The 115,343-nt window shown below is 64.1% G+C and carries 102 protein-coding genes and 4 tRNA genes (2 of these 106 running past the window's edge); 73 read left to right on the forward strand and 33 right to left on the reverse strand.

What is annotated here, in order from left to right; translation table 11 throughout:
* The 3 genes in view from rluC to BTO32_RS01855 are tightly spaced (at most 38 nt apart) and all read left to right on the forward strand, a layout consistent with a single transcriptional unit that may run on beyond the window.
* Positions 1-772, forward strand: the 3' portion of a protein-coding gene (gene rluC / locus BTO32_RS01845) for a 23S rRNA pseudouridine(955/2504/2580) synthase RluC (RefSeq protein ID WP_076722733.1). The gene continues 293 nt to the left of window position 1, outside the view; 772 of the gene's 1,065 nt are visible here — the last part of the coding sequence; its start codon lies beyond the left edge, outside the window; the stop codon is at positions 770-772.
* Complete coding sequence (locus tag BTO32_RS01850; protein WP_076722734.1) at positions 769-1,416, forward strand: HAD family hydrolase; 648 nt, start codon at positions 769-771, stop codon at positions 1,414-1,416. The genes rluC and BTO32_RS01850 overlap by 4 nt, the downstream gene beginning before the upstream one ends.
* A 38-nt stretch (positions 1,417-1,454) precedes the next feature.
* Positions 1,455-2,495, forward strand: a complete 1,041-nt coding sequence (locus BTO32_RS01855) for a S49 family peptidase (protein WP_076722735.1) — start codon at positions 1,455-1,457, stop codon at positions 2,493-2,495.
* Between the two features lie 7 nt (positions 2,496-2,502).
* Here BTO32_RS01855 and BTO32_RS01860 read toward each other — a convergent pair whose 3' ends face one another.
* Complete coding sequence (locus BTO32_RS01860) at positions 2,503-3,099, reverse strand: Maf family protein (RefSeq protein WP_076722736.1); 597 nt, start codon at positions 3,097-3,099, stop codon at positions 2,503-2,505.
* A 259-nt stretch (positions 3,100-3,358) separates the two neighbouring features.
* Between BTO32_RS01860 and BTO32_RS01865 the strand changes: the two genes are divergently transcribed.
* From BTO32_RS01865 to BTO32_RS01935, 16 genes are all read left to right on the forward strand, one after another.
* Entirely contained in the window at positions 3,359-3,763 is a 405-nt protein-coding gene (locus tag BTO32_RS01865; protein WP_245820235.1) for a YceD family protein, read from the forward strand.
* A gap of 74 nt (positions 3,764-3,837) precedes the next feature.
* Positions 3,838-4,017 carry a 50S ribosomal protein L32 gene (gene rpmF / locus BTO32_RS01870; RefSeq protein WP_076722738.1) on the forward strand — a complete coding sequence of 60 codons (180 nt, stop codon included), beginning with the start codon at positions 3,838-3,840 and terminating at the stop codon, positions 4,015-4,017.
* 42 nt (positions 4,018-4,059) lie between these two features.
* The gene (gene plsX / locus BTO32_RS01875) at positions 4,060-5,061 is read left to right on the forward strand and encodes a phosphate acyltransferase PlsX (protein ID WP_076722739.1); all 1,002 of its coding nucleotides are present in this window, start codon (positions 4,060-4,062) and stop codon (positions 5,059-5,061) included.
* Between the two features lie 109 nt (positions 5,062-5,170).
* Positions 5,171-6,109 carry an ACP S-malonyltransferase gene (gene fabD, locus BTO32_RS01880; protein ID WP_076722740.1) on the forward strand — a complete coding sequence of 313 codons (939 nt, stop codon included), beginning with the start codon at positions 5,171-5,173 and terminating at the stop codon, positions 6,107-6,109.
* 15 nt (positions 6,110-6,124) lie between these two features.
* Positions 6,125-6,868 (forward strand): 3-oxoacyl-ACP reductase FabG, encoded by a 744-nt coding sequence (gene fabG, locus BTO32_RS01885; RefSeq protein WP_076722741.1) that lies wholly within the window; start codon positions 6,125-6,127, stop codon positions 6,866-6,868.
* 136 nt (positions 6,869-7,004) lie between these two features.
* On the forward strand, positions 7,005-7,238 hold the full coding sequence (gene acpP / locus BTO32_RS01890; RefSeq protein WP_076722742.1) for an acyl carrier protein: 234 nt from the start codon (positions 7,005-7,007) through the stop codon (positions 7,236-7,238).
* A 130-nt stretch (positions 7,239-7,368) separates the two neighbouring features.
* Positions 7,369-8,616 (forward strand): beta-ketoacyl-ACP synthase II, encoded by a 1,248-nt coding sequence (gene fabF / locus BTO32_RS01895; RefSeq protein WP_076722743.1) that lies wholly within the window; start codon positions 7,369-7,371, stop codon positions 8,614-8,616.
* 5 nt (positions 8,617-8,621) lie between these two features.
* Positions 8,622-9,440 (forward strand): aminotransferase class IV, encoded by an 819-nt coding sequence (locus tag BTO32_RS01900; RefSeq protein ID WP_076722744.1) that lies wholly within the window; start codon positions 8,622-8,624, stop codon positions 9,438-9,440.
* Positions 9,441-9,445: 5 nt separating this feature from the next.
* Positions 9,446-10,516: an endolytic transglycosylase MltG gene (gene mltG / locus BTO32_RS01905; protein WP_076722745.1), complete on the forward strand. Its 1,071-nt coding sequence runs from the start codon at positions 9,446-9,448 to the stop codon at positions 10,514-10,516.
* Positions 10,513-11,145, forward strand: coding sequence for a dTMP kinase (gene tmk / locus BTO32_RS01910; protein ID WP_076722746.1), 633 nt, complete (start codon positions 10,513-10,515; stop codon positions 11,143-11,145). The genes mltG and tmk overlap by 4 nt, the downstream gene beginning before the upstream one ends.
* A 93-nt stretch (positions 11,146-11,238) precedes the next feature.
* Positions 11,239-12,021 carry an AraC family transcriptional regulator gene (locus BTO32_RS01915; protein WP_076722747.1) on the forward strand — a complete coding sequence of 261 codons (783 nt, stop codon included), beginning with the start codon at positions 11,239-11,241 and terminating at the stop codon, positions 12,019-12,021.
* Positions 12,022-12,286: 265 nt separating this feature from the next.
* Positions 12,287-13,795, forward strand: coding sequence for a sodium/proline symporter PutP (gene putP, locus BTO32_RS01920; RefSeq protein ID WP_425435216.1), 1,509 nt, complete (start codon positions 12,287-12,289; stop codon positions 13,793-13,795).
* A gap of 166 nt (positions 13,796-13,961) precedes the next feature.
* Positions 13,962-14,972 (forward strand): TAXI family TRAP transporter solute-binding subunit, encoded by a 1,011-nt coding sequence (locus tag BTO32_RS01925; protein WP_076722749.1) that lies wholly within the window; start codon positions 13,962-13,964, stop codon positions 14,970-14,972.
* 2 nt (positions 14,973-14,974) lie between these two features.
* Positions 14,975-15,148, forward strand: a complete 174-nt coding sequence (locus BTO32_RS18030; RefSeq protein ID WP_245820236.1) for a hypothetical protein — start codon at positions 14,975-14,977, stop codon at positions 15,146-15,148.
* A gap of 9 nt (positions 15,149-15,157) precedes the next feature.
* Positions 15,158-17,128, forward strand: a complete 1,971-nt coding sequence (locus BTO32_RS01930) for a TRAP transporter permease (RefSeq protein ID WP_281251514.1) — start codon at positions 15,158-15,160, stop codon at positions 17,126-17,128.
* A gap of 12 nt (positions 17,129-17,140) precedes the next feature.
* Complete coding sequence (locus BTO32_RS01935; protein WP_076722750.1) at positions 17,141-17,887, forward strand: sulfite exporter TauE/SafE family protein; 747 nt, start codon at positions 17,141-17,143, stop codon at positions 17,885-17,887.
* On the opposite strand, the gene BTO32_RS01940 is transcribed toward BTO32_RS01935, so the two are convergent.
* The 6 genes from BTO32_RS01940 to acnB all read right to left on the reverse strand — a co-directional run bounded on the left by BTO32_RS01940 (position 17,829) and on the right by acnB (position 26,051).
* Positions 17,829-19,277 (reverse strand): dihydroorotase, encoded by a 1,449-nt coding sequence (locus BTO32_RS01940; protein WP_084206740.1) that lies wholly within the window; start codon positions 19,275-19,277, stop codon positions 17,829-17,831. The two genes, BTO32_RS01935 and BTO32_RS01940, sit on opposite strands and share 59 nt — an antisense overlap.
* Positions 19,278-19,320: 43 nt before the next feature.
* Positions 19,321-19,881, reverse strand: coding sequence for a gamma carbonic anhydrase family protein (locus BTO32_RS01945; RefSeq protein ID WP_076722751.1), 561 nt, complete (start codon positions 19,879-19,881; stop codon positions 19,321-19,323).
* Positions 19,878-21,356, reverse strand: coding sequence for a cysteine--tRNA ligase (cysS, locus tag BTO32_RS01950; protein ID WP_076722752.1), 1,479 nt, complete (start codon positions 21,354-21,356; stop codon positions 19,878-19,880). The genes BTO32_RS01945 and cysS (BTO32_RS01950) overlap by 4 nt, the downstream gene beginning before the upstream one ends.
* Positions 21,353-22,360 (reverse strand): CobW family GTP-binding protein, encoded by a 1,008-nt coding sequence (locus tag BTO32_RS01955; protein ID WP_076722753.1) that lies wholly within the window; start codon positions 22,358-22,360, stop codon positions 21,353-21,355. The genes cysS (BTO32_RS01950) and BTO32_RS01955 overlap by 4 nt, the downstream gene beginning before the upstream one ends.
* Complete coding sequence (folE2, locus tag BTO32_RS01960; protein ID WP_076722754.1) at positions 22,357-23,271, reverse strand: GTP cyclohydrolase FolE2; 915 nt, start codon at positions 23,269-23,271, stop codon at positions 22,357-22,359. Before folE2 ends, BTO32_RS01955 begins: the two co-directional genes overlap by 4 nt.
* A gap of 185 nt (positions 23,272-23,456) precedes the next feature.
* Entirely contained in the window at positions 23,457-26,051 is a 2,595-nt protein-coding gene (gene acnB / locus BTO32_RS01965; protein WP_076722977.1) for a bifunctional aconitate hydratase 2/2-methylisocitrate dehydratase, read from the reverse strand.
* A gap of 194 nt (positions 26,052-26,245) precedes the next feature.
* Here acnB and BTO32_RS01970 point away from each other — a divergent pair, with 194 nt between their 5' ends.
* Positions 26,246-26,851: a MiaE family protein gene (locus BTO32_RS01970; protein ID WP_076722978.1), complete on the forward strand. Its 606-nt coding sequence runs from the start codon at positions 26,246-26,248 to the stop codon at positions 26,849-26,851.
* A 4-nt stretch (positions 26,852-26,855) separates the two neighbouring features.
* On the opposite strand, the gene BTO32_RS01975 is transcribed toward BTO32_RS01970, so the two are convergent.
* Positions 26,856-27,737 (reverse strand): LysR family transcriptional regulator, encoded by an 882-nt coding sequence (locus tag BTO32_RS01975; RefSeq protein ID WP_076722755.1) that lies wholly within the window; start codon positions 27,735-27,737, stop codon positions 26,856-26,858.
* 138 nt (positions 27,738-27,875) lie between these two features.
* Between BTO32_RS01975 and BTO32_RS01980 the strand changes: the two genes are divergently transcribed.
* From BTO32_RS01980 to BTO32_RS02010, 7 genes are all read left to right on the forward strand, one after another.
* Positions 27,876-28,646, forward strand: coding sequence for a ferredoxin--NADP reductase (locus BTO32_RS01980; RefSeq protein ID WP_076722756.1), 771 nt, complete (start codon positions 27,876-27,878; stop codon positions 28,644-28,646).
* A 70-nt stretch (positions 28,647-28,716) separates the two neighbouring features.
* Entirely contained in the window at positions 28,717-29,127 is a 411-nt protein-coding gene (locus BTO32_RS01985; RefSeq protein WP_076722757.1) for an acyl-CoA thioesterase, read from the forward strand.
* Between the two features lie 112 nt (positions 29,128-29,239).
* Positions 29,240-30,136, forward strand: coding sequence for a hypothetical protein (locus BTO32_RS01990; protein ID WP_076722758.1), 897 nt, complete (start codon positions 29,240-29,242; stop codon positions 30,134-30,136).
* A 234-nt stretch (positions 30,137-30,370) separates the two neighbouring features.
* On the forward strand, positions 30,371-31,396 hold the full coding sequence (locus BTO32_RS01995; protein WP_139339000.1) for an amino acid ABC transporter substrate-binding protein: 1,026 nt from the start codon (positions 30,371-30,373) through the stop codon (positions 31,394-31,396).
* A gap of 94 nt (positions 31,397-31,490) precedes the next feature.
* Positions 31,491-32,678, forward strand: a complete 1,188-nt coding sequence (locus BTO32_RS02000) for an amino acid ABC transporter permease (protein WP_076722759.1) — start codon at positions 31,491-31,493, stop codon at positions 32,676-32,678.
* Positions 32,678-33,763: an amino acid ABC transporter permease gene (locus BTO32_RS02005; protein WP_076722760.1), complete on the forward strand. Its 1,086-nt coding sequence runs from the start codon at positions 32,678-32,680 to the stop codon at positions 33,761-33,763. Before BTO32_RS02000 ends, BTO32_RS02005 begins: the two co-directional genes overlap by 1 nt.
* A 98-nt stretch (positions 33,764-33,861) precedes the next feature.
* Positions 33,862-34,572: an amino acid ABC transporter ATP-binding protein gene (locus tag BTO32_RS02010; protein WP_245820252.1), complete on the forward strand. Its 711-nt coding sequence runs from the start codon at positions 33,862-33,864 to the stop codon at positions 34,570-34,572.
* Between the two features lie 62 nt (positions 34,573-34,634).
* Here BTO32_RS02010 and BTO32_RS02015 read toward each other — a convergent pair whose 3' ends face one another.
* Positions 34,635-35,366 carry a UDP-2,3-diacylglucosamine diphosphatase gene (locus BTO32_RS02015; protein ID WP_076722761.1) on the reverse strand — a complete coding sequence of 244 codons (732 nt, stop codon included), beginning with the start codon at positions 35,364-35,366 and terminating at the stop codon, positions 34,635-34,637.
* A complete protein-coding gene (locus BTO32_RS02020) occupies positions 35,363-35,863 on the reverse strand; it encodes a peptidylprolyl isomerase (protein ID WP_076722762.1) in 501 nt (166 codons plus the stop codon). Before BTO32_RS02020 ends, BTO32_RS02015 begins: the two co-directional genes overlap by 4 nt.
* A 137-nt stretch (positions 35,864-36,000) precedes the next feature.
* On the opposite strand from BTO32_RS02020, the gene BTO32_RS02025 reads away from it, so the two are divergent.
* The 3 genes from BTO32_RS02025 to BTO32_RS02035 all read left to right on the forward strand — a co-directional run bounded on the left by BTO32_RS02025 (position 36,001) and on the right by BTO32_RS02035 (position 41,412).
* Complete coding sequence (locus BTO32_RS02025) at positions 36,001-37,680, forward strand: glutamine--tRNA ligase/YqeY domain fusion protein (RefSeq protein WP_076722763.1); 1,680 nt, start codon at positions 36,001-36,003, stop codon at positions 37,678-37,680.
* Complete coding sequence (gene cysS, locus BTO32_RS02030; protein ID WP_076722764.1) at positions 37,677-39,065, forward strand: cysteine--tRNA ligase; 1,389 nt, start codon at positions 37,677-37,679, stop codon at positions 39,063-39,065. Before BTO32_RS02025 ends, cysS (BTO32_RS02030) begins: the two co-directional genes overlap by 4 nt.
* A 166-nt stretch (positions 39,066-39,231) precedes the next feature.
* The gene (locus BTO32_RS02035) at positions 39,232-41,412 is read left to right on the forward strand and encodes a malate synthase G (protein ID WP_076722765.1); all 2,181 of its coding nucleotides are present in this window, start codon (positions 39,232-39,234) and stop codon (positions 41,410-41,412) included.
* A gap of 71 nt (positions 41,413-41,483) precedes the next feature.
* On the opposite strand, the gene folD is transcribed toward BTO32_RS02035, so the two are convergent.
* Positions 41,484-42,347: a bifunctional methylenetetrahydrofolate dehydrogenase/methenyltetrahydrofolate cyclohydrolase FolD gene (gene folD, locus BTO32_RS02040; RefSeq protein ID WP_076722766.1), complete on the reverse strand. Its 864-nt coding sequence runs from the start codon at positions 42,345-42,347 to the stop codon at positions 41,484-41,486.
* Positions 42,348-42,569: 222 nt separating this feature from the next.
* Between folD and BTO32_RS02045 the strand changes: the two genes are divergently transcribed.
* The 10 genes from BTO32_RS02045 to BTO32_RS02090 all read left to right on the forward strand — a co-directional run bounded on the left by BTO32_RS02045 (position 42,570) and on the right by BTO32_RS02090 (position 51,865).
* Positions 42,570-42,646, forward strand: a tRNA-Pro gene (locus BTO32_RS02045).
* A gap of 33 nt (positions 42,647-42,679) precedes the next feature.
* Positions 42,680-42,756: transfer RNA gene (locus BTO32_RS02050), tRNA-Arg, on the forward strand.
* Positions 42,757-42,854: 98 nt separating this feature from the next.
* Positions 42,855-42,930: transfer RNA gene (locus BTO32_RS02055), tRNA-His, on the forward strand.
* 73 nt (positions 42,931-43,003) lie between these two features.
* Positions 43,004-43,088: transfer RNA gene (locus BTO32_RS02060), tRNA-Leu, on the forward strand.
* Positions 43,089-43,288: 200 nt separating this feature from the next.
* Entirely contained in the window at positions 43,289-44,593 is a 1,305-nt protein-coding gene (gene tig, locus BTO32_RS02065; RefSeq protein ID WP_076722767.1) for a trigger factor, read from the forward strand.
* 169 nt (positions 44,594-44,762) lie between these two features.
* Positions 44,763-45,398 carry an ATP-dependent Clp endopeptidase proteolytic subunit ClpP gene (gene clpP, locus BTO32_RS02070; RefSeq protein ID WP_076722768.1) on the forward strand — a complete coding sequence of 212 codons (636 nt, stop codon included), beginning with the start codon at positions 44,763-44,765 and terminating at the stop codon, positions 45,396-45,398.
* A 77-nt stretch (positions 45,399-45,475) separates the two neighbouring features.
* Positions 45,476-46,759 (forward strand): ATP-dependent Clp protease ATP-binding subunit ClpX, encoded by a 1,284-nt coding sequence (clpX, locus tag BTO32_RS02075; RefSeq protein WP_076722769.1) that lies wholly within the window; start codon positions 45,476-45,478, stop codon positions 46,757-46,759.
* Positions 46,760-46,936: 177 nt separating this feature from the next.
* Positions 46,937-49,342, forward strand: a complete 2,406-nt coding sequence (gene lon / locus BTO32_RS02080) for an endopeptidase La (protein WP_076722770.1) — start codon at positions 46,937-46,939, stop codon at positions 49,340-49,342.
* Positions 49,343-49,581: 239 nt separating this feature from the next.
* Positions 49,582-49,854 (forward strand): HU family DNA-binding protein, encoded by a 273-nt coding sequence (locus BTO32_RS02085; RefSeq protein ID WP_076722981.1) that lies wholly within the window; start codon positions 49,582-49,584, stop codon positions 49,852-49,854.
* A gap of 154 nt (positions 49,855-50,008) precedes the next feature.
* Positions 50,009-51,865, forward strand: a complete 1,857-nt coding sequence (locus BTO32_RS02090) for a SurA N-terminal domain-containing protein (RefSeq protein WP_076722771.1) — start codon at positions 50,009-50,011, stop codon at positions 51,863-51,865.
* Between the two features lie 62 nt (positions 51,866-51,927).
* Here BTO32_RS02090 and BTO32_RS02095 read toward each other — a convergent pair whose 3' ends face one another.
* Positions 51,928-52,800 carry a MurR/RpiR family transcriptional regulator gene (locus BTO32_RS02095; protein WP_076722772.1) on the reverse strand — a complete coding sequence of 291 codons (873 nt, stop codon included), beginning with the start codon at positions 52,798-52,800 and terminating at the stop codon, positions 51,928-51,930.
* Positions 52,801-53,009: 209 nt separating this feature from the next.
* Between BTO32_RS02095 and zwf the strand changes: the two genes are divergently transcribed.
* Together zwf and pgl are read left to right on the forward strand one after the other, a co-directional pair.
* Positions 53,010-54,485, forward strand: a complete 1,476-nt coding sequence (gene zwf / locus BTO32_RS02100) for a glucose-6-phosphate dehydrogenase (protein WP_076722773.1) — start codon at positions 53,010-53,012, stop codon at positions 54,483-54,485.
* Positions 54,478-55,191, forward strand: coding sequence for a 6-phosphogluconolactonase (gene pgl / locus BTO32_RS02105; RefSeq protein ID WP_084206764.1), 714 nt, complete (start codon positions 54,478-54,480; stop codon positions 55,189-55,191). Before zwf ends, pgl begins: the two co-directional genes overlap by 8 nt.
* Before the next feature lie 47 nt (positions 55,192-55,238).
* Here pgl and pyk read toward each other — a convergent pair whose 3' ends face one another.
* The gene (pyk, locus tag BTO32_RS02110) at positions 55,239-56,687 is read right to left on the reverse strand and encodes a pyruvate kinase (RefSeq protein ID WP_076722775.1); all 1,449 of its coding nucleotides are present in this window, start codon (positions 56,685-56,687) and stop codon (positions 55,239-55,241) included.
* 98 nt (positions 56,688-56,785) lie between these two features.
* On the reverse strand, positions 56,786-57,790 hold the full coding sequence (gap, locus tag BTO32_RS02115; protein ID WP_076722776.1) for a type I glyceraldehyde-3-phosphate dehydrogenase: 1,005 nt from the start codon (positions 57,788-57,790) through the stop codon (positions 56,786-56,788).
* A 181-nt stretch (positions 57,791-57,971) separates the two neighbouring features.
* Between gap and edd the strand changes: the two genes are divergently transcribed.
* The gene (gene edd, locus BTO32_RS02120) at positions 57,972-59,810 is read left to right on the forward strand and encodes a phosphogluconate dehydratase (protein ID WP_076722777.1); all 1,839 of its coding nucleotides are present in this window, start codon (positions 57,972-57,974) and stop codon (positions 59,808-59,810) included.
* On the forward strand, positions 59,807-60,424 hold the full coding sequence (locus tag BTO32_RS02125) for a uracil-DNA glycosylase family protein (RefSeq protein WP_076722778.1): 618 nt from the start codon (positions 59,807-59,809) through the stop codon (positions 60,422-60,424). The genes edd and BTO32_RS02125 overlap by 4 nt, the downstream gene beginning before the upstream one ends.
* Here the strand turns inward: BTO32_RS02125 and glpD are convergent.
* From glpD to BTO32_RS02145, 4 genes are all read right to left on the reverse strand, one after another.
* Positions 60,418-61,962 carry a glycerol-3-phosphate dehydrogenase gene (glpD, locus tag BTO32_RS02130; protein ID WP_076722779.1) on the reverse strand — a complete coding sequence of 515 codons (1,545 nt, stop codon included), beginning with the start codon at positions 61,960-61,962 and terminating at the stop codon, positions 60,418-60,420. The genes BTO32_RS02125 and glpD overlap by 7 nt on opposite strands.
* Positions 61,963-62,067: 105 nt before the next feature.
* Positions 62,068-62,826, reverse strand: a complete 759-nt coding sequence (locus tag BTO32_RS02135; RefSeq protein WP_076722780.1) for a DeoR/GlpR family transcriptional regulator — start codon at positions 62,824-62,826, stop codon at positions 62,068-62,070.
* Between the two features lie 110 nt (positions 62,827-62,936).
* Positions 62,937-64,187, reverse strand: a complete 1,251-nt coding sequence (locus BTO32_RS02140) for a substrate-binding protein (RefSeq protein ID WP_076722781.1) — start codon at positions 64,185-64,187, stop codon at positions 62,937-62,939.
* Between the two features lie 153 nt (positions 64,188-64,340).
* On the reverse strand, positions 64,341-65,369 hold the full coding sequence (locus tag BTO32_RS02145; protein ID WP_076722782.1) for a hypothetical protein: 1,029 nt from the start codon (positions 65,367-65,369) through the stop codon (positions 64,341-64,343).
* A gap of 262 nt (positions 65,370-65,631) precedes the next feature.
* Here BTO32_RS02145 and BTO32_RS02150 point away from each other — a divergent pair, with 262 nt between their 5' ends.
* The 3 genes from BTO32_RS02150 (at position 65,632) to BTO32_RS02160 (ending at position 70,272) form a co-directional block, all read left to right on the forward strand.
* Complete coding sequence (locus tag BTO32_RS02150; RefSeq protein WP_076722783.1) at positions 65,632-66,756, forward strand: esterase/lipase family protein; 1,125 nt, start codon at positions 65,632-65,634, stop codon at positions 66,754-66,756.
* Positions 66,757-67,033: 277 nt separating this feature from the next.
* Positions 67,034-69,181 carry a methyl-accepting chemotaxis protein gene (locus BTO32_RS02155; RefSeq protein WP_084206742.1) on the forward strand — a complete coding sequence of 716 codons (2,148 nt, stop codon included), beginning with the start codon at positions 67,034-67,036 and terminating at the stop codon, positions 69,179-69,181.
* A gap of 95 nt (positions 69,182-69,276) precedes the next feature.
* A complete protein-coding gene (locus BTO32_RS02160; RefSeq protein ID WP_076722784.1) occupies positions 69,277-70,272 on the forward strand; it encodes an FAD:protein FMN transferase in 996 nt (331 codons plus the stop codon).
* A 12-nt stretch (positions 70,273-70,284) separates the two neighbouring features.
* Here BTO32_RS02160 and BTO32_RS02165 read toward each other — a convergent pair whose 3' ends face one another.
* Genes BTO32_RS02165 through BTO32_RS02175 form a run of 3 tightly spaced genes read right to left on the reverse strand, consistent with a single transcriptional unit; the run spans position 70,285 to position 75,550 of the window.
* A complete protein-coding gene (locus BTO32_RS02165; protein WP_076722785.1) occupies positions 70,285-71,826 on the reverse strand; it encodes a general secretion pathway protein GspF in 1,542 nt (513 codons plus the stop codon).
* A gap of 12 nt (positions 71,827-71,838) precedes the next feature.
* On the reverse strand, positions 71,839-74,331 hold the full coding sequence (locus BTO32_RS02170) for a LamG domain-containing protein (RefSeq protein WP_076722786.1): 2,493 nt from the start codon (positions 74,329-74,331) through the stop codon (positions 71,839-71,841).
* 4 nt (positions 74,332-74,335) lie between these two features.
* Positions 74,336-75,550, reverse strand: coding sequence for a hypothetical protein (locus BTO32_RS02175; protein WP_076722787.1), 1,215 nt, complete (start codon positions 75,548-75,550; stop codon positions 74,336-74,338).
* A 231-nt stretch (positions 75,551-75,781) separates the two neighbouring features.
* Between BTO32_RS02175 and BTO32_RS02180 the strand changes: the two genes are divergently transcribed.
* The 15 genes from BTO32_RS02180 (at position 75,782) to BTO32_RS02250 (ending at position 90,770) form a co-directional block, all read left to right on the forward strand.
* The gene (locus BTO32_RS02180) at positions 75,782-78,436 is read left to right on the forward strand and encodes an HzsA-related protein (protein WP_245820238.1); all 2,655 of its coding nucleotides are present in this window, start codon (positions 75,782-75,784) and stop codon (positions 78,434-78,436) included.
* Between the two features lie 21 nt (positions 78,437-78,457).
* Positions 78,458-79,201 (forward strand): SH3 domain-containing protein, encoded by a 744-nt coding sequence (locus tag BTO32_RS02185; protein WP_076722788.1) that lies wholly within the window; start codon positions 78,458-78,460, stop codon positions 79,199-79,201.
* The gene (locus BTO32_RS02190; protein WP_076722789.1) at positions 79,171-79,818 is read left to right on the forward strand and encodes an outer membrane beta-barrel domain-containing protein; all 648 of its coding nucleotides are present in this window, start codon (positions 79,171-79,173) and stop codon (positions 79,816-79,818) included. The genes BTO32_RS02185 and BTO32_RS02190 overlap by 31 nt, the downstream gene beginning before the upstream one ends.
* A 19-nt stretch (positions 79,819-79,837) precedes the next feature.
* Positions 79,838-80,341 carry a TlpA family protein disulfide reductase gene (locus BTO32_RS02195; RefSeq protein WP_076722790.1) on the forward strand — a complete coding sequence of 168 codons (504 nt, stop codon included), beginning with the start codon at positions 79,838-79,840 and terminating at the stop codon, positions 80,339-80,341.
* Positions 80,338-80,580 carry a DUF4266 domain-containing protein gene (locus tag BTO32_RS02200; RefSeq protein ID WP_245820239.1) on the forward strand — a complete coding sequence of 81 codons (243 nt, stop codon included), beginning with the start codon at positions 80,338-80,340 and terminating at the stop codon, positions 80,578-80,580. The genes BTO32_RS02195 and BTO32_RS02200 overlap by 4 nt, the downstream gene beginning before the upstream one ends.
* A complete protein-coding gene (locus BTO32_RS02205) occupies positions 80,567-81,721 on the forward strand; it encodes a DUF3570 domain-containing protein (protein WP_425435209.1) in 1,155 nt (384 codons plus the stop codon). Before BTO32_RS02200 ends, BTO32_RS02205 begins: the two co-directional genes overlap by 14 nt.
* A 1-nt stretch (position 81,722) precedes the next feature.
* Positions 81,723-82,265, forward strand: coding sequence for an AraC family transcriptional regulator (locus BTO32_RS02210; protein ID WP_076722792.1), 543 nt, complete (start codon positions 81,723-81,725; stop codon positions 82,263-82,265).
* A gap of 7 nt (positions 82,266-82,272) precedes the next feature.
* Positions 82,273-84,213: a hypothetical protein gene (locus tag BTO32_RS02215; protein WP_139339001.1), complete on the forward strand. Its 1,941-nt coding sequence runs from the start codon at positions 82,273-82,275 to the stop codon at positions 84,211-84,213.
* Positions 84,210-87,038 carry a tetratricopeptide repeat protein gene (locus BTO32_RS02220; protein WP_245820240.1) on the forward strand — a complete coding sequence of 943 codons (2,829 nt, stop codon included), beginning with the start codon at positions 84,210-84,212 and terminating at the stop codon, positions 87,036-87,038. Before BTO32_RS02215 ends, BTO32_RS02220 begins: the two co-directional genes overlap by 4 nt.
* Positions 87,025-87,594, forward strand: coding sequence for a tetratricopeptide repeat protein (locus BTO32_RS02225; protein WP_076722793.1), 570 nt, complete (start codon positions 87,025-87,027; stop codon positions 87,592-87,594). Before BTO32_RS02220 ends, BTO32_RS02225 begins: the two co-directional genes overlap by 14 nt.
* 14 nt (positions 87,595-87,608) lie before the next feature.
* The gene (locus tag BTO32_RS02230) at positions 87,609-87,923 is read left to right on the forward strand and encodes a hypothetical protein (protein ID WP_076722987.1); all 315 of its coding nucleotides are present in this window, start codon (positions 87,609-87,611) and stop codon (positions 87,921-87,923) included.
* A 131-nt stretch (positions 87,924-88,054) separates the two neighbouring features.
* On the forward strand, positions 88,055-88,753 hold the full coding sequence (locus tag BTO32_RS02235; protein ID WP_076722794.1) for a MotA/TolQ/ExbB proton channel family protein: 699 nt from the start codon (positions 88,055-88,057) through the stop codon (positions 88,751-88,753).
* A 23-nt stretch (positions 88,754-88,776) separates the two neighbouring features.
* Positions 88,777-89,295, forward strand: a complete 519-nt coding sequence (locus BTO32_RS02240; protein WP_076722795.1) for an ExbD/TolR family protein — start codon at positions 88,777-88,779, stop codon at positions 89,293-89,295.
* Complete coding sequence (locus BTO32_RS02245) at positions 89,292-89,792, forward strand: ExbD/TolR family protein (protein ID WP_076722796.1); 501 nt, start codon at positions 89,292-89,294, stop codon at positions 89,790-89,792. The genes BTO32_RS02240 and BTO32_RS02245 overlap by 4 nt, the downstream gene beginning before the upstream one ends.
* A gap of 3 nt (positions 89,793-89,795) precedes the next feature.
* Entirely contained in the window at positions 89,796-90,770 is a 975-nt protein-coding gene (locus BTO32_RS02250) for an AgmX/PglI C-terminal domain-containing protein (RefSeq protein ID WP_076722797.1), read from the forward strand.
* 18 nt (positions 90,771-90,788) lie between these two features.
* On the opposite strand, the gene BTO32_RS02255 is transcribed toward BTO32_RS02250, so the two are convergent.
* Positions 90,789-92,513 (reverse strand): diguanylate cyclase domain-containing protein, encoded by a 1,725-nt coding sequence (locus tag BTO32_RS02255; RefSeq protein WP_076722798.1) that lies wholly within the window; start codon positions 92,511-92,513, stop codon positions 90,789-90,791.
* 178 nt (positions 92,514-92,691) lie between these two features.
* On the opposite strand from BTO32_RS02255, the gene BTO32_RS02260 reads away from it, so the two are divergent.
* The 10 genes from BTO32_RS02260 (at position 92,692) to BTO32_RS02305 (ending at position 104,111) form a co-directional block, all read left to right on the forward strand.
* On the forward strand, positions 92,692-93,012 hold the full coding sequence (locus tag BTO32_RS02260) for a TraR/DksA family transcriptional regulator (protein ID WP_076722799.1): 321 nt from the start codon (positions 92,692-92,694) through the stop codon (positions 93,010-93,012).
* Between the two features lie 27 nt (positions 93,013-93,039).
* Entirely contained in the window at positions 93,040-93,753 is a 714-nt protein-coding gene (locus BTO32_RS02265; protein ID WP_076722800.1) for an ABC transporter ATP-binding protein, read from the forward strand.
* A 4-nt stretch (positions 93,754-93,757) separates the two neighbouring features.
* Positions 93,758-96,133, forward strand: coding sequence for an ABC transporter permease (locus BTO32_RS02270; protein WP_245820241.1), 2,376 nt, complete (start codon positions 93,758-93,760; stop codon positions 96,131-96,133).
* A 26-nt stretch (positions 96,134-96,159) separates the two neighbouring features.
* A complete protein-coding gene (locus BTO32_RS18180) occupies positions 96,160-97,185 on the forward strand; it encodes an efflux RND transporter periplasmic adaptor subunit (protein WP_281251512.1) in 1,026 nt (341 codons plus the stop codon).
* 74 nt (positions 97,186-97,259) lie between these two features.
* Positions 97,260-97,892 (forward strand): DUF2238 domain-containing protein, encoded by a 633-nt coding sequence (locus BTO32_RS02280; RefSeq protein WP_076722801.1) that lies wholly within the window; start codon positions 97,260-97,262, stop codon positions 97,890-97,892.
* On the forward strand, positions 97,885-99,345 hold the full coding sequence (locus tag BTO32_RS02285; protein ID WP_076722802.1) for an SLC13 family permease: 1,461 nt from the start codon (positions 97,885-97,887) through the stop codon (positions 99,343-99,345). Before BTO32_RS02280 ends, BTO32_RS02285 begins: the two co-directional genes overlap by 8 nt.
* Before the next feature lie 188 nt (positions 99,346-99,533).
* Positions 99,534-100,334, forward strand: a complete 801-nt coding sequence (locus BTO32_RS02290; RefSeq protein WP_076722803.1) for a C39 family peptidase — start codon at positions 99,534-99,536, stop codon at positions 100,332-100,334.
* A 48-nt stretch (positions 100,335-100,382) separates the two neighbouring features.
* Positions 100,383-101,393, forward strand: a complete 1,011-nt coding sequence (locus tag BTO32_RS02295; protein ID WP_076722804.1) for a flagellar protein FilC — start codon at positions 100,383-100,385, stop codon at positions 101,391-101,393.
* Between the two features lie 38 nt (positions 101,394-101,431).
* Complete coding sequence (locus BTO32_RS02300; protein WP_076722805.1) at positions 101,432-103,057, forward strand: OmpP1/FadL family transporter; 1,626 nt, start codon at positions 101,432-101,434, stop codon at positions 103,055-103,057.
* A gap of 19 nt (positions 103,058-103,076) precedes the next feature.
* Positions 103,077-104,111 (forward strand): MalM family protein, encoded by a 1,035-nt coding sequence (locus BTO32_RS02305; RefSeq protein ID WP_076722806.1) that lies wholly within the window; start codon positions 103,077-103,079, stop codon positions 104,109-104,111.
* An 8-nt stretch (positions 104,112-104,119) separates the two neighbouring features.
* Here BTO32_RS02305 and BTO32_RS02310 read toward each other — a convergent pair whose 3' ends face one another.
* Together BTO32_RS02310 and BTO32_RS02315 are read right to left on the reverse strand one after the other, a co-directional pair.
* Entirely contained in the window at positions 104,120-105,145 is a 1,026-nt protein-coding gene (locus BTO32_RS02310) for a polysaccharide deacetylase family protein (RefSeq protein WP_076722807.1), read from the reverse strand.
* 45 nt (positions 105,146-105,190) lie between these two features.
* Complete coding sequence (locus BTO32_RS02315) at positions 105,191-105,862, reverse strand: DNA-J related domain-containing protein (protein ID WP_076722808.1); 672 nt, start codon at positions 105,860-105,862, stop codon at positions 105,191-105,193.
* Positions 105,863-105,936: 74 nt separating this feature from the next.
* Here BTO32_RS02315 and ttcA point away from each other — a divergent pair, with 74 nt between their 5' ends.
* The gene (gene ttcA / locus BTO32_RS02320) at positions 105,937-106,857 is read left to right on the forward strand and encodes a tRNA 2-thiocytidine(32) synthetase TtcA (protein WP_076722809.1); all 921 of its coding nucleotides are present in this window, start codon (positions 105,937-105,939) and stop codon (positions 106,855-106,857) included.
* On the opposite strand, the gene BTO32_RS02325 is transcribed toward ttcA, so the two are convergent.
* The 9 genes from BTO32_RS02325 to ccoN all read right to left on the reverse strand — a co-directional run.
* Positions 106,854-107,540, reverse strand: coding sequence for a sulfite exporter TauE/SafE family protein (locus tag BTO32_RS02325; protein ID WP_076722810.1), 687 nt, complete (start codon positions 107,538-107,540; stop codon positions 106,854-106,856). The genes ttcA and BTO32_RS02325 overlap by 4 nt on opposite strands.
* On the reverse strand, positions 107,540-107,776 hold the full coding sequence (gene ccoS / locus BTO32_RS02330) for a cbb3-type cytochrome oxidase assembly protein CcoS (RefSeq protein WP_076722811.1): 237 nt from the start codon (positions 107,774-107,776) through the stop codon (positions 107,540-107,542). The genes BTO32_RS02325 and ccoS overlap by 1 nt, the downstream gene beginning before the upstream one ends.
* 37 nt (positions 107,777-107,813) lie before the next feature.
* A complete protein-coding gene (locus tag BTO32_RS02335) occupies positions 107,814-110,267 on the reverse strand; it encodes a heavy metal translocating P-type ATPase (RefSeq protein WP_076722812.1) in 2,454 nt (817 codons plus the stop codon).
* Positions 110,264-110,779: a FixH family protein gene (locus tag BTO32_RS02340; RefSeq protein WP_076722990.1), complete on the reverse strand. Its 516-nt coding sequence runs from the start codon at positions 110,777-110,779 to the stop codon at positions 110,264-110,266. Before BTO32_RS02340 ends, BTO32_RS02335 begins: the two co-directional genes overlap by 4 nt.
* Positions 110,780-110,825: 46 nt before the next feature.
* Positions 110,826-112,256, reverse strand: coding sequence for a cytochrome c oxidase accessory protein CcoG (gene ccoG / locus BTO32_RS02345; RefSeq protein ID WP_076722813.1), 1,431 nt, complete (start codon positions 112,254-112,256; stop codon positions 110,826-110,828).
* A gap of 131 nt (positions 112,257-112,387) precedes the next feature.
* Positions 112,388-113,281: a cytochrome-c oxidase, cbb3-type subunit III gene (gene ccoP, locus BTO32_RS02350; protein WP_076722814.1), complete on the reverse strand. Its 894-nt coding sequence runs from the start codon at positions 113,279-113,281 to the stop codon at positions 112,388-112,390.
* Positions 113,278-113,463: a cbb3-type cytochrome oxidase subunit 3 gene (locus tag BTO32_RS02355; RefSeq protein ID WP_076722815.1), complete on the reverse strand. Its 186-nt coding sequence runs from the start codon at positions 113,461-113,463 to the stop codon at positions 113,278-113,280. The genes ccoP and BTO32_RS02355 overlap by 4 nt, the downstream gene beginning before the upstream one ends.
* 4 nt (positions 113,464-113,467) lie before the next feature.
* Positions 113,468-114,076: a cytochrome-c oxidase, cbb3-type subunit II gene (gene ccoO, locus BTO32_RS02360; protein ID WP_076722816.1), complete on the reverse strand. Its 609-nt coding sequence runs from the start codon at positions 114,074-114,076 to the stop codon at positions 113,468-113,470.
* Positions 114,077-114,091: 15 nt separating this feature from the next.
* Positions 114,092-115,343 carry the 3' portion of a cytochrome-c oxidase, cbb3-type subunit I gene (gene ccoN, locus BTO32_RS02365; RefSeq protein ID WP_076722817.1) on the reverse strand. 179 nt of this gene lie beyond the right edge of the window, so the window shows 1,252 of its 1,431 coding nt (coding positions 180-1,431); its start codon lies beyond the right edge, outside the window; the stop codon is at positions 114,092-114,094.

The following is a 115,343-nucleotide window of genomic DNA, read 5'->3' on the forward strand; positions in this document are numbered from 1 at the left end:
AGTCCGGATTCCGCCCGTGGTCCAGAAGGAGCGGCCCCCCTCGGTCAAGCCCGGCACCCGGGTGCAGGCGGTTATGGAGCAGGCCGTGGTGTACGAGGACGAGGCGTTGTTGGTGGTCAACAAGCCTGCCGGCATTGCCGTGCACGGTGGCAGCGGTCTCAGTTTCGGCCTGATCGAGGTGCTGCGGGCGGCTCGGCCTGAAGGTCGTTTTCTGGAGCTGGTGCATCGTCTCGATCGTGACACCTCGGGGCTGGTCATGGTGGCCAAGAAACGCTCGGCCCTGCGTTTCCTGCAGGAGGAGCTACGGCAGAAGCGGATCCGCAAGCGCTATCATGCGCTGGTCGCCGGTGACTGGTCGGCGTCGGTCACGGAGGTGACGCAACCGTTGTTGCGTTACGAGATGCCGAACGGTGAGCGGCGGGTGCGGGTGGATGTTGGAGGCAAGCCGTCCGTGACCCGCTATCGTTGCCTGGAGCGGTTTAGCGGCTACTCCTTGGTCGAGGCGTCGCCGGTGACCGGGCGTACCCATCAGATACGGGTTCACAGCGCCTGGGCCGGGCACCCCATTGCCGGTGACGACAAATACATGGATGCGGCCAGCCTGAAAGCCTTTCGGGCGCAGGGGGGCGGTCGGTTGATGCTGCATGCCCGGGGGTTGGAATTCCGGATGCCTGGTACGGAGCAGATGATGGCGCTGGAGGCGCCCTACGATGAATCATTCGAGCAGATGCTGCAGGCGCTGCGGTCGCAAGGGCAGAGGGAGGGAGCATGAACGTCAAAGTGGTCATTTTCGATTGGGACGGAACCCTCGTCGACTCGGTGGAGCATATCGCCGACAGCCTTCATCAGGCCGCGACCGAGCTGGGCTATCCGGCGCTTGAGCGGGAGGCCTACCGGGACATCATCGGGCTGGGCATGGTGGAGGCGCTGGAAACCCTGTATCCCGGCCTTTCCCAGGAGGAAATGCTGGCAATCCGCGAGAACTATGCCCGCTATTTCTTCAGTAAGGTGACCACGCCGCACAATGTTTTTGACGGCATGGCGGAGCTGCTGTCGGATCTGCGGCGCGTGGGCCGGGGCTGCTCGGTGGCGACCGGTAAGAGTCGCAGGGGGCTGGAGCGCGCCCTGCTGACCAGCGGCCTGGGGCCGCATTTCGACATTACCCGTTGTGCCGATGAGACGCGCTCCAAGCCAGATCCTGCCATGCTCCAGGAAATTCTGGCGTTTTATCGGATCGAGCCGACGGAGGCGGTGATGATCGGCGATACCCGTTACGATCTGGAGATGGCTCGCCGCATCGGCATGCCGGCGATCGGGGTGGAATGGGGCGTGCATCGGCGGGATGTGTTGTCAGAATATGATCCTCATGCCATCGTGGATTCGGTGGCGGAGTTGCGCCGGGTGCTCGGGTTGTGAGTGCGTGGCCGAATGGATACGACTGAGGGAGTGTGCGGATGAGTGAGTGGGATTCGGGCAAGACGCCGGGATGGGGTGACGAGCCGGCTGGAGCGGGCGGTCGAGTCTCGGGTGCGTCGCGGCGCAAGCCGGCGTTGCCGCCGGAAACGGACCGGGATTGGCGTCTGATCGAGAAGCTGGTGATGTCGCTTCAGGCCGAGCAGCGGCGGAGTCGGCGTTGGGGGATTTTTTTCAAGCTCCTGACCTTTGTCTACCTGTTCGCTCTGCTGTTCATCATCCGCTTTCCGATGGGGGACGGGCTGGAGTCGGTGACCGGGGAGCATACCGCACTGGTGGATGTTACCGGGCCGGTCGGAGCCGACGAGCTGGCCAGTGCGGACAATCTGGTGGCGGCGATCCGGGCGGCGTTCGAGGACAGCGAATCCAAGGCGGTGATCCTGCGCATCAACAGTCCGGTGGGGAGTCCGGTCCAGGCCGGGTATGTCTATGACGAGATCCTGCGCCTGCGCGAGGAGCACCCCGACAAAAAAGTCTATGCGGTGATCTCGGACATCGGCGCCTCCGGAGCCTACTACATCGCCGCGGCGGCTGATCAGATATACGCCAACCGTGCCAGTCTGGTCGGCTCGATCGGGGTGATCGCCGGCGGGTTTGGTTTTGCTGACCTGATGGATAAGGTGGGGGTTGAACGCCGGCTCTATACCGCCGGCGAGAACAAGGCGTTCCTGGATCCGTTCTCGCCAGAGAAGCCCGATCAGGTGGCGTTCTGGCAGTCGGTACTGGAGAACACTCACCAGCAGTTCATTGCGGCGGTCAAGCGCGGCCGGGGTGACCGCCTGGCGGAGGACGAGCGGCTGTTCAGCGGCCTGGTCTGGAGTGGCGAGCAGGCGCTGGAGCTGGGGCTGATCGATGGCCTGGGCAGCGCCTCCTACGTTGCCAGGGATGTGGTGGGCGCCGAGAAGCTGGTCGACTACAGTCACCGGAAGTCGCCGTTGCAGGATCTCGTGGACCAGCTTGGCGTGGCGTTTGGTGAGGGGGCGGTTTCCCGGCTCCTGGAGGCGCGCCTGGCTCTGCACTGAGGTGGGTCTAGTCCGCCGCCAGTAGGGGGTTGCAGCCCCAGTGCCTCAGCATCCGGTTCAACGCGATCAGGGGCAGGCCGACGAGGCTGTTCGGGTCGTGCCCTTCCAGTCGCTCGAACAGGGTGATGCCCAGCCCTTCCATTTTGAAGCTGCCGGCGCAGTCGTAGGGTTGCTCCCGCCGGAGGTAGCTGTCGATCTCCGTTGGGTCCAGGGGGCGAAAATGCACCTTGAACGGCTCGCAGCAGATCTGGCGGTTGCCGGTGGTGGCATCCAGCAGGCATAGCCCGGTATGGAAAACCACATTGTGGCCGCTGCTTTCCTGTAACTGGCGGGCGGCCTGCTCGTGGGTTCCGGGCTTGTGCAGCAGGGTGCCGTCGGGCAGGCTGGCGACCTGATCTGAGCCGATGATCCAGTGGTCCCGGAACTGCTCTCGCAATGCCAGCGCCTTGGCTTCTGCCAGTCGCGTGGCCAGCTGGTTACCTGACTCGCCTGGCCGCGGGGATTCGTCGATATCCGGGCTCGCGGTGGTGAAGGGCAGTCCCAGGCGCTCAAGAAGCGCCCTGCGGTATGGAGAAGAGGAGGCCAGTAGCAGGCGTGGAGTCATGTGCCGGGTCCTATGCATGGTTGAATTCCCGTATCCTATCGCGTCCGGAAAAGCGAACGAAGTCTTTGACAGCAGCCGGCTACGTCCCTAAAATTGCGCGCCTATGTCAAGAAGTGCCTCAAACGCCGAGTTGCCCAGAACCGTCGATCCGTATCGGTTGGCGGAGCATAACAGTACGCTGGAGGGAAGTGTTCCCCTCGGCGCCTTGCCACGTTTTCGCGAAGCGGTTCAGGGTTTTGAGGACGGGGCGGTCTGCCGCGTGAGTCTGTCCTTTTCGATGGACTCCGAGCGCCGCCGGATCGTTTCGGGCAGTCTCGAGGCATCGGTCAACCTGGAGTGTCAGCGATGCATGCAGGCCATGCCCGCAGTGCTGACGTCCCGGTTCACTCTGGGCGTGGTGACCAGCGACGCGCAGGCGCAACAGCTGCCCAAAGAGCTGGAGCCGTTTTTGACGGACGAGTTCAGCGCGGATCTCTGGGCCATGGTCGAGGACGAACTGCTGCTCGTGCTGCCGCCGTTTCCGCTGCACGAGCGCGACGACTGTCCGGCCCGGGCCGATCTGGAAGCCTACGAGCCCGAGCATTCGCCGGAGGCACCGAAGAAGGCGGCGGGAAAAGAGAATCCATTCAGCGTGCTGGCGGAGCTGAAGCGGACGAAACACTGAACTGGCGCGGCATCCGATCGGGGACAGCGCGCTATGACGAACACACTTGTTACGAATAGGTCAGGAGCATAATCATGGCTGTACAGCAAAACCGCAAAACCCGTTCCAAGCGTGGTATGCGCCGTTCCCACGATGCGTTGACGGCGGCCACTCTGTCCACGGACGCGACCACCGGCGAAGTTCATCGTCGTCACCACGTGTCTCCGGACGGTTTCTACCGCGGCAAGCAGGTTATCGCCTCTCGCGACGAGTAATCCTGTCCGCGTAGGCATCGCCCGGTGTCGGAAGGGCCGTCGATGAAATCGGTCACGATCGCGGTCGACGCGATGAGTGGCGATCGCGGCCCGGCCGTGGTGGTATCGGCTGCACTGCAGGCGGTCCGGGAAAACCAAGCCTTGAGCCTCATTCTGGTGGGAATCCGGAGTGAGCTCGAGGCTTTGTTATGTCAGGACCATCCCCGCATCCGGATTGTGGAAGCGGCGGATGTCGTGCGCATGAATGAGCGCCCTTCCCATGCCCTCCGGCACAAGAAGAACTCCTCCATGGCCGTCGCCCTGCGTCTGGTTCGGGACGGTGAGGCGCAGGGCTGTGTCAGCGCCGGCAATACCGGCGCACTCATGGCGTTCGGTCGCACGATCATCCGCATGTATCCGGGGATTGAGCGACCGGCCATCGCCAAGCTGATCCCCTCGCTCCGTGGCAAATGCCATGTCCTTGATCTTGGCGCCAATGTTGACTCCACCGCCGAGAACCTTTACCAGTACGCTCTGATGGGCTCGCTGATGGCGTCGGCGATCTGTGGCCAGGTGGAGCCCCGGGTGGCGCTGCTGAACGTCGGCGAGGAAGAGATCAAGGGCAACGAGCAGGTGCGCCTGGCCTCCCATATGCTGGCCCAGTGCGACACCATCAATTACATCGGTTACGTCGAAGGCAGCGACTTGTTCCGGGATGTGGCGGATGTGGTGGTCTGCGATGGTTTTGTGGGCAACATCGCGCTGAAGACTGGCGAAGGGGTGGCCGGGCTGCTGATCGAGCTGATGGAACAGGCGTTCACCCGCAATCTCTATGGTCGCCTGGTCGGTCTGCTGGCTCGCCCGATCATTTCCCGTCTGCTGCAGATGATGGATCCCTCCCGTCACAACGGCGCCAGTCTGCTTGGACTGCAGGGCGTGGTGATCAAGAGTCACGGCAATGCCAACGAGCGGGCCATGCTGGCCGCGATTCGCCAGGCCGTGCGCGAGGTGGAGCTGGAAGTGCCCCGTCGCATCAACGAGCGCCTAGACGACTTGATGCTCTAGCTGAGACTAAAGTCGCCCTCTATCGGCCGGCCCTTTTACGGATAATTTGGCCTGGCTCGTACTATTGGCTAATCTCACGAAACCCCTCAATGACGATAAGATTCGCCCTATGAAATCAGCCTTTATTTTTCCCGGACAAGGGTCCCAGGCGGTCGGCATGCTCAAGGATGCCGCCAGTCACTGGCCCATCATCGAAGAAACGTTTGCCGACGCCTCCGCGGTTTTGGGGTACGACCTCTGGCACCTTTGCCAGAACGGCCCCGCGGAGGAGCTGAATCAAACCATGGTCACTCAACCGGCGTTGCTGACCGCCAGTGTCGCGCTCTGGCGCCAGTGGTTCGTGGCCGGTGGTCAGGCGCCGGCGTTTGTCGCCGGCCATAGCCTGGGCGAGTATACCGCCCTGGTGGCGGCTGAGAGCCTGGACTTCGTGGAAGCTGTCAAGCTGGTGCGGCTGCGCGGTGAACTGATGCAGCAGGCGGTACCCGCGGGCGAGGGCAAGATGGCCGCGATCCTGGGGCTGGACGACGCCGACGTCGTCGCCGCGTGCCAGGAGGCCGCCCAAGGCGACGTGGTCGAGGCCGTGAACTTCAATGCGCCCGGCCAGGTGGTGATCGCGGGCGCCGCAGCAGCGGTGGATCGTGCCATTGAGTCCTGCAAGGACAAGGGAGCTCGCAAGGCCATGCCGCTGCCGGTCAGTGTGCCGTCCCATTGTGCGCTGATGAAAGGTGCCGCGGAGGAACTGGCCGAAGCCCTGAACGAGGTGCGCTTTAACGACGCTGTCATTCCGGTGGTGCAGAATGTCCACGCGCAGCCTGAAACCGACGCCGACACGCTCAAGGCGAATCTGCTGAAACAGCTGTACTCCCCGGTTCTGTGGACCGCTTCGGTTCAGACGCTGGTGAAGGAGGGCGTCCAGGCCGCGGTGGAATGCGGTACCGGCAAGGTGCTGGCCGGCCTGATCAAGCGCATTGACCGTGGGCTGCCGGTGTATGGCATCGAGGAGCCGGATTCGCTGAGCAAGGCCCTGGATGCTCTGGGGCAGTCCTGACACAAGGAGTGATGCATGTCTTTGGAAGGTAAAGTTGCCCTGGTGACCGGCGCGTCCCGGGGGATCGGAAAGGCCATCGCCCATGCCCTGGCGGCCCAGGGCGCCGACGTGGTGGGAACCGCCACCAGCGCTGCCGGCGCGGAGGCGATTTCTCAGTCGCTGGCGGCCGCCGGCTTCAAGGGTTACGGGATCGTCATGGATGTGTCGGACCCGGACAGTATAGAGTCCGGCCTGAATGAGCTCACCGAGAAGAGCGGCAGCCCGCTGATTCTGGTCAACAACGCGGGAATCACCCGGGATAACCTGTTGATGCGGCTGAAAGAAGACGACTGGACCTCGGTTCTGGAAACCAACCTGACCAGCGTTTACCGACTGAGCAAAGCGGTGCTCCGGGGCATGGCCAAGGCCCGTTGGGGGCGCATCATTAATATCAGCTCGGTGGTGGCCGGCATGGGCAACCCGGGCCAGGGCAACTACTGCGCGGCCAAGGCCGGTGTGGAGGGGTTTACCCGGAGCCTAGCCAAAGAAATGTCGAACCGGGGCATCACGGCCAACTGTGTCGCGCCGGGCTTCATCGACACGGATATGACCAAAAAACTGGACGACAAGCAGCGTGAGGCTATGCTGGAAATCATACCAGCCGGTCGTCTGGGCGAGCCGGAGGAAGTTGCCGCCGTGGTGGCTTTCCTGGCATCCGATGCCGCCGGTTACGTGACGGGGGAAACCATCCACGTCAACGGCGGGATGTACATGGGATAAGCTCCGCCCGGGGCTTTGTGCGCAACTCCTTGTCGCGCAACATGTTTGACTGAGTCCCTGCTTGTTTGCAGGTGGGGTTTAATCTAAACTGCCAGCAATTGAATGTTGCTTGGTTGACACACAAAGTGAGGACATTATGAGTACAGTTGAAGAGCGCGTGAAGAAGATCGTTTGTGAACAGCTGGGCGTGAAAGAGTCCGAAGTTCAGAACACGTCTTCTTTTGTCGAGGACCTTGGCGCTGACTCACTGGACACGGTTGAGCTGGTGATGGCTCTGGAAGAGGAATTCGAAACCGAAATTCCCGACGAGGAAGCCGAAAAGCTGAGCACGGTTCAGGACGCGATCGACTACATCGTCGCGCATACCTGATCACCCCTGCATTTGTAAGCCAGGCCAAAAGCCGTCCTTGTGAAATATCGAGGGACGGCTTTTTTATTGGGTAAAATTCGGGTTCAATCGCCGGTCGGCGAGTCACGGATCAAGTCAGGTATAAACGGATATGAGCAAACGACGGGTTGTTATCACCGGCCTGGGGATGGTGTCTCCGGTCGGTAACGATGTACGGACCGCCTGGGAGGCCATCCAGGCCGGCCGCAGTGGTATCGGCATGATCGACCGTTTCGATGCATCCGAGTACAACACCCGGATTGGCGGTGCCGTCAGGAATCTGGATATCGGTGAGTATCTGTCCGCCAAGGACGCGCGCAAGCTGGACGCCTTCATCCACTATGGCCTGATCGCGGCCCAGCAGGCGGTGGACGACAGTGGCCTGGGGGACTACCCGGCTCTGGATCGCGATCGGGTGGGGGTGGCCATCGGCTCCGGAATCGGGGGCCTGGAATTCATTGAAAAGAGCGTCATTCAGATGGATACGGCGGGGCCTCGCAAGGTGTCACCGTTCTTCGTGCCAGCGTCGGTGATTAACATGATCTCCGGCAACGTGGCCATACGGTTCGGGTATCGGGGCCCGAACATCGCCATCGTCACTGCCTGCACCACGGGTACCCATAACATCGGCTACGCCGCCCGCACCATCGCCTACGGCGATGCCGACGTGATGCTGGCCGGCGGCTCCGAGATGGCCACCACCCGGACCGGCGTGGCGGCGTTCTCCGCTGCCCGGGCCCTGTCCACCCGCAACGACGAACCGGAAAAGGCCAGCCGGCCCTGGGATCGTGACCGGGACGGCTTCGTGCTGAGCGACGGGGCCGGCGTCCTGGTTCTGGAAGACCTGGAGCACGCCCGGAAACGGGGGGCGCCCATCTACGGCGAGGTGGTTGGCTTTGGCATGAGCGACGACGCCTACCACATCACTGCGCCGCCGGAGAATGGCGATGGCGCTGCCCTGGCGATGCGCAACGCGCTCCGGGACGCGGGACTGGCACCCGAGGCGATTGACTATATCAACGCCCACGGTACCTCCACCCAGGTGGGGGACGTGGCGGAGGTCAAGGCCGTGAAGAGTGTGTTCGGGCCCCATGCCGACAAGCTGGCGATCAGCAGTACCAAGTCCATGACCGGGCACCTGCTGGGCGCGGCCGGCGCGGTGGAGGCCATCTTCTCGGTGCTGGCGCTGCGGGATGGCGTGCTGCCGCCCACGATCAACCTGGACAACCCGGACGAGGGCTGTGACCTGGATTTCGTGGCTAACCGGAGCCGTCGAGCGGACCTGCGTTACGCGCTGTCCAATTCCTTCGGTTTTGGCGGCACCAACGGCACCCTGATTTTCCGGCGCTACGAGGACTGATCCCGGTGCTCCGGGTGTTCTGGGCGGAGGAGGGCGGACTGCCCGCCGGGGACCGGGGCCTGGCGTACGGAGACGGGCTGTTCGAAACCATCCGCATGCAGGGAGCCCGGGGTACCCTGGTCGGCCGGCATCTTGAGCGCATGGCCCGGGATGCCGCCCGTCTGGGTATCGAGGTCCCGCCCGCGGCGTTGCGCGGGGCCTTTTGCCAAGCGGCCGAACGCTATGGCGCGGGACCGAAGCCAGCCGGCTGGGTGCTCAAGCTGATCCTGACCCGGGGTGAGGGCGGGCGCGGCTATCGTGCCGAGGCGGGCCTGCGCCCCCATCTGCTGGTGTCCGCCAGTGCCCTGCCACCGTCTCCGGACAGACACGGGGTCTGCGTTGACTTTTCCAGGGTGCCGCTGACGGTCCACCCCATGCTGGCCGGGATCAAGTCCCTGAACCGGTTGCAGCAGGTGATGGCAGCCCGGGAACTGGATGACTCGTTGTTCGAAGTCCTGATGTTGAATGCTCAGGGCGAGTTGGTGGAGGGGACCCGGACCAACCTGGTGGTCAATCGGGACGGCGCCTGGATTACGCCGCCGACCCCGAGCCTGGCGGTGGCCGGGGTGATGCGCCAATGGTTGCTGGAGACCCTGCGCAGCCGGGGTGAGCCGGTGCTGGAACGGGCCCTGTCTCCGGACGAGGTGCTCGATGGCCGCTGCCGGGGGCTGTACCTGATGAACAGCGTGATTGGAATCGTGCCGGTTCGCCAGTTGGCGGGGCATGATTTGCCTGTTGAGGATCGACTTGCGACAATCTGCGATCCCTTGGAAACACTGGAATAAGTCGTTTGCTCAAGAAGTTACTCATTACACTTGGCAGTGTCCTGATGCTGGCGGCAGCCGGAACGGGGCTGTGGCTCTGGCAGGGCCTGAAAACCCTGGAGCAGCCCGTACCGCTGGCCGAGCCGCTGCTTCTGGACGTGCCGTCCGGGACCCCGTTTAATCGCCTGGCGGTGATGCTGGAGCAGCAGGGCGTGGTCGAGCGGAGCCTGTGGCTCAAGCTCTATGGTCGGCTCAACCCGCGAATGTCCCGTATTAAAGCCGGGGAGTACGAACTGGCTCCCGGCATGACCGTGCTTGGTCTGATAGGGGCGATGGTGCGCGGCGACGTCAAGCACTGGTCTATCCAGTTCATTGAGGGCTGGACCTTCAAGGACATGCGGGCGGCGCTGGCCCGTGCCGAGCGACTCCGGAAGACCACCACGGACTGGACCGACGAGCAGGTCATGGCCGCCCTGGGCGCGGCGGGGGAGCATCCGGAGGGCCGCTTCTTCCCGGACACCTATCTGTTCACCAGCGCCGATTCCGACCTGGACCTATTGCGGCGAGCTTACACCCGGATGGAATCCGTGCTGGCCGAGGAGTGGGCCAACCGAAAGGACGGACTGCCCTACGAGACGCCGTATGAAGCGCTGATTATGGCCTCGATTGTGGAACGGGAAACCGGCGTGCCGGAAGAACGGGACGAGGTGGCGGGCGTGTTTGTCCGGCGCCTGCAGAAGGGCATGCGACTGCAGACCGATCCCACGGTCATCTATGGCATGGGGGAGAAATACAGGGGACGCATCGGTGCCAGGGACCTGAGAACCTACACGCCCTACAATACCTACCGCATTCCGGGGTTGCCGCCGACCCCCATTGCCTTGCCCGGCCGCGAGGCCATTCATGCCGCGCTGCACCCGGACGATGGCGATTCGCTCTATTTCGTCGCCCGCGGCGACGGCACCCACAAGTTTTCCCGGACACTGGCCGAACACCAGAAAGCCGTGCGGGAGTACCAGCTCAACCGGCGCGAGGATTACCGATCCTCGCCGGCGCCGGTGGACGCCCCGGGAAAAGACGAGGAGACAGGGCCGTGAAGCGGGGGCTGTTCCTGACATTCGAGGGCACCGAGGGCGTGGGTAAGTCGACCCAGCTCAAGAACGCGGCGGAGATGCTGGAGTCTGCGGGGGTTCCCGTCCTGGTGACCCGCGAGCCGGGGGGCACCCCGATGGCGGAAGCGATACGGGAGCTGCTGCTGGCTCCCCGGGAGGAACCGGTGCACGAGCTGACCGAACTGCTGCTGATGTTCGCCGCCCGGGCCCAGCACCTGCACACCCGCATCCTGCCGGCCCTGGCGGCGGGGCAGTGGGTGTTGTGTGACCGTTTCACCGACGCCACCTTTGCCTATCAGGGCGGCGGCCGAGGTGTCTCCCGGGACATCATCGGCCAGCTGGAAACTCTGGTTCAGGGGAGCGTGCGCCCCGATCACGTCATTCTGCTCGACGCCCCGGTGGCGGTGGGCATGGCCCGGGCCCGTCACCGGGGGGCGCTGGATCGTTTCGAGCAGGAGTCGGTGGCGTTTTTCGAGCGTATTCGGGCGGCCTATCATGAGCGTGCGCAGGCCCATCCGGAACGCTACCACCGGGTGGATGCGTCCGCGCCCCTGGCCGAGGTGTCGGCACGGGTCCGGGAGCTGATCCAGGGTTTTCTCCGGTCGAATGGCTGAATTGAACCTGTCGGCATGTCATACGATTCGTGCATTTTTTGCCCGGATTTGCTTTAATTCGCCGATGTTTTCAAACCTGGACCGGTTGCCCCAATGCTTGATGCACGCTTGCTGAAGCTGCCCATCGCATCCGAGCAGCATCGTCATGAACATCATCAGATCGTGGTCTGTGTCCGCGGCGCCGCGGAACTGAATGTGGATGGCACGGGCTCCTGCCTCGATACCTGGAAAGCCTGTCTGGTGCCAACCGAGGCTCGCCATGACTATTGTGGCGACAATCAGAACCACGTTCTGGTTATTGACCTGGACCCGTTCAGCCCGGCCCTGACGGTTCCCTCCCATGTGGCCTACGACCGCTTGGTGCCGCTGTTCGAGCGCCCGCGCACCTTGAAGATGGATAACCGGCTGCAGGGTCTGGTGCAGTTCGCGGCGGAAGAGTTCAGCCGGGCTCCGGACAACCAGGATCTCAAGCACCATCTCGCCGCCAGCATCCTCTACTGCATGGCGGACCGGCTCAACGACGGACGCCGCATTCTCACCTCACGCAATACCCTCAATCCCGACGCCATCCGGCGTTACATCATGAACAATCTGCACCGGAAAATTCGGGTCGAGGATCTGGCGGGGGTGGCGTGCCTGAGTGTCAGCCGGTTTCATGAGACATTCCGGGAAGTGACGGGGATCACACCTCACCAATTCCTGCTGCAAACCCGGATCGAACAGGCGGTTCAGCTGCTATCCTCCACCTCGTTGCCGGTTTCGGAGGTCAGCTATCGCACCGGGTTTTCATCCCAGAGTGCCCTGACCAACGCTCTGCGGAAATACAAGGGCACAACCCCTGCCAAATTGCGGCTGATTGAGCAGAAAGTGGCTTGACGGGCCGTGGCGGGCGCCGTTTCAGGATGATCCTGCAAAAGAATCGTAGGATTTTGTAAGCTCAGTATCCGTAGTAATACTAATGTATAGCGCCAAGCGAACTTCGGTTAACCGGGGCTGAGCTGTTGTCCGAAAGGACCTGCAATGGGAACTGCAGATCGAGCTGTACGTGCCGGATCCAGGGCTGCCCTGGGTGCTGGCGCGTTATTTGTTTTTGAGTCAACAACAAGTAACCCAACTAGCGCACGGGGAGAAAACCGAAATGATAGGAAACAACGTAGGGGTCACCATAACCTTTATTGTCTACCTCCTGTTGATGCTGGGCATTGGTTATGTGGCCTGGAAGCGTACGTCCAATCTCTCTGACTACATTCTGGGTGGCCGCTCCCTCGGGCCCCTGCCATCCGCACTGAGCGCCGGCGCCTCCGACATGAGTGGCTGGCTATTGCTGGGCCTGCCCGGCTATGCCTACGCGGCGGGCTTCGAAGCGATCTGGATCGCCGTCGGCCTGCTGGTCGGGACCTGGCTGAACTGGCTGTTCGTGGCCAGCCGCCTGCGGACCTACTCTCTGGCCGCCGGCGACTCGCTGACCCTGCCTGCCTTCTTTGAAAACCGCTTCAATGACACCAGTCGTGTTCTGCGTGTGGTCTGCGCCTTCTTCATTCTGCTGTTCTTCCTGTTTTACACCAGCTCCGGTCTGGTGGCAGGCGGCAAACTGTTTGAAACGGTGTTTGGCCTTGACTACACCACGGCGGTGGTCGTGGGTACGCTTGCGGTTGTGTCTTACACCTTCTTCGGCGGTTTCCTGGCGGTATCCTGGACCGACGTGGTACAGGGCCTGCTGATGTTCGCGGCGCTGCTGCTGGTACCGATCATCGCCATCCAGGCCGACGGCGGCTGGGGTGCGACCCTGGCTGCCATGGATGCCAAGAACCCGGAGCTGCTGAGTGCTTTCACCAGCACTGACGGCAACGCCATTGGCGTGATGGCGGTTCTGTCCCTGCTGGGCTGGGGGCTGGGTTACTTCGGTCAGCCGCATATTCTGGCGCGTTTCAAGGCGATCCGCAGCGAGGATGACGTACCCACCGCCCGTCGCATCGCCGTTGCCTGGAGTGGCCTCGGCCTGCTGGGTGCGTTGCTGGTGGGCTTCGCCGCCATCGGCTACTTCGAAACTCCGCTGGAAGACGGCGAACGGGCCTTCATGCTGCTGGTGGACGCGCTGTTCCACCCGGTCATTGCCGGTATCCTGCTGGCCGCCATTCTGGCTGCCATCATGAGTACCGCCGACTCCCAGCTGCTGGTGTCCTCCTCCGCCCTTGCCGAGGACTTCTACAAGGCCATCTTCCGCAAGGATGCGTCACAGGCTGAGCTTGTCTGGGTTGGCCGCTTGGCGGTCGTGGGTATTGCCGTCATCGCCTGTATCCTGGGCCTGAACCCGGACAGCAAGGTACTGGAACTGGTGTCCTACGCCTGGGCAGGCTTTGGGGCTGCGTTCGGTCCGGCCCTGATTCTGTCCCTGTTCTGGCGTAACATGACCCGCGCGGGTGCCATCGCCGGTATCGTGGTGGGTGGTGTGACCGTCGTGGTCTGGGGCAACTTGTCCGGTGACTTCCTGGGCATCGAGGGGCTGCTGGATCTGTACGAGATCATTCCGGGCTTCCTGTTCGCCACCATCGCGATCGTGGTGGTCTCCAAGCTGGGCGACAAGCCCCATGCGGATATCCTTGCAGGTTTCGACAAGGCGATTACCTCCCGGTATCACAACCTTCCGTAACACGGAGCTGCCGGCCGGCGTTCCCCGCCGGCTCGCTGAATCCGGCCCCCGTCTGTGACGGGGGCTTTTTTTTGCCAACTCATGCCGCTGGCAAGGCCGGTTTCCAGCGTCTATGTTGAGGGGGATAACCAACAACAACGCAAGATGACAGGAGAGGCTGCGGCTTATGAACTCCAGAACACTCAGCAACAGGTTGGCCACCCTGGCGGCGGTATCACTGCTGTCGCTGTGCTCACTGTTCGCCCGGGCCGAGGGCAACTACGTCATGGGGACGGCAACCACCGGCGGCACCTACTATCCGGTGGGTGTGGCGATTTCCACGCTGATCAAGGTCAAGCTCGAACCCTCGACCGGGATTTCCGTCTCCGCCATCAGTTCGGCCGGATCCGGTGAAAACCTCAAGCTGATGGATGAAGGGCAGGTCCAGTTCGGTATCCTGCAGGGACTGTATGGCGCCTATGCTTGGAACGGTACCGGGCCGGTGTCCAAGTCCTACAAGAACCTGCGTTCGGTGTCGATGCTCTGGCAGAACGTGGAACACTTCGTCATTCGCTCCGAGCTGGCCAAGACCGGCACAATCTCGGACATGACCCAGCTTTATGGCAAAACCTTTTCCATCGGCGCCCGCAATTCCGGCACCGAGGGGTCGGGGCGGTTCATCCTCGGGCACCTGGGGGTCGATCTGGACAAGATGGATCTGGCGTACCTCGGTTATGGTCCAAGCGCCGATGCCCTGCAGAACGGCAACATCGACGGCATGAACATCCCGGCGGGGGTGCCGGCAGCGGCTGTCACGCGGGCCTATGCCAATCTCGGGGATGACATCACCACCCTCGACTTTACCGAGGAACAGCTTGCCCAGGTGAACAGCGATTTCGAACTGTGGACTCCCTATCTGATCCCGGCGGGAACCTACCCGGGGCAGGAAAAGGATATCCACACCATCGCCCAGCCCAATATTCTGGCGGTCCGGGCCGATGTGTCCGAGGAGGACGTGTACCAGATCACCAAGACCCTCTACGCCAATTTGCCGTTCCTGAACAACATCCATCCGGCAACCAAGGCCATGGCCCTGGAAAAAGCCATTGCCGGGCTGCCGATGCCATTGCATCCGGGAGCGGCCCGTTTCTACAGGGAGCAGGGGCTGTCCATTCCTGACCGTCTGATTGCCCGGTAACCGTGGCTGAGATCCGACCCGGCGATCGGCCGGAGCCGATTCGGGACGAGTCCGTCAGCGGTGCCAGCGAGCGGCTGGAGCACCGCTGGCTGGGCCCGGTGATCACCGGGCTGGCGATCATCACGTCCCTGGTCCACCTGTATTTCAATTCCCTGTCCACCCTCTCGGAGCTGTAGACTTCCGCGCTGCATTTCGGCCTGTTCGGGCTGATCTGCGCCCTCAGCACGCCCATGGTTCGGGTCCGGTCGGTGGCCGGCCAGCGTCTGGTTCTGACGGTGGATGTAATGCTGGGTCTGCTGGCGCTCGCCTGCGCCTGCTACCTCATCCTGTTCGAGGACGCGCTGTACCAGCGGGGTGTGACGTTCAGCCTGGGTGACTGGCTGGTGTCCATCACCGCGGTGCTGCTGATCCTGGAATTCGCGCGCCGGACCGTCGGCTGGTTCATTCCGGTTCTGTGTGTTCTGGCGTTGACCTATGTCGCCTGGTGGGGGCAGTACATCGAGGGGATCTTCAACTTCCCGGGCTTGAGCTGGGAAACGGTGCTGTTTCGGTCGTTTCTGGGCGGGCAGGGTATGCTGGGCTCGATTGCCCGGATCTCCTGGACCTACGTGTTCATGTTCATCCTGTTTGGTGCCTTCCTGGTCAAATCCGGCGCCGGGGATTTCATCATCGAGCTGGCGCGCTGCGCGGCGGGTCGGTTCGTGGGCGGGCCGGGGTTCGTGGCGGTGTTTGCCTCGGGGTTGATGGGTTCGGTGTCGGGGTCCAGTGTCGCTAACACCGTCTCCACCGGAGTCATCACCATTCCGCTGATGCGAAAGTCCGGTTTCCCCGCCCGGTTCGCAGCCGGGGTGGAGGCCGCCGCCTCCACCGGCGGTCAGCTGATGCCGCCGGTCATGGGGGCCGGGGCCTTTATCATGGCGTCGTACACCCAGGTATCCTACCTTACCATCGTCGCCGTGGCGGCACTGCCGGCACTGCTCTACTTTTTGTCGGTGGCCATGTTCGTTCGAATCGAGGCCAAGCGCAGCCATGCCGTCAAGCTGGAGGACGAGGAAACGCCGCGCCTGGCCACGGTGCTCAAGGGCGGCTGGCATTTCCTGCTCCCGCTGGTGGTGCTGGTGGCTGCCTTGGTATACGGTTTCACGCCAACCTATGCCGCCGGTATCGCCATCGTTTCGGTAATCTTGGCCTCCTGGTTGTCGGGACGGCCCATGGGTGTGCGGGACATCGTGGAGGCCCTGGCCATGGGCGCACGCAACATCATGACCACCGCGATCCTGCTGATCACCGTGGGGCTGATTGTGATGGTGGTGTCCACCACCGGCATTGGTAACACCTTTTCCCTGATGATCACCGACTGGGCCGGTGGCAGTCTGTTGGTCACCATTCTGTTGGTGGCCCTGGCGTCGCTGATCCTGGGCATGGGCCTGCCGGTGACCGCCGCCTACATTGTTCTGGCGACCCTGTCCGCCCCTGCCATCTACCAGCTGATTGCCCAGGGACAGTTGCTGGATCTGCTGATGGCCGGCCAACTGCCGGAGCAGGCCAAGGCCATTTTCATGCTGGTGGCGCCGGATCAGCTGCCGCAGTTGAACGCACCCATGGACCAGGCGACGGCCATGGCACTGCTGGCGGCGGTGCCGGACACCTTCAGTCGTCAGCTGCTGGAGCTGGCGCTGTCCCCAGCTACCCTGGCGATGGCGCTGGTGGCTGCTCACATGATCATCTTCTGGCTGTCCCAGGACTCCAATGTGACGCCACCGGTGTGCCTGACGGCGTTCGCGGCGGCCGCCATTGCCGGAACGCCCCAGATGCGGACCGGGTTTACCGCCTGGAAGCTGGCCAAGGGGCTGTACATCGTGCCGTTACTGTTTGCTTATTCACCCCTGATCACCGGAGATCTGACGGAGATGCTGCGGGTGTTCTGTTTCGCCCTGTTTGGCATCTATGCCATCATTGCCGGGTTGGAGGGGTATCTTGAGCATCCCCTGACGCCGCTGGTTCGCCTGGCGATGTTCCCGGTGGGGGCGCTGATGCTCTGGCCCCATGGCCAGCTGTTGTTCGATGCTGCGGGCCTAGTGGTCTTTGTCCTGCTGTTTATCTGGAGCAGTCGCCAGGGGCGAGCCGGATCTCCCGGAGCCGCGGCGCATCCCTGACGGAACCGATGTATGACTCTGGTTGATGTCCTGGCCCTGCTGGCCATCGGCGGCGTGGCCGGCTTTATCAACGTATTGTCCGCCGGCGGTTCAATGCTGACCCTGCCGCTGCTGATGTTCCTGGGGCTGCCGCCGCAGGTGGCCAATGGCACCAACCGGGTCGCCATTACCCTGCAGAGCGTGACCGCGGTGGGCGGCTTCCGCCGGATGGGACATGGTAACCTCAGGGTTAGCCTGCACCTGGCGCTGCCCGCCATCGTGGGTGCGTTACTCGGTGCCTGGCTTGCCACCGGGGTGCCCGATGCGGTGTTCCAGACGGTGCTGGTCCTGGTGATGATCGGTGCGTCGGTGTTCATGCTACTGCCCCAGCCCAAGTTGGACACCCGGCCACTGACCACCGACCGGCTGGGGCCGGGCATCTACCTGGCCATGTTTCTGATTGGCGTGTACGGCGGTTTCATCCAGGTGGGGGTCGGTGCCCTGTTTCTGGTCGTTCTGTACCGCATCCTGAAGATCGACCTACCTCAAGTGAATGTCTTCAAGGTCTCCGTCATTCTGCTGTATACCCTGCCGGCGCTGCTGGTCTTTGCCGGCAATGGTCAGGTGCGCTGGAGCATGGGGCTGACCCTGGCCCTGGGCAACATCGTGGGCGCCCATGTCGCGGTGAAGGTGAACCTGGGGCAGCGGGGCGCGCAGTGGGTTAAATGGCTGACCCTGGTGATGGTAGCGGCGATTCTGGTGCGCTTGGTGCTGTTCTGATGGCCGGGCCGTCCGCTTCGAGGAAGGCGAAGGGGCGACCCGCCGGAGTCCCCGCCAGAGATTCGTCCCGGACCACGACCTGCCCCCCGACCACGGTGTGGATAGGCCAGCCGCAAACACGTTGGCCATGGTAGGGCGTCCAGCCGCTCACGCTGGCGATCCAGCGGTTTTCGATGGTTCTGTGGGCGCATAGATCCACGATGCTGAGGTCCGCATCATAACCCACGGCCACCCGGCCTTTGCCTTCCAGCCCAAAGATGCGTGCCGGTCCAGCGCTGGTGAGGTCCACCAGCCGCTGTAGGGTCAGACGTCCCGCCCGGACATGATCCAGCATGATCGGCAGCAGGGTTTGTACTCCGGTCATGCCGCTGGGGGATTCCGGGTAGGGGCGGGCTTTTTCCGCCAGTGTGTGGGGCGCGTGGTCACTGCCGATCACGTCGACCACCCCTTGCCGGATCGCGTGCCACAGGGCGTCCTGGTGACGGCGGTCCCGTACCGGCGGGTTCATCTGGGCCAGGCTGCCCAGCCGCCGGTAGCAATCCGGTGCCTGCAAGGTGAGGTGGTGGGGGGTGACTTCCACGGTCACGCGCGCTTTGTGCTGTGCCAGAAAGGCCATTTCTTCTTCCGTCGAGACATGCAGCAGGTGTAGCCGGCGACGGACTCTGTTCGCCAGTGCGACGATCCGGCGGGTGGCGCTCAGGGCACTCTCGACATCGCGCCAGACCGGATGCAGGCATGGATCCTGGCTGGCTTCCACCAGGACCTTGCGCTGGCGCAGCCGCATCTCGTCCTCGGCATGCACTGCCAGGCGCCGTCGCCCCTGACGGAGTATGCGCTCAAGGACGTCGTCGTCATGGGTGAGCAGGTTCCCGAACGAGCTGCCCATGAACACCTTGATGCCAGCGCAACCTGGGAGCATTTCCAGCTGTCGCAGCTGTTCGACGTTGGCGGCAGAGCCGCCGATGTAGAAGGCGTAGTGGCACCAGGCCCGGCCCCGGGCCATGTCCAGCTTGGCCTGGAAGTCTTCGGTATTCAGGGTCAGGGGCTGGGTGTTTGGCATTTCGAAGATGCCCGTGACACCGCCGAGTACGGCTCCCCTTGTACCGGCCTCGAAGTTTTCCTTGTGGGTCAGCCCGGGTTCCCGGAAATGGACCTGGCTGTCGATCACACCCGGCAGCACGTGCAGTCCGGAGACCTCCAGGTGGGTGTCGGCGCTCCAGCGGCCGCGCAACGCCCCCAGTGCCACAATGCGGCCTGCCCGGCAGGCGATGTCGACCACCTCTTCGCCGTTGGCGGTCAGCACCCTGCCGCCCGAGACCAGCAGGTCGGCGTGCCGATGGGATGCCCCTCCGGTTGGTGCGGGCGGGGAGATGCCGTGGTCGGGCGTCATGGGCAGATCCTCCTTTCCTTGGTAACGGGGGTGTGGCTTCGACTCAGAATTCGTTCTGGATGGACTTATAGCCCTGTACCAGTTCGTTGTTGGTTCGGGCCACGTCTTCGGAAAAGCCGGTGGCATCGGGGGAAACCTGGGGCAGCGAGGCGAGGTCGGTATCTGGGCCGATGCGGCGGGTGGACGGGACATAGAAGCCCGGAGGCAGGTGACAACCGTCGACAACGGCGTTGTAGCGAACGACGCAGCCATCGTCGACGGTGCAGTTGAACAGCACGCTGTTGAAGCCGATGAACACGCCGTTGCCGACCCGGCATGGGCCATGCACGATGGCCCGGTGGGCAATGGAGGTCCGTTGCCCGATCGTGACGGCCGAGCCGGATTTCGAGTGGATGACCACGCCGTCCTGGATGTTGGAGTGGGCGCCGATCACCGTGGGCTCAATGTGGCCATCGGCCGCCATTTCATCGGCCCGGATCACGGCGTAGGGGCCGATAAACACGTTTTCCTCGACGATGACCAGGCCGCACAGAATGGCCGTCGGGTCGACAAAGGCACTGGGATGAATCCGGGGCAGGTCGCCGCGGGGGTTTTTACGGATCATGAAGGTTCACCATTGAATACATTGCCTGTTGTGGCCCGGGCGCTGTCCGCAGCCGGGGACACGGTTGCCCCGATAGCTCGCCACTGGCTGCCTTCCCGGGTATCCCAGATCTCGATGCCGGCTTGGCGGAGTTCCTCGCGCAGGGCATCGGCCCGGCGGTAGTCTCCGGCGCGCCGCGCCTGATCACGCTCGGCGAGTCGCTGCTCGATCTGCTGTCGTGACAGGGTCGGCGTGGTGGCCCGGGAGGTCGGGGTCTGAAGCTCGCGCAGCGCCAGAGCCGGGGGCTGCTGCAGCAGGCCGAGCAGAGCACCGGAAGCGGTCAGACGAGCGGCCAGCTGTCGCCGCTCCCGTTCCGAGGCGGCGCTGTCCAGGGCGGCAGACAGTTCGTGCAGGCGACTGAGCGCTTTCGAGACGTTGAGGTCGTCTCGCAAGGCCTCCAGGACCCGGGCATCCGGTTGCTTCAGCTGCGGGCTGGCGCACTGATCCGCCACCGGCGCAAGGCGGGTGTACCAGCGGCGCAGGGTCTGGCTCGCCTGCCGCAGGCGCTCGGTATTCCAGTCCAGCGGGTTGCGGTAGTGGGTGGCCAGGAGCGCGAGCCGGATGGCCTCGCCGGGGGCCTGCCGCAGCAGGTCGCGCACCAGCAGGACGTTGTTTCTGGATTTGGACATTTTGTCGCCGTCGACGGTCACGAAGCTGTTGTGGACCCAGGTATGGCAGTAGGTCGTACCGTAGGCGCAGGTGCCCTGGGCGATCTCGTTTTCGTGGTGGGGGAAGATCAGGTCCTGGCCGCCGCCGTGTATGTCGATGGGAAAACCCAGGTGCCGGCCGATCATGGCGGTGCACTCGATGTGCCAGCCCGGACGGCCACGTCCCCAGGGGCTCGGCCACCCCGGCTGATCCGGCGTCGAGGGTTTCCACAGCACGAAATCCAGAGGGTCCCGCTTGTAGGGTGCCACTTCGATCCGGGCGCCGGCGCGCAGGCTTTCCGGCTGTCGGCCGGAGAGGGCGCCGTACGCCGGATAGGAGGGCACGTGGAACAGGACATGCCCCTGATTGACGTAGGCATGGCCGCGCTCGATCAGTGTCTGGACCAGTTCGATGATGTCGGCGATATGCTCGGTGACCCGGGGTTCCGCATCGGGCGGCAGGACCGACAGGGCCTGCATGTCTTCGTGGTAGGCGTCAATAAAGGTTTGCGTGAGGGTCGCGATGGGCACGCCCCTGGCGGCCGCGGCTTGCTGGATCTTGTCGTCGACATCGGTAAAGTTGCGGACGTAGCGCACCTCGGGATAGTCATGCCCGAGCAGGCGTGCCAAGACGTCAAAGACCACGGCCGGTCGGGCATTGCCAATGTGGGCGTAGTTATAGACAGTGGGGCCGCAGACATACAGAGTGACTCGGTCGGGCCGATGGGTCCGGAGGCTTTCCTTCCTGCCGGTGAGGGTGTTGTACAGCCGGATGCTGTGTTGAGTCATGAGATCGGCTCCTCGGCATGGGCTGTGGCGCTGCGTAGCGACGGCAGGGCAGCTTCGATGAGCGCACGGTCCAGGTTTTGAGTAATGAACACCAGGCGCGAGTGGCGGTCTTCCGTTGGCCAGGCCGGCAACGGGCGCAGCGGGTACAGGGTTTGCCGGACGCCGTGGAGGGCGAAGGGTTGGTCGTGCCCGCACAGGTGGACAATGCCTTTGAGGCGCAGCAGGCCTTGGGGGCCCAGCGCTGTCATCAGTTCGCGGGCCCAGGATTCGAGGGCCGCCCCGGGCAGTGGAGTGGGCATCGAAAAGCTGTAAGCCTCGCTGGGCGTGTCGTGACTCCGGTGCCCGATTCCGGGTGCCGTGATGAATCGCCGCCCGGGTACGAGGTCAAGCAACAGGCGTGGATCGATCTCCCCGTGTCGCACCTCTCGGCGCGGCACCGTCGGGTTAAGCTGGTCCAATCGCCGTGACATGGCCTGGCGTTGGTCCTCGCTGGCCAGATCCGGTTTGGTCAGCAGCAGGCAATCGGCCCAGGCAACCTGTTGCGCGGCTTCCGTGTGTCGGTCCAGGATCTCGGGGCCGGTCGCCAAGTCCAGGGTGGTCACCACACCGTCGAGGCGGTATTTCGGGGCCACCTGGGGGTGCGTCGCCAGGGTGTGCAGGATCGGTGCCGGATCGGACAGGCCCGTGGTTTCGATCAGCACGCGCTGGAACTGGCGCTGGCCATTGCGCGAGAAGCGCCAGGTGGCGTCACGCAGTGTCTTCACCAGATCCCCTCTTGTCCCGCAGCACAGGCAGCCGTTACTCATCTCAACCATCAGCCGTTCGGTGCTGTGGGCCACCAGCAGGTGGTCCAGCGCGGTTTCCCCGAACTCGTTGATGATGACCAGTGCATCGGCCAGCATCGGGTCTTGCAGCAGACGGTTCAGCAGGGTGGTTTTGCCGCTGCCGAGAAAGCCGGTCAACAGGGTTACGGGGATTCTCGTGGCCTGGGGATCGCTGCTCATCCTGCCGTATCCTCCGGTCGTGGAGCGACCCAGGCCGCGGCATCGTGGGGGTGCAGGCTTTCCATGTGGCGGACATGGACGGCCGGGTTGGCGAAGTCATCCCCCAGGGCATCCCGGATACGCCGTGCCGCATCCTCCACGAACATCAGGTTCTGGCCGTTGAGTGCCGCGAAGGCCTGTTCGTCCGCCCGTTTGACGGCGGTCTGTACCGGCGTGCCCAGGGCCGCCTCGATCCGGTCGATCAGCGCCAACAGGCCCAGGGTGTCGCCGTCGCTGGCCAAGTCCACGGCGACTCGGGCCTCGCTGCGCTGACTGTGGGGTGTGGCCAGGGTGGCGTGACGCCGCAGCCAATGGGCGACCGCTTCGGGGTCCAGACGCTCCTGTCCGGCGAAGGCGTCCAGAAAGCCCTGCTCGACCAGTTGCCGGGACAAGGCGGCGGAGCAGGGGCAGGTGGAGGAGTAGCCGACGGCAACACCCAGGCGAGCCCGGAAGGCGTCGCCGTGCAGGCTCGCATCCAGGGTCAGGGGGTAACTTTTCCAGCCCGAGAGTCCGGCGCTGACCAGTGCGGGGCGACGGACCAGCAGGGCCAGTTCCAGGCGCAGACGTGCATTCTGACTGTTGCAGTCCTGGTGGCTGTCGATCATGGCGCGCAGCAACCGATGCAGCACCCGGGGGCTGAGCGGTTCTCCGGCGAGGGTGTCCAGCAGCTGGTATAGGCGAGACATGTGGATCCCCTTGACGTGGGGGAGGGGCAAGTCGACCTGAACATCGGCGCGCGCGTGCAGCTCACGCCGGTAGCCGGGTTCGGCAATGGTGACGGGCAGGTCGATTCCCTGCATACCGACCCAGTCCAGGGGGCTCAGTCGAGGGGCCTTGTCGGTCCGGGAAACGTCGGGAAGTACGGCATTCATGCGGGCAATCCGGTATTGGTCGGGCTGGTGACTGTGTGGATTCGCGCTGTCATTCAGGCGAAATGTTATAATATAACACTTTGTCTGCCGGGCCAAGCCGGTCGGGGGGAGGGCGGTGCGGTGCGTATAAAAAAACGCCAGCCCGGGGGCTGGCGTTTTCGAGGTTGGTACTTGGATGTAATGCCTCAGGCGACGCTCGCCTCGGCGGCCTTCTTGGTGTACTCCTCCATCTGGTCGAAGTTGAGATACTTGTAAATCTCCTTCGCCATGGTGTTGAGGTCTTTGGCGTATGCCATGTACTCCTCCGGCGTCGGCAGTTTACCCAGTACTGCGCCGACGGCCGCCAGTTCGGCGGAGGTCAGGTACACGTTGGCGCCGTCGCCCAGCCGGTTCGGGAAGTTCCGGGTGGAGGTGGACAGTACCGTGGACTTCGGTGCGACCCGTGCCTGGTTACCCATGCACAGGGAGCAGCCCGGCATCTCGGTACGGACACCGGCGGTGCCGTAGATGTTGAAGTAGCCTTCCTCCATCAGCTGCTGCTGGTCCATCTTGGTGGGCGGAGACATCCACAGGCGGGTGCTCAGCGGCCCCTTGTGCTGTGCCAGCAGTTTACCGGCGGCACGGAAATGGCCGATGTTGGTCATGCAGGAGCCGATGAAGACTTCGTCCACCTTGTCGCCGGCGACTTCGGACAGGAACTTGGCATCGTCCGGGTCGTTCGGGCAGCATACGATCGGTTCCTTGATCTCGGACAGATCGATTTCCAGTACGTGTGCGTATTCGGCGTCCTTGTCGGCACGCATCAGTTTCGGATCCTTCAGCCATTCCTCCATGGCCTGGGCGCGGCGCTCCAAGGTCCGGGCGTCGCCGTAACCCTCGGCGATCATCCAGCGCAACATGGTGATGTTGGAGCGCAGGTACTCCGCCACGGATTCCTCGGACAGGTTGATGGTACAGCCGGCCGCGGAACGCTCGGCGGAGGCGTCGGACAGCTCGAACGCCTGTTCGACGGTCAGGTGCTCCAGACCTTCGATTTCCAGAATGCGACCGGAGAACTCATTGATCTTGCCTTTCTTCTCGACGGTCAGCATGCCCTGCTTGATGGCATACAGCGGGATGGCGTGAACCAGATCGCGCAGGGTGATGCCCGGCTGCATTTCGCCCTTGAAGCGCACCAGCACGGACTCCGGCATATCCAGCGGCATCACGCCGGTAGCGGCGGCAAAGGCCACCAGACCGGAACCGGCCGGGAAGGAAATGCCCATCGGGAAGCGGGTGTGAGAGTCACCACCGGTGCCCACGGTGTCCGGCAGCAGCATGCGGTTCAGCCAGCTGTGGATGATGCCGTCGCCCGGGCGCAGGGAAACGCCACCGCGGGTGCGGATGAAGTCGGGCAGGGTGTGTTGCATTTCCACGTCCACCGGCTTCGGATAGGCGGCGGTGTGGCAGAAGGACTGCATCACCAGGTCGGCCTGGAAGCCCAGGCACGCCAGGTCCTTGAGCTCGTCGCGGGTCATCGGGCCGGTGGTGTCCTGGGAACCGACGGTGGTCATCTTCGGCTCGCAGTAGGTGCCCGGGCGCACGCCCTGGCCTTCGGGCAGGCCACAGGCCTTGCCAACCATCTTCTGGGCCAGGGTGAAGCCTTTGTTGCCGGCTTCCGGGTCCTTCGGCAGACGGAAGGCATCGGAGGGGCCCATGCCCAGCGTTTCACGGGCTTTGTTGGTCAGGCCACGGCCGATGATCAGCGGAATCCGGCCGCCGGCCTGAACCTCGTCCAGGATGACATCGGACTTGAGTTTGAACTCGGAGATGACCTCGCCGGCTTCGTTCAGGATCTTGCCTTCGTACGGGCGGATCTCAATGATGTCGCCCATGTTCATGTTGTCGACCGGAGCCTCGAACACGAGGGCGCCGGCGTCTTCCATGGTGTTAAAGAAGATCGGGGCCACCTTGTTGCCGATACACACGCCGCCGGAGCGCTTGTTGGGCACGCCGGGGATGTCTTCGCCGAAGTACCACAGTACGGAGTTGGTGGCGGATTTGCGGGAAGAGCCGGTGCCGACCACGTCGCCCACGAAGGCTACCGGCAGGCCCTTGGACTTGATCTCTTCGATCTGTTTGATCGGGCCGGTCACGCCCGGTTCGTCCGGGGTCAGACCGTCGCGCTCCATCTTGTACATGGCGCGGGCGTGCAGCGGGATGTCGGGACGGGACCAGGCATCCGGAGCCGGGGACAGGTCGTCGGTGTTGGTTTCGCCGGTCACCTTGAACACGATCATCTTGATGCTTTCGGGCACCTTCTTACGGCTGGTGAACCATTCGGCATTGGCCCAGGATTCCATGACCGCCTTGGCCACGGCGTTGCCAGCGTCCATCTTTTCCTTGACGTCGTTGAAGGCATCGAACATCAGCAGGGTCTTTTTCAGCTGCTCGCCGGCCAGCTCGGCCAGCTCGGCGTTGTCCAGCAGCTCGACCAGGGTGGCGATGTTGTAGCCGCCCTGCATCATGCCCAGCAGCTTGACGGCCTGCTCCTTGGTAACCAGCGGGGAGCTGGCCTCGCCCTTGACGATGGCGGTCAGGAAAGCGGCCTTGACATAGGCGGCCTCGTCCACGCCCGGCGGAATGCGGTTTTCCAGCAGGTAGACCAGGGTCTCCTCTTCCCCTGCCGGCGGGTTCTTGAGCAGCTCAACCAGAGCAGCGGTCTGTTCGGCGTTCAGGGGCTTGGGGGGAATTCCCAGGGCTTCACGTTCAGCGACGTGTTTACGATATGCTTCTAACACGATATGGACCCTCATCAGTTGGAATGTCCCGCGTTGGCGGCACCGGGCCGGGCGGGAGTTTTATGGCGGAATCGGCCTTAAACTGGCGCTGCATTCTATAGGAAACCCCTTATAAAGTTAAGTTGGACAGAGGTCGGAGGAATCTGTTATGTGCGCTATACTCCCGCCTCCCAAAGACTTCCCCTTTGACCGATATGAACGACGCCCTGCAAGAAATCCACGACTTTCTGCCTTGCCGGACGCCCGGGCGCTGGCTTGAAAACGCACTGGCGAACCCGGACTTGCTGCTGATCGATCATGCCCACTGTGAGAAGAAGGCGGCATCCACGGCGCTGAGCCTGATGTATCGCTATGTCGACAACACCGACCTGCTGAACAAAATGTCCCGGCTGGCGCGGGAAGAGCTTCGGCATTTCGAGCAGGTGCTGGCGATCATGAAACGGCGGGGAGTGACTTACCGTCACCTGTCGCCCGCGCGCTACGCCTCCGGCCTGCGCGCCGAGGTCCGGTCGGAGGATCCGGGGCGCCTGGTCGATGTGCTGATCGTGGGCGCCATCATCGAAGCCCGCTCCTGCGAGCGCTTTGCCGCCCTGGCACCGCACCTGGACGAAACGCTGGCGGCGTTTTACACCAGCCTGCTGAAGTCCGAGGCGCGCCACTACCGGGACTACCTCGCCCTGGCCGAGCAAGCCAACGGCGGGCCGGTCACGGACCGGCTGGATGCCTTCCTGGCACTGGAGCGCACGCTGATCGAGTCTCCCGACACCGAATTTCGTTTCCACAGTGGCCCGGTAACCTGAAGGCTCACAGTCGGCGACACAGGGTCATCCAGGCATCGATGCCGGCACTGCGGTATTTCTGCTTATGCAGGATGAAGTAAAACTGGCGGTCGAAGCGCCGGTGTTCAGGCACGGCAAGCGGCACCAGGCTCCCCCGCTTGAAGGCGTCGGCCAACACCACCCGGGACAGGCAGCCGATGCCCAGATTGGCTTCCACCGCCCGCTTGATGGCTTCGGTATGCTCCAGTTCCAGTAGCACGTTCAGATCCGGCAGCAGTCCGTGCATGCCCCGTTCGAAGCTTTGGCGCGTACCCGAGCCCTGTTCCCGCATGATCCAGGTGGCCTGGCGGAGGTCGTCGTCGGTGAGTGTGCCCTTGCTGGCCAGCGGATGCTCGGGCGCGCAAAAAACCACCAGCTCGTCTTCCCGCCAAGGGATCATGTCCAGCTCTGGGGACTGGATTTCCCCCTCGATCAGGCCGATGTCCAGTTCGAAATCCTTGACCCGGCGGGCAATGGTGGCGGTGTTGGCCACCTCCAGGGAAACCCTGGGACGGCTTGGCGACGTCATGTACTCGGCCATGACGCCGACCGCCAGGTAGTTGCCAATGGTCAGCGTTGCCCCCACTTTCAGCGCTCCCGCCTCCGAGTGCTTGCTGAATGCCTGTTCCAGCTCCCGCGCCTGGGCCAGCACCGACTCCACCTTGGGCCGGTACAGGCGGCCAAGCTCGTTCAGCTGCAGGCGCTTGCCGACCCGGTCGAACAATTGGATGTCGAACTGGCTCTCCAGCTCCTTGAGGGCGCTGCTGGCCGCGGACTGCGACATGGCGAGGGATTCTGCCGCACGGGTGATGTTTTGGAAGTGCGCGGCGGCGAGGAACACTTCCAGTTGCCGAAAACTGAATTTCATAAGCGGTCGCTTTTTTATCGATTATCCCGAATAAGGTTATGAAAATAACCCATTTCATCGATAGGTTACTGGTCGGTTACACTGCCGGCAATTCGCAATGAGAATTTTTCCGAACCGCCGTGCCGATATGAGGTCGACATGAGTAACCTGATGAAAGAAACCGTGACCAGTGTCCACCACTGGAACGATACCCTGTTCAGTTTCCGTACCAGCCGGGATCCCGGTTTCCGTTTCAAGAACGGCCATTTTGTCATGATTGGCCTGGAAACCGACGGCAAGCCGCTGATGCGGGCGTACAGCATTGCCAGCGCCAACTATGAGGAGGAACTGGAGTTCTTTTCCATCAAGGTGCCCGATGGTCCGCTGACCTCCCGCCTGCAGAAAATCAAGCCGGGTGACGAAATTCTGTTGAGCAAGAAACCGACCGGCACCCTGGTGCTGGATAACCTGCTGCCGGGCCGGAACCTCTGGCTGATCAGCACCGGCACCGGCTTGGCGCCGTTTCTCAGCATCATCAAGGATCCGGAAGTCTACGAGGCCTTCGACAAGGTCATTCTCACCCACGGTGTCCGGTATGTCTCGGAGCTGGCCTATCAGCAGCAGATCGAGTCCCTGCCGGAAAATGAGTATTTCGGTGACATGGTGCGTGGCAAGCTGCTGTACTACCCCACGGTGACCCGGGAGCCGTTCCGCAACCAGGGTCGGCTGACGGATGCCATGGAAACCGGCAAGATCAATCGTGAACTGGGTTTCCCGGATTTCAATCCAGACGTTGACCGGTTCATGATCTGCGGCAGCCCGAGCATGCTCAAGGATACCTGTGCCATTCTCAACCGCATGGGCTTCCGGGAAGCCCGGGGCGGCGAGCTGGGGCACTACGTCATCGAGCGGGCATTCGTCGAGCAGTAGGGAGAATGGACCTGCGCCGGGGGCCGGTTAGCGATATGCTTGGGCGTGGATAATCAAAGGAACACGCTGCATGTTTACACTTGAAATACACCCCCGCTTCAGTGATACCGACGCTCTTGGTCATATCAGCAACACGTCCCTGCCCGTGTGGTTCGAGCAGGGGCGCACCCCCATCTTCGAAATTTTCCATCCGTCGCTGGATGTCAAGACCTGGCCGCTGATCCTGGCGCGCCTGGAAATTGATTTGCTGGCCCAGAGTTACTGGCACCTGCCGGTGGAAATCCGCACCGGTATCGGCAAGATCGGCAACAGCTCGTGCCACGTGGTGCAGGAGGCTTGGCAGAACGGCACGCGGGTCGCCCGGGGTGTGGCGGTGCTCATTCACTTCGATTATTCGACCGAGCGGTCGGTGCCGATTCCGGAGTCGGTACGCCGCCAGCTGGAGTGCCACCGGGTGTCGGAGGAGAGCCTGCCCGCCTGACCGGCTCGGGTGCAGTCGCCGGTAACCGATCCGTAATATCGCGGACATGCGCTTGCGGGGCGGTTGCACCCATACTGGCGGAGTCTCCGCCGGTATCCTCGTGAGGTGTCCCTTGCTGCGAACACGACTCCTGCTGACCATCCTGCTGTTGGTACTGTCACTTGCCGGGTGTAGCCCGGACCCGGACGACAAGGGCGCGTCGGACGGCGAGCAGGCGGCCGAGTCCCGGGAAGGCACGGACATTTCCCTCTCCCTCAAACCGGGCCAGCTGGATTGGGTTGGCCAGAAAATATTCGAGAACGAATGCGCCTCCCGCTATGACTGTCTGGTGCACTGGAATCCCGGCGAGGCGTTTCCTTCGCTGGGGATCGGCCACTTCATCTGGTACCCCGAGGGCGTGGACGGCCCCTATGTCGAAAGCTTTCCCGCCCTGATCCGCTACATGGCGCAACGGCAGGTGGCGGTGCCGGAGTGGCTGCGGCAGCTGGAACCGTTCGAGGCGCCCTGGCCAGACCGGGAGACCTTTCTTGGGGCCCGGGACTCGGTTGCGGTGGCCGAGCTGCGCGAGTTCCTGGCCGGCACCCAGGGATTGCAGGCGGAGTTCATGTTTCGACGAGCCCGGCAGTCGCTGGAGCGGGTGCTCGCGAGCGCCCCGGCCGACCGGCGGGACGACGTGAGCCGGTACCTGCGTGAGCTGAGCTCGACCCCGGGGGGGCTCTATGCCCTGATCGACTACGTCAATTTCAAGGGGGAAGGGCTGTCGGAGAAGGAACGCTATCGGGGCCATGGCTGGGGGCTGCTGCAGGTGCTGCTGGCCATGGAACCTGGGCCCGGCCAGACGGCTTTGGACGCTTTCCGCGAGGCGGCGGCGAGGGTGCTGACGCTGCGCGCCGAACGTGCTGACCGGGCCATCGAACGGGAGCAGTGGCTGCCGGGCTGGCTCAAGCGCCTGGACTCCTACCGGGAACCCACGCCCTCGCCGGTCGGGGGTGCCGCCAAGCAAGGTTGAATTCCAAATCCTGAGATTTGTTCTACTTTTATCGGAAGGTGCCCCAGAATCGAGCGCGCGGGGGCAAGGTGTTCCGAATCGATGCATCGGTTGACCACCGATCCCCGCCTGCGCTCGCTCTCTGTGTGTACCTCATTGAAAAATATAAAAAATCAACCAAAGGGGCAGGCTGGCCCGAACCTTGCCTGTGTTCCCGCCGTTGAACTTCATCAACGGACATTCGGAGATTAAAAAATGATCAAGACCCGATGGATTGCTGTTGGCGCAGCCCTGGTGATTGGCGCGATCACCTCGGCCTCCGCAACGGCTGCAACCACCCTGGAAAACATCAAGAAGAAAGGGCATGTTCAATGCGGTGTCACCACCGGTCTTCCGGGCTTCTCGCAGCCTGACGAGAAAGGCAACTGGACCGGACTGGACGTGGACACCTGCCGGGCCGTCGCGGCCGCGGTGTTCGGTGATGCCAAGGCGGTGGAATTCACGCCGTTGACCGCGAAAGAGCGATTCACCGCGCTGCAGTCGGGCGAGATCGACGTGCTGTCCCGGAATACCACCTGGACGCTGACCCGGGACGCCTCCCTGGGTCTCAACTTCACCGGCGTGAACTACTACGACGGCCAGGGCTTCCTGGTGAGCAAGGAACTCGGTGTGAGCGATGCCAAGGATCTTGACGGCGCCACTGTCTGTATCCAGTCCGGCACCACCACCGAGCTCAACCTCGCAGATTATTTCCGGGCCAAGGGCATGGAGTTCACACCGATTGTCTTCGACACCTCGGAGCAGACCGTCCAGGGCTTCTCCTCCGGACGCTGCGATGTGCTGACGTCCGATCGCTCCCAGCTTGCGGCACTGCGCTCCAAACTGCCGGACCCGAACAGTGCGGTCATCCTGCCCAACATCATTTCCAAGGAACCCCTGGGCCCGGTGGTTCGCCAGGGCGACGATGAGTGGTTCAACATCGTGAAATGGGTCCTGTTCGTGCAGATCAACGCTGAGGAACTGGGTGTCACCTCCGCCAACGTGGATGACATGAAAAAGTCCGACAACCCGAGCGTCAAGCGGCTGCTGGGGACCGACGGCGACATGGGGGCCAAGCTGGGCCTGGCCGCCGACTTCGGATATCACATCATCAAACAGGTCGGCAATTACGGCGAGATGTACGACCGTAACGTCGGACCTGGCACGCCCCTCGACCTGGAGCGCGGCCTGAACGCGCTGTGGAGCGACGGCGGCATCATGTACGCACCTCCCGTCCGTTAAGGAACCATCGGTGTCACAGGCGCGGCGCCGTGCTCAGGCGCCGCGCCTGTGGTGAATCACGTATTTGCCACCGTGGCGCTGTTCGGGAACTTACATGAATTCACAACAACCCGTTTCCAAACCTTCCGGCCCCAAGCCATGGTACGACCCGCGCGTGCGTGCCCTGGTGTTTCAGGCTCTTGCCCTTGCGGCCGTCTTCTGGGCCGGCTGGGTTCTGATTGACAATACTCTGGCGAACATGGAAAGCCGGGGCATCAGCACCGGCTTCGGTTTCCTGGATCAATCGGCCGGTTTCGGCATCATCATGCACCTTATCCCCTACGACGCGACCATGTCCTATGGTCGAACGTTCTGGGTGGGGCTGCTGAACACCCTGCTGGTCTCCTTTCTGGGGATCGTGGCGGCGACCATCCTGGGGTTCCTCCTCGGCGTGGCGAGACTGTCCAGTAACTGGCTGGTGGCCAGGCTGGCGCTGGTCTACATCGAGGTCATCCGGAACATTCCGCTGCTACTTCAGATTTTCTTCTGGTACTTCGCCGTGCTCCGGAACCTTCCGGCGCCCCGCCAGAGCCTTGAGCTTGCGGGGCTGGCGTTTCTGAACAATCGGGGCCTGTACCTGCCTGACCCGGTTGCCCAGGAGGGGGCCGGTGCCCTGTTCGCGATTTGCCTGCTGGCGGTGGTGGCGGTCGTTGTGCTCAGGATCTGGGCAAAGCGCCGACAGCGGGCCACGGGCCGGATTTTCCCAACCTTCCGGGTGGGCCTGGCGATTCTGGTCCTGGTCCCCGCCCTGGGGTACCTGGCGACCGGGGCCCCCATCGCCTGGGATGTTCCGGAACTGAGGGGGTTCAATTACCGGGGCGGGCTCACCCTGATCCCGGAATTGGCTGCGCTCTGGGTTGCCCTGTCGCTGTACACAGCCGCCTTTATCGCCGAGATCGTCCGCTCCGGCATCCTGTCCGTCAGCAAGGGGCAGACCGAGGCGTCGAAGGCACTGGGGCTGCCCAACGGACTGACCCTGCGTCTGGTGGTCATTCCCCAGGCGATGCGAGTCATCATCCCGCCGCTCACCAGCCAGTACCTGAACCTCACCAAGAACTCATCGCTGGCAACCGCCATCGGTTACCCGGATCTGGTGGCGGTGTTCATGGGAACCACCCTGAACCAGACCGGGCAGGCGGTGGAAGTGGTGGCGATGACGATGGCTGTTTACCTGAGCATCAGTCTGTTCATATCGCTGCTGATGAACCTCTACAACCGCGCCGTGGCCATTAAGGAGAGATGATGGGAGGCTCTGTAATGAAACCCCCGGTGTCCCGACTGGCCCCCGTGCAGTGGATCCGGCAGAACCTGTTTTCCACCTGGTACAACACGCTGCTGACGCTGGCGGTGGGCTGGCTGCTGGTGACCAGTGTAGTGCCGGTGTTCGACTGGCTGATCTTCGGTGCCACCTTCTCCGGTGACGGCCCGGGTGACTGTGTGGGGAAGGGGGCCTGCTGGTTGTTCATCAACCAGCGGCTGAACTTCTTCATCTACGGCTTCTATCCGGATGCCGAACAGTGGCGTGTCGACATCATGTTCGCGCTTCTGGCGCTGTCGTTCGTGCCCCAGTTCATCGATCGGTTCCCCGGCCGCACATGGTTTGGGCTTTTCGGTCTGACCGGGTTGCCGCTGTGCGGCTATATCCTGATTCCGGGGGGCTGGTTTGGCCTGGAACCGGTGGACAGCAGTAAATGGGGCGGCCTGATGCTGACCCTGGTGATTGCCTATGTCGGCATCATTGCCTCGTTGCCCATCGGCGTGCTGCTGGCACTCGGGCGCCGCTCAGAAATGCCGATCATCCGCGGCCTGTGCATCGTGTTCATCGAAGTGTGGCGGGCGGTCCCCCTGATCACCGTGCTGTTCATGGCGTCGGTGATGCTGCCGCTGTTCCTGCCGGAAGGTATGAACTTTGAGAAGCTCCTGCGGGCGCTGATCGGTATCACGCTCTGGCAGTCGGCGTACATGGCCGAAGTCATCCGGGGCGGGCTGCAGGCCATTCCCCGAGGCCAGTACGAGGCCGCCAGCGCCCTCGGGCTTGGCTACTGGCGCAGGATGGGGCTGGTGATCCTGCCCCAGGCCCTGAAGCTGGTCATTCCCGGAATCGTGAACACCTTCATCGCCCTGTTCAAGGACACGACGCTGGTCCTGATCATCGGCCTGTTCGATGTTCTCGGCGCGGTGCAGTCGACCGTGACCGATCCGGCGTGGCAGAACGTTGCGACCGAAGGCTACGTCTTTGTTGCGTTCTGCTTCTGGGTCTTCTGTTTCGGCATTTCCCGGTACAGCCAGAACCTTGAGCGGAAACTGGATACCGGGCACAAAACCTGACGGGTAATACTATGGCAGAACACAATTCAGCAACGAACGCCGCCGATATTCCCTCGGCGGCACAGCATGACGCCCCGGACATCATTCAGGTCGAGGGCATGCACAAATGGTATGGCGAGTTTCATGTGCTCAGGGACCTGAACCTGAGCGTCCGGCGTGGTGAGCGCATCGTCATTTGCGGACCTTCCGGGTCCGGGAAGTCGACGTTCATCCGGTGCATTAACCGCCTGGAGGAGCACCAGCAGGGCAAGATCATCGTCGACGGGGTTGAGCTGACCGACGACGTTCGTCAAATCGACAGTGTCCGGCGGGAAGTGGGTATGGTGTTCCAGCATTTCAATCTGTTTCCTCACCTGACGGTGCTGGAGAACTGTTGTCTGGCGCCGGTCTGGGTCCGCAAGGTTCCCCGCAAGGAGGCCGAGCAGACCGCCATGGAGTATCTGGAACGGGTGAAGATACCGGACCAGGCCCACAAGTACCCCGGGCAGCTCTCCGGCGGGCAGCAGCAGCGGGTGGCGATTGCCCGTGCTCTGTGCATGAAGCCGAAGATCATGCTGTTCGACGAGCCGACCTCGGCGCTCGATCCGGAAATGATCAAGGAAGTTCTCGACGTCATGATTGAGCTGGCCGGCAGCGGCATGACCATGCTGTGCGTCACCCATGAAATGGGCTTTGCCAAGACGGTGGCCGACCGGGTGATCTTCATGGACGGTGGCGAGATCGTGGAGCAGGGGCCGCCCAAGGCGTTTTTCAGCAACCCCCGGGAACCGAGGACGCAGAAGTTTCTGGAGCAGATTCTCCAGCACTGAGAGTGAGCGAGGGGGCTCAGGGCCCCCTCGTTCGTTCCGGTGGATGCTCCCTGTTCCCGGCCTCAGCCGTTCAGGGGTTGGCTCCGCAACGCCGGTTCCGCATCGGGCCGGACTTCCAGCCACCAGAGGTCCTTGTCCCAGTCGCCGAGCACGATGCGCTTGGCGGGTTGGCCATTGGCGGTGAGGTCATGCACCGCCGGCCGGTGGGTATGGCCGTGTATCAGGCGCTGTACCCGGTGTGCTTCCATCTCCCGAACGACTTCTTCGGGCGTCACGTCCATGATGTACGCTTCCTTGCCCTGATTCTTCGCCATCGAGATGTCGCGAAGCTGGCGGGCCATGGTCTGGCGCTCGGCCAGGGGACGGGACAGGATCATCTGCTGCCACTGCGGGTTGCGCATATTGGCGCGGAACTTCTGGTATTCGACATCCGCCGTGCACAGGCTGTCGCCGTGCATCAGCAGAGTCGGTTCGCCGTACAGGTCGACGACCGTGGGGTCGTCCAGCAACACGGCTCCGGCCCGGTCGCAGAACGCTTCGCCAATCAGGAAGTCCCGGTTGCCGTGCATCAGGAAGAGCTCGGTGCCGCTGGCGCGTACCGCCTTCAGGGCTGCCGCCACCTGTTCCTGCAGGGGGGTGCGTTCGTCATCGCCGATCCAGGCTTCGAAAAAATCCCCGAGTATGTACAACCGTTCCTGACCGGTCGCGCGTTCGGCCAGGAAGCGGAGGAAGGCGTCCGTAATGTCCGGGCGCGACTCTTCCAGGTGCAGGTCGGAGATGAACAGCGTGGTCACGCGTCCTCCAGGACCTCGGCCTTCTCGATGATAACGTCGTCCGCCGGTACATCCTGATGGCCCGCGCGCATGGTGGTGCGAACTGCCCGGATCTTGTTGACCGTGTCCATGCCTTCAACCACCTTGCCGAACACGCAGTAGCCCCAGCCCTCGGTGGTTTTCGAGGTATGGTCGAGGAAGCCGTTGTTCTCGACGTTGATGAAGAACTGGGCGGTGGCGGAGTGGGGATCCATGGTGCGTGCCATGGCAATGGTGCCGACCATGTTGCTCAGGCCGTTGTCGGCCTCGTTCTGGATCGGCTCACGGGTCTTGCGTGGTTTCATGCCCGGTTCGAAGCCGCCGCCCTGGATCATGAAGTTGCTGATCACACGGTGAAAGATCAGGCCGTCATAGAAGCCGTCGCGCACATACTGTTCAAAGTTCTTGGCGGTGACGGGGGCGTTTTCGTAGTCCAGTTCGAGCTTGATGTCGCCGAGGTTGGTTTGCAGCAGAATCATCCGGGAGTCCTGTATCGGTTCATTGGGTTTCAGCGTCGCGTATTGTACTCAAGAGTTTTCCGGGATGCATGAGTCCGGGTCGGATTTGTGAGTATAATAGGCGGTTTAAGATCCAACCCCTGTCTGACAGAGATTGTATGAGCGCCGAGTCGAAGAAAGCCCACAATTTTATCCAGAGCCTGATCGAAGAAGCCATCGCCAAGGGGGAGCACACCGGCAAAGTGGTGACCCGCTTCCCGCCGGAACCGAACGGTTACCTACACATCGGCCATGCCAAATCCATTTGCCTGAATTTCGGCATCGCGGAGACCTTTGGTGGTGAGTGCAACCTCCGTTTCGACGACACCAACCCCGAGAAGGAGAGCCAGGAATACATCGACGCCATCAAGACCGACGTCGAGTGGCTGGGCTATACCTGGGCCGGGGACGTTCGCTACGCCTCCGATTACTTCGACCAGCTGTACGAGTTTGCCGAGGAGCTGATCCGCAAGGGTAAGGCCTATGTGTGCGCGCTGACCGCGGAGGAGATGGCCGAATACCGGGGAACCCTCAAGACTCCTGGCCGCAACAGCCCCTATCGGGACCGCCCGGTCGAGGAAAACCTGCAGCTGTTCCGGGACATGCGCGACGGCAAGTACCAGAACGGTGAACTGGTGTTGCGGGCCAAGATCGACATGGCCTCGCCCAACATCAACCTGCGTGATCCGATCCTGTACCGGATCCGTTACGCCGAGCACCATCAGACCGGCAACCGGTGGTGCATCTACCCGATGTACGACTTCACCCATCCCATTTCGGACGCCCTCGAAGGCATTACCCATTCCCTGTGTACCCTGGAGTTCGAGGATCATCGCCCGCTCTATGACTGGGTGCTGGAAAACGTGTCGGTTCCCTGCCGGCCCCGGCAGATCGAGTTTGCCCGGCTGAACCTGAACTACACCATCACCTCCAAGCGCAAGCTCAAGCGCCTGGTCGATGAAGGCCACGTGGAAGGCTGGGACGACCCGCGCATGCCCACCATCTCCGGTATGCGCCGCCGGGGTTACACGCCCGAATCCATCCGCAACTTCTGCGACATGATCGGGGTCAACAAGGCCGGAGGCACGGTCGACGTGGGCATGCTGGAGCACGCGATTCGCGAAGACCTGAATGCCCGGGCGCCGCGTGCCATGTGCGTGATGCGCCCGCTCAAAGTCACCCTGGTCAACTATCCCGAGGCGCAGACCGAATCCCTGACCCTGCCGGTGCACCCGCAGAACCCCGACATGGGCGAACGCGAGGTCACCTGGAGCCGGGAACTGTACATCGACCGGGAAGATTTTTCCGAAGAACCGCCGCGTAAGTGGAAGCGCCTGGCCCCCGGGCAGGCCGTGCGCCTGCGCGGCGGTTACGTGATCACCTGCCGGGACGTGGTACGGGATCCGCAGGGCGAGATCGTCGAACTGACGTGCGAGTACGATCCGGCAACCCTGGGCGTGAACCCCGAGGGTTACAAGCCCAATGGCGTGATCCACTGGGTGTCGGCGGTGGACAGTGCCGAGGCTGACATCTACGTGTATGACCGGCTGTTCAACCACGAGGCGCCGGACAGTGACAAGGAAGGCGATTTCCTGGATCACCTGAACCCCGAGTCACTGGTGGTGATCCGGGGCGCGAGGGCGGAGAAGGGGCTGGCCGATCCGCGCACCGATATTCCGTATCAGTTCGAGCGCGAGGGTTACTTTTTCTGCGATCGTGACAAGACCGAGGCGGCCGGCCGGCCGGTGTTCAACCGAACGGTGACCCTGCGGGATTCCTGGGGCAAGGGGGGCAAGTGATCCGCATCTACAACACACTGACTCAGCAGAAGGAAGTCTTCCAGCCGCTGCAGCCGGGTAAGGTCCGTATGTACGTGTGCGGCATGACCGTCTACGACTACTGCCACCTGGGGCATGCCCGGGTACTGGTGGCGTTCGATGTGATCACTCGCTATCTGCGCCACCGGGGCTACGATGTACACTATGTCCGCAACATCACCGACATCGACGACAAGATCCTGCGCCGCGCGGAGGAAAACGGCGAGGCCTTCACCCGTCTGACCGAGCGCATGATTCAGGCCATGCACGAGGACGAGGCGCGTCTCGGGGTGCTGCCGCCGACTGAGGAGCCCCGGGCCACCGCCCACATCGACGACATCATCGCGATGATCCGCACCCTCATCCAGAAGGGGCACGCCTACGTCGCCGATAACGGGGATGTCTACTTTTCGGTGGCCTCCTTCCCCGAGTACGGCAAGCTCAGCAAGAAAAAGCTGGAAGACCTGGTCGCCGGTGCCCGTGTCGACGTGCAGGAGGCCAAGCGCAGCCCTGCGGATTTCGCGCTCTGGAAGGCCGCCAAGCCGGGCGAAGTCAGCTGGCCGTCGCCCTGGGGCGAGGGGCGGCCGGGTTGGCACATCGAGTGCTCGGCCATGTCCACCAAGTGCCTGGGCGAGACCTTCGACATCCACGGCGGTGGCCCGGATCTGCTGTTCCCGCACCACGAGAACGAGATTGCCCAGTCCGAATGCGCCACCGGCCACGCTTTCGTGCACACCTGGATGCATGCCGGCGCCATTCGCGTCAATAAGGAGAAAATGTCCAAGTCCCTGGGCAATTTTTTCACCATCCGCGAAATCCTCGACAAATACCCGGCGGAGGTGGTGCGCTACTTCCTGGTGTCCAGCCATTACCGCAGCCAGGTTGACTATTCCGAAGACAACTTGGCCGAGGCGGGCCGGACGCTGAGCAAGCTCTATCTGGCGCTGCGGGGGATCCTGCCGGCCAAGGACGCCGACGTGCCGGAAACCGAGTACGATCGCCGGTTCACCGAAGTGATGGACGACGACTTCAATACCGCCGGTGCGGTGGCGGTGCTGCATGCCGTGGCCGGCGAGATCAACCAGCTGCGCCGTGACGGCCAGGATCAGGAGGTGCGCCGGATGGCTGCCGTGCTGGTGCGTCTCGGCGCGGTGCTGGGCTTGCTGCAGCAGGATCCGGATGCGTTCCTGCAAGCGGATGCCGGCGCCGAGCTGAGTGCCGAGGAGATCGAACGGCTGATTGAGGCGCGGGCCGAGGCCCGCAAGGCGAGAGACTTTGCCGAGGCGGATCGGATTCGCGACGAACTGGCTGCCAAAGGCATCATTCTCGACGACAGCCGGCAGGGCACCACCTGGCGGAGGGCCTGAGCCGGCCCTCCGCCTAAAGGCGAATTGCGCTCAGGGGTATGAACTCCTACGTAATTTCCCGTACAATGCGGCGCTCAAATCAGAAAGTCCGCGCCCCCGACCGCGTGACCGGCAAGCGGTCGCGTACGGGGGGCGGCGGGAAAACAACCCACTGAGGCAAACAACGATGACAGAACGCGTACAAATCGGCGGCATTCAGGTCGCGAAGACTCTGTATGATTTCGTGAACAACGAAGCGATTCCGGGCACCGGTGTCGATGCGGACAAATTCTGGGCAGAATTTGACAAAATCGTCAACGAACTGGCCCCGCGCAACCGTGAACTGCTGGCCAAGCGAGACGCGATTCAGGAAAAACTGGACAGCTGGAACCGTGAGCACAAGGGTCAGACGCTGGACATGGCCGAGTACAAGGCGTTCCTGAAGGAAATCGGCTACCTCGTGGATGAGCCTGAAGATTTCAAAATTACCACCGCCAACGTGGATCCGGAAGTTGCGACCATGGCCGGCCCGCAGCTGGTGGTGCCGATCATGAACGCCCGCTTTGCCCTGAATGCGGCCAATGCCCGCTGGGGCAGCCTGTACGATGCGCTCTACGGCACCGACGCCATCTCCGAGGAGGGGGGTGCCCAGAAGGGACCGGGCTACAACCCGGTACGGGGGGCCAAGGTCATTGAGTGGGCGCGCAACCTGCTGGACAGTTCCGCACCGCTGGCTTCCGGCAGTCATAAGGATGCGGCCAAATACTATGTCGACAACGGCAAGCTGGTGGTCAAGCTGAAGAACGGCGAAAGCACCGGCCTGAAGGACGCGTCCGGTTTTGTCGGCTACACCGGTGCCGCCGCCGAGCCGACCGGTATTCTGCTGGTCAAGAACGGTTTGCATTTCGAAATCCAGATCGACCCGAGCCATCCGATCGGTAAGGATGACGGTGCCCACGTCAAGGACATCCTCATGGAGTCCGCCCTGACCACCATCATGGATTGCGAGGACTCGGTGGCCGCGGTGGACGCCGACGACAAGACCCTGGCCTACCGCAACTGGCTTGGCCTGATGAAGGGCGACCTGGAGGAGAGCTTCGAGAAGGGTGGCAAGATGATGACCCGGAAAATGAATCCGGATCGCGTCTATACTGCCGCCGATGGCAGCGAGCGGGTACTCAAGGGCCGCAGCCTAATGTTTGTGCGCAATGTCGGTCACCTGATGACCAACCCGGCGATCCTGCTGCAGGACGGCAGCGAGGTTCCGGAAGGCCTGATGGACGGCCTGATCACCTCCCTGATCGCCATTCACGATCTCAAGGGCAACGGCCAGTTCCGGAACAGTGCCACCGGCTCCGTGTACATCGTCAAGCCCAAGCAGCACGGCCCCGAGGAAGTGGCCTTCACCAATGAGTTCTTCAACCGGGTGGAAGATGCCCTGGGGCTGCCGCGTCATACCCTGAAAGTGGGGATCATGGACGAGGAACGTCGCACCACCGTCAACCTCAAGGCGTGCATCCATGCGGCCAAGGATCGCGCCGTGTTCATTAACACCGGCTTCCTGGATCGCACCGGTGACGAAATTCATACCTCCATGGAGCTGGGGCCGTTTATCCGCAAGGGGCCGATGAAGCAGGCCACCTGGATCAACGCCTACGAGCAGTGGAACGTGGATATCGGTCTGGAAACCGGCTTCCGGGGCGTGGCTCAGATCGGCAAGGGCATGTGGGCGATGCCGGACATGATGGCCGCCATGCTCGAGGCCAAAATCGGGCATCCGAAATCCGGTGCCAACACGGCCTGGGTTCCGTCGCCCACTGCGGCCACCCTGCACGCCACCCACTACCACCAAGTCAATGTGGCAGAGGTGCAGAAGCAGCTGGAAAGCCGCGCCCGCGCCAGCCTGGACGACATTCTGACCGTCCCGGTCATGGACGATCCGTCCGCCCTGAGCGCCGAGGACATCCAGCAGGAGCTGGACAACAACGCGCAGGGGATTCTGGGGTACGTGGTGCGCTGGATCGATCAGGGCGTCGGTTGCTCCAAGGTGCCCGACATCAACAATGTCGGCCTGATGGAAGACCGCGCCACCCTGCGCATTTCTTCCCAGCTGTTGACCAACTGGCTGTACCACGGAATCTGCACCGAGGCACAGATCATGGAAACCATGAAGCGCATGGCGGCCGTGGTGGACAAGCAGAACGAGGGGGATCCCAACTACCGCCCGATGGCGCCCGACTTCGACGACAGCGTGGCGTTCCAGGCGGCCGTGGATCTGGTACTGAAAGGGCGCGAGCAGCCGAATGGCTACACCGAGCCGCTGCTGCACGCTTACCGGCAGAAGGCGAAAGCCAAGTACGGCCTGTAACCTGCTGGCCAGACATAAAAAACCCGCGGAGATCCGCGGGTTTTTTATGGCCTGTCTGCGACAGTCGTAGTCTAGTCCTGATCGACGTGGAGGACGTCCGCCGCGTACAGGGTGTTCTGCAGCAAGGTGGCAATGGTCATCGGGCCGACACCGCCGGGAACCGGGGTGATGAAAGCGGCACGCTTGGCGGCGGTTTCGAATTCCACGTCTCCCTTGAGGGTGCCGTCCGGCATCCGGTTGATGCCCACATCGATGACGGTGGCGCCGGGCTTCACCCACTCTCCACGGATCAGCCCGGGTTTGCCGACGGCGGCAACCAGGATGTCCGCTTCCGAAACGAACCGGGGCAGATCCCGGGTGAACCGATGGCACACCGTGGTGGTGGCACCCTTGAGCAGCAGTTCCATGCTCATGGGGCGGCCGACAATATTGGAGGCGCCCACGATCACCGCGTGCTGTCCCTTGTACGGGGTGCCAATGCTGTCAAGCAGGGTGATGATACCCGCCGGCGTGCAGGGGCGGAGGGCCGGCTTGCGCTGCATCAGCCGGCCGATGTTGTATGGGTGAAATCCGTCCACGTCTTTGTCCGGGCGGATCTTGACCAGAATCGGGTCGGCATCCAGATGCGCCGGCAGCGGCAGTTGCACCAGAATGCCATCCACGGTCGGGTTGTCGTTCAGCTCGTCGATCAGGGCTTCCAGGGCCTGTTGGGAGGTATCCTCCGGCAGGTCGTAGGACAGGGATACGATGCCGGCCTCTTCGCAGGCCTTGCGTTTGTTGCCTACATAGACTTTGGAGGCCGGGTCGTTGCCGACCAGGACGACGGCCAGGCCGGGGGCCCGAAGGCCTTGGGCGAGGCGGGACTGCACGCCGGTGGCAACCTGTTGCCGGACCTGGGCGGCGATCTCTTTTCCGTTAATCAGTTGGGCGCTCATGTTTCCGTCTTGTCGGTTGGGCATCTGAATTTGAAGGCTGGCAATTGTCTCATGCTTCCGCCGTGACGCCAATTCGCGAACAGCGAGGGAACTTTTGGTGGCCGTCAGGGTCTTCATTCGGTGACCTCGGCACTGGTTTGGCAAAACCGAGTTGACGGCGGCGCCATGCGCCGGTAATATGCGCGCCAACTTTGCTGAGGCACTTGGTGTTCAGTCAGGAAACGGGGTATAGCGCAGTCTGGTAGCGCGCCTGCTTTGGGAGCAGGATGTCGGGAGTTCGAATCTCTCTACCCCGACCATCCCTCTGAATGTTCAGGTGGGCGAACGGTCGAGCGCCCGTAGCTCAGCTGGATAGAGCAACGGCCTTCTAAGCCGTGGGTCGCAGGTTCGAATCCTGCCGGGCGTGCCATGCAGCCGTCGGTCAGGGCGGTTCCTGGACCACCGATTCAGCAAAGCTTGCAATATTTTCGAAAATGTCGAAAATGCCGCAAGGCAATTCTCAATGTGGTGGACGTAGCTCAGTTGGTAGAGCTCAGGATTGTGACTCCTGCGGTCGAGGGTTCGAGCCCCTTCGTCCACCCCACTTTTCCTTCTTGTCTTGTTTCCCCCGACAGGCGTAACTTGGATGCTGTAGGCGCGATCCTTGTGCCGACCAAGCGAGAGTGGCGGAACTGGTAGACGCGCTGGATTTAGGTTCCAGTGGGGTAACCCGTGAGAGTTCGAGTCTCTCCTCTCGCACCACCTTTCCCGTTGCCTGAGGGCCCGTCCTTTGGTGGCGCTTTCTGATACTGTTCCCGACATCCCGGGAGATTCTCTCCTTGGGGCAAAGCATGATAAACTACCGGCTTTTGATTTTCCGCCCTCCCGCGCGCAGCTGGCCGGACAGGGGTTTTTATTAGAAAATTCATTCACATACCGAACCTGTAATTTGAGGATCTTCCATGCAAGTGTCTGTTGAAACGACCTCCAACATCGAGCGTCGCATGACGATTGGTGTGCCCGCCCAGGAAATCGACCAGGCGGTCCAGAAACGCCTGCAGGAGACTGCGCGTACCGTGCGCCTGAACGGTTTCCGTCCCGGCAAGGTACCCGTGAGCGTGGTCAAGCGTCGTTTCGGTGACAGCATCCGCCAGGAAGTGGTGGGTGAGGTGATGCGCGACAGCTACATCAAGGCACTGCAGGAGCAGGACATCAACCCGGCGGGTTGGCCGAAATTCGAACCGAAAGTGATGGAAGAGGGTAAGGACCTCGAATTCATCGCCACCTTCGAGGTGCTGCCGGAAATCGAGCTGGGCGACCTGAGCGCGATCTCGATCGAGAAGCCGGTGTCCGAAGTGACCGACAAGGACATCGACACCATGATCGACAACCTGCGTCGTCAGCAGGCCACCATGAAAGAAGTCAAGCGCAAGTGCAAGAACAAGGACGTGGTCACCATCGACTTCAAGGGCTTCATCGACGGCGAGGCGTTCGAGGGCGGCTCTGCAGAAGGGCATCGCCTGACCCTGGGTTCCGGTCAGATGATTCCGGGGTTCGAGAAGGGGATCGTCGGTGCCAAGGCCGGTGAGGAAATCGAGATCGAGGTGACCTTCCCGGAGGATTACCACAACGAGGAGCTGGCCGGAAAACCCGCCAAGTTCCAGATCACCGTGCATAAGGTGGAAGAGCCCCAGCTGCCGGAACTGGATGCCGACTTCTTCCAGCGCTTCGGGATCGACGCCGAGGACGAAGCGGCCTTCCGCGAGGAAGTGAAAAAGAACATGGAACGGGAGCTCAAGCAGGCGGTTTCCAACAAGGTTAAGAACGATGTCATCGATGGCCTGTTGGACGTCACCGAGCTGGAGGTTCCGGCCGCGTTGGTGGATCAGGAGATCGACCGTCTGCGCCAGGATGCCGCTCAGCGCTTCGGTGGCCAGGTGGATTTCCAGCAGCTGCCGAAGGAAATCTTTGAAGACCAGGCCAAACGTCGCGTCAAGACCGGTCTGCTGTTCCAGGAAGTGGTCAAGAAAAACGACCTGAAAGCCGACCCGGCCAAGGTGGAAGAGAAAATTCAGGAGATCGCCTCCACCTACGAGCAGCCGGAGGAAGTCGTGGCGCACTTCAACAACAACCCCGACCAGAAGTCTCAGATTGAGGCCGCGGTGCTGGAAGACGCGGTGGTTGAGTGCGTGCTGGCCCAGGCCAAGGTGAAAGAGAAGAAAATGAAGTACGAAGACGCGGTCAAGGCCGGACAGCCTCAGCGCTGAGGGCCGCCGGCCCGGTGAACCGGCCGGGCGGCGCGGACCGAACCTGAAAACAGCCGGCTTGTCCGGCTGTTTTCATCTGGGCCGACTGGTGGCACAGTATGAGGTGCTGAAACGAGCCAACATTCGTGGCACAGCCACGACCCATTGTCCATAAGGAGTTCAGGCGCACATGATGCAGAAACCAATTGATGGTCCCGCAATGGTTACCAATTCCGGCCTGGTGCCCATCGTCATCGAACAAACCGCCCGGGGCGAGCGTTCCTTCGATATCTACTCCAGGCTGCTGAAAGAGCGGGTCATTTTCCTGGTGGGGCCGGTGGAAGATCACATGGCGAACCTGATCGTGGCGCAGCTCCTGTTCCTGGAGTCGGAGAACCCGGACAAGGACATCCACCTGTACATCAACAGCCCAGGTGGCGCGGTGACTGCCGGCATGGCGATCTACGACACCATGCAATTCATCAAGCCCGACGTGGCAACCCTGTGCATCGGCCAGGCCGCCAGCATGGGGGCCTTCCTGCTGGCGGGCGGTGCGCCCGGCAAGCGGGCCTGCCTGCCGCATTCCCGGGTCATGATTCACCAGCCGCTGGGCGGCTACCAGGGGCAGGCCACGGACATCGAGATCCACACCCGTGAGATTCTCAAGATCCGGCACACCCTGAACTCGCTGCTGGCCAAGCATACCGGCCAGGATATCGAGACCATCGCGCGCGACACCGATCGCGACAACTTCATGGATCCCGAGCAAGCCAAAGAGTATGGGCTGATCGATTCTATACTTGATAAGCGCGTGCCGAATAAATAATACTGAAAGCATCGCATCACCCCCTGACCGACGCCGCATGCCAGCGGCGCCGGTCGTAGAAGAACAGAGGTAATTCAATGGCAGATGAAAGAAACGGCAGGAGCGACGATAACAGCAAGTTGCTGTACTGCTCGTTTTGTGGAAAGAGCCAGCATGAAGTCCGGAAGCTCATTGCAGGGCCCTCGGTGTTCATCTGCGACGAGTGCGTTGACCTGTGCAATGACATTATTCGGGAGGAGATCCAGGAGAACGCTCAGGAAGAGGCCAGCGATCGTCTCCCGACTCCCGCGGAGATCCGCGCGACCCTCGACGAATATGTGATCGGCCAGGAACGTGCCAAGGTGGTGCTCTCGGTTGCCGTCTACAACCACTACAAGCGGTTGCGTTACGGCGAAGGCAAGAGCGACGTGGAGCTGGGCAAGAGCAATATTCTGTTGATCGGGCCCACCGGCAGCGGCAAAACCCTGCTCGCGGAAACCCTGGCGCGTATGCTCAATGTACCGTTTACCATCGCGGACGCCACCACGCTCACCGAAGCCGGCTATGTCGGCGAGGATGTCGAGAACATCATCCAGAAGCTGTTGCAGAAGTGCGACTACGACGTGGAAAAGGCCCAGCGGGGCATTGTCTACATTGATGAGATCGACAAGATCTCCCGTAAGTCCGACAACCCGTCGATCACCCGGGACGTGTCCGGTGAAGGTGTACAGCAGGCGCTGCTGAAGCTGATCGAAGGCACCGTCGCCTCAGTCCCGCCCCAGGGCGGTCGCAAGCATCCCCAGCAGGAATTCCTGCAGGTGGACACCACCAACATGCTGTTCATTTGCGGTGGTGCCTTCGCGGGGCTGGAGAAAGTGATTCAGGAACGTTCCGAGCGTTCTTCCATCGGTTTCTCCGCCAACGTGAAAAGTCAGGACGATGCCAAGAGCACGGGTGACATCATCCGTGAGGTGGAGACCGAGGATCTGGTCAAGTTCGGCCTGATTCCCGAGTTCGTCGGCCGTCTGCCGGTGGTGGCAACGCTCACCGAGCTGGACGAGGACGCGCTGGTCCAGATCCTGACGGAGCCGAAGAACGCCCTCACCAAGCAGTATCAGAAACTGTTTGAAATGGAAGGCGTGGAGCTGGATTTCCGGGAAGACGCGTTGCGGGCGGTGGCTCGCAAGGCCATGGAACGGAAAACCGGTGCCCGGGGCCTGCGTTCGATCATGGAGGCGACATTGCTGGATATCATGTACCAGATCCCGTCCGATCGCGATGTCGTCAAGGTGGTGATCGACGAGAGCGTGATCAACGGCGATTCCGAGCCTTTCAAGATCTACGCGAACAACGACCATGCCAAGGCGGTGCCCGAGGACTGATTCCGGGGCCGCATTCCAGGATGGCGTACCGGCCTGAGCCGGATCGGGGAGGGGCGGCAACGCCCCTTTTTCATGAGCGTCCGCCGTCCTCCCACCGATTGGTAAAAAGATTGCAATTCCAGTCAGCGCCCCAATGAAGGGTGGTATGCTGAAGAAAATACCGTCAGAGGAATTCCTATGACCCTGATACCCGAAGATACCGTGCACGAGTACCCGTTGCTTCCCCTGCGAGACGTGGTGGTGTTCCCGCACATGGTGGTTCCCCTGTTCGTTGGCCGGGAAAAATCCATCCAGGCGCTTGAAGCGGCGATGGAGGGCAGCAAGGAAATCCTGCTGGTGGCACAACGGGACGCCGCGACGGATGAACCCGGCCCGAAGGACGTGTTCGAGATGGGGACGCTGGCGACGGTACTGCAGATGCTGCGGTTGCCGGACGGTACCGTCAAGGTTCTGGTGGAGGGCAACGCCCGTGCATCCCTCAGGCAGGTTGCCGAGGGCGACTACCTGACCGCCCAGGCCGTGCTGATGGAGGAGGAATCCCTGCCGGAGCGGGAAGAGGAAGTCCTCGGCAAGACCCTGATGGACGAGTTTGAAAAATTCGTCAAGCTTTCCAAGAAGGTGCCGTCCGAGGTTTCCAACGCCCTGACCGGAATCAACGAGCTGGAACGACTGGCCGACACCATGGCGGCGCACCTTGACATGCGGGTTCCGGAAAAGCAGGAGCTGCTTGAGGCGCTGGACGTTCGTACCCGGGTGGACCTGCTGCTGGCCAAGCTGGACAGTGAAATCGACCTGATCGAGGTAGAGAAGCGTATTCGCGGCCGCGTCAAGAAACAGATGGAGCGCAGCCAGCGCGAGTATTACCTGAACGAGCAGATGAAGGCCATCCAGAAGGAGATGGGGCAGCTGGGCGAAGGCGGGACCGACTTCGAGGAGTTGGAACAGAAGCTGGAAGAGGCCGGCCTGCCGGAAGAGGCCCGCAAGAAAACCGAGGCCGAGCTCAACAAGCTGAAAATGATGTCGCCGATGTCCGCCGAGGCCACGGTGGTCCGTGGTTACATCGACTGGATGCTGGCGGTCCCCTGGAAGAAACGCAGCCGGGTCCGTCATGACATCGAAAAAGCCCGCGAAATTCTGGACCAGGACCACTACGGCCTGGAAGAGGTGAAGTCGCGCATCCTGGAATATCTGGCGGTGCAGAGCCGGGTGAAAAAAGTGAAGGGGCCCGTGCTGTGCTTGGTCGGTCCTCCCGGGGTTGGCAAGACCTCGCTGGGGCAGTCCATCGCCAAGGCCACCAATCGCAAGTACACCCGGATGGCCCTGGGCGGGGTGCGTGACGAGGCGGAGATCCGCGGCCACCGGAAAACATACATCGGTGCGCTGCCGGGCAAGCTGCTGCAGAAGCTGGCCAAGGTGGGTGTGAAGAATCCGCTGTTTCTGCTCGATGAAATCGACAAGATGGGCATGGATCATCGGGGCGACCCGGCATCGGCCCTGCTGGAAGTGCTGGATCCCGAACAGAACCATACCTTCAATGACCACTACCTGGAAGTGGACTACGACCTGTCCGACGTGATGTTCGTGTGCACTTCCAACTCCATGAACATTCCCCCGGCACTGATGGATCGCATGGAGATCATCCGTATTCCGGGGTATACCGAGGACGAAAAGGTCAACATCGCTCTGCGTTACCTGCTGCCCAAGCAGATCAAGGCCAACGGCCTGCGTAAGGACGAACTGCAGCTGCCAGAGGAGACCATCCGGGATCTCATCCGCTACTACACCCGGGAAGCGGGGGTGCGGGGGCTGGAGCGTGAGATCGCCAAGATCTGCCGCAAGGTGGTGCGGGAGCACGTCGAGGCCGGCAACCAGGCCACCGTGACCATCACGCCCGACATGCTGGAGGACTATTCCGGCGTTAAGAAGTTCAAGTACGGCCTGGCGGAAGAAAGCGACCAGATCGGTCAGGTGACCGGGCTGGCCTGGACCCAGGTTGGCGGTGAGCTGCTGACCATTGAATGCGCGCTGACTCCGGGCAAAGGCCGAGTGGTCAAGACCGGCTCTCTGGGGGATGTCATGCAGGAGTCGATCCAGACCGCACTGACGGTGGTCCGGAGCCGCGCGGCGGGGCTGGGAATTGCCAGCGACTTTCATGAGAAGCAGGACCTGCACATCCACGTGCCCGAGGGCGCAACGCCGAAGGATGGCCCCAGTGCGGGTATTGGCATGTGCACCGCGCTGGTGTCGGCGCTGACGCGGATTCCGGTCCGCGCGGATGTGGCAATGACCGGCGAGATCACCCTGCGTGGGCGTGTCCTGGCCATCGGCGGGCTCAAGGAGAAGCTGCTGGCGGCCCATCGTGGTGGTATCAAGACGGTACTGATCCCCGAGGAAAACGTCAGGGATCTCAAGGAAATACCTGAGAATATCAAGGAATCTCTGAATATCCGTCCGGTCACCTGGATCGATGAGGTGCTCGATATCGCCCTGGCATACCCGCCGGAGCGCCATGCCGGGGAGGCGGGCGCGGCGAAACCCAGGGACGATGAAGGGGACGCCGCAGAGCGCATAAATACGCATTAAAGCGGCGGCCAGTTGTTGACACGCCGGAGAGCCCGTTGGTATAACTGTTTCGCCGTGAAGCAGCCAATACCAAGGGCTCCCGCGCAGTAAGTGCCTATTCCGAACACCGGTTCATCGCCGAAAAGGAATAAAAAAATTGAAGAATGGAATTCTCCGACCGCTTATGCGATAGTCGGGAACGTCCGCGAAAAAATAAACCGACCTATAACATCTTCAACCTGAAATCGAAGGGGTTTAGTGTGAACAAGTCCGAACTTATCGATGCAATTGCAGAGTCCGCAGACATTTCCAAAGCCGCTGCTGGCCGTGCTCTGGATGCCATGACCGACGCCATTACCGGTGCTCTGCAAAAAGGTGATCAGGTAACCCTGATCGGCTTTGGTACTTTCTCTGTTAAGGAGCGTGCAGCGCGTACCGGTCGCAACCCCCAGACGGGTGCTGAGATCAAGATTCCGGCCTCCAAGGTGCCTGGCTTCAAGGCAGGCAAGGCCCTGAAAGACGCCGTTAAGTAACGGTTCTTTCTCCGGCGGCGGTCGTTGATTGCTGCCCAGAAGAATTGAAGGCGCATTCCGATCAGGGTGCGCCTTTTTGCGTTAGGCGACCAGCCACTGCGAATTGCAGCTCAAACACGAAACCGTACGACCTCGACAGGGATTCGGAACAAACATGCTTCAAGATATTCGGGAAAACGCCCAGGGGACCATCGCGAAGATCATCATCGGGGTGCTGATCGTATCCCTTTCCATCTGGGGAATGGACGCCATCATCGGGGGCTTTTCCAGCGAGCCGGAAGTGGCCACCGTCAATGGCCAGGACATCACCGAGCGGGAATTCCTGCGCCTGGTCCAGATCGAAAGCCAGCGCCGCCTGTCCCGCATGGAAAGCCCGGACCCCTCCATGTTGAATGAAGATCAGATCCGCAAGGATGTCCTGGACTCCCTGATTCAGGAGGCGATCCTGACCCAGGACGCCGCCGCCCAGGGGCTGGCCCTGTCCGATGCCGATATCGACGCGCTGATCGTGCAGATGCCGCAGTTCCAGGTTGACGGCGCGTTCAACCGCGACCGCTTTGTGGCCACGGTACGCAACATGGGCATGGGCGTCGCCGAGTTCCGCGAGGCCATGCGTCGCCAGTATGTGATCAACCAGATCCGGGCAGGCATTGCCCAGAGTGGCCTGGCGACCGCCGAGAATGCCCGGCAGTTGCTGCAGATTCAGAATCAGACCCGGGATTTCCGTGTCCTGGCGATCCCCGCCGACGCGGTAGCCGATCAGGTGGCCGTGACCGACGAGGACATCGAGGCGTACTACCAGCAAAATGCGGCCAGCTTCCAGCAGCCGGAGCAGGTGGACGCTGCCTATATCACCCTGTCCGTGGGCACGCTGGCCGAGCGTATGACGGTGACTGACGAGGAACTGGAGGCCTATTATCAGCAGCGCTCCGAGGCCCTGGCCCGCGAGGAGCGGCGCGCGGCCCATATTCTGATCGAGGATAACGACGAGGCGGAACAGACCCTGGCAACCATTCGCTCCCGCCTGGACGCGGGTGAGTCCTTCGCCGATCTGGCCCGGGAATACTCCATCGACACTGCCTCGGCCCGCGACGGGGGCGATCTGGGCTACGCCGGCCGCGGCGTGTACGACCCGGCGTTTGAAGAGGCCTTGTTCGCGCTCAAGCAAGGCGAAGTGTCCAAGCCGGTGAAAACCAGCTACGGCATCCACCTCATCAAACTGGAGGATATCCGCCGCTCGGAGGTTCCGCCGCTGGACGAGATTCGGGATCAGCTGAAACAGGAGCTGGCCCGTGATAAAGCCAAGGAGGCCTTTGCCAAGGTACGGGCTCAGCTGGCGGACGCGGCCTACGCTGCGGACGATCTGGCCGGCCCTGCCGAAGAGCTGGGGCTGGAAGTGCGGGAAGTCGAGGGAATCACCCGGGACGGGGGGCCTGCGCCCTTCGATCACCCGGGACTGGTGCGCCAGCTGTTTTCGGACGACGTTCTGAACGGTGGCTATAACACCGAACTGATCGACGTGGGAGACGACCAGGCCATCGTTGCGCGGGTGCTCGACCACCGAGATGCCCAGCAGCTGGCGCTGGAGGCCGTTCGTGGGGACATCCGTGCCCACCTGGAAGCGGAGGCTACCCGGGATGCCCTGAAACAGCGGGCGGAGGCGATGCTGGCGCAGCTGGAGCAAGGGCAGGCGCCGGAGACGGCCGATGCGGGGTCGTGGCAGGTGTATCAGGGGCTCTCCCGCAACGCGCCGGAGGTGTCGCCGGCGGTGGTGCGTACGGCATTTTCCCTGCCGCGTCCGGCCGAGGGTGAGTCAGCGACATATGGCCAGGTGGTGACGGCCGACGGCGCGTTCGTGGTGGCCCTGGACGCTGTCCACGACGGCGAGGTGGACGAAGACGGTACCGAGTTCCGTCAGGTCCGGCAATTCCTGGCCTCGCTGGAAGGTCAGCGAGAGTATACCGCGTACCAGCAATACCTGCGTGCCGGCGCCGAAATTGAGCGGCCCTGAGGCATTGCACCGATAAAAAAGGCGCCCGGGCAGGGCGCCTTTTTTATTTCCGGTTCCGCCGGTCAGTTCGGGGGGAACCGGGTGGCCTTAAGGCTTTCCTTGATCTTTTTCAGGTGGCCGAGGAAATCATGGCCGCGCTTGAGGGTGACGCCGGTGGCCAGAACATCAATGACACTGAGGTGGATGATGCGGGACGACATGGGCATATAGACTTCGGTGTCCTCCGGGGCGGTGACCCCCAGCACGACGGTACAGCACTCCGCCAGCGGTGAGTCGGGGTTGGTGATGCCGATGACCGTGGCACCGTTGGCCCGGGCGACCTGGGCGATGTCCACCGATTCCTTGGTGCGTCCGGTGTAGGAAATCACCACGATGACATCGCCCACCTGGGCTCCGGCTGCCACCATGCGTTGCATCAGGGCATCGTCGTAAAACATCACGGGAATGTTGAAGCGGAAGAACTTGTGTTGCGCGTCCATGGCCACCGAGGCAGAGCCGCCCATGCCGAAAAATGCGATCTGCTTGGCCTGGATCAGGTAGTCGATGGCGGTGGCCAGGGCTTTGTGGTCCAGGGACTGCCGAGCCTTGTCCAGGCTGGCGATGGTACGCAGGATGACCTTGTCGGCAAATTCCTCGACGCTGTCGTCGGGCTCGATGTTCTGGCCAACGTAGGGCGTGCCGGTGGCGATGCTCTGGGCCAGGCGGATCTTGAAGTCCGGGAACCCGGTGGCGGAAAAGCCGCGGCAAAACCGGTTAACGGTCGGTTCGCTGACATTCGCTGCCCGCGCCAGGGCGGCGATACTGTATCGGGTGGCGGCGCTCGGGTCGCGCAGTATGGCCTCGGCGACTTTGCGTTCCGACTTGTTCAGGCTCTCCAGTCGGGCCTGGATGTCTTCCAATAGGTTGTCATCGCGTTGTGCCTGGTGGCTGGCCATGTGCGGTACTCCCTGCATCCGGTGCGAACATTTGTAGGTGTTGGCCCGGGATTATACTGTTTTTTGTCCGGCTGAGGGGTAGTAAAGGTATCACGCGGCGCATCCATCCTTGGATTGTCGCCACTTTGGTGCCATTATTTTTGTAGATTTACTACACGGCGTTCCCGTCGTGTGGATCCCGTCCCCAATTCCCGCCAAGGAGAGACTTCATGGTCCAAAGGATCGACACCCGTTGCGACCTCATGCTGTTCGGTGCGCTCGGCGACCTGGCGCAACGAAAGCTGTTTCCGGCGCTCTACCAGCTGGAACGGGCCGGACTGCTGGCGGAGGGGAGCCGGGTGCTGGCGATTGCCCGTGCCGAGGGTGACACGGACTCCGTGCGTCGGCAGTTGTATGACCGTTTGCAGCAGCACGTGAAGCCGGTGGAATTCGATCCGGAGATGGCTCATCGTTTCCTGGCGCGGGTGGCATACCTGCGCCTTGATTTTAATGACCCGGAGGGCTTTTATGCGCTGGGCCGGTGGCGCCATCCCACCGACAACGAACTGATCGTCTACATGGCGACACCGCCCTCCCTGTATGGGGTGATTGCCCGGAACCTGAGGGCGGCCAGCTGCTGCAACGAGCGGACCCGAGTGGTGGTGGAAAAGCCGATCGGTCATGATCTGGAGTCGTCCCGGGTGATCAACGACGAGCTGGGGGAGGTGTACAACGAGAACCAGATTTTCCGAATCGACCACTACCTGGGCAAGGAGACGGTACAGAACCTGATCGCCCTGCGTTTCGCCAACAACCTGTTCGCCTCCCAGTGGGATCAGAACCATATCTCCCATGTTGAGATCACCGTCGCCGAGAGCGTCGGCATTGAAGGCCGCTGGGGCTATTTCGACAAGGCCGGACAGATCCGGGACATGGTGCAGAATCACCTGCTGCAGTTGTTGTGCCTGATCGCCATGGATCCGCCCGCGGACCTGTCCGCCGACAGCATCCGGGATGAGAAGGTCAAGGTGCTCAAGGCACTCAGAACCATCACGCCGGACATGATGGAACGCTACGTGGTACGGGGGCAGTACACGGCCGGTACCAGCGGCGGCAAACCGGTGCCCGGTTACCTGGACGAAGAGGGGGCCAACCGCAACAGCGATACTGAAACCTTCGTAGCCCTGAAGGCGGAAATCGAAAACTGGCGCTGGTCCGGGGTGCCCTTCTACATTCGTACCGGCAAGCGCCTGCCCGAGAAGCTGTCCCAGATCATCATCCACTTCAAGCCCGCCCCCCACTACATCTTCGACCCGGATCAGAAACATCTGGCCAACAACAAGCTGATCATCCGGTTGCAGCCGGATGAGGGCATGTCCCTGAAAATCCTTACCAAGGATCAGGGCCTGGACAAGGGCATGCGTCTACGCCAGGGCCCCCTGGAGCTGACGTTCAGCGAAACGTTCGAGACTGAACGGATTCCGGACGCCTACGAGCGGTTGCTGTGGGAAATCATGAAGGGCAACCAGTACCTGTTCGTGCGCCGGGACGAGGTGGAATACGCCTGGCGCTGGGTGGACCAGGTGATCCGGAACTGGAAGGACAGTGGCGAACCCCCGAAACGATACGCCGCCGGTACCTGGGGGCCGGTGGCGTCCATTGCCATGATTACCCGGGATGGACGGAGTTGGTATGAAGATGTCTGAACTCAAGCTGCCAGAAGGCGTACGCATCCATGAGGCCAAATCCGCAGGGCAACTGGCCCAGGATCTGGCCCGGGACGTGGCGGCGCTCCTGGCCGACCGTCTGGCACGGGCTGAGCGGGCCAGTCTGGTGGTATCCGGGGGCTCGACCCCGGTTCCCTTTTTCCAGGCGCTGTCGCTGGCGGAGCTGGATTGGTCAAGGGTGGACGTGACACTGGCGGACGAGCGCTGGGTTCCCGAGGGGGATCCGGCCAGCAATACCACCCTGGTCCGGCGGCATCTGCTGCGTAACCGTGCCGCCTCGGCCCGTTACCTGCCACTGAAGCAGCCGGGCGAGACTCCGGAGCAGGGGCTGGCCGCGGTGCGGGAGGTCCTGTCGGAACTGACCCGGCCGATCGAGGTGCTGGTGTTGGGGATGGGGAACGATGGCCACACTGCATCGTTGTTCCCGGATGCGCCGGAGCTACTCGAGGCGCTGGCGGCCGGGACTCCGGCGCCAGTGGCGGCCATGACACCGGCGTCACAGCCGCAGCGGCGGGTGACGCTGACCTATCCGATTCTGGGGGAGGCTCGCCATACCCTGCTGCATCTGAAGGGGCACGACAAGCTGGAGACCCTGGCCAGGGCCCTGGCCCACCCGGGCGAGGTGGCCGAGATGCCGATCCGGGCCTTCCTCAAGCCCGGTCTGGCGGTGTACTGGAGCCCTTAGCCGGTGCTGTTCCGGAGCGCGGTGGAACCCGCACCTCCTGGAACCGGTCAGCGGATATCCGAGCCGACCTGGACGATTTTCATGGTGTTGGTGCCGCCCTGGGCATTGACGTAGTCGCCCTTGGTGATCACCACCAGATCCCCCGCCTTGACCACACCCCGGTGCACCAGTTCCTGAACGGCCCGGGCGTTGGTCTGTTCGTTGGGGATCTGCACGGTGTCGAAGGGCACCGTCTGCACGCCTCGGAACAGCGCCATGCGGTGTTGCGTCGAGTGGTGGCGCGAAAAGGCGAAGATCGGCAGGCTGGACTTGATGCGAGACATCAGCCGGGGCGTGGCGCCCGTCTCGGTCATGCAGATGATCGCGGCCACGCCCTGGAGGTGGTTGGCCGCGTACATCGCCGACAGCGCAATGGCCTCGTCCACCCGGCCCATGCTTTCGTGGATCCGGTGCTTGGACTGGTGCATGGACGGGTGTTTCTCGGCACCGAGGCAGATGCGTACCATCGCCTCCACGGCTTCCCTCGGGTAATCGCCCACGGCCGTTTCAGCGGACAGCATCACCGCGTCGGTATAGTCCATGACGGCATTGGCCACATCGGACACTTCGGCACGGGTCGGCATGGGGTTGGTAATCATCGATTCCATCATCTGAGTGGCGGTGATCACACCACGGTTCAGACTCCGGGCGCGGCTGATGATGTGTTTCTGCACCCCAACCAGCTCGGCGTCGCCAATCTCCACCGCCAAATCACCCCGGGCGACCATGACTGCGTCCGAGGCCAGGATGACCGCATCCAGAGCGTCATCGTCATGGGCCAGTTCCGCACGCTCGATCTTCGCCACCAGTCCCGCCTCAGACCCGGCCTCGCCCAGCAGCCGGCGGGCGGTATGGAGGTCGTCGGCGGTGCGCACGAAAGACACCGCCACATAGTCGGCCCCCAGGCGGGCGGCAGTCACGATGTCCTGGCGGTCCTTGTCGGTCAGCGCCTCGGCGGAAAGGCCGCCGCCACGCTTGTTCAGTCCCTTGTTATTGGACAGAGGGCCACCGATAAGCACGGTGGAGGTGATGCTGTGGTCATCCACACTGTCCACCCGCATCTCGATGCGGCCATCGTCCAGCACCAGGATGTCGCCGGGGCGGACATCGTTGATCAGCTGCTCGTAGTCGATGCCAACCCGCTCCTCGGTGCCGGCTTCTTTGTCCATGGCCGCGTCCAGCACGAAGCGCTGGCCGGCGGTGAGTGTGACCTTGTTGTTGGCGAACCGGGCAATTCTCAGCTTGGGCCCCTGGAGGTCCGCGAGCAGCGCCACGAAGCGGCCCTGGGCGGCGGCGGCCTCGCGGACTCGGCGCGCGCGTTCGATATGTTCTTCCGCGCTGCCGTGGGAAAAGTTGAGCCGCACCACGTCGACTCCGGCCCGGATGATGGCGGCAAGGGCTTCGGGAGCGTCCGTGGCGGGACCGAGGGTTGCAACAATTTTGGTACGCCTGAGCATGTATGCGTGTTCCTGTCTTGGGGTTTAACGTGAGTTTTGACGTGGATATTGATCAGCGTTCTCAGCCGGGTATTCCAGCGATGCGGCACCGGCCGGGGTCAGCGGCCGGCGTTGATCAGGGCCATGGCGCTGTCGAGCATGCGATTGGAAAATCCCCATTCATTGTCATACCAGGCCATGACCTTTACGTGACGTCCCATGACCCGGGTATGGTTGCTGTCGAACACACTGGACATGGGGTTGTGGTTGAAGTCGATGCTGACCAGCGGTTCCTGATTGACCGCCAGCACGGCACTGGTCGCGGCAGCGGCCCGGACCGCTTCGTTGACCTCGTCGACGGAAGTCTCCCGACTGGCGATAAAGCTGAAGTCGACCAGCGACACATTGACGGTCGGAACCCGCACTGCAAGCCCATCCAGCCGTCCCGCCAGGGCCGGGATGACGCGGCCGATGGCCGCGGCGGCGCCGGTTTTGGTGGGAATCATGGACTGGGTGGCCGAGCGGGCCCGGTAGAGATCCTTGTGGTAGGTGTCGATCAGTACTTGGTCGTTGGTGTAGGCGTGGATGGTGGTCATCAGTCCGCTGTCGATACCGATGGCTTCATGCAGGGCCTTGGCCACGGGCGCCAGGCAGTTGGTGGTGCAGGAGGCGTTGGAAACCACCCGATGGCTGGCTTCCAGCACCCGTTCGTTGACGCCATACACCACGGTGGCATCGGCATCGGGGGAGGGCGCGGAAATCAGTACCTTGCCGGCGCCAGCCTCCAGGTGTCCGGCGGCCTGCTCCCGGCGGGTGAAACGGCCTGTGCATTCCAGCACCAGGTCCACGTCGTGCTCCCGCCAGGGCAGCTCGGCGGGCGTGCGGCCGGAGTGCATGGCAAGGGTGTCGCCGTTAACCCGCAGGGAATGCTCGTCATGGCTGACGGTAGCACTGAAGCGGCCGTGGACACTGTCATGCCGTAGCAGGTGGGCGTTGCTTGCGGCATCCCCCAGGTCATTGATGGCGACGACTTGGATTGCCTGGCGGTAGTCGTTTTCATAGAGTGCTCGGAGGATGTTGCGGCCGATGCGGCCAAAGCCATTGATGGCGACTCGGATGGTCATGGGACCTCCCTGGTTGTCGGCGGACACCTGTTTCCCGTGGCTGATGGTGATAATGTAGTAAATATAGCAATATGAAGCCGCCGCATGAATGATGAATTGGTAGTGGATTGGTCTTAGGTAAGTAAATTTACGTCTAAGCTGTGTCCTTCTTAGAACCCTTCCCCAGAGCAACGGAGGCGTCATGCACCCCATCGTCGATACGGTTACCGAACGGATCGCTGCCCGCAGTGCCGCCACGCGGAGTGCTTACCTGGAGCGCATGAGGTCGTTGGGTGCCCACGCGCCTCACCGGGCGACTCTGTCCTGTGGCAATCTGGCCCATGGTTTTGCCGGTTGCAGCCCGGCCGACAAAGAGGCGCTCAGGTTTATGAACCGGGCCGATGTCGCCATTGTCTCCGCCTACAATGACATGTTGTCGGCGCACAAGCCCTACGAGCGTTTCCCCGATATCATCCGCGACGCTGCCCACGCCATGGGCGGCGTCGCTCAGTTCGCCGGCGGCACGCCGGCGATGTGCGACGGCGTCACCCAGGGGCAGCCGGGGATGGAGCTGAGTCTGTTCTCACGGGATGTGATCGCCATGAGCACCGCCATTGCCCTGAGCCACAACATGTTCGACGCGGTGCTGTTGCTGGGAATCTGTGACAAAATCGTGCCCGGTCTGCTGATCGGAGCCCTGAGTTTTGGCTATCTGCCCACGATTCTTGTGCCGGCCGGCCCGATGCCTTCGGGCCTTCCGAACAAGGAAAAGCAGCGCATTCGCCAGCTGTACGCCGAAGGCAAGATCGGCCGGGACGCGCTGCTGGAGGCGGAAAGCCGCTCCTACCACAGTCCGGGTACCTGCACGTTCTACGGCACCGCCAACAGCAACCAGCTGCTGGTGGAAGTGATGGGGCTGCACCTGCCGGGCGCGGCCTTCGTTCATCCGGATACCCCCTTGCGCGACGCCCTGACCCGGGCCGCCACCGAACGCGTGATCCAGATGTCGCGGCCCAACGGCGGTCACCAGGGGCTGGCCGATCTGGTCAACGAGAAATCCCTGGTCAATGCCCTGGTGGCCCTGCTGGCGACGGGGGGTTCCACCAATCATACCCTGCACTGGATCGCCATTGCCCGGGCCGCGGGTATCCTCATCGACTGGAACGACTACGCCGACCTTTCCGCCGTGGTCCCCTCCCTGACCCGCATTTACCCCAATGGCCAGGAAGACATCAACGCTTTCCACGAAGCAGGCGGTACGCCCCTGCTGATCCGGGAGTTGCTGGACGCCGGCTTCCTGCACGAGGACGTGGACACGGTGATGGGGCCAGGGCTGCGGCGCTATACGGAGGCACCGGAATGGCGGGACGGACATCTGGCCTGGCGTCCCGCGCCAGGGGCGAGCCGGCGCCCGGAGGTCCTGGCCGGCGTGGCCGAACCTTTCGCTCCGGACGGTGGGCTCCGGGTACTGTCAGGCAACCTGGGGCGGGGGGTGATCAAGGTGTCCGCTGTGGCACCGGAGCACCACCGGGTCCGGGCGCCGGCGGTGGTGCTGAACGATCAGGACCAGCTTAAGGCGGCCTTCGAGGCGGGAGCGCTGGACCGCGACTGCATCGTCGTGGTCCGGTTCCAGGGGCCCAAGGCCAACGGCATGCCCGAGTTGCATAAACTCACCCCCTACCTGGGGGTGTTGCAGGATCGCGGTTTCCGGGTCGGTCTGGTCACTGACGGCCGTATGTCCGGTGCCTCCGGCAAGGTGCCGGCCGCCATTCACGTGTACCCGGAAGCCCTGGACGGCGGGCCCCTGGCGCGAGTCCGGGATGGTGACATGATTTGCCTGGATGCGGTGCAGGGCGCACTGTCGGTCGAGGTACCCGAGGCCGCCTTCGCGGCCCGGACACCGGCCCGGACCGATGTGTCCGGGCACCACGCCGGATTCGGCCGGGAACTGTTTGCCTGGATGCGCGGCTCGGTGGGGTCGGCGGAGGAGGGGGCCAGTGTGTTCTGGGGAGCGGCCGGCGAGGCCGACGCATCACGGTGACGACGGACCGAGTTCTGAGCGAGGTGTCCCTGGCGGAGCTGGCCCGGGCCGTCCGGGCCTGTCGCCTGTGTGCCGGGGTGCTGCCCCATGAGCCCCGACCGGTGATTCAGCTGAGTGAATCGTCCCGCATTCTGGTGGTGGGGCAGGCCCCTGGGCGGCGGGTGCATGAGACCGGCCTGCCCTTCAACGATCCCAGTGGCGACCGGCTGAGGGACTGGATGGGGGTGACCCGGGACCAGTTTTACGACGAGCAGCTGATGGCCATTCTGCCCATGGGGTTCTGTTATCCGGGTACTGGCCGGTCCGGCGACCTGCCGCCGCGGCCGGAATGCGCGCCAACCTGGCGGGAGGCGCTGCTGGCGCGGCTGCCCAACATCCGGCTGACCCTGGCGATTGGCCAATATGCCCACGCCTGGCATCTGCCGGATGCCCGTCGCTCGGTGACGGAAAACGTGCGAGCCTGGCGCCAGTACTGGCCACACCTGATACCCATGCCCCATCCCAGTCCGCGCAACAACCTCTGGTTACGCAGGAATGCCTGGTTCGAGCAGGAGGTGGTGCCGGCGTTGCGGCGCCGGATCGCCGACCTGCTGCACCGGGATGAGGCTCAGTGAGGCCGGGATAGCTGGGCCTCGGGCGCCGGTCGTGGCGGCGCCGGCGCGGCTTCCGGCCGTGCCAGATAGCGCGCCAGGGCTTCCGTCTCCGATTCGCTGGCGTAGAGGCCCTGCTTGGTGCGCCGCCACAGGATGTCCTCGGCGGTGAGGGCCCACTCCTCGCGCACCAGGTAGTCCACTTCGGCCTGGTATAGGTTGCCGGTAAACCTCTGCCCGAGATCACGGAGGTCGTGGCAGCCCCGCAGGAGATCCCGGGTCAGGGTGCCGTAGCTGCGGACATACCGGCGCAGGAGCGACTCCGGCAACCACGGATAGCGGGACTGCAAGGTCCGGGTCAGGGTCGGCTGGTCGGAGAAGTCGCCCCCGGGCAGGGGGGCGCTTCGGGTCCAGCGCGGTCCGGCGTGCGGGAACAGGCGGCAGAGTTTGTCGGTGGCCGCCTCTGCCAGCTTGCGGTAGGTGGTGATTTTGCCACCGAAGACCGAGAGCAGGGGCGCCTGCCCCTCGCCCCGGTCCAGTTCAAAGCGGTAGTCCCGGGAAGCCTTTTGGGCCGCCTCCCGTTCGTCGTCCAGCAGCGGCCGGACGCCGGAATAAGACCAGACAATGTCTGCGTCGGTGAGTGGGTGGCGAAAGTGGGCATTGACGACCGCCAGCAGGTAGCGGATTTCCTCCTTGGAAATCCGGGCCTGGCCAGGGTCGCCGTGGTAGTCGACATCGGTGGTGCCAACCAGGGAGAAGCTGTCTTCGTAGGGGATGACGAAGACGATGCGGCCGTCTTCGTTCTGGAGAATGTAGGCCTCGGAACCCCGGTTCAGCCGGGGCACCACGATGTGGCTGCCCTTGACCATGCGGATGGTTTTCGGTGGTTTCAGGTCCAGATGCTCGGCGAACAGTCGGCTGACCCAGGGGCCGGTGGCATTGACCAGGGCCTGTCCGGTGACCACGCGTTCATGCCCGGTCCGCTGGTCGCGCAGGGTGACACGCCAGTCCGTTGGGCCTCGCTGCGCGCGGACGCAGCGGGTGCGGGTGAGGACGGTGGCCCCCAGGTCCCGGGCCTTGCGCGCGGTCAGCACCACCAAGCGGGCATCGTCCACCCAGCCGTCGGAGTATTCGAAGCCCCGGGTGATGTCCGGTTTCAGGGGGCCGCCGGGGTCAAAGGTGATGGCCCGGGAGCCGGGCAGCAGTTCCCGTTTGGCCAAGTGATCGTATAGGAACAGGCCGGTACGGATCATCCAGGCGGGCCGCAGGTGGGGGCGGTGGGGCAGCCGGAAACGCATGGGGCGCATAATATGGGGGCTGTTGCGCAACAGCGCCTCCCGTTCCGCCAGCGCCTCCCGCACCAGCCGAAACTCGTAGTGCTCCAGATAGCGCAGGCCGCCATGGATGAGCTTGCTGCTGGCCGACGATGTCGCCGAGGCCAGGTCGCCCATCTCACACAGGAGTACCTTCAGCCCGCGCCCGGCAGCGTCCATGGCAATGCCCGTGCCGTTGACGCCACCGCCAACCACGATCACATCGTAGTGTTCCCGTTGAGTCTCCATCCGGTTTGCTCGCCTCCCCCCGGTCGATCTGAAGACAGCATAGAGTGTTCGAAAAGGAAATTGAAGATCGAATACGAAAATATGCGAACCGGATAACGACGGGACTCACACCACGTGCAGGGCCACTTGGTGTGCCTGCAACAGTTGGCGGATCGGGCGCGGCGGTGGCTGGTCGGTGAAGACGTGGTCAGCCTGAGTGATGGAGCCGAGGCGCACCATGGCCCGGCGTCCGAATTTGGAGTGATCGGCCGCCAGCAGGACCTGGTCGGAGTTGGCGATGATGGCCTGAGCCACGCGCACCTCGCGGTAGTCGAAATCCAGCAGGGAGCCGTCCTCGTGGATGCCGCTGATGCCAATGATGCCGAAATCCATCTTGAACTGGTTGATGAAGTCGCAGGTGGCCTCGCCCACGATGCCGCCGTCCCGGTTGCGGACTTCGCCACCGGCGATGATGATGCGGAAATCCTCCTTCGCGGAGAGAATGGACGCCACGTGCAGGTTATTGGTCACCACTTGCAGGTTCCGGCGTTTGAGCAGGGCCCGGGCAATGGTTTCCGTGGTGGTGCCGATGTTGATGAACATGGAGGCATTGTCCGGCACCATCGACACCAGGGCGGCGGCCATGCGCTCCTTGGCTTCCAGGTCCATGATCTTGCGGGTCTGGTAGGCGGTGTTGACGGTACTGGAATCAATGCCGGCGCCGCCATGGTGACGCCGGATCCGGTTTTGCCGGGCCAGTTGGTTCAGGTCCCGGCGGATGGTCTGGGGGGTAACCTGGAACCGTTCCACCAGCTGTTCGGTGGTGACGAAGCCCTGTTCCCGGATCAGCTCGAGAATCTGGTCCTGGCGGCGCTGCTGGCTCATGCCTGCTCTCCCTCGATGTTCGTTTTCGAAAATTTCTGTCTTGCACGAACGCCGAGTGTAGAGCCTTTGCCGGCGATTCGCAGCTGGCCGTTGACCGGAGAAGGGTGCGGTTACAGCTGGGGAGGCTTGCCGGATTGCCGCCGCCGGGTTTCCCACTCCTCCCGCGTTTGGGCGGCCTGGTCGCCGGCCATGGCGTCGATGATCTCGAAATAGTCGGAGCCGTAGGGATCGGCCACCACCGCGTCCCGGTCCTTGACCCGGACCACGTAAACCGTCTGCACGTTCTGGTGGTCGAAGGCCCGCCAGTACTGCTCATCCTTGAGGAAGCGGTAATGATGCCCCTCCAGGGCCCGGATTACCGCTTCGCTGTTGGTGGTACCGGCCCGTTCCACCGCGTCTTTGTACTGGTAGACGATGCTGTAGGCCGACGCGGCGGACGATGACGGCCGCATGTCGTAGCGTTGCGAAAAGGCTTCGACGAAGGCTTTGCCGCGGGGGTAGCCCTTTTCGTATGGCAGGTTCCAGAACCAGGGGGCGGCCCCCACCACGCCGGACATGATGGTGGGGCCGACCTGCCGTGCCATGCCGAGAGTCAGGTTGGGCACCACGATCTGCATGGTCTCGGTCAACCCCATGTCGTGGGCGACCGTCAGCGCCCGCACCATGTCGTCACCGAACAGTACCAGCATCAGGACCTTGGCGCCGCTGGCCTGGGCCTGTTCCAGCGCGTGCCGGAAATCGGACACCAGCGCCCGTGGAAACGGCGTGCGCACGCCCGGATGGCGCTGGCTGTCCTCGGTTCCGGAAAACCGGCGCACCGAGTCCTCCACGGACCAGCCCCAGGTGTAGTCGGCGGTAATGTAGAAGTAGGTGTCGTCGGCGTGGTGGCGGGTCAGGTACTGGCTCAGCACCTTGGCGGTCATCCAGGCATTGTAGGGTTCCCGGAACATGTAGCGGTGCCCCTCGGCGCCGGTGGTGGCGTTGGCGTAGGTCAGAGTGCCGAAGTAAAGGATGCCGCGATCCCGGGCCGCCTTGCCTGAGGCGATGGCGACGGCACTGGACACGCCGCCGAACACCATCCTCACACCATCTCGGTCAATCATCTCGGCGGTATTCCGGGCACCCCGTTCCGGGTCGCTCCGGCTGTTGCGGATGACCAGTTCCAACGGCCGCCCCAGTACGCCGCCGGCGGCGTTGATCTCGTCCACGGCCAGGAACGCGCCCAGGCGCTGTTGCAGGCCCTGGTCCTTGTAGCGGCCGGTTTGCGGGTAGTTCAGACCGATTTTGAGGGCTTCGGCGTGCGCCGTTGCAGACGCGATCAGCAGCAGAAATGCCGACAGGATGGCGGACTTCATGGACATTGCATGGCTCTCCGGGGGAGGGTGAGACGTCGGCGGACGTGGCTCACCGTTCACCTTATTGTTGTTGGTTGTGTCGGGGGCCAGTGTTGACAGTTTTTCGCAGCCGGGCAATGGGACGTTGGTGGCAATGGCCCATGGCCCGGCTCGTTCCGGTCAGTTCTGACCGTAGACCCGGGGTTGCTGGTAACGGTAGTAACCGGCGGCTTCCTCGCTGCGGATGATGGCGGCCATGTCCTCGCCAAAGGTATCTCGGCTCAGGGCGTCCAACGCCCGTTCCCGCTCTGGGCCTTCGGGGTAGCGCTCGACGATGGCTTGGCGCTGGGTTTCGTAGGACTGGCCCTCGGACCAGCGCTGGTCCCGCAACCGGTCCAGCTGATCCCAGCGTTCCAGGGCCGGTTCGTCCATGCCCAGCGCCTGCCGGATACCGCGCAGGGTTTCATAGCGTTGCTGCGGGGCCTGTCCCTGCAGCGACTGTTGAATTGAGGGCAGGGTGAGGAAGCGGTCGGTCAGTTCCTGCCGCCGGTTGTCCAGAACCTGATCGGCCTGCTCGCCGTAGGTCGAGGCAATGGCCTGGCTGTAGGCCTCGGCCTTGGCCAGCGGTGACAGGGGTTGCTGGTCCAGCACCTGAAGCGACTGGCTCAGGGCCTGGTTGCGCAGTTCCGATTGCCAGATCCGGTCGGCATCCTCGCCGAACAGCTCCCGGCGTTTCGCCCAGATGAAATCGCGTCGCTCCTCCGGTCCCATGCCACGCAGGGTATAGCGTTCCTGATCCATGAAGTCCTGGTAAGCCAGCAACGCCCGGGCCCGTTGTCTGAGTTCGTCCGCCAGCTCCGGAAACCAGTCCTGGATCAGCGCATCCAGATTCTCGCGCCAGTGGTCCGGGTCCAGCTCCGCCAGGTAGCGCATGAGTTCTTCGAGCAGCTGTATCTGAACCTTGGGATGGTCAAGGTGCGCGCCATAACGAGCCTGCATCCGTTCCCGCAACGCCTCCAACTCGCCCGGCTGCGGGGTGTCGGCCGAGGGGGCTCCGGCGAAGGTGGCGGTCGGATGGGCCGGTGTTTCGGGGGCCGCCGGTGTTTCCGGCCCGGGTGCGATGGCCAGGGAGCCGCCTGCTCGCCAGTAGGTTGCGACGACGGCCAGGAGAACCAGGAGGGCAAGAATCAGCACGGGTTTCGCTTTCAATCCGGTCACCTGCTTGTTTGTTGTTATCGAGGTCAACCAAGACGCTATCAGGAGTTGGCGCCGATCACGCGTGCACCGATAACAAAAATCGCATGCGGCCGGGAAATTGGTGCAAGTGTGACCGTTTTCATATTTCCCCCAAGGTACTTTCGGATAGAAAGGAGGGGCCGATGCCTTCGGGCGCCCGGTTGCCTGGATCGGCACTGATCCAGGTCAGCGGTACCGTGGTTGGGCGAACAACAAAAACAAGAGGCTGAAAACCATGAAGAAAGAACCCACCCTCCTTGGCAAGGGGGCGGCACTGTTGCTGATGGCAGGTGTGCTGGCTTCTCCCGTGTCCCAGGCCCGTGACGCCGACAAGACCCGATACCCGGTCGTGTTCGCCCACGGCATGGCCGGTTTCGACGACATCCTCGGTTACGACTACTGGGGCGATGACTACGGCACGTTCGTGCTGGACCCCTGCGACAAGTTCCTTGAGGTTGCCTGCAACGGCGACATCAACGACAACCAGCGCAGCTATGTATCGGCGGTGACGCCGTTCCAGAGCTCCGAGGTCCGGGGGTATGAACTGGCCAACAACATCGAGAGTTATATGGCCACCTCCGGCGCCACGCACGTCAATATCGTGTCCCACTCCCAGGGCGGCATTGATGCCCGCAAGGCGGCGCGGCTGCTGCGCGAGCGTAAGGGTTACCGAGTCGTGCAGACCCACGTCAGCGTGTCGTCGCCCCACCGCGGCTCGCCGGTGGCCAAGTTCATTCTGGACCACTACGCCAATCGCGTCACCGAGGTGCTGGCCAACTACTACGGTAGCGTGGTGTACGGCAGCGGCAACGATGCCATCGCCGGGGCCAAGCAGCTGGTGTACAACGACTACGATCCCTACGATGGTGTCGTCACCGGCATGAAGGCGTTCAACCAGAAGTATCCCTCCAGCACCGACTATGTCGCCAATTCCGTGTCGCTGATGACGGCGCAGAACGGCAGCAGCGTCAACCCGGCGCTGTGGCTGGTCTCCGAGCTGGTCTACAACATCGACGGCGACGGCTATTGCTACGATGACTGTAACAACGACGGCGCCGCCGGCCAGGGGGATGGCAATGCCTATGAACGGGACGACGACGGCCTGGTGGGCATCAACAGCCAGCAGCAGGGGTACCGGCTGGAGTACAGCGAGTGCTGGGGTTGCCTCGATTCGGTGTGGGAGCAGCGGTCGCTGGGCTATGTCAGCGACATCAACCACCCCAACCGCACCCAGATGACCTCCCTGGCCTATGTGATCAACCAGGACCACATGGATGTAATCGGCGTGGGGCCGGATACGTTTGACGAGATGGAGTTCTACGCGGCGATCACGGATTACATGGCCGATCGGGGCGACTGATCCCAGAACCGCGCGGGGTGGCCGGGAGGCTGCCCCGGCCTGATTGCCCAACTTCGGTGCGCATTGTTGATGTGTCGGGCCGGTACGCCCTTTTATGGGGCGTGCTGGCCCGTCATTTGTGAACCTGTCGACACGAATGTTGCGCCTACCTGTCGTGTTTTTGGGGCATTCCCCCCGCAAAAAACGCATTCCGGCCCGAAGCTTGCACATATTTTCCCAGTATCGGGATGACTGCCCCCTTGTGGTGCGGTCAGACAGTACCTGGGGAGAGTGTGGAATGAGCCTGAAAAGTGATGCCATGAACCTGACCAGCCAGGAGCGGCGCTGGCTGCCCTTCTGGGGCGCCACCGGCAAGCTGGCGATGGGGTGGTCGTGTTTCCTGAACCGGAGCATGTACGCCACCAACGAACAGGTTTTCGAAGGTATCGCACGGACGCGGCGGGATGCGCTGATCGCCTGGGCCGACGACAAGTGGTCCTTCCTGGAAACGCTGGCGGCGCGTCTTCAGGGGCAGGAAGAGGACACGGTGCGCGAACTGATCCGGGCCTCGTCCGGCCGGCTCCGGGAAATCTCCGAGCTGTTTCTGGCCGATGCCGAGGGCCGAGTACTCTGTTCCACCAGCCGCCAGCGGGAAGGGCAGCAGGATCTGCCCCGGGAGGCGATCCAGAGGGGACTGGCGGAGCGTTTCCTGCACGGCCCCTACCGGGACCCGGTGACCCTGCGGCTGGGGCCCACCACCAGCCGTTTCCACGACGCCGTCACGCTGATGTTCTATCAGCCGGTCGAACTGGCCGATGGCCGAAAGGGAGTCTTGGGCGCCCGGGTGCCGAACGACGTCATGAGCGATCTGATCCAGCGCGAGGCTGGCCACATTTTCGAGGAGTCCGGCGACAACTACCTGTTCATGATTGACAGTCGGTTCGACCCCAGCATCCTGCCCGGAACCGCGCTGTCCCGGTCCCGGTTCGAGGACGCCACCTTCAGCCACGGGGACAACCTCAAGCAGGGCATCCGCACCGCCTTCGGGACCGTGGGCGTGCGAGAGCACACCGAATTCGAGATTCGCTTCACCGATCCCGCCACCGGCGAGCTGCACCCGGGGGTCCGGGAGACCATTGCCAAGGGCGAAAACCTGTACGTCAAATACCCCGGATACTCCGACTACCGGCATATCCCGGTCATTGGCAAGGGGGTGACCTTCCAGCTGCCGGGTTCACCGGACCGCTGGGGCATGATGTGCGAGGCCGACCTGGAGGAGGTTTACCGTCGCCGCTCCATTTCCTGGCGACTGTCGAGCCGCTTGGCGGTGCTGGCGGGCCTGCTCTGGCTGATCAACCTGGCCCTGGCGTGGAGTGGGGTGCCGCTGTGGATGGAGGCGGGGATCAACGGGGTGGCGGTCATCGCCCTGGTGTTGCTGTTCCGGGCGACGGCGGTGAAGCCGGTGTCCGAGAAACTGGCGGACATGGCGGACGTCATCCGTAACATCGCCGAGGGCGGTGGCAACCTGCGCCAGCGCATCGACCTGGCCAAGACCCGCCGGGACGAAACCGGTGACCTGGCACGCTGGATGAACAGTTTCATCGACAGCCTCGACGGCATGGTGGGGCAGGTGTTGCGACTGGCCCACGAATCCCGCAAGGCCAGCGATGAGCTGATGGCTCAGAATCGCCTGGCCGACGAACGGGTCCGGCAGGTGCTGGCGCACATCGATGAAATGCTGCAGGGAGCCGAGGCTCAGGAGAACGAGATCCGCAACGCCTCCACCACCGCCCAGGAAATGCGCGCCAGCATGGAGGAGGTGGTGCGCCGGGCCCGGGAGCAGTTCGCCCGGGTCAGTCATGAAACCCAGAGCATCCGGGAAGTGATCAGCCGGTCGGCCGAAGGCATTCGCGCTGCCAACGACCGTACCGAGGAAATCGGCAAGACCGCCTTGGTCATCAACGACATCGCCGCGCAGACCAACTTGCTGGCCCTGAACGCCGCCATCGAAGCCGCCCGGGCCGGGGAGTCCGGGCGGGGGTTCGCGGTGGTGGCGGATGAGGTCCGGGAACTGGCCAGCCGCACCGCGCGCGCCACCCACGAAATCGGCGAGCGCCTGGACCGGGTTCGCGAGGAGACCCGCCGAGCCGTCACCACCATGGAGGAGGGCATGGCGGAAATGCAGGAACGCCTGCAACTGGCGGAAGCGGCCGCGGACGACAACTCGGAACTGCACCACATGGTCGAGAAACTGTTCCGTGCCATCGACAGTATCGAGGACACCAACCGCCGGCAGAGCACCCACACCTCCGGCGTGGCCGACACCGCCTCGGTGATGAACCGGGTGGTGGATCAGCTCACCTCCAGCGCCGGCCGCACCCAGGCGGCCGCCAACAAGCTGCAGAGGTTGACCGACCAGTTCCAGGTGTCGGCGACCATCGACTGACCGGACGCCCCGATTGGCGGATGGCGTCTGGCTGGTTACACTGCCCGCCAGAACGCCATCCGGCCGGGCCATTCCGGCGGCTATCGGGAGATTCCATGGTGCGATTTACACGGGCCAGCGGCGGCTGGCTGTTATGGGTGCTGCTGGCCCTGTCGGCGCCGGTGCGGGCACAGTGGCATGTCTATCGGGACACCGCGATGACCACCTCGGTGGAGCTGGAGTTCTGGGCCGAGGATGCGGATCGCGCCGACGCCATCGCCGAGCGGGTGCTGGCGGTGTTCCATCAGGTGGATCGGCAGATGAGCCGTTACCGTGACGACTCCGAGCTGTCCCGGGTCAACCGGGACGCCGCGCAGGGGCCGGTTCCGGTCAGCGACAGCCTGTTCCGGGTACTGGCCAAAGCCCAGGCCGTGTCCGAACTGAGTCAGGGCGCCTTCGACATCACCTTCGGATCGGTGGGCTATTTCTACGATTTCCGGGCCGGGCGCAAGCCTTCCGAAGCGGAGCTCCAGCAGGGTCTGGCCCAGGTGGATTACCGTGCCGTGGAGTTGGATCCGCAGGCCCGCACGGTGCACTTCCGGCATCCCGGGGTGGTGACCGATCTGGGCGGTATCGCCAAGGGCTACGCGGTGGACCTGGGGGTGGAGCGCCTACGCCAGGCCGGCGTGCGCCATGCCCGGCTGAGTGCCGGTGGTGATATGAGACTGCTGGGGGACAAGCGCGGGCGGCCCTGGCTGGTGGGCGTGAAGGACCCCCGCGCCGACGGCCGTCAGGCGGTGGTCCTGCCCCTGTCGGAGGTGTCCATTTCCACGTCCGGCGACTACGAACGTTTCTTCATCGACGAATCCGGCGAACGCATTCACCACATTCTGTCCCCGCGCACCGGCAAACCGGTGCATGTGGTGCAGAGCGTGACCGTGCTGGGGCCGGATACCCTCAGCACGGACGGCCTGTCCACCGCGGTGTTCGTACTGGGCTGGGAACAGGGCCTGGCCATGATTGAGGCCCTGGACGGATTCGACGCGATCGTCATCGACGACCAGCGCCGGATGCACTTCACCTCCGGGCTGGGCGCTCCGGAAGCCCCCTGACGGGTCCCGCGGTCACAGCCGCCCCTGCACCACCGGGGACAGCGCGATGAGACTGTCCTGCATGGTGGCGTTACCCAGACCGTGGCCGGTAAAGGTGGTGTCGAACAGGCCCTGTTCACCGTGCAGGGCCATGTAATTCAGCAGCACGGTCTGCACCAGCTGGTTGACGTTGTTGGCCGCCGGGCTGGAGGCCGTTTCCACGGAACCGTCGCCGCGCATGAACCCGATCTGGTTGCGAATGGTGCCCGGGCGCCCCGCCGGGTTGTAGACCAGGAAGAACGACGCCGCCGTCTGCTGGTTGTCCCCGGTCCATTCTCCCTTGCCACGGCCATCCACCGAGTCGTCGATGCGGCCATTGCTGGAAACGGAGCCATCGCTGAACACATACAGCATCAGCGGCACCCCGATCCGGGCGGCGTACTCCAGGCACGCTCCCATGCAGCGGCCGGCGAGTTCATCGCGCCGCTCGCCGGTGCCGCGTTCGCCGGTGTGGTAGTCGTAGCCCCCCATGGTGACGGTGCCGGCGCCGGCGTAGCCATTGATCACCAGTTTCATGATCGACGCGGTCTTCTGAAACTCCCGGTTGCCGCTGAATTCGCTTGCGGAAAAAATGCCGGCCGGACCGACGATGTCCGGGTCCGCCGCCGGGTCCAGGTCGGCGGGGTTGCCGAACCGGTCGGCCAGGTCGGCGCTCTTGAGGTAGCCACAGCGGACCAGGTCCTTCACCACGTCATCGGTGGTGATCCGGTTCATTTTGCGGTCGCTCAGCCGCAGGATGGATTCCATGACGGCCACCGCGTCCGACTGGTCCAGAATGCCGATCAGGTCGCCCACGTCCACCAGCCCGGTAACGTCGGACGGGCGGTCCACCTTGGTGGGACGGACCTTGGGGTTGATCAGGCTCATCGGCGCCAGGGAGTTGCCGCCGGATTCCGAACTTTGGGAACCCACCAGGGACAGCAGTGAGCCGTCGGCGCCAGCCTTGTGGATGCCGTACATGGGGTTGTGGGGGTTGTTGCCGGTGTCGTTTTCGGAACGGGCGGCGATGATGGCGCCGTTGACCGCGGCCCGGGTCGACGCGCTGGTGCTGAGCTGGATGCCGCGCAGGAAGCCGCTGTCGGCGTGGAAGGCCAGCCCCAGCTCGGTGTTCACGAAGGCGGGATCGTCCGGCAGCATGTCACCGGGCAGGCCGAGCTTGTTGTAGCCGGCGGTGGTGAGAAAGTCCATCTGGCCGCCCGCCTTGCCCATCAGCACATTGGAGCCGGCGATGTTGGCGCCGCCGGCCAGGTCGAAACAGATGAACGGAATCTTGCCCGCCCCCTGAACGGCGATGCCACAGCTCTGCTTCAGGGCGTCCAGTTCCGGGGACAGGGCGGCGGCGGCCTGACGCGGGCTGGCGAACAGGCTGAACAGGGATGCGCCGAACACCGTGGCGGTGCCGGCCATCAGCCCCTGGGCAATGAACTCCCGCCGGGTTCTCGGGCGGCCGTGGTCGGCGTGGAACAGGGGCTCGCCGTTGGCCAGGGGTTTCTTTCGCGGTTTCCGGATAAGCATGGTGGTTGTCCTCTACTGAACCAGGGTGGTGGCGCTGCCCAACACGGCGGCACAACTGGCCTTGACCACGGTTTCGGTGCGGTCGGCGGGGCAGAGGGTGCCGCAACTGGTCAGTCGGTCGATCAGGGAATTCAGCTCGGTTTCGATGTCCGGGTCCGCCGGCTGGCTCGCCAGTGACGTCCCGACGAAGCGGCCCAGCAGCGGCCCGGTCACCAGGCTCCGGCCGGCGTGGTCGAACGCGCTGGCCGGTTCGGCGTTGAAGTCGAAACCGGGGAAGAGATTCGCACGCAGCAGGGGGTCGGACACCAGGGCATCACAGTACTGGATGGCCAGTTGGGTGACCGCCATCTGGTGCGCCGAGACAAAACTGCGGATGTCCTCGACGCTCGGCAGCTGCTGTTTGATGGTGGTGAATGTCGCCGATACCGCCGGGTGGGTGGTGGCGACACCGGTCAGCCGGGCCATGGTGGCATTGATCTCGTCAAAGGTGCGTAGACCAATGGCCGGCGACGGCGCCAGGTCGGCGGGCTCGGGGGGCGGCAGCAGCTCCGGTTCGGTGCGGGCGTAGGTCCGGTCGCCGATCTGGTCGAAGGTGAGGAAGAACTCGTCGCTGTCGGGGCCGCTTTCCAGGGCGATGATGGTGCCCAGGGGCGACAGCGGCTGGCCGCTGCCCGGCTGGTAGTCGGCGGCATTGAGGGTCACGTCCAGGTTGGCCCAGGCCTGGCCTACGGTGGCCTCCTTGCCATTGATGCCCAGACGCATGCCGCGCAGGGGAATGCCTTGGGGTTCGACGCCGTCGTCCAGGCTGATGAAGAAGGGGGTGGCGAAACGATAGCTGTAGCTGTCGAACTGGCTGACTTCGAACACGACGTAGCTCTGCGGCAGGTCGATCAGGTGGGACACGCCGAACAGCAGATAGAACTTCTGGCCCACGCCTGCCTCGTAGTTGGCGCGGATCTGGTCCGGCGTCAGCGCCCGGTTGTGGATCGCCACCAGCCGGATGGCACCCTGCCAGGGGGAATTGCCGTCGGTTTCGTTGCCCAGCACCAGGGCGAAGGTGTCGTCCCAGTCCGAGAGCAGGCCCGGTTCGTCCGGATCCACGTCACCGGAGGGTTCGCCGTTGACGAAAATCTGCCGTCCGGTACCGGGCGAATAGTTCACCACCACATGTTGTAGGGTGGCCTGCAGCAGCATGTCCGCGTCCGAGGTGGAGAACGGCGTGTTCTGGTCGCTGGAGGTGGCGCGATGCAGCACCTCGTAACGCTGTTGGGTCTGGCTCAGGGTTACGTTACGCGCGGTGGCCGAACCGGAATAGGTGACGATCCGGGCATCTTCCTGGGTGATGTTGCCCGGCGCCACCCACGCCTCAATGGCGTATTCGCCGGAGCCCGTCAGCAGGGTGTGCAGCTTGCGGCTGCTGGCGGTGGAGCCCTGGGCCTTGCCCGCCGGCACCGTCCGGCCCTGGTCGTCCTGATAGGCCGGGCCGAGGTTGATGCCCCAACCGCCGACCCAGTCGACATTGCCGCTCAGGGTGAGGTCCAGGGCGGGAGAAACGCCGCTGGTGTCGTAGGCGACCTGGCCCTCGCCGGCCTTGAATTCGTACAGGGCGATGACGTTGTCCTCGAAACGGCCTCCGGCGTTGGCCAGCAGGCCGTCCCCGGTCAGGTTCAGGGCGCGGCTCGTTAGCAGGTCCGCGTCCACCGGCGCCGGCTCCTGCAGCAGCGCGAATTCCAGGATTTTCAGTTCCATGTGGTCGGCCGAGCCGACGCAGTCGTCGTTCCAGCAGTTGTGGAAGTCGTAGCGCAGGCGTTCCACCAAGCGGGAGGCGCCCGGGTCGTTCAGATTCATGCGGCTCTTGGCTTGGTCGTAGGCCGTGTCCACGTTGGCGGAGGCGATGTAGGGGGTCTGGCCACCGTCGCCGTGACAGTCGGCACAGAAATTGGTGAGCAGCGGATACACCGTGGCCTGAAAATCGGTGCTGGATGCCGGGAAGGTCCGGGTGCTGCCGGGCTCGCGCTCGGTCGGGGCGCGCAGTTCGATCACCTTGGCGGAGCCTTCCGAACCGCCGGCCCAGTTGGCGATGTAGGTGGTGAGGATATCGACGCACGCCGAGGTGCTGGCCAGCCAGCAGTTGTGGCCGCCGGCCACCTTGGTGACCATTCGGGACTGGCCCGGATCAGATAGGTTGACGATGGTGCCGGCCTGGGCGTAGGCGGCGTTGATGTCCTGTTCATCGACAAAGGTCGGTGCCTGCCCGCCGGCACCGTGACAGGCGCCGCACCGGTCCTGGCTGACCAGCGGGTCCCAGAGCGAGCGCTTGAAGTTCAGCACGTCGTTGTTGGCCGGCGGCGGCCCGCTGTAATTCACGGTGTCGCTGCCCGACCCGGTGTTGGGCAGGGGGTCGGTGGAATCACCGCCGCAGCCGGTCAGCAGCCCCAGAAGCAGGGCGAGGACCAGCCAGGGGCCGGACTGGCCACGGAAGGAGGGGTGTTGTCGGGTCATCATCGGGTCACTCCCCCATACAGTACACGGCGGATTCGGCAAAGACCTGTTTCAGGTCGAAGCCCGCGTTGCGGAAGTGGGTGACCATGCTGGCGACCCGTGCCCGGTCGGTACTGTCCGAGGGCGGACGCAGGCACACCGCCTGGAACACCTTGGTGACCTGGCATTCCGCGAATGCGTCGGAATGGGCCAGTTCCTGGCCCAGGCTCTTGGCGCCCTGGCCGCCGCCGGGCAGACCAGGGTCCCAGCCGAGGCGGCGGTTGGCGCCCTGGCGCCAGTAGTTGTCCCAGCGGTCATCGGGCGTAATGAAGCCTTGCTCGAAGGTGCCGGCGTTGATGTGGTACTTGGCCTGAACACGGGAACCGGTGGCCGGATCGATGTCGTTGACGGTGTGGTAGACCAGCCGGCCAAGGGCGCCGTCCGGGTCGGCATCGGCGTCGTACGCATAGTCGTAGTAGGCGAAGGCCTGGGCCATGGGGTCCATACCGCTGTGGCAGCCGACGCAGTTGTTCAGGAACACCCGGCTGTCGCCGCCCGGGCTGCGGGACACGTCCTGACGGATGCGGTCGGTGGGCAGGGTCACGTCGGCGACCTGCTCCAGGTCCTTGCACAGGTGATTCAGCAGGGTAAAACGGAACATCGCGCGGTTCGTGCCGGCGCTGAAAAAGGCCCGGGCCGAGGCCCGGCTGGTGATGACTCCGGCGGTGGCGTCGTAGGGCAGGCCGGTAACCGCGGACTGGCTGCGCCGGACCAGAGCGTCCTTGAGGCTGTAGCCGCCGTCTTCCAGGGCTTCATAATGAGCGTTGCTGTCGTTGGCGTAGGGTGGCAGGCCCAGGGAAGGGTCGCCCACGTAGAGGACATCGTCGTACAGTACCTTGCGGAAATCCTCGCCGTCCCGCACCAGGCCGATCACCGTGGCGATGTAATCGTTGAGTGGCACGAAAACGCTCATGGCCTCGTTGGTCCAGGGGGCGGCCAGGTTCTTCAGGGTGACATCGTAGAAGGCTGGATCCTCCATGGCGGTGAAGGCGGCGCCGAGAGCGTCATTGTTCTCGATCTGTGCCGCCATTGTGTCCAGAACCTCGGCGCTGGGGGGCACCCCGGCGATGCGATCGTGGATGACCTTGGCCTGTTCCCTGGGGCCCGCGTGCGCCAGGGTCAGCGCCAGCGACGCGCCGAGGGCGGTCTGTATCAGTGTTTGCAGTCCCTGTCGGGCGTTCATGTGTTTCGTCCCTCGACGACGGTGAGTCATGGCCCCGCGGGGCGTTTAACATGTGTTGAAAGTTTACGCGGCGTCGATTGGCCCAATTTGAGAAGTGGGCCGCGTTATTACATTGCGTTACGGAAAAGGTTTGGAAACTCAACTTCCCGCCCCCTTACTTTATGCCGTAACGTTGAAACATCATCTTGAGTCATCATCCGATATCGCAGGACTGTCGTTTTGGGAATCTCGTTGCGTTCGCTCTCGGCCGGCACCGGTCCGGTGCTCGGGCTGGCCTGTGTGCTTGGCGGGTCACTGCTGTCCGGCTGCCTGTCCACGGGGGGCGGCCAGGACGATGACCCGGTGGTGGTGGAAAACGCGGTCGCGTTCATCAAGCGTCCCTTGCTGTTCGATGAAAACAGCGGCCAGCCGGTGGCGGATAACCTGGCCGACCCCTCGGCGTTCCACCCCGGCGCCCGCCTGTACTGGAAGACGAGCGCCGCTCCGGACGCGCCGGAGCGGGACATTTCATCCCGGGCTTTCCCGGGGGCCGGTTATCTCGACGACCTCGGTCGCCTGCGCTACGACGTCAAGGACCTGCATGTGTCCCACGACGGCACCCGCCTTCTGTTCGCCATGCGCGCCCCGGAGATCGAGGGCGCGGATGACGACGAACAGCCCACCTGGAACATCTGGGAGTACGACAGCACCGAGGACCGGCTGCGCCGGGTCATCGCCTCGGACGTTGTGGCGGAGGCCGGCCAGGACGTGGCGCCGGCCTACCTGCCGGACGGCCGCATCGTGTTTTCCTCGACCCGGCAGCGCCAGTCCAAGGCGGTCCTGCTGGACGAAGGCAAGCCCCAGTATGCCGGCCTCGACGAGGACCTCGAGGTCCCGGCATTCGTGCTGCATGTTATGGACAGCGACGGCGATAACATCCAGCAGATCACCTTCAACCAGAGCCATGATCTGGACCCGATGGTCGCCCGCGACGGTACCGTCGTTTTCAGTCGTTGGGACCACGCCGGCCAGACCCGTGACAATGGCGTCAACCTGTACCGGGTCAACCCGGACGGTACCGGCCTTGATTACCTGTATGGCCGGCACTCGCACCAGGCCCTGTCCGCGGAGGTGGCGGTACAGTACCTGGCACCACGGGTGACCGACCGGGGCGATCTGCTGGTGCAGCTGCGCCCGTTCGAGTCGGAAGACTATGCCTCGGTGCCGGCGCGGGTGGATATCGAGGGGTACGTTGAGGCGGACCGGACCCTGTCCGGCGCACCCGGTGTGGGCCAGCAGCTGCTGGTGGAAGATGCCGGACTGGCCGGCCAGCCCTCGCTGCAGGGTACGTATGGTGCCATTTCGCCGTTGCTGGATGGCAGCGACCGGTTTCTGGTGAGCTGGAGCCCCTGCCGGTTGCGGGAGGTGGCCAGCAACCGCGTCGTCAACTGCACCGACGAACGCCTGGGCTCCGATGCCTATCAGCCGGCACAGCCGGTGTACGGCCTGTGGCTGCTGGACCCGGTGGACGGCACCCAGCGCCCGGTGGTGCCGCCGGAGGAGGGCGTGCTGTTCGACGAGGCGGTGCTGATGCGTGAGCGCCCCCTGGAAACCTATATCCCGGAAATGCCGGTGACCGGAGTGGCCGCCACCCTGGCCGAGGACGGCTACGGCATCCTCAGCATCCGCAGTGTTTACGACCTGGACGGCACCGACAGCACCCCGGCGGGTATCGCGGCCATGGCCGACCCGCTTCAGACCCCGCCGGACGAACGGCCCGTCCGCTTCCTGCGGCTGGAAAAACCGGTGTCGATTCCCGATGACACGGTTCGTGATTTTGACAACAGCGCCTTTGGCCGCAGCCGCGCTCAGCTGATGCGCGAGATTCTTGGCTATGTCCCCGTGGAACCGGACGGTTCCGTGCAGGTGGCGGTGCCGGCGAATGTGGCCTTTGCCCTGAGCGTGGTGGACGCTGATGGCCAGCGGATCGGGCCCCGGCATCAGAACTGGCTGAGCGTACGCCCGGGCGAGACCCTGGCCTGCAAGGGGTGCCATAACCCCGCCAGCCCGGTGCCCCATGGTCGCCGGGACGCCGGCCCTGAAAGCGTTTGGCCGGGGGCGCCGACCACCGGCCTGCCGTTCCCGAACACGGATCCGGCCCTGTACGCCGATATGGGGGAAACCATGGCGGAGGTTTACGGCCGTATCCGGGGTATCCGGAGACCCCAGCCGGACCTGGTGTTCGAAGATGAATGGACCGATACGGCGGTAGCTCCGAAGGCCGATGCCTTCGCCCTGAGCTACGGCGACCTCCGTACGCCGGCGCCCATGTCCGCCGTGTGTGCCAGTCACTGGACGTCGAACTGCCGGGTCGTCATCCACTACGAGCAGCACGTCCATCCGCTGTGGAACCTGACGCGTCAAGTCCTGGACACCGACGGCGTGACCGTGGTTGCCGACTATACCTGCACCGGCTGCCATAACCACGTCGACGATCAGGGCCAGACCCAGGTTCCGGTGGCCCAGCTCGATCTCTCCGACGGGCCCTCGCCGGACCAGCCGCTGCACTTCAATGCCTACCGGGAACTGCTGTTCCCCGACAACGAACAGGAACTGGTCAATGGTGCCCTGGTGGACCGTCTGGTGGACACCGGAGAGGTCCTGAGGGATGATGACGGCAACCCCATCCTGGACGCCGATGGCAATGAGCAGCCGATCTACGCCACGGTGCCGGTGCAGCCGAGCATGTCGGTCAACGGTGCCTCGGCCAGCCGGTTCCCGGCCTTGTTCCGTGCCGGCGGCAGCCACGAAGGGTTCCTGAGTGCCGCGGAACTCCGCCTGATCAGCGAATGGCTGGATCTGGGGGCTCAGTACTACAACGACCCCTTCGCCGCACCGGAAGACTGACCAGGGACAGGTCCACAGACCATGCCGCTACTTCTTTGCCTGCTTGCCTTGCTGCCCATGACCGCCACCGCCGGCGGTCTCTGGGGCGACGAGCCGCCACTCAGGGTTCAGGTCACGCAGCCGTTCGTGGAATGGCGCACCGGCCCGGCGGCCGGCTACCCGGTGTTCCATGCCAGCGAACAGGGCGAGTGGCTGCGGCTGCTTCAGCGCAGGACCCGCTGGATCAGGGTGCGGGACGAGCAGGGCCGGGAAGGCTGGGTCTCGGTGGCGGATATCGCCGGCACCCGGGATGCGACCGGACAGCCGGTGGCCTTGCCGGTGCCGGACTTCTCCGAGTTCCGCAACCGCAGGCTGGAGGCCGGCCTGATGATGGGAGAGTTCGACGGCGCCGCCGTCACCGCTGCCTACGGTGGTTACTGGATGACCCGCAACCTGGCCGCCGAACTCTGGCTGTCCCAAGTGCTGGGCAGCGCCTCCGAGATCCGCATGATCAACGCCAACCTGGTACACCAGGCGTTTCCGCACTGGCGCGTGTCTCCGTATTTCACCCTGGGCATCGGGCATCTCTGGATCGACCCGAAGGCCACCCTGGCCGAACCGGAGCAGCGTGACAACATGGTTGGCCACGCCGGTATCGGTGTCCGCGCCTATGTGACCGACCGCTATTTCATCCGTGCCGAAGTGAAGGACTACAAGGTCTTCACCGATCGGGAAACCAACGAAGAAGCCACAGAATGGAAAATCGGACTGAGTATCTTTTTCTGACGCCGGCGCTGCTTGCCGGCCTGCTGGCCCTGCCCGTGACGGCGGTCGCCAGCGATGACGAACGGCCCCTGATCGAGCCGGATGTCACCCCGGTGCCGGTGACCGAGGACCGGATCGACACCGAGAACTTCGAGGTGGGCGGGTTCGCCGGGTTCCTGACCATCGAGGACTTTGAGTCGTCCTGGCTGGTCGGCGCCAAACTCACCTACCACCTCAGCGAGGCGTTCTTCTTCGAGGCCGGGGTCGGCGTCGCCGAAGCGGGCGAGACCAGCTTCGAGACGCTGGCGGGCAATGTCGAGGTGCTGACCGACAGCGAACGTGAATACCGCTTCTACAACCTCAACCTGGGCTACAACCTGCTGCCCGGGGAGGCGTTTCCCACCGAGGGCCTGGCCTTCAACACCAACTTCTATCTGATCGGCGGTGCCGGTGCCACCGATTTCGCCGGTGACACCCGCTTCACCCTGAACGCCGGCGCCGGCTACCAAGTGCTGCTGACCGATGACATCGCTGTGCACCTGGAACTGCGTCAGCACTTCTACCGCATCGATGTGCTGGGCGACGAGAAAACCGCCATTTCCACCCAGGCCAGCGCTGGCCTGTCCGTGTTTTTCTAACATGACGGGAGCCGAAGCCATGACGACTGCTCTGAGAACCCTGACCCTGACCCTGACTCTGGCCCTGGCCGGACTGCCGGTGGCGGCCGTTGCCGAGGCCATCCACACGCCGGCCCCGGATTTCACCTTGGCCAGCCGGGAAGGTGGCAATGTCCGCCTCGAAGATCACCGGGGCGAGGTGGTGATGGTCAACTTCTGGGCGTCCTGGTGCGGCCCCTGCCGCCAGGAAATGCCCCTGATGAACGCGCTGTATCACAAGTATCGCGACCTGGGGTTCACCATCCTGGCGGTGAACGTGGACGAGGACCGGGCGGCCGCCCAGCGCTTCCTGGACGCGGTGCCGGTGGATTACCCGATCCTGTACGATCCGGACAGCACTGTCAGCGAACGGTATGAGGTGCAGGCAATGCCGACCACCGTGATGGTCGACCGGGACGGCAACGCCCGATATGTCCATTACGGCTATCAGCCGGGATACGAGGATGCCTACGAACAACAGATCCGGGAGCTGGTGAGAGAGTGAAACCGCAACGTCACGCAAGGCCCCGGTGGCTGACCAGCGCCGCGCTGGTGCTGATGCTGACCGGGTGCAGCGAGATCAAACCCTGGGTGAAGCCCTACGAACGGGACAACCTGGCGGACCCGGTGATGAGCCTGAGCCGGCATGGCAAGGCCGATGCCTACATGCACCATGTCTATCAGGCCCGGGAGTCGGCCCGCGGCGCCGAAGGCGGGTCGGGAGGTGGCTGTGGCTGCAACTGATCGCCTGAGGCCCGGCGTCGGCGGGCTCACGGTCCTGCTGTCGATGGCCTCACCGGTGCCGGCGGCGACCCTGCCGGTGGACAACGTGGATGTGCTGTACCACCGCTACGATGGCGGCGGCATGGTGATCGACGGCCCCTCGGTGCTGGTGCGCAAGAGCGCCGGGCCGCAGGTGTCGCTGACCGGTCAGTATTACGTCGACTCGGTATCGGCGGCCTCGGTGGATGTGCTGGCCACTGCCAGCCCCTACACCGAGGAGCGTACCGAGTATTCCCTGGGCGTCGACTACCTGCACGAGGACGCCGTCCTGAGCCTGGGGTTCACCGACAGCAGCGAGAACGACTACGACGCCAAGACCGTTCACATAGCGGTCAGTCAGGAGTTCTTCGGCGGCCTGTCCACCGTCACCATGGGCTACGCCAACGGTTGGGACGAGGTCGGCATGGTGGGCAATGACGGTTTCCGGGAGGACGCCGATCGCCGTAACTACCGGCTCGGGTTCAGCCAGGTCTTGACCCGGAACAGCCTGCTGGGGCTGGATCTGGAGGTGATCACCGATGAAGGGTATCTGGAGAACCCCTACCGCCAGAACCGCTACCTGGATCCCGGTGATGCCACCGCTTATCTGTACCAGCCCGAGCGCTATCCGGACAGCCGCACCAGCACCGCGGTGGCGCTGCGGGGCCTGTACTACCTGCCGTACCGGGCCTCGGTTCGGGGCGAGTACCGCTATTTCACCGACAGCTGGGGCATTGAGGCGCACACCGTCGAGCTGGCCTACGTTCATGGCCTTAATGCGCGCTGGAGCCTGGAAGGCTCGCTCCGCTACTACACCCAGGACGCGGCGGACTTCTACGCCGACCTGTTTCCCTACGAAAACTCCCAGACCTACCTGGCCCGGGACAAGGAACTCAGCGCCCTCAGCGGCACCACGATCGCCACCGGTGCGGTGTACGAGTGGAAACAGACCGCCATTCCCGGCATCCAGCGTCTGCAGTTCAGCCTGCTGGTGGACTGGCTGAGTTTCGACTACGACAACTTCCGGGATGTCACCGCACGGGGTGACTATCTGCCCGGCGAGGAACCCCTGTACTCATTCGATGCCTGGGTGACCCGGGCTTCCCTGATTCTGGAATACTGACATGCTGGCGCCCATCTCCCGAACCCCACGCCCTGTCGTCCTCGTTGCCTGGCTGCTGCTGGCCATCCTGGCCCTGCCGGCCGGCGCCGCCGACTCCGATGCCTCCGTCGCCGACCAGGTGGAGCAGCTGAAAAAACAGGTGATTCGACTGAACCGGGACCTGTTCATCCTGGAAGAGGACCTGCTGTTCCCCGCCAGTACCCAGTTTGCCGTGTTCCTGAGTCTGGACACCGGCCGCTTTCTCCAGCTCGATGCCGTCAAGCTCAAGGTCGACGGTGACGTGGTGGCGGCCCACCTCTACACCGAGCGGCAGGTGCGGGCCCTGCAACGGGGGGGCATGCAGCGGCTGTACATCGGCAACCTGAAGACTGGAGCCCATGAAGTCACGGCCTTCGTCGAGGGGATCGGCCCCGAGAATCGCCCCTATAAGAAAGCCGCGACCCTAACGTTCGACAAGGGCACCGACACGGCGGCGCTGGAAATCCGGATTCGGGACCGGTCCTCGGACGACCAGCCGGAGGTCTCCATTGTCGCCTGGGAGTAGCGAAAAGGTGAGGGCATGGAGGCCGGGTAACGCCCGGCGGTGCCTTCGCTGGCTGGTCTGCGGGGCGCTCGGCGCGGTGACTGTCGGCGCTCAGGCACAGCCGGCACCGCCAACCCGGGCCGCCGACCTCCGGTATGGCGAGGTGCTCTATGAGTATCACCAGGGCGAGGCGTTCCGGGCCCTGACCCTGCTGTCGGTGGCGGCGTCGCGCGGCGGCATTCAGGGGCACGGCGACCATCCGGCGTTGGTGGAAGGGGGCCTGCTGCTGTCCTATGGCATGGTGAACGAGGCCGGGCGACGGTTCGAGCGGTTGCTGTCGGACGAGGCTCCGGGTGTGGGTGTTACGCCCGAGGTGCGTAACCGTGCTTGGTTCTATCTGGGCAAGGTCCAGTATTTGTCCGGCGAGCCGGAGCGGGCCCACGCCAGTCTTCAGCGGGTGGACAGTGACCGGCTGGCTGCCGGGTACCCCGGGCTGTTCCAGGAGTGGTGTTACCTGCGCGCGGAACTGGCTCGCCGGCATCCAGCGTTGGGCGGCGTTGCCGAGGCCCGTCGCCTGGCGGACCGGTTGCCGCAGGCCAGCCTCTGGCGCGTGTATCTTGAGTACAACCTGGCACTGGATGACCGCAACCGGGGCGATGGTGCCGGCGTGGAGTCACGGCTGGCCGCGTTGCTGCCCCTGTTGGAGAATGGCCGGGAGGCGGACCCGGACGCCCGCGAGCGTCAGGCCCTCGCAGCCCGGGTGCGCTTGTCCCTGAGCCGGATGATGACCGCTGAGCGGCGTTTCGACGATGCTCTGGCGGTGCTCTCGGCGTTGCCCCAGGTCGGCCCCCTGTCCGATCAGGGGCTGTATGAATACGCGGTCGCCGCGGCCCAGGCTGGACAGCACTCGAGGGCATTCGCGGCCCTGTCGGCACTGGCGTCCCGGCCGGGCGACTCACCGTGGTTGCAACCGGTTCCTTACGCCCGGGCCTACCTGCTGGAGCAGACCCGCCAACCCCGGGCCGCCCTGGAGGCCTATCGCTCGGCCGCGGCGCACTATCAGGAAGAGCTGGCCCGCCTGGCTTCGGTCCGGGCATCCCTGTCGGAAACCTCGATCCTGTCTGGGCTGACGCTGGAGCGGGACAGTAGCGGTGTGCTCACGGACGCTTACGGGCGCCTGAAGGCACACCCGGACCAGACCGGACTGGTGGCACTGCTCGCCACCGAGCGGTTCCAGCGGGTACTGGCGCAATGGCAGGAGCTGCGGATCCTGGCCCGGGACCTGACGCGCTGGCAGGACAAACTGGAGACCTTCGACATCATGCTGGCGACCCGCAAGCAGCAACGGCAACGCCGGGCTGCCGAGACCCGGGCCGCCCTGGACGCCCTGCAGGCGGATACCTGGGCCGAGCGGCACCGGGCATTCGCCCAGGACATCGACGCGGCGCGGGCGTCAGGGGACGCGGCGTTTTTCATGTCGACCCGGCAGAAGCAGCTGGCCCGCCGCCTGGCGTCAGTGGCGTCGCTCTTGGCGACCCTGCCGGACGATGCCCGCACCACCACCCAGCGCCGGAAATACCAGCGCCTGCGGGCCTATTTCGAATGGCAACTGGCCGATCAGTACGGCATCAACCGCTGGGCTGCGGAAAAGCCGCTGCGGGAGCTGGATGCGGCCATGGTGGAGTTCGCCCAGCGCCGACAACGGGTTGAGGCGCTGCTGGCCACCGATGACGAATCGGACCGGCTGGCGGCCCGCCTGGACCAGCTCCGGGAACGCCTGAGCGGTCTGCAGGCGCAGCTCGGGCAGGCACTGGCGGTAAGCCGGGCCGAATTGATCGCCCAGGTGGATGCCGAACTGGCGGGCTGGCTGGAGCGCAACCGCGCCTACCTGCTGGCCTCACGTCACGCCCAGGCCCGGCTTGCGGATGCTCTGCTGATGTCCGGCCAGCCGGAGGGAGGGCAGCCGTGAGCGGGAACCGGTCGCTGCCCGTGATTGTTCTGACCACCGTGCTGGGCGTGTCGGGATGCCAGAGTCTGTCCTGGTTTGGTGGCGAGGCGGACACGGCGGCCCGGCCGGGGACTCTCGGGGCCTTGTCGCCGGTGACCGTGCCTGCCGGCGACTCGGAGCCCGCGGTCGTGTCCCTGGACGCAGTGATCGCCAGCTACCGTTCCCTGCTGCCACTGATCGATGACCCCCGCGAGCAGGTGGCCGTCCGCCACCGCCTGGCGGACCTGGAATTCCAGCGGGCCGAGCAGGCGTTCGCGGAACGAGCCGAAGGCGACCTGGCCGGTGCCATTGGGGCCTACCAGCGGCTGCTGGCCGACTACCCGGGCCGGCCGGACAACGACCAGATCCTCTATCAGCTGGCCCGGGCACGGGAGCTGCGGGGCGAGACCGGCCCCCAGCTGCACGCGCTGACCGACCTGGTGAACCGTTACCCCCAGTCCCGCTACTGGCCGGAGGCCCAGTTCCGCCGGGGCGATCTGCTGTTCGGGGCGGGCCGCTATGCTGAGGCGGAGGCGGCCTTCATGGCGGTGGCCCGGGCTTCCGGGGCCGATCCATCGCTGACCACCAACGCCTGGTACATGGCCGGCTGGAGCCAGTTCAAGCAGGGCCACTACCGGCCGGCCCTGGGCAGTTTCGTCCAGGTGCTGGACCGGGTGATGCCCGCCGGGGAAAACGCCAGCGCGGCCCAGGACACCCTGCTGACCGACCTGTTCCGGGTGTTCGGCCTGTCCCTGTCCTACCTGCAGGGTGCGGATACCCTGCGTGACCTGTTCCTCGAAACCGGCCCCCGGGCCTACGAGCCGACGGTGTACGCCCGCTACAGCGAGCTGCTGGTGGCGCGGGAGCGCTATACCGATGCCATCGCCGCGCTGGAAACGTTCAACGAGGCGCATCCCGGCAGTCCCTGGGCCCCCCGTTACGATCAGCGCATCCTGGACATCCTGGCGGAAGCCGGTTTCGACCAGGCACTGCCCGAGCGCAAGGCGCGCTTCGTTCGCCGTTACGGTATCCAGGGTGACTACTGGGCCAACGCTGACCCGGCCACCCGCGACTTTATCCTGAGCCGGCTTGAACCGCTGATTCCGGAACTGGCGGACCGGCACTATCTGCTCGCCAGCCGGGCCCGGACCGACGCCGAGCGGCGCCGCCACTACCGTGCCGCAGCCGGTTACTATCACGCGTTCGCCACCACCTTCCCGGGTCACCCCCGCACGCCGGAACGGCTGTTCCTGCTGGCGGAGGCGGAGCTGGCGCTGGAGGAATGGCCGGCGGCCATCCAGGCGTTTGAGCAGGTTGCCTATGGCTTTGCCTACACCGACGGCACGCCGGAGCGGGCCGCCGAGGCGGGCTATGCGTCGGTGTTGGCGTTTCGGAGCTACGCCGAGACTTGGCGTGAGCTGCCTCCCGCCGACCGCCGCGAGCTGGAGGATCAGCAACAGCTGAACCGGCTGCGGTTCGCCAACGCCTTCCCGGACGACCCGAGGGCCCCGGATGTGTTCGCCATTGCCCTGCAGCGGGAGTTCGAACGGGACCACTGGGAAGACACGGTGGTCATGGCCGAACGGCTGGTGGCCTGGCAGCCGCCTCCCGATCCGGAACGGGTGACCGAGGCGCTGCGGTTGTCCGGCCATGCTCTGTTCGAGCTGGCCCGGTACGGCGAGGCCGAGTCGGCCTACCGCCAGGCGTTAAGCCGCCTGCCCGGAAACGACGAGCGGGTGCCCGAAATCCGCCGCAATCTGGCGGCCGCGGTCTATCGCCAGGGTGACGTCGCGGCCACAGCTGGCCAGACCAGCGAAGCGGTGCGGCATTACCTGCGGGTGGCCGAGGTGATGCCAGGTTCGGAGCTGCACGCCAATGCCCAGTACGACGCCGCAGGTCTGCTGATTGAGGCTGGCGACTGGCCGTCGGCGATCGGTGTGCTCACCGATTTCCGCGCCCGTTTTCCGGCCCATCCGCTGATCGATACCGTGCCCGCGAAGCTGGCCCTGGCCTACCGGGAAACCGGACAATGGGCCCTGGCCGGGGACGAAGTGAGCCGTTTGTCCGAGCTGGCCCAAAGTCCCGAGGAGCAGCGGGAAAACCTGAGCATTGCCGCCGGGCTGTACGACCGTTCCGGCGACACCGACAGGGCCATCGATGCCTGGCGCCGCTATGCCAACCGCTACCCGGAGCCGGTGCCGGCGTATCTGGAGGCCGCCCATCGGCTGGCCGAGCTATACCAGGCCCGGGGCGACATCCCGCGTCGCAACTACTGGCTGGAGAAGCAAATGGTACGGGTGGAGCGCCTGGGTGATGACGCCGATGACCGGATGCGTTACCTGGCGGCCTCGGCGGCGGCGACGCTGGCGCGGGAAGCCCTGGCCCGGTACCAGGGCATTCGCCTGACCCTGCCGCTGGACCGCAGCATGGTTGCCAAGACCGAGGCTCTGGAGGCGGCGGTGACGGCCTATCAGCGCATGGCGGCCTTCGGGGTCGCGGAACTGGCCTCCGAGGCCGGATACCAGATTGCCGACATCTACGCCCGGCTGGCCCGGGATCTGATGGATTCAGAGCGACCGCCCGGCCTGAACGAGCTGGAGCTGGAACAGTATGAGCTGCTGCTGGAGGAGCAGGCCTATCCGTTCGAGGACAACGCCATCGACATTCATGAACAGAACATCCGCAAGGCCCAACAGGGCATTTATGACGAATGGGTTCGCCGCAGCTACGAGGCGCTGCGCCGGTTGTTGCCCGGCCGCTACGACAAGACCGAGATACGTCCGGAGGTGGTGGATGAACTGGGCTAACTGGGGCGCCGTGGCGGTCCTGCTGTGTCTGGCCGGCTGCGCCGGAGCACCCAGGCAACCGGCCGCGCCGGCGGCACCGGACCCGGATCAGGCCCGCCTGGAAGCAGACTTCGCCCAGGCGGTGGCGGCCATGAAGGCCGGTGACCGGGACACCGCCCGGGCCGGGTTCCAGCGGCTGCTGGAGGCACACCCCGAGCGCACCGGCCCGCGCGCGAACCTGGCGATCCTGGCCTACGAAGAGGGGGATGCGGCGGCGGCCCGGGCCGGTTTCGAGGCGGTGCTGGCACAGGCGCCCGAACACCGGGTGGCGCTCAATTACCTGGGCATCCTGGCCCGCGAGCGGGGCGATTTCGAGGCCGCGGAAGCCTACTATCGGCGGGCTCTGGCGCAGGCGCCCGACGATCCGGCGGCATTGCTGAACCTGGCGTTTCTGCTGGATATCTACCTGGGGCGCCCGGACCAGGCGCTGCCGCTGTACCAACGCTACCAAGCGGCCACTCCGACTCCGGACCCCCGGATTGACGACTGGCTGTTCGATGTCAGGAACCGACAGTGAGAGGTATCGCCATCATGACAGGACGGTTTCGTTGCATCCTGTGGCTGGCTCTGCTGGGGCAGCCACTGCTTGCCGGCGCGCAGGAACCCCGCTCCGGCGTGGTGACCATTGAGGGCGCCCGGATCGTGGGGGATCAGGAAGTGCCCACGGTGTTGTATCTGGTGCCCTGGCAACCGCCGGCGGCGCCGGAACTGGCGGCACCGAATCCGCAGCCTCTGGCCGGGGCCGGTGACCGGCCGCTGGACCGCTACGAATTCCAGCGCCTGGTGCGTTACCAGGCGGAGCTGGCCGGGGAGGGCACCCACGCCGGGGCCGCGCCGGAACAATGAGACCTGGTTCACAGGTGGGCTGTGCAGTACCGCTAACGGAAACAAACCGCAACACAGTCTTGCGCGATCTTACCCCTTCGGGGCGAGGTCGCCCGTAGACTCAACCCAAACATGGATCATGGAGTGCCGAGATGCTTGATACCGCCGTTCGCTTTTTTCAGGAGGGTGGCTTTTTCATGTACCCGATTGCCGTCGTGCTGGTGATCGGTCTGGTCGTCGCCATCGAACGTTACGTTTACCTGTCCGCCCAGAAGGTGAGCAACCGCAAGGACTTCAACCGGCTGCACCCGTTGATCGCCAAGCGGGACCTGAAGGCGGCCCTGAACCACGCCCAAACCTCCGGTACCGCCATGGCCACCATGATTGGTGCCGGCCTGCAACGCCTGGCCCGGCGTCAGGGACGCGAGGAGATCGAGTACGCCATGGAGGAGGGCCTGCTGGAAATCATGCCCCGTCTGGAAAAACGGACCCAGTATCTGGCCACCCTGGCCAACATCGCGACCCTGCTGGGGCTGCTGGGTACCATCATCGGCCTGATTTCGGCGTTCACCGCGGTGGCGGCGGCGGACCCAGCCCAGAAAGCCAGCCTACTGTCCCAGAGTATCTCGGTGGCCATGAACACCACGGCGTTCGGCCTGATGTCGGCGATTCCCCTGCTGCTGATCCACGCCCTGCTGCAGACCAAGACCAACGAGCTGGTGGACAGCTTTGAAATGGCGGGCATCAAGGTTCTCAACCTGCTGAGCGACGGCGGCACCACCGCTCGGGCTCCGGAGCCCGCGGCGGCAGCGACCGGCCGGGCCTCCGCGGCCGCCGGCTCCACCGCCTGACGCCCGGCGCAAGGAGCCTGGCCATGAGACGAAGACATCGTCGCCTCAGGAGCGAGCCCGATCTCGACATCACGCCGTTCATGAACCTGATGATCGTGCTGGTGCCGGTGCTGCTGCTCAACATGGTGTTCGCCCATACCCGCGTACTGGAGCTGAACTTTCCCACCGGCGACGGCCTGTCCGAGACGGACAAGGCGTCGCTGCAGATTCAGGTCGTCATTTTCGACGACCGGCTGGTGGTGGCCGACAACCGGGGTGGGGTGATCGAAGAAATACCGCAACGGGCGTCCGGTCAGGACTTTGCCCGGCTTCAGGAGGTCATGAAGGCGCTCAAGGCACGGCTGCCGGAAAAACGGGACTTGGTCATTCTGCCGTCGCGTCAGACCAACTACCAGACCCTGGTCACGGTGATGGACACCGTGCGTGCCTACGACGCGGTGGTTGCCGGCAGTCTGGTGAAGGCGGAACTGTTCCCGGATATTTCCCTGGGTGACGCACCGGAGCCGGCCGACGGCCTCGGCGCCGCGGAGGGGCAGTCATGAAGGAATCCGCCCGCGCCCGACGGCTCAAGCGCCATCTGCGCCGCAACCAGCACCAGGGCAAGATGAACTTGGTGTCGCTGATGGATATCTTTACCATCCTGGTGTTCTTCCTGATGGTGAATTCCTCATCCGACGTTCAGGTGCTGACCCAGAACGACACCATCAAGTTGCCGGATTCCACCGCCGAACAGCCGCCCGGTGACGTGCTGGCGCTGACAGTCACCGACGGCGACATTCTGGTGAACGGTCGACCGGTGGTGAAACGGGCCGCCTTCCAGGCGTTCGAGGGCACGGTGGAACCGGCCCTGAAGGAGGAGCTGGAATACCAGGCGCGCCGGTCCGGCACGCCAGCCCCGGAAGCCGGTCGCCCGATCACCATTCTGGCGGACCGGGAGCTGCCTTATGCCCTGCTGAAGAAGATCATGTCCACCTGCGTGGATGCCGGCTACGCCGCCATTTCCCTGGCGGTCAACCAGCGCTCGGAGCAGGGGGCCTGACACATGATTGACTCATACGGCTTGCCATGGAACCGGGAACCGGGGGAACGCCGGCGGCTGCTGGCGATCTGCGCGCTGATGCTGCCGCTGTTCCTGGCCGCTGCGGTGTATGTGAGCTGGGTACGGCTGCCGGAGCCGGATCGCCGGGAGCAGGAAACGTTGCCGCCGCAACTGGCCAGACTGATTGTGAAACCGGAGCCGCCCAAGCCGGCGGTGCCCGAGGTCCGGCCGGAACCCAAGCCGGAGCCCAAGCCCGAACCGGAACCGGAACCGAAGGCAGTGCCGGAACCCAGGCCCGAACCCCAGGTGGCGCGGAAACCGGAACCCAAGCCCGAGGTAACGCCGGCCCCGGAAGCGGTGACCAAGGCCAGGGAAACGGCGCGCAACACCGGCATTCTGGCCATGGGCAACGAGCTGTCGAAGATTCGTCAGCTGGCCCGCACCGTCAAGCTTGACGAGGCGCCCACGGTCCGCACCGCCGCGACCATCACCCGCCCCAGTGAAGATACTCTGGCCAAGCGGGCCCATGCCACGACGCGCAGTGCCGGGGTCAGCGAGGCAGCCCTGGCACGGGACAGTCGGCAGGTGGCGCTGGCGCAACGAAGCCAGGCTCAGGTCGAGGACAGCGCCCAGGTGGCGGCGGTCGAACGGGAGGTCCGCGCGCAGGAAGCCGCGCCAGTGGCGCGAACCCGCAGCCGCGAGGAACTGCGCCGGACCATGGACGCGAACAAGGCCGCCATTTACAGCATCTACAACCGGGAACTTCGGAAAAAGCCGTCGTTGCGGGGACGCATCACGCCGGAGCTGGTGATCGAGCCGAGCGGCGCTGTGTCTGAGTGCTCGGTGGTGGAATCGACCCTCAACGAACCGGCTCTGGAGCGGAAGATCTGCAACCGGCTGCGGCTGGTCGATTTCGGTGCCAAGCCGGGAGTGGATCGCACCACCATCCGCTATCCGATCGAGTTGTTGCCCGGCTAGCGCCCCGGGCGGGACCGGTCAGCCGGCCGGCGCCGGCGTGGGGTTGAACAGGCGGTACAGGTTCCGGCCGTCGCGTTTGGACCGGTACATAGCCACATCGGCGCCGTTGAGCAGTTCTTCCACCGTGGTGCCGTCGTTCGGGTAGACGCTGATGCCGATGCTGGTCCCCAGTCGGATTTCCTGACCGTCGATGCGGTAGGGCGTGGCGTTCTGGCTCACCAGGCGCGTCGCCACCCGGATCACATCATCCAGTGTGTCCATCTCCGGCAGCAGCACGACGAATTCATCGCCACCCAGTCGGGCCAGAGTGTCATCCTCCCGCAGACAGTCCCGAACCCGTTGCGTGAACTGCACCAGCAGCGCGTCGCCGACGGCGTGCCCGAGGGTATCGTTCACCTGCTTGAAGTGATCCAGGTCCAGAAAAAGAACCGCCAGCATCACCTCCTTGCGGTGGGCGTGGCGTATGGCATGGGCCAGCCGGTCTTCCAGCAGCCGGCGGTTCGGCACCCCGGTCAGGGCGTCGTAGTAGGCCAGCTGGCGGATCTGCTCCTCCTGGCGCCGGCTCTGGGTGATGTCGGTGAACAGGCCGGCGTAGTGGGTCAGTTGCCCCTGCTCGTCGGTGATCGCGGTGATGGTCAGCCGCTCCAGGTACAGCTCACCGCTTTTCCGGCGGTTCCAGATTTCGCCCCGCCAGTAGCCGTGATGGGCGAGGGACTGCCACATCCGGTCATAGAATTCGGCATCGTGGCGACCGGAGGAGAGGAGGCGAGGGGTTCTGCCCAGAACCTCTTCCCGCTCATAGCCGGTCAGGCAGGTGAAGGCGGGGTTGACGAATTCGATGCGGGCGTGCCGGTCGGTGATCATGATGCCTTCGAACGAGGATTCGATCACCCGCTCCGCCAGCTGCAGGGAGCTGCGGGATTGCGCCAGCGCCCGGTCCCGTTGTTCGAGGGCCTGGCGCAGGTCGTCCAGATACATCTGTTCGGTCCCGCACAGCATGTCGCGGTAGCCGATCAGCCCGGTGACTTCGCCCCGGCCGCTGACCACCGCCAGGTGCCGGATACGGTGTTCCAGCAACAGGTCCCGGGCACGGATCAGGGGATCGTCCTCACGCACCGTCAGCAGGGGACGGCTGGCCACGTCGCCGGCCAGGGTGTTGGTGGTGTGACGGGCGATCAGCGCCACCAGATCCCGCTCCGTCAGAATGCCTAGGCCGTCCGGCGTGCAGTCCACCACCACCGCATCGGCGTTCTGCGCACGCATCCGTGCCGCCACCTCGGCAAGCGCGGTGGCGGCCCCGACCACCAGAGGCGGGCGGGGAATCACCGCGCCCACTTCCCGCAGTCTGAGGTAGGGCTCCAGGCCCTGGTTCAGCGCCAGGTCCGTCTGGGACACGATGCCCGCCGGTTCACCGTCTTCGTCAACCACCAGAGCGTGGCGTTTGCCGCTGTCGCGCAGGCGGATTGCCGCCTCTCCCGCCGCCAGGGTGGCGGGCAGGGACAGTACCGGCGTGCTCATGGCGGTGTGGATGGGCTGTTGGAACTGGTCCGGGGTGTCGAAGTCTACGGACAGGGCGTCGTGCTCGGTCCAGATACCGACGATGCCGTTCCGGTCGCGGACCAGGATCGAGCTGACGCCGTTCTGGCTCATGCGGGCGGCGGCCTCGGCAATCGGGGTGTCGGGGCTGCACTCCAGCAATTGGCCGGTGTGCATGATGCGGGCGAGGGGAAATGACGGCCCCATGGTGGCTCCTGTCTGCGTGTTCGTCCTATTTCGAAAAGCGGGGCGTGTCCTGGGACTGTGTTGGCGTATTGTGCCCTGCCGGGAAACGCACGATTTTGACAGGCATCAATCCCCGGTTCAGCTTATGCTTTAGTGTAGGTATCCCGTTTCCTCAAAACCGCAAGGAGTGGTGACCGTGATGAGCAGCCGACAATCGGAGCTGGAAAATCTGAAGGCGGACCTGAGCACGCGCCTGGCGCGCTACCAGGCGCACCAGAATCGCGAAGCGGGGGCGGTGGCCAAGGATTTCGAGGAGCAGGCCACGGAAACCCAGAACGATGAAGTGGTGGACTCCCTGGAGGCCGAGACCCGGGCCGAGCTGGCGCAGATTGAGCACGCCCTGGCGCGGATCGAGCAGGGCGTGGGGGACGAGTGCGAGCGGTGTGGCCGGGCGATCGACCCCCGCCGGTTGCAGGTGCTGCCCTACACCACCGTGTGCGTGGAATGCGCGGAGGATTGAGCCCTGACGGCCGGGCGGGCAGGTGCGGTGGCGACTCCGGATGTGGTCTTCCGTACCCGGGGGATCACCAAGGTCTATGATCAGGGCGAGGTCCAGGTACAGGCGCTTCGGGGCATCGACTTGGATCTGTTCGCGGGCGAGCTGGTGGTCATGCTCGGGGCGTCGGGGTCGGGAAAATCGACCCTGCTGAATATCCTGGGCGGGCTGGATGTACCCACGGCGGGGAAGGTCTGGTACCGCGATCAGGAACTGAGCCGGGCCAGCGATGCCACGCTCACCCGTTTCCGACGGGATCACGTCGGGTTCGTATTCCAGTTCTACAACCTGATTCCCAGCCTGACGGCGCGGGAGAACGTGGCCGCGGTGACCGAGATCGCCCGCCGGCCGATGTCGCCGGAGGCGGCGCTGGCTCTGGTGGGGCTGGAGTCCCGCATGGACCATTTTCCGGCCCAGCTGTCCGGCGGCGAGCAGCAGCGGGTGGCGATTGCCCGAGCCATTGCCAAGCGGCCGGAGGTGCTGTTGTGCGACGAACCCACCGGGGCGCTGGACTCGGCAACCGGCATCCTGGTGCTCGAAGCCTTGGCCCGGGCCAACCGGGAAACCGGAACCACCACCGTCATCATCACCCACAACGCCGCCATCGCCGCCATGGGCGACCGGGTGATCACCCTGTCCGATGGCCGGATCAGCGGCGAGCACCGTAACCACACCCGGCAGGCCCCCCGGGGGCTGAGCTGGTGATCCGGTGGCCCTGACCTCGTCCGTGCTCAACACCAAGGTTCGCCGGGAGCTGTGGCGGATGCGCGGACAGGTGCTGGCGATCGCCCTGGTGATTGCCGGCGGCGTGGCGGTCAGTGTGCTGTCGCTGGCGAACTACACCTCGCTGATCACGACGCGGGCCGCCTACTACGACGATTACCGGTTTGCCGATGTTTTCGTGACCCTGAAACGCGCCCCGCGTCACTTGGCGGCGGTGATCGCCGGGCTGCCCGGGGTTCAGGCTGTGACCGCGCGGGTGGAGGCTTCGGCCAAGCTGGAGGTTCCGGGGTTCGACGAGCCAGTGTCGGCCCGGCTCGTGTCCCTGCCTCCGGAAGGACAACCCCGGGTCAACCGCCTGTTTCTGCGCCAAGGGCGCCTGCCGCATCCCGGTCGTAGCCGGGAAGTGGCGGTGATCCAGAGTTTTGCCGAAGCTCACGATCTGACGCCGGGCGACCGCTTTGCCGCCATCATCAACGGGCGGCGGCAGACCCTTCGCATCACCGGTGTGGTGGAGTCGCCGGAATTCATCTATGTGATGCCCCCCGGGGGCATGTTGCCGGACTACGCCCGCTACGGCGTATTGTGGCTGAGTCGGGACGCCCTGGCCGCCGCCATGGACATGACCGGTGCCTTCAACAGCCTGGTGGCGAGGGTGGCCCCGGAGGTGCCGGTGGCCTCGGTCATGGCTGCCATGGACCGTTTGCTGGCCCGCTACGGAGGTACCGGTGCCCATGGTCGGGAGGATCAGGTTTCCCATCAGTTGCTGGACGACGAGCTGGTCCAGCTCAGGACCATGGCCACGGTGTTTCCCGCCATCTTCATGGCGGTGGCCATGTTTTTGCTCAACGTCGTGATCCAGCGGCTGATCAACACCCAGCGCGACCTCATCGCCATTCTCAAGGCGTTTGGGTACAGCAACCGGCAGGTGGGGTGGCACTTTAGCCAGATGGTGCTGACCATCGCCGTGATCGGCCTGGTTCTGGGTATGGGCCTGGGGGTCTGGCTGGGGCGGGCCATGGGCGAGCTGTACATGCAGTATTACCGGTTTCCCGCCCTGCTGTTCCGGCTGGATTGGGGCTGGATGGCCCTGGTGTCCGGCCTGACCCTCTTGGTGGCCTGGCTCGGTGGCTGGCGTGCCATCCGTCACGCCACCGCGTTGCCGCCGGCGGAGGCCATGCGGCCGGAGGGGCCGGCCCGGTTTCGGGTAACGCGCCTGGAGCGATGGCTGACGCCGCCCCGGTTTTCCCAGCCGTCCCGAATGATTGTCCGGCAGCTGTTCCGGTCCCCCGCCAAGACGGCGCTGTCCCTGAGTGGCGTGGCCCTGGCCACGGCGGTGGTGGTGGTCGGCAATTTTCAGTTCGATGCCGTAACCCTGATGGTGCATGCCCAGTTCGCCCGGGTTCAGCAGCAGGACGCCGCGGTCACCTTCGTCGAGCCGGTCAACGCTTCGGCCCTGTACAGCCTGCGGCGTCAGCCCGGGATCCGGTATGCCGAGGGCCGGCGGGTGGTGGCGGTGCGCCTGGTCAACGGTCATCGACGGTCGCGCACCGTATTGACCGGCCTGCCGGAGCCGGCGCACCTCCAGTTCGTGATCGACCAGGACCTGAATCCAGTGCCGGTACCGGAGCACGGCCTGCTGCTGACGGATTTCCTGGCCCGGTCCCTGGCGGTACGGCCCGGTGACCGGTTGCGGGTGGAACTTCTGGAGGGTGACCGGCGGCGGCTGGAGCTGCCCGTCTCCGGCGTCACCCGCGAGTTCCTTGGGGTGGGGGCCTACCTGCGCCTGCCGGTCATGAACCGCGCCCTCGGTGAAGGTCCCCTGATCAATCAGGCGCTGTTGAACCTGTCGCCGGAGCAGGCCACAGCCACCTACCAGGCATTGCGGGACATGCCCCGGGTTCTGGCCATTACCCTGCGCCGGACGATGCTGGACAGTTTCCATCAGACCATGGCCCGGACCTTTCTCACGTTCACTCTGTTCATTAGCGCCCTGGGCGGGATCATCGCCTTTGGCGTGGTCTACAACACGGTCAGGATCTCACTGGCCGAGAAGGGCCGGGAGCTGGCCAGCCTGAGGGTTCTCGGCTACAGCCACCGCGAGGTTGCCCACATTCTGCTGGGAGAGGTGGCGGTCCTGGTCCTGGCCGGCATTCCGCTGGGGTGGCTGGTGGGGTATGGTCTGGCCGGGGCGGTGGTGACGGCGATGCAGACCGAATTGTACCGGGTGCCGTTGACGGTGACCCCGCAAACGCTGGCGATTGCCGCCTCGGTGGTGGTGGCATCATCCCTGGCCTCCGGCCTGGTGGCCTGGCGGCGGTTGCGCGGGCTGGATCTGGTGGCGGTGCTGAAAACCCGGGAGTAGGCGCGGCCCAGGGCCGGCGACAACGGATGGAACGGAATGAGGTGATGCAGGTGCGAGGGCGGGGCAAATGGCTGTTCTGGGGGCTCTGGGGCGCGCTGGCTCTGGTGGCGGTGGGGGTTGCCCTGCGTCCGGACCCGGTCTGGGTCGACCTGGCCGTGGTCGATCGCGGCCCCCTTGAAGTGGTCATTACCGAAGAGGGGCGAACCCGGGTGAAGGACCGCTACCGGGTGTCGGCCCCGGTGGCGGGGTATCTGCACCGGGTGGCGCTGGAGGTGGGGGACCCGGTTCGGGCCGAGGATCGGCTGGCCCAGGTGGATCCCTTGCCTTCCGACATTCTGGACGCCCGAACCCGGGCCGAGTCGGAAGCGCGGGTGAACGCGGCCCAAGCCGCCCTGATGTCGGCCCGTCAGCAGGTCGAGGCGGCCATGGCCGATGCCCGGCTGGCCCGACAGGAACTGGACCGGTTGCTGGCGCTGAAGGACCGGGACGGCGGCCGTTTTGTCTCGGACGAGGCGTTGTCCCGGGCTCGGGCCAGCGAGGAACGGGCCCAGGCGCAGCTGCGATCGGCGCGGTTCGAGGCGGATGTCCGGGACCATGAGCTGGCCGCCGCCCGTACCCGTCTGGAGGTGTCCGCGGCGCGGCGGCCGGGGCAGACGGTACCGGAGCGACTGGACCTTCGCTCGCCGGTGGCGGGGGCCATTCTGGCGGTGATTCGTAAGAGCGAGGGCATCATCCAGGCGGGGGAGCCCATCGTCGAAGTGGGCAATCCGGAGGCACTGGAGGTGGTGGTGGATGTGCTCAGCTACGACGCCGTCCAGCTCCGGACGGGCGGCGAGGTTCGCCTGCGCGGTTGGGGCGGGGCGCCGCTTGTCGGTGTGGTACGCCGGGTGGAGCCCGTGGGGTTCGAGGACATTTCCGCGCTTGGCGTCGAGGAGCGGCGCGTCCAGGTGGTGGTGGACATCACCAGTCCGGCCGGTCTGGCGGCGGGCGCGCGGGTGGTTCGCCACCCCGACCGGCAGCTCGAGGATGGCACCCGGGTGCGGAGTCGCTGACGACGGTGACCGGGATTGCAAAGCGCCGGGCTCGGTGCCACCCTGATTCGTCCAATGGAAAGGGAGATTGAACCGTGTCGTCCAAGACGCAGCATTCCGTAGCCGCGCTGGCGTGGCTGGCAATATTCTTGGCGGTGTTTCTCTGGTCCGCGATCCATCCCAAGGATCGGCTGACCTGGGTCCTGGAGGTGCTGCCCGCAGTGATCGGATTCGGCGCCGTGATCTGGTGCTATCTGCGTTTTCCCCTGACCCCACTGGTGTACGGGTTGATCCTGGTCCACGCCATCATCCTGATGGTGGGCGGCCACTACACCTATGCCGAGGTGCCGCTGTTCGACACCCTGGGTGACGGGTTCGGGTGGCAACGCAACAACTACGACAAGCTGGGCCACCTGGCCCAGGGCTTCATCCCGGCCATCATCGCCCGGGAAGTGCTGATCCGGCGTGCGGTTTTCGCCCGGCCCCGCTGGCTGGCCTTTTTCGTGGTGTGCTTCTGCCTGGCGCTGAGCGCGTTCTATGAACTGATCGAGTGGTGGGTGGCGTTGCTCAGCGCGCAGGCGGCGGACGCCTTCCTGGGAACCCAGGGATACGTCTGGGATACCCAGTCCGACATGGCCTGGGCCCTGGTCGGGGCCCTCGCGGCGCTGGTGCTGCTGCGGCCGGTGCACGACCGACAGTTGCGGGCGCTGGGGGGGAGCCATGGCTGAGCGGGAACAGGACCGGGCACCGACGGGGTTGCCCCGCAGCCAGGTCATCGGCCTGTTGCTCGGCGCCGCCTTCCTGCTGGCCACCCTGGTGCTGTCACCGCCGCAGGGGATGGCTCCGGAGGCTTGGTCGGCGCTGGGGCTGATGCTGCTGATGGCGACCTGGTGGAGCACCGAGGCCATTCCCATCCCGGCGACGGCGCTGTTGCCGATCGTGCTGGTGCCGGCGCTGGGGCTGGGCTCGATCAGCCAAGCCACGACCCCCTATGCCAATCCGATCATTTTCCTGTTTCTCGGCGGCTTCACCCTGGGGCTGGCGATGCAGCGCTGGAATCTGCACCGGCGCATCGCGCTGGCAACCCTGCGGGCGATGGGGAGTCGGCCGCGGCGGCAGATTGCCGGATTCATGATCGCGACCGCGTTTCTGAGCATGTGGGTCAGCAATACCGCGACCGCGATCATGATGCTTCCGATCGGCCTATCCGTGATCGGCATGACCCGGGACGACAACCGCGACGGGGTGCGCCGCTATGCCACCGCGCTGCTGCTGGCCATCGCCTACGCCGCCAGTATCGGCGGCATCGCGACACTGATCGGCACGCCGCCGAATGCCTTGCTGGCGGCGTACCTGAGCGAGGAGCAGGGCGTGGCGGTCGGATTCGCCCAGTGGATGCTGCTGGGGGTTCCCGTGGCGGGGATCATGCTGGCCTTGGCCTGGTGGTGGCTGACCCGGAAGGACTTCGGGCTGGCCGGCCACACGGACAGTGGCGACCTGATCCGGCGCGAGCTGGCGGAACTCGGTCCGTTCAGCAAGGCCGAAGCCTGGGTCGCCGGGGTGTTTCTGGTCACGGCCATGGCCTGGATCCTGAGGCCGTTCCTGTCCGCACACCTGGCGCCGTGGCTGTCGGACACCGGAATCGCCATCGCCGCTGCCATCGCCATGTTCCTGATTCCGGTGGACGTACGGAAACGGCAATTCCTGCTGGACTGGGACACCGCCAAGGGCTTGCCCTGGGGGGTGCTGCTGCTGTTCGGGGGCGGGCTTGCCATGGCCGGGGTGATCAGCAGCTCCGGCTTGGCGGAATGGATTGCCGGCACCCTGAGCGTGGCGGGCACCCTGCCGACTCTGCTGCTGATCGTTCTGGTCGCCGGCGTCATCATCTTCCTGACCGAAGTCACCAGCAATACCGCCACGGCCGCGGCCTTCCTGCCTTTGCTTGGCGCCCTGGCGGAATCCCAGGGGGTCTCGCCGGTACTGCTGACGGTGCCCGCGGCCATCGCCGCCAGCTGCGCTTTCATGATGCCGGTCGCCACACCCCCCAACGCCATCGTGTTCTCCAGTGGCCACATGCGGATCGCCGACATGATCCGTGCCGGGCTGGCGCTGAACCTGATGGGCATCGCCGTGGTGACCCTGCTGTGCTACGGCCTGATTGCCTTGGTTTTCTCCCTCTGACGGCGGGCGCGCCGGTGATCCCCAGGCCGGCGCCGTCGCCGGCATGAACCAGTTCTCAGAACACCCCCCATTGCAGCGACAGATTTGAGGCACAGTTATCTTTCAGCGTGTCGCGATTTCGGTATCTTACCGTAACAACATGTAACCGCTCGCTGTCGGACCCAATAACAACAGGAACATCACCCAAGATGCTGCTGGTGCTGGCCGGATCACTCCTTACCTTCGCCATCGTGCAGGAAGCCACGGTGGTGGAGCCCGTGACGAAAGGGACCGTGGTCATCGAGCAGGATGTCGATGCCAGCCCGGTGGAGCTGCGGATGGATGTGAAGGTCGAGCCGCTGGTGGAGCAGAAGTACCGGAACATCGTCCGCCAGGCCTATGACTACAGCTGCGGCAGCGCCGCCTTGACCACCATTCTCAATTTCTACCTGGGCCGGACCCTGTCCGAGCGGCAGGTGATGGAAGGGTTGCTGCACTACGGGGAAAGCGAGCGGATCGTCCAGCGCCGTGCCTTTTCCATGCTCGACATGAAGCGGCTGGTTACGGCGCTGGGTTACCCCTCGGGCGGCTTCCGGGCCAGCATTGACGACCTCAAGGACCTGGATCACCCCGCCATCGTTCCCATCCACCACGCGGGCTTCAAGCATTTTGTGGTGCTGCGCACCATCCGCGATGGGCGTGCCTACCTGGCGGACCCTTCCGTGGGCAACATCTCGTTCACGCTGGCCCAGTTCGAGGAGAAATGGGACGACAACGTCCTGTTCATCGTCTTTCCGGGCGGCGAAAAGCCGCTGGACAACCTGGAGCTGAAGGAGGAAGACCTGCGCTTCGTGGACGACCAGACCCTGACGATGTTGGCCCTGCAGCGGATTCCCGAGTTCCACGAGGCCACGGCGCGGCGCATCAACAACCTGCTTGAGCGGCAGAAAAACAACCCGGACGGCAGTGTCGAAAACACCCGAAAACAACTGCACTACCGTCGCAACTGATGGCCGGGCCCGACGCCCGGTGCGGGAACATAACAAAAAGGAAATCGGATGAATCGTTGGCTTGTGCGAGGCGTAATCCTGGCGACCACGGCGGCTGTCTGGCCGGGCGTGGCGCTGGCTCAGGATGACAGCGTGGACCAGGCGCGGGAAGCGTTGGCAAGGCAGGAGGGCGACGAGGACGCGTCCAAGCAGCTGGAAGAGGTGTTCCAGGCGGCGGAAAAAAACTATTCCCTGCAGAAAAAGGGCACGCACGCCCTGAACTACTCGTTCGATTATTCCTACACCGCGGACCAGAGGCTGGATCTGGCCATCACCAACGGATCGGTTCGCAACCTCGACGTGGTGCCCTCGGCCACCCACAACTTCACCAATGCCTTTTCCTACGACTATGGCCTGCTCGACAACCTGACCCTGGGCACCCGCATCCCCCTGGTGGTGAAGTACGACACTGAGGACGAACTCAGCATCTATGACCTTGGCGACGTGTCGTTCACCGGTCGCTGGCAGCCGTTCGCGTACGTGCCGGGCAAGATCTCGACCACCCTGTTTGGCACTTTCACGACGAAGACCGGCGTCAGCCCCTACGAAATCGACATCAAGGAGCAGCTGTCCACCGGCAGCGGCTACTACTCCCTGGGCGGCGGTGTCAGCCTCTCCAAGGTACTGGACCCGGTGGTGGTGTTCGGTTCCGCCAGCGCCACCTACAACTTTCCGGCGGAGGACCTGGAGCAGGTTCGCGGCGCGCGCCTGCTGGTGAAGGTGGAACCGGGCTTCGGCCTGTCCGGCTCAGCGGGCTTTGCCTATTCCCTGTCCTACGACATTTCCCTGAGCGTGTCGGTTCAGCTCAGCTACAGCGACGAGACCGTGCTGACGTTCTCCAACGGCGAGCGGGCCATGGCCCAGGACCAGATGACGGGCTTCCTCAGCATGTCCCTCGGTACCCGAGTCAGCGACACCACCATCGTCAACACCAGCCTCGGTATCGGGCTGACCGAGGATGCGCCGGATTTCTCCCTGGGCGTGTCCCTGCCCATCAACTTCTCAGGCCTGAAAGAGTGACGGTCGCGGCCAATCCGTAACGGCAGGGGAAGGATCTCATGGCACACATCAGCCACAAGCGGCACCTACTCGCGGCCTTGGTCGCCAGCCTGATGTCCGGCGGCGTTCAGGCCCAGCTGGTACAGAACCTCACCATTCACCCGAAGGCGCTGGCGCTGGGCAACGCGGTCACCGCCGACCCGCCGGGCATCATGGCCATTCACTACAACCCTGCGGGGCTGACCAAGCTGGATGGCCGCCAGCTTGAAGTCAACCTGCTCAGTATCTACCTGGATGCCGACGCCGATTTCATGGCACCCGACGGCTATGAGATCTTCGGCATCGACGGGCTGGAAATCGACCCCAATACCGGCCGCCAGCGGGACCCGGTTGCCAACAGCCACAGCCACACCAACAACGTGGCGCTCTACCTGCCGGGCTATGGCATCCTGCGCGCGCCTCCGGGGCCGGCGGTGGCGCCGTCCGCCGGCATCAGCATCAACCCGCCGGGTTCCAAGCTGACCTTCGGCAACGCGTTCTACCTGCCCATGGCCGCCGGCTACTACCGGGACAAGGATGACCCGGGGCGTTACCAGCCCCAGGCTCAGGCCCTACAGCGCATCACCTACCTGTCGCCGACGGTGGGGTATGAAATCAACGACGAGTGGTCGGTGGGAGCGGGTATCCACCTGTCCCACATGGGGCTGGCGGTGGACCAGTACATGCGGGCACCCAACATGCTGCTGGGGGTCGCCGAGATCCTGCAGGACGCCTTCAACTGTGAAAGCGGAGACGAGCCGCTGCAGCCCTGGCTGGCGCTGTGCGGCGGCAACGTGGGCCCCTGGGACGATATCGGCGCGCTCAACCTGAACGTGCAGGAGAGCCTGTCGCCCACCTATGCCCTGGGCGTCATCTGGGAACCGAAGGACTGGTTCCGCTGGGGGGCCAGCTACACCTCCGAAGCCGATATGAACATGAAGGGCACCTTCGAGATCCAGTACACCGACGACTGGTCCGGCTTCTGGCAGAGCGTGAACGGCTCGGTGCTGGGCGCCATTACCTCGGCAATCCTCAGCCTGCCGTCCGGAGCGCCCCGGGAGGCGGGAAATGTGACCCTGGACCTGGTGTATCCCCAGCATTTTCAGACCGGTATCAGTGTCGACGTGCACCCCAAGCTCACCCTGAACGCCGACATCGGTTGGACCGACTTCGCCCAGTGGGACGCCTTCGTCTTCCGTTTCGACCGCAACCTGGAATTCCTGAACGCCGCGCGCATCCTGTCCCCCGACAACGCCACCCCCAACACCCTGCGTCTGCCGCTGGGCTTCAAAAGCCAGTGGAACTGGGCCTTTGGCGCCGAGTTTCATGCCTCGTCCCGGCTGGATCTGAGGGCCGGGGTGGAGATCCGGGATTCGGTGATTCCGGACGATCAGCGCCAGATCATGGCGCCGTTCGGCGGCGCCAACCTGTACAGCATCGGCCTGGGCTATCGCTGGGACAAGGACACGGAGATCGACATGAACCTCAGTTACCTGCAGTCGATCGAGACCATTCCGGCGGATACCAGTTGCAACGTCAACTGCGATAACATCACCAACATCATCTACAACCCCTATGCGGGCCTGAACATCAAGACCTCCTTGCGGGTCGTCATGGCCGGGCTCAGTTTCCGCACCAAGTTCTGAGCCGGGCCGGGGAGGCGTCATGAAAGCATGGATTTCGCAGGGCGGGTACCGGGCCCTGGCCATTCTGACGGTCACCTTGCTGACGGCCTGTCAGGGCGCGGCGCCACCACAGGCTGAACGGGACGGTTACTTCACCTGGGTCGACGAGCAGGGCCGGGTCAGATCATCGCCGATTCCCGCCGCCACGCCGGCACCCGATACCGAGGCGCCCGCCGGGACCCCGGTGCCCGGGAACCGGCCCGAACCCCCGCTGGCGGCGGAACCGGTGGACGACTATACCTTGGAAAATTACCCCGACGGTGACGAGCTTGCGGCACACGGGTTCGTGCGCCCGGGCCAGCCCAAGCCCTATTTCACTTGGCGTGACGCCGACGGCAATATCCGTGTCAGCTACTACACCCGGGATCTGCGCTCGGATCCGGACCGGCCTGAGCGCCGGGGACCGGTCGACATCACCGAAGCCACCGTATATCAGGGGCCGGTTCCGGCTTCGCCGGAGCGGCCGGTGGCGGGTTACGATCCTGACGCCCTCACCATCCTTGGCGTCGAGCCGGACGACTTCTTCAGCCGCTTCACCCGGGATTGCTGTACCTCCCTCAACCCGGCGGGCCACACCCGTTGGGTGACCGGTCGGGAATTCGAGGTGGACCTCACTCCGGAGACGCCGACCCACCGGTTCAGCACCGGCGACAGCCCCTTTGCCCTGGTGGCGCTGCCCCTGCCCAGGGAATACCCGGACTTTCTGATGCAGCTGAGGTCCTACGCCGATGATGGGCTGTTTGTACCCTCGCTGGCTTTCCTGGACCGTAACCTGAAACCGGTTCGGGTGATCACCGACCTGGCCACCACGTTCACGCCGGAAAGCTGGCACACCCGGGCCTATCTGGAAGCCCGGGTGCCGGTGTTTCCTGCCCGGGGGGAGCGCTGGCTGCTGCTGTTCACCCGCGATCGGGACCTCGATGGGCAGACCGTGCACGAGGGCCCGGGCGGCGTCCGGGCCATCCCCCATGGCCGAACCGGAGAGCTGGGGCTGCGGCTGATCACGGAGGACTGAGGCGTTGCTCAGTCCTCCGGCTGGCGCAGATCCAGCCAGGGCTGGGACAGCCAGTAATAGCGCCCGTTTCCGGCGGGATAGGTGCAGTTGTAACGGAACCGCCGGCTGTCGATTGGCCGCGGTGCGGTGACCCGGACCCTGTAGTCATTGTCCGCCTGTACTGGAATCCGGCCCTGACCGGAGGCGAAACAGGTCAGACGCTTGGGGTCGAACCCGTCCGGCAGCGTCAACACCAACGTGGGCGGCTGGCTGTCAACGATACCGTCCGGAAGGGCGGCGGCATCGACCGGCAAGGCCCGGCTGAGCAGCTTGTCCCTGAGACTGCCCAACTGGCCAAAGGCATTGGCCATGGGAAAACGGGGCAGACGACGGCGGTCCGACTGCGGTCCGATCGGTCCCGAATGCTGACCGAACCCGAGCCAGCCCCGGCGGGCCACTTCCGAAGCCAGTCCGGCATCGAATTCGCCATAGGGGTAGGCCAGCATCGGCACCTCGGCTCCCAGTTTCTCGTTCAGCGTCCGCTGGGCCCGGTCCAGACTGTCGGCGACCCGCGTCTGCCAGGCCGACTCAGATTCTCCGGGGGCCCGGGCCAGATGGCCATGGTCGGCGCTGTGGTTGGCGATGGTTACCCCGTCTCGGGCCGCCAGTTCGGCCAGCTGAGCCCAGGTCATGTAGCCGGGCCGCCCGACCGCGTCGGTATTGACGAAAATGGTGTAGGGCCAGCCCCGCGCCTGAAGTCGGGGTGCCGCGTTGGTGTAGACGGAGGCGTAGGCGTCATCGAAACTGATGGCGACTTGGTTGTGATCGTCCGTCCGCGTGAGCGCGGCCTCGGTTCCCCTCTGCAGGGGCACGACCTCCAAACCCAGTTCGGCGATCATGTCCAGTTGGGCTTCGAACAGGGACACGGAGGTACTGGTGGACGGCGGTGTGGCGTCGCTGACGTGATGGTACTGGAGCACGGCCAGGTCAGCCTTTGCGGCACCGGTCAGCAGGGTCGCGAGCAGGGTGGCGAGCAGGTGACATGCGTTTCTCATGACAAACGGTTTCCGACGAAACATGGGTTGGCGGGAACGAACGGGTCAAATCGAGTATTGGAAATGGGCCTTTAGGACCGAAAACGCCTGGTTCAGACGTTGCACGGTCTCGGTGTCGCCCCCCCGGTCCGGGTGGGCCCGCATCACGGCCCGGCGGAAGGCCTGCTTGACCAGGGCGAAGTCCTCGGGCAGGGCGTCCAGGCCCAGCTGCCGGGCGGCGGCCCGGGTTTCCTCCCGGGCCGGCGGCGTGCGCGGAGCGCCGGCCCAGAAGTCATCCATCATCTGGCGGATGCTGTCCTCGGACAGCCGGTACTGGCTCAGATCCAGATAGAACAGGCGAAGTGGGTCCGGCGCGCCGGGCATGGTATCGGTACGGGGCTCGGCCGTGGCCTGCAGGCGGATCCTTAGGGGGCTGATGGTCAGGGATTCTCCAGCCTCCGCCAGTTGGTCACGCAGCCGGTAGAGGGTATGAAATATCAGGAAATGAACCGGGTACAGCCTGGCCGGGTCGTGGAAATCCACGTCGCCGACCAGCTGCCAGGGCGCCGCCTGCAGTGCCTTGATCAGGGCCAGTTCACTGACCCCAGCGGGGTGGGCGCGAAGGGTGTGTTCAATGGCCACCAGCAGGTGCTGAACCTGTTGCTCCAGTTGGGCCTGCCGGGCGTCCTGGCCCCGGGAGGGCATGTCTGTCCGCGAGAGTAAGTTGCGGCTGTCCATGTGTCGAGTGCCTGTCCCTTGATCTCCGTGATGCGTATAATCGCACGCTCACTGATCTGATGAATGTGGTTGCTATGTCTGAAGCTATGACCGCCAACCTGGACGCCCCTGTGCCGGCTTCCGAGCAGGAACGCCGCCAGAAGCTGGAACTGAACAAATTGCAGAAGCGCCTGCGCCGGGAGGTGGGGCAGGCGATCGCGGACTTCTCGATGATCGAGGCCGGCGACAAGGTCATGTGCTGCCTGTCCGGCGGCAAGGACTCCTACGCCATGCTCGATATCCTGATGAACCTCCAGAAGAGCGCGCCGGTCTCCTTTGAGCTGATCGCCGTCAACCTGGACCAGAAGCAGCCGGGATTCCCCGAGGATGTCCTGCCGAATTACCTGGCGTCCCTGGGCATCGAATACCACATCATCGAGAAGGACACCTACAGTATTGTCAAGGAAAAAGTCCCCGAGGGAAAGACCACCTGTGGCCTGTGCTCGCGGTTGCGCCGGGGCATCCTGTACAACTTCGCCGCCGAGCATGGCGTGACCAAGATCGCTCTGGGACATCACCGGGACGACCTGCTCGAAACCCTGTTCCTGAATATGTTCTACGGCGGCAAGCTGAAGTCCATGCCGCCGGTGCTGCACAGTGACGACGGCCGCAACACGGTCATTCGTCCGCTGGTGTACGCCCGGGAGAAGGACATCGCCCGCTACGCCGCCCTGCGTCGTTTCCCCATCATTCCCTGCAATCTCTGCGGTTCCCAGGAGAACCTGCAGCGGCAGGTCATCAAGGAGATGCTGCAGGCCTGGGACAAACAGCATCCGGGCCGGCTGGAGACGATGTTCCGGGCCCTGTGCAACGTTGAGCCCTCGCACCTGGCGGACCCGAACCTGTACGACTTCCGCGAGGGCCGGCGCCTGGGAGGCAAGCGCCAGGCCATGTTCCAGAATGCCAGTGCCAACGGCGACGAGCACTTCGGCCGGCTGGATGTCCTGAATCTCTAGCTCCCCGGCCAGGGCAGGGGCAGCGTCCAGAGACCGAACAGGATCAGCAGCACGCCGCTGGCCCGGCGGAAGCCTTGCTGTTTCTGCAGGCCCTGGATCCACTGGGCCGCGTAGCCGGTTGCGAACATGGAAGGCAGGGTACCCAGGCCAAAGAAGAACATGGTCAGCGCCGCCGAGGCGGTGGTTGGCTGGAGCGCCGCCCAGCCGAGGGTGCTGTAGACCAGACCGCAGGGCAGCCAGCCCCAGACCGCACCCAGGGCCAGCGCTTGCCAGGGGCGGCGGACCGGCATCAGGGCCCGGGCGGCTGGCGCCAGCCGGCGCCAGACCGGCGCCCCTAACCGTTCGACATAGCGAATGCCCTGCCACCACTGCGCCATGGACAGCCCCATGAACACCAGCAGAAGCCCTGCCAAGCTTCGCAGCACCAAGCCCACAGAGGCCCAGCTTGCCGCCGCATGGGTGCTGAGTAGGGCGATCAGGGTGGCGATACCGGTATAGCTGGCGATCCGGCCAAGGTTGAAGGACAGCAGCATCAGCGACTGGCGGGCGCGGAATCCTTTGCCAACCGGCAGCGCCATCGACAGGGACGCGCTGATGCCGCCGCACATGCCCAGGCAGTGTGTGCTGCCGAGCAGTCCGATCAGGAAGGCGCTGGGATAGCTGAGGTAGAGTTCCGGTTGCATCAGGTGCGCGGGTCGCCGTCTTGGCGGTCGTCGTCGGCGTTTTCGTCGGTTGCCTGGTCCGGGTTGGATACCCGGGCTTCCTTGGGAATCATCGCCTCGTCGTCATCGTAGAGGATGCGGTGCGCGGGGCCTTCCACATCGTCATACTGCCCGCTCTTGACGGCCCAGGCGAACAGGACAATGCCGACGGCCACCAGCAGCAGCATCAACGGAACCAGCACCATTACAATCTGCATTGCCAATACCTCGCTTGGAACAGAGGGGAGTACCTTATCAGGGCGCTACCGGGGCGCCAACCGGCGGGGCTGAGCGTGGCGTGTGCCCCCGCCCCGGGCTGCCGCTCAATCTCAGGGCATTGAGTACCACGATCAGCGAACTGGCCGACATGCCGATGGCCGCGAGCCAGGGGGGAACCAGACCGGCGGCCGCCAGCGGCAGGGCGCAGACGTTGTACACCAGGGCCCAGACCATGTTCTGGCGAATCACCCGCCGGGTCCGACGGCCGGTTTCGAGCGCTTCCACCAGCTGCATCAGTTGCCCGTTCAGGAGCACGGCATCGGCCTGGAGCTGGGTCAGATCGGCGGCACTACCCATGGCTACGGACAGGCCCGCGCCGGCCATGGAGGGCAGGTCATTGAGGCCGTCGCCGACCATCATGACCTGATGACCGTCCCCGCGCAGCTGTTCCAGCACCGCCAGCTTCTGCTCCGGTGAGGCCTGGCCGATCGCCTCCTCGATGCCCAGGGCCGCCGCAACCCGGGTGACATGACGGGAGCGGTCGCCGCTGAGCAGCAGGGTCCGAATGCCCAAACGTTTCAGTGCCGCGATGGCGTCGGCGGCGTCTTCCCGGACTTGGTCGTCGAGCTGGAATCGGGCCAGCCATTCCCGGTCGGAAACCAGCCAGATCTCCATCCCCTCGCCGTGGCCGCGTTCCGGGGCGGCAGCGGTGGTGTGGCCGGCGACGAAATCGAAATGGCCGATGGCCAGTGACAGCCCTTCGTACCGGCCGGTCAGACCACCGCCCAGGTGATTGCGAACGTCCGCCACCGGCGCCGCGGCCTGGTCCTGGAACACCCGTGCAATCGGGTGTTCGGAGTGCTTTTCCAGTCCGGCCGCCAGTTTCATGCAGGTTTCGGCGTCCAGGCTACCCACGACTTGATGGCCAACCAGACTGAGTTCGCCCCGAGTCAGCGTACCGGTCTTGTCGAACACCACGGTGTCAATGGTGTTCATGGATTCCAGGGTATGGCCTCGGGTCGGCAGGAAGCCCAGCCGGCGCAGCCGGACCGTGGCGGCGGTGATGGCGGTCGGGGTGGCCAGGGAGAGCGCGCAGGGGCAGGTGACCACCAGTACCGACAGGGTGATATCGAAGGCGTTGTCGGCGCCGGCCAGCCACCAGCCGATCCAGACCAGGGGCGCGAGGATCAGGACCCGGCCGACGAACTTGCCGGCGATGCGGTCCGCCATGCGTGCCACCGGTGGCTTCTCTGCCTGCACCCGGTCGAGTACCCGCAGGATGCCGGACAGGCGGGTCTGAGAGCCGGCTTTCTCCACCCGCACGTCCAGGGCATGCTCGCCGTTGACGCTGCCGGCATGCACTGGGTCGCCGGGGTGGCGCAGTTCGGGCAGGTACTCCCCGGTCAGTGCTGCCTCGTTGAGGGTGGAGCTGCCACTGACAATGACGCCGTCCACGGGTAGGGTCTCGCCGGGGCGGACCCGCACGATGTCGCCCGGCCGGATGTCGTGGGCGGGAACGATGTCCACGTCACCATCCCGGACCCGGGCCGCGACCGCCGGCTGGAAACCCGCCAAGGCGTTGCCGGTCAGGCCGGCGCGATACCGGGCCTGGACCTCGACGTAGCGGCCCAGCAGCAGGAAGAAGGTGAACATGCATACGGATTCGAAATAGACTTCCTCGCCTCCGAACACCGTGACCCAGGCGCTGGCGGTGTAGGCCAGGCCGATGGCGATGGCGACCGGAACGTCCATGGTCAGGTGCCGGCTCTGGAGGTCGCGCCGGGCGTTGCGGAAAAAGGGACGGGCGCTGTAGAACACCACCGGCGTGGCAACCAACAGGCTGAACCAGCGGAAGAAGGTCACGAACTCCGCAGACAGGCCGTTGACCAGCTCAAAATACAGGGGAAAGGCGAGCATCATGCTCTGGAAGGAACCGATACCGGCGATGGCCAGCCGGATCAGCATGGACCGGTGCTCCGCCTTCAGCTGCCGCTCCACGTCATCCGCCTGATACGGGCGCGCGGTGTAGCCCAGCCGGTGGATCGCAATCAGCAGATCACTGAGCTTGGCCTGGTCGGGGGACCAGACCAGCCGGGCTCTCTGGGTGGTGTGGTTGACGGAGAACGCCTGGACCCCCGGTTGCCGTTTCATGTGGTTTTCGAGCAGCCAGATACAGGCGGCGCAGGTGATGCCGCCAATCAGCAGCTGGGCTTCAAGCCCCCCCTTGACCGGGGACACGAAGCTGTTCTGGACCAGGGGGTGGTCCAGCTCGCGCAGCCGGTTCAGCTCGCTGGCGGACAGCTCCCGGGGCGTCACCGCAGGTTCGGTGCGAAAGTCGTAGAACCCGGTCAGCCCCTCGCTGTGAATGGTCTGGCATACGGCCTTGCAGCCTTCGCAGCAGAAGTGGCGTGTCTCGCCCTTCAGCTCAAGGGTGATGGGCGGATCCCCATCGGCCGGTTCACCACAGTGAAAGCAGTCCAGAGCGCTCACCCCTTGACGGGTTTCTCCGCCCGGATGGTCAGGCCGTTTTCGGCGGGCAGCCAGGCCTCGCCCTTCAGGCGCCAGGTATTGTCCGGACCCCGCAGGTCGTAGTACCAGCGGCCGTCAATGTCCTGAAGCATGGTGCCCTTGTAGTCGCCGCCGCCTTCGTTGCGGAACTGGATGGTGCGGTCCCGGTCGGCGAGGGTGGGGTGGTACAGGTTCAGCACCAGGTAGGGGTAGTCGGCCGGTCCGTCGCTGGTTTCCAGGTGCAGGGTGATGTCGCGGTGATGGAACGCCAGGTCTCCGACCAAGCCCATGTCATAGGCCTGGCGATCACGGGCGATTTCCAGGTTGATGCCACGCCCTTCCTTGGAATAATCGTCGGTCACCATGGTGTCCTTCATGTTGGCGGCCACCACGATCATGACGCTGCAAAGGATGATGGCCGACAGCGGGAAAATGGTCAGGAACCAGAACCAGGGCTGTCGGTACCAGGGAGCTACCGGGGCGTTTTCGGTCATACTGTTCATTCTCGTTGAAACCTGCGATGCGGGTGTATTGTACTCGTCAGCGCGTTGGACCGACAAACCGGCTTTCAGTTTCCAGAACCAGCGACGGATCGGTCACCGAACGGGCCGTGAACCGGATTTCGCTGTTGGTCTGTTCGATCGACTCCGGTGCCACGTCCACGACCGTCGGCACTGGCCGGTTCTCACCGCTGTCGACTTTGACGGTGGTATGGGTCAGGATGCGGATGCCGTCGAGGCCGCTGACCGACAGTTCGAAGGTCTGGGGCACTTCGGTCATGTTGGCGATTTTCAGGGTGTAGGAGTTCTCGATGCGCCCTTCGCCGTTGAAGCTGAACAGGGCGCCGCGGTCGCGGATGACATCCAGCTCCGCCGGTACCCGCGTGGCGAGGACGTAGATGATCGCCGAGATCATCAGTGCCAGCATGGCGCCATAGCCGAAGGTCCGTGGCCGCAGCAGCCGGGAGGGCTTGCCTTCCAGCTCGTTTTCCGTGGTGTAGCGGATCAGCCCCTTCGGATAGTTCATTTTCTCCATGACCTCGTCACAGGCATCGATGCACAGGGCGCAGCCGATGCACTCGTACTGGAGACCGTCGCGAATGTCGATGCCGGTGGGGCAGACCTGGACACACTGACCGCAATCGATGCAGTCGCCCAGCCCGAGTTCCTTCGGGTCTACGCCTTTCTTTCGGCTGCCGCGAGGCTCGCCCCGGTTGGGGTCGTAGGACACCACGCGGGTGTTGGGGTCGAACATGACGGACTGAAAACGGGCGTATGGGCACATGTAGAGGCAGACCTGTTCCCGCATCCAGCCGGCGTTGAGGTAGGTGGCGACGGTGAAGAAAGCCACCCAGAAATAGGCCCAGCCGTTGGCGTGCAGTGTGAACAGGTCGGCGATGAGTTCCCGGATCGGGTAGAAGTAGCCGACAAAGGTGAGTCCGGTCGCGAAGGCGATGAACAGCCAGATGGCATGCTTGGCGGACTTCTTGAGGATCTTCTCGGTGGTGTAGGGTGCCCGGTCCAGCTTCATGCGCTTGTTCCGGCTACCCTCGATGCGTTCTTCCACCCACATGAAGATGAATGTCCACACCGTCTGCGGACAGGTGTACCCGCACCAGACCCGCCCGAACAGGGTGGTGATGAAAAACAGGCCGTAGGCGCAGATGATCAGCATGCCGGCCAGCAGGAAGAAGTCCCGGGGGTAGAAGGTGGCGCCGTAGAGGTGGAATTCCCGGGCCGGAAGGTCAAAGTGGATCAGCGGTTGGCCGTCCAAGGTGAGCCAGACGAACAGGAAATACATGCCCATCAGCAGCGTCAGGCTGACATTGCGGATGCGTTGGAAGAATCCCTTGACTTCCTTGACGTAGATTTTCTTGCGGCTGGCGTAGAGGTCGACGGCTTCCCCCTTCCGGTTGTTCTTGGCGGAGCCTGGTGACGGGTCGACCTGTTTGACGGGAATCTCGCTGCTCATCGTAACCTCCCGATGAAGTGATAATGCGGGGCGCGGGCCTTGGCGGGCTGCTGATCTTTTCAAGCCTGTGCCCGCGGGGGCAGACACAGGGTTGAAAAGACCAGCCAGGGAGGGTCCCTGACTGGGTCGTTTCAGTTGTTGGACAGACTGTAGACGTAGGCTGCCAGGATGTGGATCTGGTCATCGGAGAGACGACCGGACTGTGCGGGCATCTGGTTCTGACGGCCGTGCTCGACGGTTTCCCGGATCCACTCGTAGGTGGAGCCGTACAGCCAGATGTTGTCGGTCAGGTTGGGCGCGCCGATGGCTTGGTTGCCCTTGGCATCCGGGCCGTGACAGGCGGCACATGCCTGGGCGAAGACCTGCTTGCCGGCTTCCGCCGCGGCGGGATCCTTCTCGCGACCGCTGAAGCTCAGCACGTAGTTGACAACCTGGTCCACCTGCTCGCTGGTCATGTTCGGCATGACCCCCTTGGCCGGCATGTTGCCCATGCGGCCATGGGTGATGGTCTGCAGGATCGCCTCGGGCGTGCCACCGTGCAGCCAGTCGTTGTCGGTCAGGTTCGGGAAGCCCACTTGGCCGCGCGCGGCGGAGCCGTGACAGACAGCGCAGTTGTTGGCGAACAGGCGCTGGCCGATTTTCAGGGCGTCTTCATTCTTCGCCAGCTCGGGGATCGGGGTCTGACCGAACTTGGCGTAGATCTCACCATACTTCTCCTCGGCTTCCTGAACTTCCGCTTCCCACTGGTTGTAGGAGGTCCAGCCCAGCAGGCCCTTCCAGTTACCCAGGCCCGGATACAGGGCAAGGTAGCAGAGGGCGAAGATGCAGGTCGCCATGAACAGATAGAACCACCATTTGGGCAGGGGGTTGTCATACTCTTCGATGCCATCGAAGGAGTGGCCCATGGTGCGGTCGGTTTCGACATCGGTTGTCTGGTTCTTGCGGGTAGCCCACAGCAGCCACCAGCAGCCAAAGACGGTACCGAGCACGATCACACTGATCCAGATGCTCCAGAAGGTACTCATTGTTTCTTCTCCGTTTTATCCTGTTCGAGAGTCCGCTTATCCACTTCGTCGTCATCGAAGGGCAGGTGGGCTGCTTCGTCGTTGGCCTTCTTGCGGTGGGCGCTGTAGGCCCACCACACGATGCCGAGGAAGATCGCCATTACGATAAGGGTGTGAATACCGCGCAACTCGTTGATATCCATTGGATCACCGTTTCTCTGAAATCACGGTACCCAGCTGCTGCAGGTACGCGACCAGTGCTTCGATCTCGAATTTGCCCTTGATTTCCGATTCGGCATTGGCGATCTGCTCGTCGGTATAGGGCACGCCCAGGGTTTGAAGCGTCTTCATACGGGCAGCAATGGATTCGTGGTCGACACGGTTCTCGAACAGCCACGGAAATGCCGGCATGTTGGATTCCGGAACCACGCTGCGGGGGTTGAACAGGTGCTGGCGGTGCCAGGCGTCGGAGTAGCGCTGGCCAACCCGGGCCAGATCCGGACCGGTCCGCTTGGAGCCCCACAGGAACGGGCGGTCGTAGACAAACTCACCCGCGACGGAGTAGTGGCCATAGCGCTCGGTTTCCGCCCGGAACGGACGGATCTGCTGGGTATGGCACACGTGGCAGCCCTCGCGGATGTAAATGTCCCGGCCTTCCAGTTCGAGCGCGGACAGGGGCTCCAGCCCCTCGACCGGCTCGTTGGTCTGCTTGAGGAAGAACAGGGGCACGACTTCCGTCAGAAAGCCGCCGCTGATGGCAAAGATGATCAGAACGATCATCAGACCAAGGTTCTTTTCAATAGTTTCGTGTTTCATCTGGTCTCTCTCCCGTTACGCCGTCTGCGCAGCCGCGTTGTCTTGGGCAACGGCGTGCTTCTGACGCACGGTCATGTATACGTTATATGCCATGACAAGCATGCCAGACAGGAAGATGGCGCCGCCGAGGAAGCGGACGAAATAGCCCGGGTAGGAGGCCTCGAGGGCTTCCACGAAGCTGTAGGTGAGGGTGCCGTCTTCGTTGACCGCACGCCACATCAGGCCCTGCATGATGCCGTTGACCCACATGGCGACGATGTACAGAACGGTACCCACGGTCGCCAGCCAGAAGTGAGTGTTGATCAGGGCGGTGCTGTACATTTCCTTCAGGCCCCAGAGTTTGGGGATCAGGTGGTACATGGCACCGATGCTGATCATGGCGACCCAGCCCAGGGCACCGGAATGCACGTGGCCGATGGTCCAGTCGGTGTTGTGGGACAGGGCGTTCACGGTCTTGATGGACATCATCGGACCTTCGAAGGTGGACATGCCGTAGAACGACAGGGACACCACCAGGAAGCGGAGAATCGGGTCGGTGCGCAGTTTGTGCCAGGCGCCGGACAGGGTCATCATGCCGTTGATCATACCGCCCCAGGACGGTGCCAGCAGGATCAGGGACATAATCATGCCCGCGGTTTGGGCCCAGTCAGGCAGAGCGGAGTAATGCAGGTGGTGGCCGCCGGCCCAGACGTAGGTGGCGATCAGTGCCCAGAAGTGAACGATGGACAGACGGTAGGAATAAACCGGACGGTTCGCCTGCTTGGGAACGAAGTAGTACATCATGCCCAGGAAGCCGGCGGTCAGGAAGAAGCCTACGGCGTTGTGACCCCACCACCATTGCATCATGGCGTCGGTGACGCCCGCATAGGCGGAGTACGACTTGAACGCGGTGGCCGGCAGCTCCAGGTTGTTGCCGATGTGCAGGACGGCGACGGTGATGATGAAGGCCCCGTAGAACCAGTTGGCCACGTAGATGTGCTGAGTGCTCCGCTTCATGATGGTGCCGAAGAACACCAGAGCGTAAACCACCCAGACCACTGCGATGGCGATGTCGATCGGCCACTCCAGCTCGGCGTATTCCTTGGAAGTGGTCAGACCCAGTGGCAAGGTAATGGCGGCCGACACGATGATCGCCTGCCAGCCCCAGAACGTGAACGCCGCCAGCCCGTCGGAAGCCAGGCGTGCCTGGCAGGTGCGCTGTACCACATAGTAGGAGGTGGCGAACAAGGCACTTCCACCAAAGCCGAAGATAACGGCGTTGGTATGC

This window comes from Marinobacter lutaoensis (assembly GCF_001981305.1).
GTDB lineage: Bacteria > Pseudomonadota > Gammaproteobacteria > Pseudomonadales > Oleiphilaceae > Marinobacter > Marinobacter lutaoensis.

What these genes read in the sequence shown, in the direction of transcription:
- BTO32_RS01850 (WP_076722734.1), top strand. Translation starts at nt 769, where the DNA reads ATGAACGTCAAAGTGGTCATTTTCGATTGGGACGGAACCCTCGTCGAC.
- BTO32_RS01855 (WP_076722735.1), top strand. Translation starts at nt 1,455, where the DNA reads ATGAGTGAGTGGGATTCGGGCAAGACGCCGGGATGGGGTGACGAGCCG.
- BTO32_RS01860 (WP_076722736.1), bottom strand. Translation starts at nt 3,099, where the DNA reads ATGACTCCACGCCTGCTACTGGCCTCCTCTTCTCCATACCGCAGGGCG.
- rpmF (WP_076722738.1), top strand. Translation starts at nt 3,838, where the DNA reads ATGGCTGTACAGCAAAACCGCAAAACCCGTTCCAAGCGTGGTATGCGC.
- plsX (WP_076722739.1), top strand. Translation starts at nt 4,060, where the DNA reads ATGAAATCGGTCACGATCGCGGTCGACGCGATGAGTGGCGATCGCGGC.
- fabD (WP_076722740.1), top strand. Translation starts at nt 5,171, where the DNA reads ATGAAATCAGCCTTTATTTTTCCCGGACAAGGGTCCCAGGCGGTCGGC.
- fabG (WP_076722741.1), top strand. Translation starts at nt 6,125, where the DNA reads ATGTCTTTGGAAGGTAAAGTTGCCCTGGTGACCGGCGCGTCCCGGGGG.
- acpP (WP_076722742.1), top strand. Translation starts at nt 7,005, where the DNA reads ATGAGTACAGTTGAAGAGCGCGTGAAGAAGATCGTTTGTGAACAGCTG.
- fabF (WP_076722743.1), top strand. Translation starts at nt 7,369, where the DNA reads ATGAGCAAACGACGGGTTGTTATCACCGGCCTGGGGATGGTGTCTCCG.
- BTO32_RS01915 (WP_076722747.1), top strand. Translation starts at nt 11,239, where the DNA reads ATGCTTGATGCACGCTTGCTGAAGCTGCCCATCGCATCCGAGCAGCAT.
- BTO32_RS01925 (WP_076722749.1), top strand. Translation starts at nt 13,962, where the DNA reads ATGAACTCCAGAACACTCAGCAACAGGTTGGCCACCCTGGCGGCGGTA.
- BTO32_RS01935 (WP_076722750.1), top strand. Translation starts at nt 17,141, where the DNA reads ATGACTCTGGTTGATGTCCTGGCCCTGCTGGCCATCGGCGGCGTGGCC.
- BTO32_RS01940 (WP_084206740.1), bottom strand. Translation starts at nt 19,277, where the DNA reads ATGACGCCCGACCACGGCATCTCCCCGCCCGCACCAACCGGAGGGGCA.
- BTO32_RS01945 (WP_076722751.1), bottom strand. Translation starts at nt 19,881, where the DNA reads ATGATCCGTAAAAACCCCCGCGGCGACCTGCCCCGGATTCATCCCAGT.
- cysS (WP_076722752.1), bottom strand. Translation starts at nt 21,356, where the DNA reads ATGACTCAACACAGCATCCGGCTGTACAACACCCTCACCGGCAGGAAG.
- BTO32_RS01955 (WP_076722753.1), bottom strand. Translation starts at nt 22,360, where the DNA reads ATGAGCAGCGATCCCCAGGCCACGAGAATCCCCGTAACCCTGTTGACC.
- folE2 (WP_076722754.1), bottom strand. Translation starts at nt 23,271, where the DNA reads ATGAATGCCGTACTTCCCGACGTTTCCCGGACCGACAAGGCCCCTCGA.
- BTO32_RS01970 (WP_076722978.1), top strand. Translation starts at nt 26,246, where the DNA reads ATGAACGACGCCCTGCAAGAAATCCACGACTTTCTGCCTTGCCGGACG.
- BTO32_RS01975 (WP_076722755.1), bottom strand. Translation starts at nt 27,737, where the DNA reads ATGAAATTCAGTTTTCGGCAACTGGAAGTGTTCCTCGCCGCCGCGCAC.
- BTO32_RS01980 (WP_076722756.1), top strand. Translation starts at nt 27,876, where the DNA reads ATGAGTAACCTGATGAAAGAAACCGTGACCAGTGTCCACCACTGGAAC.
- BTO32_RS01985 (WP_076722757.1), top strand. Translation starts at nt 28,717, where the DNA reads ATGTTTACACTTGAAATACACCCCCGCTTCAGTGATACCGACGCTCTT.
- BTO32_RS01995 (WP_139339000.1), top strand. Translation starts at nt 30,371, where the DNA reads ATGATCAAGACCCGATGGATTGCTGTTGGCGCAGCCCTGGTGATTGGC.
- BTO32_RS02000 (WP_076722759.1), top strand. Translation starts at nt 31,491, where the DNA reads ATGAATTCACAACAACCCGTTTCCAAACCTTCCGGCCCCAAGCCATGG.
- BTO32_RS02005 (WP_076722760.1), top strand. Translation starts at nt 32,678, where the DNA reads ATGGGAGGCTCTGTAATGAAACCCCCGGTGTCCCGACTGGCCCCCGTG.
- BTO32_RS02010 (WP_245820252.1), top strand. Translation starts at nt 33,862, where the DNA reads ATGCACAAATGGTATGGCGAGTTTCATGTGCTCAGGGACCTGAACCTG.
- BTO32_RS02020 (WP_076722762.1), bottom strand. Translation starts at nt 35,863, where the DNA reads ATGATTCTGCTGCAAACCAACCTCGGCGACATCAAGCTCGAACTGGAC.
- BTO32_RS02025 (WP_076722763.1), top strand. Translation starts at nt 36,001, where the DNA reads ATGAGCGCCGAGTCGAAGAAAGCCCACAATTTTATCCAGAGCCTGATC.
- BTO32_RS02035 (WP_076722765.1), top strand. Translation starts at nt 39,232, where the DNA reads ATGACAGAACGCGTACAAATCGGCGGCATTCAGGTCGCGAAGACTCTG.
- folD (WP_076722766.1), bottom strand. Translation starts at nt 42,347, where the DNA reads ATGAGCGCCCAACTGATTAACGGAAAAGAGATCGCCGCCCAGGTCCGG.
- tig (WP_076722767.1), top strand. Translation starts at nt 43,289, where the DNA reads ATGCAAGTGTCTGTTGAAACGACCTCCAACATCGAGCGTCGCATGACG.
- clpP (WP_076722768.1), top strand. Translation starts at nt 44,763, where the DNA reads ATGATGCAGAAACCAATTGATGGTCCCGCAATGGTTACCAATTCCGGC.
- clpX (WP_076722769.1), top strand. Translation starts at nt 45,476, where the DNA reads ATGGCAGATGAAAGAAACGGCAGGAGCGACGATAACAGCAAGTTGCTG.
- lon (WP_076722770.1), top strand. Translation starts at nt 46,937, where the DNA reads ATGACCCTGATACCCGAAGATACCGTGCACGAGTACCCGTTGCTTCCC.
- BTO32_RS02090 (WP_076722771.1), top strand. Translation starts at nt 50,009, where the DNA reads ATGCTTCAAGATATTCGGGAAAACGCCCAGGGGACCATCGCGAAGATC.
- BTO32_RS02095 (WP_076722772.1), bottom strand. Translation starts at nt 52,800, where the DNA reads ATGGCCAGCCACCAGGCACAACGCGATGACAACCTATTGGAAGACATC.
- zwf (WP_076722773.1), top strand. Translation starts at nt 53,010, where the DNA reads ATGGTCCAAAGGATCGACACCCGTTGCGACCTCATGCTGTTCGGTGCG.
- pgl (WP_084206764.1), top strand. Translation starts at nt 54,478, where the DNA reads ATGTCTGAACTCAAGCTGCCAGAAGGCGTACGCATCCATGAGGCCAAA.
- pyk (WP_076722775.1), bottom strand. Translation starts at nt 56,687, where the DNA reads ATGCTCAGGCGTACCAAAATTGTTGCAACCCTCGGTCCCGCCACGGAC.
- gap (WP_076722776.1), bottom strand. Translation starts at nt 57,790, where the DNA reads ATGACCATCCGAGTCGCCATCAATGGCTTTGGCCGCATCGGCCGCAAC.
- edd (WP_076722777.1), top strand. Translation starts at nt 57,972, where the DNA reads ATGCACCCCATCGTCGATACGGTTACCGAACGGATCGCTGCCCGCAGT.
- glpD (WP_076722779.1), bottom strand. Translation starts at nt 61,962, where the DNA reads ATGGAGACTCAACGGGAACACTACGATGTGATCGTGGTTGGCGGTGGC.
- BTO32_RS02135 (WP_076722780.1), bottom strand. Translation starts at nt 62,826, where the DNA reads ATGAGCCAGCAGCGCCGCCAGGACCAGATTCTCGAGCTGATCCGGGAA.
- BTO32_RS02140 (WP_076722781.1), bottom strand. Translation starts at nt 64,187, where the DNA reads ATGTCCATGAAGTCCGCCATCCTGTCGGCATTTCTGCTGCTGATCGCG.
- BTO32_RS02150 (WP_076722783.1), top strand. Translation starts at nt 65,632, where the DNA reads ATGAAGAAAGAACCCACCCTCCTTGGCAAGGGGGCGGCACTGTTGCTG.
- BTO32_RS02155 (WP_084206742.1), top strand. Translation starts at nt 67,034, where the DNA reads ATGAGCCTGAAAAGTGATGCCATGAACCTGACCAGCCAGGAGCGGCGC.
- BTO32_RS02160 (WP_076722784.1), top strand. Translation starts at nt 69,277, where the DNA reads ATGGTGCGATTTACACGGGCCAGCGGCGGCTGGCTGTTATGGGTGCTG.
- BTO32_RS02165 (WP_076722785.1), bottom strand. Translation starts at nt 71,826, where the DNA reads ATGCTTATCCGGAAACCGCGAAAGAAACCCCTGGCCAACGGCGAGCCC.
- BTO32_RS02170 (WP_076722786.1), bottom strand. Translation starts at nt 74,331, where the DNA reads ATGATGACCCGACAACACCCCTCCTTCCGTGGCCAGTCCGGCCCCTGG.
- BTO32_RS02175 (WP_076722787.1), bottom strand. Translation starts at nt 75,550, where the DNA reads ATGAACGCCCGACAGGGACTGCAAACACTGATACAGACCGCCCTCGGC.
- BTO32_RS02185 (WP_076722788.1), top strand. Translation starts at nt 78,458, where the DNA reads ATGCCGCTACTTCTTTGCCTGCTTGCCTTGCTGCCCATGACCGCCACC.
- BTO32_RS02190 (WP_076722789.1), top strand. Translation starts at nt 79,171, where the DNA reads ATGGAAAATCGGACTGAGTATCTTTTTCTGACGCCGGCGCTGCTTGCC.
- BTO32_RS02195 (WP_076722790.1), top strand. Translation starts at nt 79,838, where the DNA reads ATGACGACTGCTCTGAGAACCCTGACCCTGACCCTGACTCTGGCCCTG.
- BTO32_RS02210 (WP_076722792.1), top strand. Translation starts at nt 81,723, where the DNA reads ATGCTGGCGCCCATCTCCCGAACCCCACGCCCTGTCGTCCTCGTTGCC.
- BTO32_RS02225 (WP_076722793.1), top strand. Translation starts at nt 87,025, where the DNA reads ATGAACTGGGCTAACTGGGGCGCCGTGGCGGTCCTGCTGTGTCTGGCC.
- BTO32_RS02230 (WP_076722987.1), top strand. Translation starts at nt 87,609, where the DNA reads ATGACAGGACGGTTTCGTTGCATCCTGTGGCTGGCTCTGCTGGGGCAG.
- BTO32_RS02235 (WP_076722794.1), top strand. Translation starts at nt 88,055, where the DNA reads ATGCTTGATACCGCCGTTCGCTTTTTTCAGGAGGGTGGCTTTTTCATG.
- BTO32_RS02240 (WP_076722795.1), top strand. Translation starts at nt 88,777, where the DNA reads ATGAGACGAAGACATCGTCGCCTCAGGAGCGAGCCCGATCTCGACATC.
- BTO32_RS02245 (WP_076722796.1), top strand. Translation starts at nt 89,292, where the DNA reads ATGAAGGAATCCGCCCGCGCCCGACGGCTCAAGCGCCATCTGCGCCGC.
- BTO32_RS02250 (WP_076722797.1), top strand. Translation starts at nt 89,796, where the DNA reads ATGATTGACTCATACGGCTTGCCATGGAACCGGGAACCGGGGGAACGC.
- BTO32_RS02255 (WP_076722798.1), bottom strand. Translation starts at nt 92,513, where the DNA reads ATGGGGCCGTCATTTCCCCTCGCCCGCATCATGCACACCGGCCAATTG.
- BTO32_RS02260 (WP_076722799.1), top strand. Translation starts at nt 92,692, where the DNA reads ATGAGCAGCCGACAATCGGAGCTGGAAAATCTGAAGGCGGACCTGAGC.
- BTO32_RS18180 (WP_281251512.1), top strand. Translation starts at nt 96,160, where the DNA reads ATGGAACGGAATGAGGTGATGCAGGTGCGAGGGCGGGGCAAATGGCTG.
- BTO32_RS02285 (WP_076722802.1), top strand. Translation starts at nt 97,885, where the DNA reads ATGGCTGAGCGGGAACAGGACCGGGCACCGACGGGGTTGCCCCGCAGC.
- BTO32_RS02290 (WP_076722803.1), top strand. Translation starts at nt 99,534, where the DNA reads ATGCTGCTGGTGCTGGCCGGATCACTCCTTACCTTCGCCATCGTGCAG.
- BTO32_RS02295 (WP_076722804.1), top strand. Translation starts at nt 100,383, where the DNA reads ATGAATCGTTGGCTTGTGCGAGGCGTAATCCTGGCGACCACGGCGGCT.
- BTO32_RS02300 (WP_076722805.1), top strand. Translation starts at nt 101,432, where the DNA reads ATGGCACACATCAGCCACAAGCGGCACCTACTCGCGGCCTTGGTCGCC.
- BTO32_RS02305 (WP_076722806.1), top strand. Translation starts at nt 103,077, where the DNA reads ATGAAAGCATGGATTTCGCAGGGCGGGTACCGGGCCCTGGCCATTCTG.
- BTO32_RS02310 (WP_076722807.1), bottom strand. Translation starts at nt 105,145, where the DNA reads ATGAGAAACGCATGTCACCTGCTCGCCACCCTGCTCGCGACCCTGCTG.
- BTO32_RS02315 (WP_076722808.1), bottom strand. Translation starts at nt 105,862, where the DNA reads ATGGACAGCCGCAACTTACTCTCGCGGACAGACATGCCCTCCCGGGGC.
- ttcA (WP_076722809.1), top strand. Translation starts at nt 105,937, where the DNA reads ATGTCTGAAGCTATGACCGCCAACCTGGACGCCCCTGTGCCGGCTTCC.
- BTO32_RS02325 (WP_076722810.1), bottom strand. Translation starts at nt 107,540, where the DNA reads ATGCAACCGGAACTCTACCTCAGCTATCCCAGCGCCTTCCTGATCGGA.
- ccoS (WP_076722811.1), bottom strand. Translation starts at nt 107,776, where the DNA reads ATGCAGATTGTAATGGTGCTGGTTCCGTTGATGCTGCTGCTGGTGGCC.
- BTO32_RS02340 (WP_076722990.1), bottom strand. Translation starts at nt 110,779, where the DNA reads ATGACCGAAAACGCCCCGGTAGCTCCCTGGTACCGACAGCCCTGGTTC.
- ccoG (WP_076722813.1), bottom strand. Translation starts at nt 112,256, where the DNA reads ATGAGCAGCGAGATTCCCGTCAAACAGGTCGACCCGTCACCAGGCTCC.
- ccoP (WP_076722814.1), bottom strand. Translation starts at nt 113,281, where the DNA reads ATGAGTACCTTCTGGAGCATCTGGATCAGTGTGATCGTGCTCGGTACC.
- BTO32_RS02355 (WP_076722815.1), bottom strand. Translation starts at nt 113,463, where the DNA reads ATGGATATCAACGAGTTGCGCGGTATTCACACCCTTATCGTAATGGCG.
- ccoO (WP_076722816.1), bottom strand. Translation starts at nt 114,076, where the DNA reads ATGAAACACGAAACTATTGAAAAGAACCTTGGTCTGATGATCGTTCTG.